This is a genomic window from Escherichia sp. XD33 (assembly GCF_019375075.1).
GTDB classification, from domain to species: Bacteria; Pseudomonadota; Gammaproteobacteria; order Enterobacterales; family Enterobacteriaceae; genus Enterobacter; species Enterobacter flexneri_A.
The window spans coordinates 1-99319 of record NZ_JAENDM010000017.1; the positions used below are offsets into that span (position 1 = coordinate 1).

At 51.1% G+C, this 99319-nt stretch carries 96 protein-coding genes, 2 tRNA genes, 1 other RNA gene and 3 pseudogenes; 55 read left to right on the forward strand and 47 right to left on the reverse strand.

What is annotated here, in order from left to right; all coding sequences use genetic code 11:
• Both K0778_RS11940 and K0778_RS11945 read left to right on the forward strand, forming a co-directional pair.
• On the forward strand, positions 1–103 hold a 103-nt coding region (locus K0778_RS11940; protein ID WP_000496773.1), incomplete at its 5' end, for an IS1 family transposase.
• Between the two features lie 16 nt (positions 104–119).
• Positions 120–416, forward strand: a pseudogene (locus K0778_RS11945) (hypothetical protein); the annotation flags it as partial.
• Positions 417–1029: 613 nt separating this feature from the next.
• Here the strand turns inward: K0778_RS11945 and rnpB are convergent.
• The 5 genes from rnpB to garP all read right to left on the reverse strand — a co-directional run bounded on the left by rnpB (position 1030) and on the right by garP (position 5721).
• Positions 1030–1406, reverse strand: an RNA gene (gene rnpB / locus K0778_RS11950) — RNase P RNA component class A.
• A 32-nt stretch (positions 1407–1438) separates the two neighbouring features.
• Positions 1439–2584 carry a glycerate 2-kinase gene (gene garK, locus K0778_RS11955; protein ID WP_001300387.1) on the reverse strand — a complete coding sequence of 382 codons (1146 nt, stop codon included), beginning with the start codon at positions 2582–2584 and terminating at the stop codon, positions 1439–1441.
• 96 nt (positions 2585–2680) lie between these two features.
• Positions 2681–3571 carry a 2-hydroxy-3-oxopropionate reductase gene (gene garR / locus K0778_RS11960; protein WP_001303675.1) on the reverse strand — a complete coding sequence of 297 codons (891 nt, stop codon included), beginning with the start codon at positions 3569–3571 and terminating at the stop codon, positions 2681–2683.
• A gap of 29 nt (positions 3572–3600) precedes the next feature.
• On the reverse strand, positions 3601–4371 hold the full coding sequence (gene garL / locus K0778_RS11965) for a 2-dehydro-3-deoxyglucarate aldolase (RefSeq protein ID WP_001058209.1): 771 nt from the start codon (positions 4369–4371) through the stop codon (positions 3601–3603).
• A gap of 15 nt (positions 4372–4386) precedes the next feature.
• Entirely contained in the window at positions 4387–5721 is a 1335-nt protein-coding gene (gene garP, locus K0778_RS11970; protein ID WP_000599636.1) for a galactarate/glucarate/glycerate transporter GarP, read from the reverse strand.
• 374 nt (positions 5722–6095) lie between these two features.
• Between garP and garD the strand changes: the two genes are divergently transcribed.
• The 3 genes from garD to yhaV all read left to right on the forward strand — a co-directional run bounded on the left by garD (position 6096) and on the right by yhaV (position 8615).
• Positions 6096–7667 carry a galactarate dehydratase gene (gene garD, locus K0778_RS11975; protein WP_063084662.1) on the forward strand — a complete coding sequence of 524 codons (1572 nt, stop codon included), beginning with the start codon at positions 6096–6098 and terminating at the stop codon, positions 7665–7667.
• A gap of 148 nt (positions 7668–7815) precedes the next feature.
• Positions 7816–8151, forward strand: a complete 336-nt coding sequence (gene prlF / locus K0778_RS11980) for a type II toxin-antitoxin system antitoxin PrlF (RefSeq protein WP_001307405.1) — start codon at positions 7816–7818, stop codon at positions 8149–8151.
• On the forward strand, positions 8151–8615 hold the full coding sequence (yhaV, locus tag K0778_RS11985) for a type II toxin-antitoxin system ribonuclease toxin YhaV (protein WP_000347273.1): 465 nt from the start codon (positions 8151–8153) through the stop codon (positions 8613–8615). Before prlF ends, yhaV begins: the two co-directional genes overlap by 1 nt.
• Positions 8616–8669: 54 nt before the next feature.
• On the opposite strand, the gene agaR is transcribed toward yhaV, so the two are convergent.
• On the reverse strand, positions 8670–9479 hold the full coding sequence (gene agaR, locus K0778_RS11990) for an aga operon transcriptional regulator AgaR (RefSeq protein WP_000072187.1): 810 nt from the start codon (positions 9477–9479) through the stop codon (positions 8670–8672).
• Between the two features lie 248 nt (positions 9480–9727).
• On the opposite strand from agaR, the gene kbaZ reads away from it, so the two are divergent.
• The 16 genes from kbaZ (at position 9728) to K0778_RS12070 (ending at position 25551) form a co-directional block, all read left to right on the forward strand.
• Positions 9728–11008 carry a tagatose-bisphosphate aldolase subunit KbaZ gene (gene kbaZ / locus K0778_RS11995; protein WP_000681920.1) on the forward strand — a complete coding sequence of 427 codons (1281 nt, stop codon included), beginning with the start codon at positions 9728–9730 and terminating at the stop codon, positions 11006–11008.
• Between the two features lie 22 nt (positions 11009–11030).
• Positions 11031–11504: a PTS N-acetylgalactosamine transporter subunit IIB gene (gene agaV / locus K0778_RS12000; RefSeq protein WP_001336162.1), complete on the forward strand. Its 474-nt coding sequence runs from the start codon at positions 11031–11033 to the stop codon at positions 11502–11504.
• Positions 11505–11514: 10 nt separating this feature from the next.
• Positions 11515–12294, forward strand: a complete 780-nt coding sequence (gene agaW, locus K0778_RS12005; protein ID WP_000406209.1) for a PTS N-acetylgalactosamine transporter subunit IIC — start codon at positions 11515–11517, stop codon at positions 12292–12294.
• On the forward strand, positions 12284–13162 hold the full coding sequence (gene agaE, locus K0778_RS12010) for a PTS N-acetylgalactosamine transporter subunit IID (protein WP_001295548.1): 879 nt from the start codon (positions 12284–12286) through the stop codon (positions 13160–13162). Before agaW ends, agaE begins: the two co-directional genes overlap by 11 nt.
• Before the next feature lie 17 nt (positions 13163–13179).
• On the forward strand, positions 13180–13614 hold the full coding sequence (gene agaF, locus K0778_RS12015; RefSeq protein ID WP_000948824.1) for a PTS galactosamine/N-acetylgalactosamine transporter subunit IIA: 435 nt from the start codon (positions 13180–13182) through the stop codon (positions 13612–13614).
• Positions 13611–14744 carry an N-acetylglucosamine-6-phosphate deacetylase gene (gene nagA / locus K0778_RS12020; RefSeq protein WP_001326623.1) on the forward strand — a complete coding sequence of 378 codons (1134 nt, stop codon included), beginning with the start codon at positions 13611–13613 and terminating at the stop codon, positions 14742–14744. The genes agaF and nagA overlap by 4 nt, the downstream gene beginning before the upstream one ends.
• 350 nt (positions 14745–15094) lie before the next feature.
• Positions 15095–16249 (forward strand): AgaS family sugar isomerase, encoded by a 1155-nt coding sequence (locus K0778_RS12025; RefSeq protein ID WP_001114869.1) that lies wholly within the window; start codon positions 15095–15097, stop codon positions 16247–16249.
• Between the two features lie 12 nt (positions 16250–16261).
• Positions 16262–17122 (forward strand): tagatose-bisphosphate aldolase subunit KbaY, encoded by an 861-nt coding sequence (gene kbaY / locus K0778_RS12030; RefSeq protein ID WP_000022766.1) that lies wholly within the window; start codon positions 16262–16264, stop codon positions 17120–17122.
• 166 nt (positions 17123–17288) lie between these two features.
• On the forward strand, positions 17289–17765 hold the full coding sequence (gene agaB, locus K0778_RS12035) for a PTS galactosamine transporter subunit IIB (protein ID WP_000203711.1): 477 nt from the start codon (positions 17289–17291) through the stop codon (positions 17763–17765).
• Between the two features lie 38 nt (positions 17766–17803).
• Positions 17804–18607 carry a PTS galactosamine transporter subunit IIC gene (gene agaC, locus K0778_RS12040; protein WP_000544489.1) on the forward strand — a complete coding sequence of 268 codons (804 nt, stop codon included), beginning with the start codon at positions 17804–17806 and terminating at the stop codon, positions 18605–18607.
• Positions 18597–19388 carry a PTS galactosamine transporter subunit IID gene (gene agaD, locus K0778_RS12045; protein ID WP_021559526.1) on the forward strand — a complete coding sequence of 264 codons (792 nt, stop codon included), beginning with the start codon at positions 18597–18599 and terminating at the stop codon, positions 19386–19388. The genes agaC and agaD overlap by 11 nt, the downstream gene beginning before the upstream one ends.
• A complete protein-coding gene (locus K0778_RS12050; RefSeq protein WP_001300536.1) occupies positions 19389–20144 on the forward strand; it encodes a galactosamine-6-phosphate isomerase in 756 nt (251 codons plus the stop codon).
• A gap of 400 nt (positions 20145–20544) precedes the next feature.
• Positions 20545–21129: a fimbrial protein gene (locus K0778_RS12055; RefSeq protein ID WP_001045432.1), complete on the forward strand. Its 585-nt coding sequence runs from the start codon at positions 20545–20547 to the stop codon at positions 21127–21129.
• 79 nt (positions 21130–21208) lie between these two features.
• Positions 21209–21904: a molecular chaperone gene (locus tag K0778_RS12060; RefSeq protein WP_000044775.1), complete on the forward strand. Its 696-nt coding sequence runs from the start codon at positions 21209–21211 to the stop codon at positions 21902–21904.
• 28 nt (positions 21905–21932) lie between these two features.
• A complete protein-coding gene (locus K0778_RS12065; protein ID WP_001355538.1) occupies positions 21933–24449 on the forward strand; it encodes a fimbria/pilus outer membrane usher protein in 2517 nt (838 codons plus the stop codon).
• A 10-nt stretch (positions 24450–24459) separates the two neighbouring features.
• A complete protein-coding gene (locus tag K0778_RS12070; protein WP_000816992.1) occupies positions 24460–25551 on the forward strand; it encodes a fimbrial protein in 1092 nt (363 codons plus the stop codon).
• A gap of 42 nt (positions 25552–25593) precedes the next feature.
• Here the strand turns inward: K0778_RS12070 and rsmI are convergent, their stop codons facing one another.
• Positions 25594–26454 carry a 16S rRNA (cytidine(1402)-2'-O)-methyltransferase gene (gene rsmI / locus K0778_RS12075; protein ID WP_000809262.1) on the reverse strand — a complete coding sequence of 287 codons (861 nt, stop codon included), beginning with the start codon at positions 26452–26454 and terminating at the stop codon, positions 25594–25596.
• Between the two features lie 64 nt (positions 26455–26518).
• Here rsmI and lpoA point away from each other — a divergent pair, with 64 nt between their 5' ends.
• Genes lpoA through dolP form a run of 4 tightly spaced genes read left to right on the forward strand, consistent with a single transcriptional unit; the run spans position 26519 to position 30103 of the window.
• A complete protein-coding gene (gene lpoA / locus K0778_RS12080) occupies positions 26519–28555 on the forward strand; it encodes a penicillin-binding protein activator LpoA (RefSeq protein WP_000249104.1) in 2037 nt (678 codons plus the stop codon).
• Positions 28513–28908 (forward strand): YraN family protein, encoded by a 396-nt coding sequence (locus tag K0778_RS12085; protein ID WP_000246830.1) that lies wholly within the window; start codon positions 28513–28515, stop codon positions 28906–28908. Before lpoA ends, K0778_RS12085 begins: the two co-directional genes overlap by 43 nt.
• Before the next feature lie 19 nt (positions 28909–28927).
• Entirely contained in the window at positions 28928–29518 is a 591-nt protein-coding gene (gene diaA / locus K0778_RS12090) for a DnaA initiator-associating protein DiaA (RefSeq protein WP_001158034.1), read from the forward strand.
• A gap of 9 nt (positions 29519–29527) precedes the next feature.
• The gene (gene dolP, locus K0778_RS12095; RefSeq protein ID WP_000646033.1) at positions 29528–30103 is read left to right on the forward strand and encodes a division/outer membrane stress-associated lipid-binding lipoprotein; all 576 of its coding nucleotides are present in this window, start codon (positions 29528–29530) and stop codon (positions 30101–30103) included.
• Positions 30104–30216: 113 nt separating this feature from the next.
• On the opposite strand, the gene K0778_RS12100 is transcribed toward dolP, so the two are convergent.
• Positions 30217–31257 (reverse strand): permease, encoded by a 1041-nt coding sequence (locus K0778_RS12100; protein ID WP_000147574.1) that lies wholly within the window; start codon positions 31255–31257, stop codon positions 30217–30219.
• 72 nt (positions 31258–31329) lie between these two features.
• A complete protein-coding gene (locus K0778_RS12105) occupies positions 31330–31965 on the reverse strand; it encodes an NAD(P)H-binding protein (protein ID WP_001300423.1) in 636 nt (211 codons plus the stop codon).
• Between the two features lie 127 nt (positions 31966–32092).
• Between K0778_RS12105 and yhbO the strand changes: the two genes are divergently transcribed.
• Complete coding sequence (yhbO, locus tag K0778_RS12110; protein WP_000037608.1) at positions 32093–32611, forward strand: protein/nucleic acid deglycase; 519 nt, start codon at positions 32093–32095, stop codon at positions 32609–32611.
• Here the strand turns inward: yhbO and K0778_RS12115 are convergent.
• Positions 32591–33034, reverse strand: a complete 444-nt coding sequence (locus K0778_RS12115) for a YhbP family protein (RefSeq protein ID WP_000449030.1) — start codon at positions 33032–33034, stop codon at positions 32591–32593. The genes yhbO and K0778_RS12115 overlap by 21 nt on opposite strands.
• Before the next feature lie 50 nt (positions 33035–33084).
• Between K0778_RS12115 and yhbQ the strand changes: the two genes are divergently transcribed.
• Positions 33085–33387 (forward strand): DNA damage response exodeoxyribonuclease YhbQ, encoded by a 303-nt coding sequence (gene yhbQ, locus K0778_RS12120; protein ID WP_000189333.1) that lies wholly within the window; start codon positions 33085–33087, stop codon positions 33385–33387.
• On the opposite strand, the gene K0778_RS12125 is transcribed toward yhbQ, so the two are convergent.
• Both K0778_RS12125 and K0778_RS12130 read right to left on the reverse strand, forming a co-directional pair.
• Positions 33374–33877 carry a GNAT family N-acetyltransferase gene (locus tag K0778_RS12125; protein ID WP_000908554.1) on the reverse strand — a complete coding sequence of 168 codons (504 nt, stop codon included), beginning with the start codon at positions 33875–33877 and terminating at the stop codon, positions 33374–33376. The genes yhbQ and K0778_RS12125 overlap by 14 nt on opposite strands.
• Positions 33871–34395 carry an SCP2 domain-containing protein gene (locus tag K0778_RS12130; protein ID WP_001295552.1) on the reverse strand — a complete coding sequence of 175 codons (525 nt, stop codon included), beginning with the start codon at positions 34393–34395 and terminating at the stop codon, positions 33871–33873. The genes K0778_RS12125 and K0778_RS12130 overlap by 7 nt, the downstream gene beginning before the upstream one ends.
• A 208-nt stretch (positions 34396–34603) precedes the next feature.
• On the opposite strand from K0778_RS12130, the gene K0778_RS12135 reads away from it, so the two are divergent.
• The 3 genes from K0778_RS12135 to K0778_RS12145 all read left to right on the forward strand — a co-directional run bounded on the left by K0778_RS12135 (position 34604) and on the right by K0778_RS12145 (position 37574).
• Positions 34604–35599, forward strand: a complete 996-nt coding sequence (locus K0778_RS12135; protein WP_001311152.1) for a peptidase U32 family protein — start codon at positions 34604–34606, stop codon at positions 35597–35599.
• Between the two features lie 8 nt (positions 35600–35607).
• On the forward strand, positions 35608–36486 hold the full coding sequence (locus K0778_RS12140) for a U32 family peptidase (RefSeq protein ID WP_001301318.1): 879 nt from the start codon (positions 35608–35610) through the stop codon (positions 36484–36486).
• Positions 36487–36566: 80 nt separating this feature from the next.
• Positions 36567–37574, forward strand: a complete 1008-nt coding sequence (locus K0778_RS12145; RefSeq protein WP_000130380.1) for a luciferase-like monooxygenase — start codon at positions 36567–36569, stop codon at positions 37572–37574.
• Between the two features lie 117 nt (positions 37575–37691).
• Here the strand turns inward: K0778_RS12145 and mtr are convergent, their stop codons facing one another.
• From mtr to K0778_RS12205, 12 genes are all read right to left on the reverse strand, one after another.
• Entirely contained in the window at positions 37692–38936 is a 1245-nt protein-coding gene (gene mtr / locus K0778_RS12150; RefSeq protein WP_000224351.1) for a tryptophan permease, read from the reverse strand.
• Between the two features lie 153 nt (positions 38937–39089).
• Positions 39090–40979: an ATP-dependent RNA helicase DeaD gene (gene deaD / locus K0778_RS12155; RefSeq protein WP_001295553.1), complete on the reverse strand. Its 1890-nt coding sequence runs from the start codon at positions 40977–40979 to the stop codon at positions 39090–39092.
• Positions 40972–41052, reverse strand: coding sequence for a protein YrbN (yrbN, locus tag K0778_RS12160; protein ID WP_010723222.1), 81 nt, complete (start codon positions 41050–41052; stop codon positions 40972–40974). Before yrbN ends, deaD begins: the two co-directional genes overlap by 8 nt.
• Before the next feature lie 106 nt (positions 41053–41158).
• Complete coding sequence (nlpI, locus tag K0778_RS12165) at positions 41159–42043, reverse strand: lipoprotein NlpI (protein ID WP_000802080.1); 885 nt, start codon at positions 42041–42043, stop codon at positions 41159–41161.
• Between the two features lie 108 nt (positions 42044–42151).
• Complete coding sequence (gene pnp, locus K0778_RS12170; protein ID WP_001295554.1) at positions 42152–44287, reverse strand: polyribonucleotide nucleotidyltransferase; 2136 nt, start codon at positions 44285–44287, stop codon at positions 42152–42154.
• Positions 44288–44533: 246 nt separating this feature from the next.
• Positions 44534–44803 (reverse strand): 30S ribosomal protein S15, encoded by a 270-nt coding sequence (gene rpsO / locus K0778_RS12175; protein WP_000059466.1) that lies wholly within the window; start codon positions 44801–44803, stop codon positions 44534–44536.
• A gap of 148 nt (positions 44804–44951) precedes the next feature.
• On the reverse strand, positions 44952–45896 hold the full coding sequence (truB, locus tag K0778_RS12180) for a tRNA pseudouridine(55) synthase TruB (protein ID WP_000089698.1): 945 nt from the start codon (positions 45894–45896) through the stop codon (positions 44952–44954).
• A complete protein-coding gene (gene rbfA / locus K0778_RS12185; RefSeq protein WP_001040205.1) occupies positions 45896–46297 on the reverse strand; it encodes a 30S ribosome-binding factor RbfA in 402 nt (133 codons plus the stop codon). The genes truB and rbfA overlap by 1 nt, the downstream gene beginning before the upstream one ends.
• 163 nt (positions 46298–46460) lie before the next feature.
• Positions 46461–49133, reverse strand: a complete 2673-nt coding sequence (infB, locus tag K0778_RS12190) for a translation initiation factor IF-2 (RefSeq protein ID WP_000133044.1) — start codon at positions 49131–49133, stop codon at positions 46461–46463.
• A gap of 24 nt (positions 49134–49157) precedes the next feature.
• A complete protein-coding gene (gene nusA, locus K0778_RS12195) occupies positions 49158–50645 on the reverse strand; it encodes a transcription termination factor NusA (RefSeq protein WP_001031057.1) in 1488 nt (495 codons plus the stop codon).
• A 27-nt stretch (positions 50646–50672) separates the two neighbouring features.
• Positions 50673–51125 carry a ribosome maturation factor RimP gene (gene rimP / locus K0778_RS12200; protein ID WP_001300397.1) on the reverse strand — a complete coding sequence of 151 codons (453 nt, stop codon included), beginning with the start codon at positions 51123–51125 and terminating at the stop codon, positions 50673–50675.
• 206 nt (positions 51126–51331) lie between these two features.
• Positions 51332–51408: transfer RNA gene (locus K0778_RS12205), tRNA-Met, on the reverse strand.
• Positions 51409–51755: 347 nt separating this feature from the next.
• On the opposite strand from K0778_RS12205, the gene argG reads away from it, so the two are divergent.
• A complete protein-coding gene (gene argG / locus K0778_RS12210) occupies positions 51756–53099 on the forward strand; it encodes an argininosuccinate synthase (protein ID WP_000207680.1) in 1344 nt (447 codons plus the stop codon).
• Positions 53100–53106: 7 nt separating this feature from the next.
• Here the strand turns inward: argG and K0778_RS12215 are convergent, their stop codons facing one another.
• The 7 genes from K0778_RS12215 to rlmE all read right to left on the reverse strand — a co-directional run bounded on the left by K0778_RS12215 (position 53107) and on the right by rlmE (position 60783).
• Positions 53107–54732, reverse strand: a complete 1626-nt coding sequence (locus tag K0778_RS12215; protein ID WP_001333576.1) for a phosphoethanolamine transferase — start codon at positions 54730–54732, stop codon at positions 53107–53109.
• A gap of 458 nt (positions 54733–55190) precedes the next feature.
• Positions 55191–55277, reverse strand: a tRNA-Leu gene (locus K0778_RS12220).
• A gap of 14 nt (positions 55278–55291) precedes the next feature.
• Entirely contained in the window at positions 55292–55624 is a 333-nt protein-coding gene (secG, locus tag K0778_RS12225) for a preprotein translocase subunit SecG (RefSeq protein ID WP_001295556.1), read from the reverse strand.
• 227 nt (positions 55625–55851) lie between these two features.
• The gene (gene glmM, locus K0778_RS12230; RefSeq protein WP_000071134.1) at positions 55852–57189 is read right to left on the reverse strand and encodes a phosphoglucosamine mutase; all 1338 of its coding nucleotides are present in this window, start codon (positions 57187–57189) and stop codon (positions 55852–55854) included.
• The gene (folP, locus tag K0778_RS12235; protein ID WP_000764731.1) at positions 57182–58030 is read right to left on the reverse strand and encodes a dihydropteroate synthase; all 849 of its coding nucleotides are present in this window, start codon (positions 58028–58030) and stop codon (positions 57182–57184) included. The genes glmM and folP overlap by 8 nt, the downstream gene beginning before the upstream one ends.
• Positions 58031–58119: 89 nt before the next feature.
• A complete protein-coding gene (ftsH, locus tag K0778_RS12240) occupies positions 58120–60054 on the reverse strand; it encodes an ATP-dependent zinc metalloprotease FtsH (RefSeq protein WP_001107467.1) in 1935 nt (644 codons plus the stop codon).
• 99 nt (positions 60055–60153) lie between these two features.
• Complete coding sequence (gene rlmE / locus K0778_RS12245; RefSeq protein ID WP_000145975.1) at positions 60154–60783, reverse strand: 23S rRNA (uridine(2552)-2'-O)-methyltransferase RlmE; 630 nt, start codon at positions 60781–60783, stop codon at positions 60154–60156.
• A 125-nt stretch (positions 60784–60908) separates the two neighbouring features.
• Between rlmE and yhbY the strand changes: the two genes are divergently transcribed.
• Entirely contained in the window at positions 60909–61202 is a 294-nt protein-coding gene (gene yhbY / locus K0778_RS12250) for a ribosome assembly RNA-binding protein YhbY (RefSeq protein WP_001054420.1), read from the forward strand.
• A gap of 155 nt (positions 61203–61357) precedes the next feature.
• On the opposite strand, the gene greA is transcribed toward yhbY, so the two are convergent.
• Positions 61358–61834: a transcription elongation factor GreA gene (gene greA, locus K0778_RS12255; RefSeq protein ID WP_001148001.1), complete on the reverse strand. Its 477-nt coding sequence runs from the start codon at positions 61832–61834 to the stop codon at positions 61358–61360.
• Between the two features lie 247 nt (positions 61835–62081).
• Between greA and dacB the strand changes: the two genes are divergently transcribed.
• Together dacB and K0778_RS28325 are read left to right on the forward strand one after the other, a co-directional pair.
• Complete coding sequence (dacB, locus tag K0778_RS12260; protein WP_001212619.1) at positions 62082–63515, forward strand: serine-type D-Ala-D-Ala carboxypeptidase; 1434 nt, start codon at positions 62082–62084, stop codon at positions 63513–63515.
• A gap of 63 nt (positions 63516–63578) precedes the next feature.
• A pseudogene (locus tag K0778_RS28325) lies at positions 63579–63677 on the forward strand (hypothetical protein); the annotation flags it as partial.
• A 23-nt stretch (positions 63678–63700) separates the two neighbouring features.
• On the opposite strand, the gene cgtA reads toward K0778_RS28325, so the two are convergent.
• From cgtA to rplU, 4 genes are all read right to left on the reverse strand, one after another.
• On the reverse strand, positions 63701–64873 hold the full coding sequence (cgtA, locus tag K0778_RS12265; RefSeq protein WP_000673572.1) for an Obg family GTPase CgtA: 1173 nt from the start codon (positions 64871–64873) through the stop codon (positions 63701–63703).
• Between the two features lie 15 nt (positions 64874–64888).
• Positions 64889–65854: a DMT family transporter gene (locus K0778_RS12270; RefSeq protein ID WP_000813037.1), complete on the reverse strand. Its 966-nt coding sequence runs from the start codon at positions 65852–65854 to the stop codon at positions 64889–64891.
• A 126-nt stretch (positions 65855–65980) separates the two neighbouring features.
• A complete protein-coding gene (gene rpmA, locus K0778_RS12275) occupies positions 65981–66238 on the reverse strand; it encodes a 50S ribosomal protein L27 (RefSeq protein WP_000940595.1) in 258 nt (85 codons plus the stop codon).
• A 20-nt stretch (positions 66239–66258) separates the two neighbouring features.
• Entirely contained in the window at positions 66259–66570 is a 312-nt protein-coding gene (gene rplU / locus K0778_RS12280; RefSeq protein ID WP_000271401.1) for a 50S ribosomal protein L21, read from the reverse strand.
• Positions 66571–66828: 258 nt separating this feature from the next.
• Here rplU and ispB point away from each other — a divergent pair, with 258 nt between their 5' ends.
• Both ispB and sfsB read left to right on the forward strand, forming a co-directional pair.
• Positions 66829–67800 carry an octaprenyl diphosphate synthase gene (gene ispB / locus K0778_RS12285; RefSeq protein ID WP_001047336.1) on the forward strand — a complete coding sequence of 324 codons (972 nt, stop codon included), beginning with the start codon at positions 66829–66831 and terminating at the stop codon, positions 67798–67800.
• A 228-nt stretch (positions 67801–68028) separates the two neighbouring features.
• Positions 68029–68307: a DNA-binding transcriptional regulator SfsB gene (gene sfsB, locus K0778_RS12290; RefSeq protein WP_000445413.1), complete on the forward strand. Its 279-nt coding sequence runs from the start codon at positions 68029–68031 to the stop codon at positions 68305–68307.
• Positions 68308–68354: 47 nt separating this feature from the next.
• Here sfsB and murA read toward each other — a convergent pair whose 3' ends face one another.
• From murA to mlaF, 7 genes are all read right to left on the reverse strand, one after another.
• A complete protein-coding gene (gene murA, locus K0778_RS12295; protein WP_000357259.1) occupies positions 68355–69614 on the reverse strand; it encodes a UDP-N-acetylglucosamine 1-carboxyvinyltransferase in 1260 nt (419 codons plus the stop codon).
• 54 nt (positions 69615–69668) lie between these two features.
• On the reverse strand, positions 69669–69923 hold the full coding sequence (ibaG, locus tag K0778_RS12300; protein WP_000429656.1) for a BolA family iron metabolism protein IbaG: 255 nt from the start codon (positions 69921–69923) through the stop codon (positions 69669–69671).
• A gap of 159 nt (positions 69924–70082) precedes the next feature.
• Positions 70083–70376: a lipid asymmetry maintenance protein MlaB gene (gene mlaB / locus K0778_RS12305; RefSeq protein ID WP_000004488.1), complete on the reverse strand. Its 294-nt coding sequence runs from the start codon at positions 70374–70376 to the stop codon at positions 70083–70085.
• Positions 70376–71011 carry a phospholipid-binding protein MlaC gene (gene mlaC, locus K0778_RS12310; RefSeq protein ID WP_000476487.1) on the reverse strand — a complete coding sequence of 212 codons (636 nt, stop codon included), beginning with the start codon at positions 71009–71011 and terminating at the stop codon, positions 70376–70378. The genes mlaB and mlaC overlap by 1 nt, the downstream gene beginning before the upstream one ends.
• 18 nt (positions 71012–71029) lie before the next feature.
• Positions 71030–71581 (reverse strand): outer membrane lipid asymmetry maintenance protein MlaD, encoded by a 552-nt coding sequence (gene mlaD / locus K0778_RS12315; protein ID WP_001296448.1) that lies wholly within the window; start codon positions 71579–71581, stop codon positions 71030–71032.
• 4 nt (positions 71582–71585) lie between these two features.
• Positions 71586–72368, reverse strand: a complete 783-nt coding sequence (mlaE, locus tag K0778_RS12320) for a lipid asymmetry maintenance ABC transporter permease subunit MlaE (protein WP_000925795.1) — start codon at positions 72366–72368, stop codon at positions 71586–71588.
• A gap of 7 nt (positions 72369–72375) precedes the next feature.
• The gene (gene mlaF, locus K0778_RS12325) at positions 72376–73185 is read right to left on the reverse strand and encodes a phospholipid ABC transporter ATP-binding protein MlaF (RefSeq protein WP_000438245.1); all 810 of its coding nucleotides are present in this window, start codon (positions 73183–73185) and stop codon (positions 72376–72378) included.
• Between the two features lie 209 nt (positions 73186–73394).
• Between mlaF and K0778_RS12330 the strand changes: the two genes are divergently transcribed.
• The 12 genes from K0778_RS12330 to yrbL all read left to right on the forward strand — a co-directional run bounded on the left by K0778_RS12330 (position 73395) and on the right by yrbL (position 82204).
• Positions 73395–74372: a calcium/sodium antiporter gene (locus K0778_RS12330; RefSeq protein WP_000922901.1), complete on the forward strand. Its 978-nt coding sequence runs from the start codon at positions 73395–73397 to the stop codon at positions 74370–74372.
• A 13-nt stretch (positions 74373–74385) separates the two neighbouring features.
• A complete protein-coding gene (gene kdsD, locus K0778_RS12335) occupies positions 74386–75372 on the forward strand; it encodes an arabinose-5-phosphate isomerase KdsD (RefSeq protein WP_001295557.1) in 987 nt (328 codons plus the stop codon).
• 20 nt (positions 75373–75392) lie between these two features.
• Positions 75393–75959 (forward strand): 3-deoxy-manno-octulosonate-8-phosphatase KdsC, encoded by a 567-nt coding sequence (gene kdsC, locus K0778_RS12340; RefSeq protein ID WP_064186683.1) that lies wholly within the window; start codon positions 75393–75395, stop codon positions 75957–75959.
• On the forward strand, positions 75956–76531 hold the full coding sequence (gene lptC, locus K0778_RS12345) for an LPS export ABC transporter periplasmic protein LptC (RefSeq protein WP_000030537.1): 576 nt from the start codon (positions 75956–75958) through the stop codon (positions 76529–76531). The genes kdsC and lptC overlap by 4 nt, the downstream gene beginning before the upstream one ends.
• Positions 76500–77057 (forward strand): lipopolysaccharide ABC transporter substrate-binding protein LptA, encoded by a 558-nt coding sequence (gene lptA / locus K0778_RS12350; RefSeq protein ID WP_000669785.1) that lies wholly within the window; start codon positions 76500–76502, stop codon positions 77055–77057. The genes lptC and lptA overlap by 32 nt, the downstream gene beginning before the upstream one ends.
• A 6-nt stretch (positions 77058–77063) precedes the next feature.
• Positions 77064–77789 carry an LPS export ABC transporter ATP-binding protein gene (gene lptB, locus K0778_RS12355; protein WP_000224099.1) on the forward strand — a complete coding sequence of 242 codons (726 nt, stop codon included), beginning with the start codon at positions 77064–77066 and terminating at the stop codon, positions 77787–77789.
• Between the two features lie 47 nt (positions 77790–77836).
• Positions 77837–79270 carry an RNA polymerase factor sigma-54 gene (gene rpoN, locus K0778_RS12360; RefSeq protein ID WP_000809057.1) on the forward strand — a complete coding sequence of 478 codons (1434 nt, stop codon included), beginning with the start codon at positions 77837–77839 and terminating at the stop codon, positions 79268–79270.
• Between the two features lie 22 nt (positions 79271–79292).
• A complete protein-coding gene (gene hpf, locus K0778_RS12365; protein ID WP_001176599.1) occupies positions 79293–79580 on the forward strand; it encodes a ribosome hibernation promoting factor in 288 nt (95 codons plus the stop codon).
• Between the two features lie 117 nt (positions 79581–79697).
• Entirely contained in the window at positions 79698–80189 is a 492-nt protein-coding gene (gene ptsN, locus K0778_RS12370) for a PTS IIA-like nitrogen regulatory protein PtsN (protein ID WP_000183676.1), read from the forward strand.
• Between the two features lie 45 nt (positions 80190–80234).
• Positions 80235–81089, forward strand: coding sequence for an RNase adapter RapZ (gene rapZ / locus K0778_RS12375; protein ID WP_000243741.1), 855 nt, complete (start codon positions 80235–80237; stop codon positions 81087–81089).
• Positions 81086–81358 carry a PTS phosphocarrier protein NPr gene (npr, locus tag K0778_RS12380; protein WP_000216791.1) on the forward strand — a complete coding sequence of 91 codons (273 nt, stop codon included), beginning with the start codon at positions 81086–81088 and terminating at the stop codon, positions 81356–81358. The genes rapZ and npr overlap by 4 nt, the downstream gene beginning before the upstream one ends.
• A 213-nt stretch (positions 81359–81571) precedes the next feature.
• Positions 81572–82204 (forward strand): PhoP regulatory network protein YrbL, encoded by a 633-nt coding sequence (yrbL, locus tag K0778_RS12385; RefSeq protein WP_000620405.1) that lies wholly within the window; start codon positions 81572–81574, stop codon positions 82202–82204.
• Here yrbL and mtgA read toward each other — a convergent pair.
• The 4 genes from mtgA to K0778_RS12405 form a co-directional block, all read right to left on the reverse strand.
• Entirely contained in the window at positions 82201–82929 is a 729-nt protein-coding gene (gene mtgA / locus K0778_RS12390) for a monofunctional biosynthetic peptidoglycan transglycosylase (RefSeq protein ID WP_000047091.1), read from the reverse strand. The genes yrbL and mtgA overlap by 4 nt on opposite strands.
• On the reverse strand, positions 82926–83579 hold the full coding sequence (gene elbB / locus K0778_RS12395) for an isoprenoid biosynthesis glyoxalase ElbB (protein WP_001300411.1): 654 nt from the start codon (positions 83577–83579) through the stop codon (positions 82926–82928). Before elbB ends, mtgA begins: the two co-directional genes overlap by 4 nt.
• Positions 83580–83808: 229 nt before the next feature.
• The gene (gene arcB, locus K0778_RS12400; RefSeq protein WP_000809774.1) at positions 83809–86145 is read right to left on the reverse strand and encodes an aerobic respiration two-component sensor histidine kinase ArcB; all 2337 of its coding nucleotides are present in this window, start codon (positions 86143–86145) and stop codon (positions 83809–83811) included.
• Between the two features lie 95 nt (positions 86146–86240).
• Positions 86241–87170 carry a TIGR01212 family radical SAM protein gene (locus K0778_RS12405; RefSeq protein WP_001299745.1) on the reverse strand — a complete coding sequence of 310 codons (930 nt, stop codon included), beginning with the start codon at positions 87168–87170 and terminating at the stop codon, positions 86241–86243.
• A gap of 674 nt (positions 87171–87844) precedes the next feature.
• Between K0778_RS12405 and gltB the strand changes: the two genes are divergently transcribed.
• The 7 genes and pseudogenes from gltB to K0778_RS12440 all read left to right on the forward strand — a co-directional run.
• Positions 87845–92305 (forward strand): glutamate synthase large subunit, encoded by a 4461-nt coding sequence (gene gltB / locus K0778_RS12410; protein ID WP_001406033.1) that lies wholly within the window; start codon positions 87845–87847, stop codon positions 92303–92305.
• Between the two features lie 12 nt (positions 92306–92317).
• A complete protein-coding gene (gltD, locus tag K0778_RS12415) occupies positions 92318–93736 on the forward strand; it encodes a glutamate synthase subunit GltD (protein ID WP_000081674.1) in 1419 nt (472 codons plus the stop codon).
• Between the two features lie 559 nt (positions 93737–94295).
• Positions 94296–95060: a DUF1120 domain-containing protein gene (locus K0778_RS12420; protein WP_000465371.1), complete on the forward strand. Its 765-nt coding sequence runs from the start codon at positions 94296–94298 to the stop codon at positions 95058–95060.
• A 171-nt stretch (positions 95061–95231) separates the two neighbouring features.
• Positions 95232–95906, forward strand: coding sequence for a fimbria/pilus chaperone family protein (locus tag K0778_RS12425; RefSeq protein ID WP_001311157.1), 675 nt, complete (start codon positions 95232–95234; stop codon positions 95904–95906).
• A 20-nt stretch (positions 95907–95926) separates the two neighbouring features.
• The gene (locus tag K0778_RS12430; RefSeq protein WP_001618872.1) at positions 95927–98308 is read left to right on the forward strand and encodes a fimbrial biogenesis usher protein; all 2382 of its coding nucleotides are present in this window, start codon (positions 95927–95929) and stop codon (positions 98306–98308) included.
• The gene (locus K0778_RS12435; protein ID WP_001618873.1) at positions 98305–98850 is read left to right on the forward strand and encodes a YhcE family protein; all 546 of its coding nucleotides are present in this window, start codon (positions 98305–98307) and stop codon (positions 98848–98850) included. The genes K0778_RS12430 and K0778_RS12435 overlap by 4 nt, the downstream gene beginning before the upstream one ends.
• Positions 98847–99200 (forward strand): annotated as a pseudogene (locus K0778_RS12440) (DUF1120 domain-containing protein); the annotation flags it as partial. The gene K0778_RS12435 and the pseudogene K0778_RS12440, both read left to right, overlap by 4 nt.
• Positions 99201–99319 lie beyond the last annotated feature (119 nt).

Genomic DNA, 99319 nt, shown 5'->3' on the forward strand with positions numbered 1-99319 from the left:
ACATCTGGCAAGGCTGGGACGGAAGTCACTGTCGTTCTCAAAATCGGTGGAGCTGCATGACAAGGTCATCGGGCATTATCTGAACATAAAACACTATCAGTAAGTTGGAGTCATTACCAGAATTCTCATCAGAAAAAATATATGATTACATCGATATAATCATTGAAGATTATGAAAATATCAAAGAAAATGCTTATCTGGTCGTCCCCCAAATTAATTATACTATGGATTTAAACATAGAAGACTCTAGCTCAGAAGAGTTACTTTCAGATAATACCCTCGAGAAAGACGAAAATTCTCCGGACAATGGCTTTGAGGTCGGGGAATATAACACATATGAAGCATATAACTCAGAGAAGCAATATTTTACCAGAGAGGACTATACGTATGATTACGACCTTTTAAATGCAATATAGACTTAATAACTTCTTACAAAGTCTATTATTAATACCGTAGATATTTATTCATCTTACCCTGTGCACCAAAAGCAAAAACTCACTGACGCGGGTTTGAAACTGATGGCAACCGCAAAAATGCCTGATGCGCTACGCTTATCAGGCCTACGCCATCTCTGCAATATATTGAATTTGCGTGCTTTTGTAGGCAGGATAAGGCGTTCACGCCGCATCCGGCATGAATAAAGCGCACTCAACAATCTGAAACCCGCCGGAACGGTTTATTACGTACATCAGGTAAAACTGACCGATAAGCCGCTTTCTTTTGGGTATAGTGTCGTGGACAGTCATTCATCTTTCTGCCCCTCCAAAAGTAAAAACCCGCCGAAGCGGGTTTTTACGTAAAACAGGTGAAACTGACCGATAAGCCGCTTTCTTTTGGGTATAGTGTCGTGGACAGTCATTCATCTTTCTGCCCCTCCAAAAGCAAAAACCCGCCGAAGCGGGTTTTTACGTAAACCAGGTGAAACTGACCGATAAGCCGCTTTCTTTTGGGTATAGCGTCGTGGACAGTCATTCATCTTTCTGCCCCTCCAAAAGCAAAAACCCGCCGAAGCGGGTTTTTACGTAAATCAGGTGAAACTGACCGATAAGCCGGGTTCTGTCGTGGACAGTCATTCATCTAGGCCAGCAATCGCTCACTGGCTCAAGCAGCCTACCCGGGTTCAGTACGGGCCGTACCTTATGAACCCCTATTTGGCCTTGCTCCGGGTGGAGTTTACCGTGCCACGGACTGTTACCAGCCGCGCGGTGCGCTCTTACCGCACCCTTTCACCCTTACCTGATCCCGCTTGCGCGGGCCATCGGCGGTTTGCTCTCTGTTGCACTGGTCGTGGGTTTCCCCCCCAGGCGTTACCTGGCACCCTGCCCTATGGAGCCCGGACTTTCCTCCCCTCCGCCCGTCTCCCCCGAAGAGGACGACGACGAAGCGGCGACTGTCTGGTCAGCTTCGGCGCGCAGTATAGAGGGTTTGCGCGCCCTTGTCACCCCGCGTTGCGCATTCCAATCGCCAGTGTCGCGGCGATATTACGTGAAGCACGGCAGATATTGTCATAAGCCCCGCGGAATGCTTCGTCCAACGTACCTATGCTGGTCAATACGCTGAAGACCGCATCAATGCCATGCTGATGTACAACGCCAACATCATCGGTCAGGCTACCCGCAATGCCAATCACCGGTTTATGGTACTTCTTCGCCACGTTTGCGACACCAATCGGTACCTTCCCGTGAATACTCTGGCTGTCAATACGCCCTTCACCGGTGATCACCAGCGTACAATCGTGAATATGTTCCTCCAGATTCAGCGCCGTAGTGACGATTTCAATACCACTTTTCAGTTCCGCACCAAGAAACGCCATTAGCGCCGCGCCCATACCACCCGCAGCTCCTGCACCGGGGACATCTTTCACATCAACATGCAGCGCTTTTTTAATGACCTCGGCATAGTGAGAGAGGTTATTGTCCAGCTCAACAATCATCGCTTCACTGGCTCCCTTTTGTGGGCCAAAGATGCGCGATGCGCCGTTATCGCCCACCAGCGGATTGGTGACATCACAAGCGACGCGAATGACGCAATCTTTTAAGCGCGGATCGAGGCCGGAAATATCAATATCATTCAGAGTATTAAGACTACCGCCGCCAAAACCAATTTCATTGCCGTTGGCGTCGCATAATTTCGCCCCCAGCGCCTGTACCATGCCTGCGCCGCCATCATTTGTAGCGCTGCCGCCAATGCCGATAATAATGTTTGTCGCACCGCTCTCCAGCGCCTGCAGGATTAACTCGCCTGTGCCGCGTGAAGTGGTCACGAGTGGATCGCGTTTTTCCGCAGGTACCAGCTCCAGCCCACTGGCCGCCGCCATTTCAATAAACGCGGTTTTGCCATCGCCGGAGATCCCCCAACTGGCATTCACTTTCTCGCCCAGCGGCCCTGTAACCCAGGCGTGACGTTCAGCCCCCTGGGTGGCTGCAATCATCGCTTCCACCGTTCCTTCGCCACCGTCGGCAACCGGAACAGAAACGTACTGTGCATCAGGAAAAATTTCCCGAAATCCTTTTTCTATCGCCTGCGCAACCTCGCTGGCAGATAAACTTTCTTTATAAGAGTCTGGGGCGATTACGATTTTCATACCTATGCCTGTTACCACATGACGCCGGAGGGCGTTTCTCTTATTCGGCCTGGATTCCAGGCCCGGATTGCAATACGCCATCCGGGCACGACGTCATTAACGAGTAACTTCGACTTTCGCCAGTTTTTCGTAGTAGCACGCCAGGGCGCTATGATCCGCCGTTCCTAAACCATCTGCTCGCAGTGCCTGCATCATCTCCATAACCGCAGCTGTGAGCGGCAGTTGTGCGCCGACGCCGTGAGAAGTATCCAGCGCATTCGCCAGATCCTTAATATGCAGATCAATACGGAAGCCCGGCTTGAAGTTGCGGTCCATCACCATCGGCGCTTTGGCATCCAGCACGGTACTGCCCGCCAGTCCACCGCGAATTGCCTGATAAACCAGGTCCGGGTTAACGCCCGCTTTAGTTGCCAGCGTTAACGCTTCTGACATCGCGGCAATATTCAGCGCCACAATGACCTGATTTGCCAGTTTGGTGACGTTACCTGCACCGATTTCCCCGGTATGCACCACGGAACCCGCCATCGCTTTCATCAAATCATAGTATTTGTCGAAAATAGCCTTGTCGCCGCCCACCATCACTGACAGCGTACCGTCGATGGCTTTCGGTTCACCGCCGCTCACCGGAGCATCCAGCATATCAATGCCTTTCGCTTTCAGCGCTTCGCTGATTTCACGGCTTGCCAGCGGTGCGATAGAACTCATATCGATCAATACCGTACCTGGCTTCGCGCCTTCAATAATGCCATTCTCACCCAGCGCCACCTCTTTCACATGAGGGGAGTTTGGCAGCATGGTTATGATGACGTCGCACTGTTCAGCGATCGCTTTAGCCGTAGACGCTGTTTCTGCACCTGCAGCAATCACGTCAGCAATAGCTTCTGGGTTACGGTCAGCAACCACCAGCGAGTAACCTGCTTTCAGAAGGTTTTTACTCATTGGTTTACCCATAATCCCCAGGCCAATAAAACCAACTTTCATAGTCATATCAATCATCTCTCTTGTTGCGGTGGTGGTTATTTTTTAAAGGTATCAGCCAGTTTCTGAGTGGCAGAGCGGAAGACGCCGAGATCGCTGCCGACAGCCACAAACGTCGCGCCCCATTCCAGATAACGACGCGCATCGGCTTCGACCGGCGCGAGGATACCGCTGGGTTTGCCGTGCGCGCTGGCACGGTTAAAAATGTGCTGAATTGCTTTTTGTACATCCGGGTGTGATGCATTGCCGAGATGGCCTAATGCCGCGGCCAGATCGCTGGGGCCGACGAAGATGCCGTCTACGCCTTCGGTAGCGGCAATGGCATCGACGTTATCTACGCCCTGCTGACTTTCTATCTGGACCAGAATAGTGATGTTCTTGTTCGACTGAGCGAAATAATCCGCCACGGTGCCAAACATATTGGCGCGGTGAGAAACGGAGACGCCGCGAATGCCTTCCGGTGGGTAACGGGTTGATGCCACCGCCAGCTCTGCTTCCTCTTTTGTTTCTACAAAAGGAATCAGGAAGTTATAGAAACCGATATCCAGAAGACGCTTAATAATTACCGGCTCGTTGGTCGGCACTCGCACTACTGGCGCGCTGGCGCTGCCTTTCAAGGCCATTAACTGCGGAATAAACGTGGAGATATCGTTTGGCGCATGTTCGCCATCCAGCACCAGCCAGTCAAACCCAGCCAAACCAAGAACTTCAGTGCTAATCGGGTTAGAGAGTGCTGACCAGCAACCAATTTGTACCTGTTTCGCAGCCAGTGCGGCTTTGAATTTATTCGGGAAAACATCGTTATTCATCGCTTATACCTTTGCTTATTTCTGCAATTCCATACGTTTAATGTCGCCAACTACGAAGAGGTAGCAGACCATCGCCATCAGCGCTGAACATCCCACGAAAACCAGTGCTGCATTGAAGGAGTGCAGTTCACTTACCAGGTAGCCAATCACCAGTGGAGTGACAATGGAGGCAACATTGCCAAAGACGTTAAAGACGCCGCCGCAGAGGCCAACAATCTCTTTCGGCGCGGTGTCAGAAATCACCGGCCAGCCCAGCGCACCAAATCCTTTGCCAAAGAAAGCCAGCGCCATCAGCATGACCACCAGCGTGGTGTTGTTGGTGTAGTTACATAAGATGATGGTGGAAGCCAGCAACATTCCCAGCACAATCGGTAGCTTACGTGCCAGGGTCAGGGATAAACCGCGTTTGATCAGATAATCCGAGAAGACACCTCCCAGCACGCCGCCCGCAAAACCACACAGTGCTGGAATCGAGGCGACCAGACCCACTTTCAGAATCGACATGCCTTTTTCCTGCACCAGATAAATCGGGAACCAGGTGAGGAAGAACCAGGTGATGGTGTTGATAAAATATTGTCCGAAAAATACGCCCAGCATCATGCGGTTAGAGAGCAATTGCTTGATGTAATGCAGTTTGGGTCCGCTTGCTGCCGCACTGCCCGGCTTTTTGTGGTCCATATCGACCACCGCGCCATTTTCAGAGATAAACTTCAGCTCTTCCGCAGACATACGTGGGTGATCTGTCGGGTTATGAATCAACTTGATCCACAGCGCCGTCAGCACAAAACCAATCACCCCCATAACGGTAAAGACGTGCTCCCAGCCCCAGGCGAAAGTCAGCCAGCCAAGCAGCGGCGAAAAGAGCGCCAGCGAGAAATATTGCGCCGAGTTAAAGATGGCGGAGGCAGTACCACGTTCTTTCGTCGGGAACCAGGCGGCGACAATTCGGGCGTTCGCCGGGAATGATGGCGCTTCCGAGAAGCCGAGCATAAAGCGCATAAAGAACATGGAGATCCCTGCCCAGGCCAGCGGGAACATATCAACAAAGCCTTGCAGGAAGGTGAATAGCGACCAGAAAAAGAGGCTGTAGGTGTAAACTTTTTTCGAGCCAAACTTATCAAGCAGCCAGCCGCCGGGGATTTGCATCAGCAAGTAGGCCCAGCCAAAAGCGGAGAAGATGTAACCCATCGAAACCGCACTTAACTGCAACTCTTTTGCCACTTCGGTACCAGCAATAGACAGCGTTGCACGATCGGCGTAGTTAACGGCGGTAACAATAAAAATAATCAGTAATATTAAATAGCGGGTATGCACGCCTTTCTTTTTTTCGTCAACGGTGTCCAGAATCATTTTATTTACCTCGGGTACTTATGCTGATTTTTATTATTATGGGGAAGGTGTTATTTATGAGTTTCATTTATGCCGTAACGACAATGAACTCGGGAATTAGTATAAGCAGCGCGAGAATAATAATCATTGTGCAAATGCTAATTTAATTAATACTATTTAAATATTATTTTGAGCATATGCACATAAGGTTGCGCGCTAAAGCACAGATTTGCGCTTTACCTTACCGGGCGGCACTGCAACCCCTGAAATGATTGACATTGATCACATTTCTGCGTTTAAACTCCTGACATTCTTATTTCACCCAATGAAGTCATTTATTTTTAAATGAGACCAGGTCCTCATTTTAATAACCCCTGGCTGGAGAATATTGCACAATGGCCAACATCGAAATCAGACAAGAAACGCCAACTGCGTTTTATATAAAAGTTCACGACACAGATAATGTGGCAATTATTGTTAATGATAATGGCCTGAAAGCAGGAACGCGTTTTCCGGATGGGCTGGAATTAATTGAACATATTCCCCAGGGGCATAAAGTCGCATTGCTGGACATTCCGGCTAATGGTGAAATTATTCGTTATGGCGAAGTGATTGGTTACGCCGTGCGTGCAATCCCACGCGGAAGCTGGATCGACGAATCAATGGTTGTACTACCGGAAGCGCCGCCGTTACACACGCTGCCACTGGCAACCAAAGTCCCGGAACCCTTACCGCCGCTGGAAGGATACACCTTTGAGGGCTATCGCAATGCCGATGGCAGCGTGGGCACCAAAAACCTGCTCGGTATCACCACCAGCGTCCACTGTGTGGCAGGCGTGGTGGACTATGTAGTAAAAATCATTGAACGCGATCTGCTACCGAAATACCCGAACGTCGATGGCGTGGTGGGGCTGAATCATTTGTACGGTTGTGGCGTGGCGATTAACGCACCGGCGGCAGTTGTACCTATCCGTACCATTCACAATATTTCGCTGAATCCTAACTTTGGCGGCGAAGTAATGGTGATTGGCCTGGGTTGTGAAAAGTTGCAGCCTGAGCGCCTGCTGACTGGAACGGATGATGTGCAAGCTATTCCAGTAGAAAGCGCCAGCATTGTCAGTTTGCAGGATGAAAAGCATGTCGGTTTTCAGTCCATGGTCGAGGATATTTTGCAGATCGCCGAACGCCATCTACAAAAACTGAATCAACGGCAGCGAGAAACCTGCCCGGCTTCAGAACTGGTCGTTGGTATGCAGTGCGGTGGCAGCGATGCGTTTTCTGGTGTAACGGCAAACCCGGCGGTTGGCTATGCGTCTGATCTACTGGTGCGCTGCGGCGCAACGGTGATGTTTTCAGAAGTAACGGAAGTGCGTGACGCGATCCATCTGCTGACACCACGCGCAGTGAACGAAGAGGTCGGCAAACGGCTGCTGGAGGAGATGGAGTGGTACGATAACTATCTCAATATGGGAAAAACCGACCGCAGCGCCAACCCTTCGCCGGGCAACAAGAAAGGCGGTCTGGCAAACGTGGTAGAGAAGGCACTCGGCTCCATTGCTAAATCGGGTAAAAGCGTAATTGTTGAAGTGCTGTCGCCCGGTCAACGCCCGACTAAACGCGGATTAATTTACGCCGCGACGCCAGCCAGCGATTTTGTCTGTGGCACGCAACAGGTGGCTTCGGGTATCACAGTGCAAGTGTTTACGACCGGTCGTGGTACGCCGTACGGCCTGATGGCGGTACCCGTCATTAAAATGGCAACCCGCACCGAGCTGGCGAACCGCTGGTTTGATTTAATGGATATTAATGCGGGCACCATCGCTACCGGCGAAGAAACTATTGAAGAGGTGGGCTGGAAGTTGTTCCACTTTATTCTCGACGTCGCCAGCGGGAAGAAGAAAACCTTCTCGGATCAATGGGGGCTGCATAACCAGCTGGCGGTGTTTAACCCGGCACCGGTGACCTGATTTCTTTTGGAACGTCCCTCGCAAAACATGGCCTTAGTGCCATGTTTTTATTGTTTAAAGCCCCCACGTCCATTAATAATGCATTTGCATTACCTTAGTTCAAGCTTATAATTTGAGCAGAAAACAGGCTGTAAAAGGACAGTGAATCATGCCCGCTAATGCTCGCTCTCACGCTGTACTGACCACTGAATCAAAGGTCACGATACGCGGACAAACAACTATCCCCGCGCCAGTGCGTGAGGCCTTAAAACTGAAGCCAGGCCAGGACAGCATTCATTACGAAATTCTGCCTGGTGGGCAAGTATTTATGTGCCGACTGGGAGATGAACAGGAGGATCATACTATGAATGCATTTTTGCGTTTTCTGGATGCAGATATCCAGAACAACCCGCAAAAAACTCGTCCATTCAACATTCAACAAGGAAAGAAACTTGTCGCTGGCATGGACGTCAACATTGATGATGAGATTGGCGACGACGAATAATGGATTTTCCACAAAGGGTTAATGGTTGGGCGCTATATGCTCATCCCTGTTTTCAGGAAACCTACGACGCTTTAGTTGCCGAAGTCGAGACATTAAAGGGAAAAGATCCTGAAAATTATCAGAGAAAAGCCGCCACAAAGTTATTGGCGGTAGTCCATAAAGTGATTGAGGAGCATATCACGGTCAATCCATCATCACCGGCATTCCGTCATGGCAAGTCGTTAGGCTCTGGGAAAAATAAAGACTGGTCACGGGTAAAATTTGGTGCTGGTCGTTATCGTCTCTTCTTTCGTTATAGTGAAAAAGAGAAAGTCATCATTCTGGGATGGATGAACGATGAAAACACTCTGCGCACCTACGGTAAAAAAACAGATGCCTATACCGTATTCAGCAAAATGTTAAAAAGAGGACATCCTCCTGCCGACTGGGAAACCCTCACCCGAGAAACAGAAGAAACCCATTGATGGTGTTCACAATGCCCGCCGAACGCATTCGTGTTGACCAGCGGGCATCCTTTCTCACTCCCCGACCAGAATCACTTCAACCCCAGCCTTTCGCAGTCCTTCCAGGCTATCCGCAGGAATGCCTTCATCAACAATGATCATGTCGATACGTTGAGTATCAATGATCTTATGTAAACTGGAACGATTGAACTTACTGGAATCGGTGACCACGATGATCCGTTCCGCAACTTCGCACATCCGACGGTTTAAACGAGCTTCATCTTCATTATGTGTGCTGACGCCGCGCTCCAGATCGATCGCATCTACACCAAGAAACAGCATATCGAAGTGGTAATTTTGCAGCGATTGCTCAGCCTGATCGCCGTAAAAAGATTGCGACTGACGGCGCAAATGCCCGCCGGTCATCAGCAGCTCAACGCCTTCCGCTTCCAGCAACGCATTAGCCACGTTCATACCGTTGGTCATCGCAATTACGTCAGTGTGCTTGCGCATCAGACGAGCAATCTCAAAAGTGGTGGTCCCGGAATCGAGGATAACCCGATGACCTGGCTGAATCAACTCAACGGCAGCTTTCGCAACGCTGCGTTTCATCGCGGTGTTCAGTGCGCTTTTATCTTCCACTGATGGCTCGACTGACGGCGTCGTGCTATCGCAGATCAACGCGCCACCATAGGCACGCACAGCGATCCCCTGCTTTTCCAGAAACGCCAGATCGTTGCGGATCGTCACAGTAGATACGCCATACAATGCCGACAGATCGTTAACCTGCACACTCCCTTGCTGTCGCAGACGCTGAATGATCTGTTCTCGTCGCTCGCTGGTGCCAGTCACTCGCTTCTCACCTGAAGCGTCGGTATTACTCATAGTAAGTCCTTTCGTAAAACTTTCGTTTCATTTCGTTTTGCCTATTAACGCCTTTCTATTAAGCAAATGCAAGCCCACCTTGCCCATTGACGCAAGCTACTCTCGTTTCAGTGACTTTCATTATGTTTCTTTTGTGAATCAGATCAGAAAACTATTATCTTTCGTTTTATTTTTATCTCACCATGACGCAGTATCAACTGAAACAAAACGAAAGATTAATATCGCAGTAATCTGAACTGGAGAGGAAAGTGAAACATCTGACAGAAATGGTGAGACAGCACAAAGCGGGCAAAACAAATGGAATTTATGCCGTTTGTTCCGCACATCCGCTGGTGCTGGAGGCTGCAATCCGCTACGCCAGTGCAAACCAAACGCCGTTACTGATTGAAGCAACCTCCAATCAGGTAGACCAATTCGGCGGTTATACCGGAATGACGCCCGCCGATTTTCGCGGCTTTGTTTGTCAGCTCGCCGACTCGTTGAATTTCCCGCAGGATGCGTTGATTCTGGGTGGTGACCATCTGGGGCCAAACCGCTGGCAAAACCTGCCGGCCGCTCAGGCAATGGCCAATGCCGATGATTTGATTAAAAGCTACGTTGCGGCAGGATTCAAAAAAATCCACCTTGATTGCAGCATGTCCTGTCAGGACGATCCGATTCCCTTAACTGATGACATCGTGGCTGAACGCGCCGCCCGTCTGGCGAAAGTGGCGGAAGAAACCTGTCTTGAACACTTTGGCGAAGCCGATCTGGAGTATGTCATTGGTACCGAAGTGCCGGTACCTGGCGGCGCGCATGAAACCTTAAGCGAGCTGGCGGTCACCACGCCGGATGCCGCCCGCGCCACGCTGGAAGCCCATCGTCACGCCTTTGAAAAGCAAGGTTTGAATGCCATCTGGCCACGCATCATTGCCCTGGTGGTTCAACCCGGCGTCGAATTCGATCACACCAACGTTATTGATTATCAGCCCGCCAAAGCGAGCGCCTTAAGCCAGATGGTCGAAAACTACGAAACGCTGATTTTCGAAGCGCACTCTACCGATTATCAAACGCCGCAATCGCTGCGCCAGCTGGTGATTGACCACTTTGCCATTCTGAAAGTTGGCCCAGCGCTGACCTTCGCCCTGCGTGAAGCTCTGTTCTCTCTGGCGGCGATTGAAGAAGAACTGGTGCCAGCGAAAGCCTGTTCTGGTCTGCGTCAGGTGCTGGAAGACGTGATGCTCGACCGCCCGGAATACTGGCAAAGCCACTACCACGGTGACGGCAACGCGCGTCGTCTGGCGCGTGGTTATAGCTACTCGGATCGCGTGCGCTATTACTGGCCGGACAGCCAGATTGATGACGCTTTCGCTCATCTGGTACGTAATCTGGCGGATTCACCAATTCCGCTGCCGCTGATCAGCCAGTATCTGCCGCTGCAGTACGTGAAAGTTCGCTCCGGCGAGCTGCAGCCAACGCCACGGGAACTCATTATCAACCATATTCAGGACATCCTGGCGCAGTACCACACAGCCTGTGAAGGCCAATAAGCAAAACAAAGAGGAACACGCTATGCCAAATATTGTTTTAAGCCGGATTGATGAACGCTTGATTCACGGTCAGGTCGGCGTTCAATGGGTCGGATTTGCGGGGGCAAATCTGGTGCTGGTAGCCAACGATGAGGTTGCCGAAGATCCGGTACAACAAAACCTGATGGAAATGGTACTGGCAGAAGGGATCGCCGTACGTTTCTGGACGCTGCAAAAAGTTATCGACAACATTCATCGCGCCGCCGATCGACAGAAAATCCTGCTGGTTTGTAAAACACCCGCCGATTTCCTGACGCTGGTGAAAGGTGGCGTTCCGGTGAATCGCATTAACGTTGGCAATATGCACTACGCCAATGGCAAACAACAAATCGCCAAAACGGTTTCTGTGGATGCGGGCGATATCGCAGCATTTAACGACCTGAAAACCGCTGGGGTGGAATGCTTCGTTCAGGGCGTCCCGACAGAGCCTGCTGTGGACCTCTTTAAATTACTTTGAGGGATTCATCATGGAAATCAGCCTGTTGCAGGCATTTGCGTTGGGCATTATCGCCTTTATCGCTGGCCTGGATATGTTTAACGGCCTAACCCATATGCACCGCCCGGTGGTCCTCGGCCCGTTGGTCGGGCTGGTACTTGGCGATCTGCATACCGGAATTTTAACCGGCGGTACGCTGGAACTGGTGTGGATGGGGCTGGCCCCGCTGGCGGGCGCACAGCCGCCTAACGTGATTATCGGTACTATCGTCGGCACGGCGTTTGCCATTACTACTGGCGTGAAACCCGATGTCGCAGTAGGTGTCGCCGTACCTTTCGCTGTCGCAGTACAGATGGGGATTACCTTCCTGTTCTCGGTGATGTCCGGCGTGATGTCTCGCTGCGACCGGATGGCGGAGAACGCCGATACTCGCGGCATTGAACGCGTGAACTATCTGGCACTGCTGGCACTCGGCATTTTCTATTTTCTCTGCGCTTTCCTGCCTATCTACTTCGGCGCGGAACATGCAAAAACCATCATTGATGTCCTGCCGCAACGATTAATCGACGGCCTCGGCGTCGCGGGCGGCATCATGCCAGCAATCGGTTTTGCCGTGCTGCTGAAAATCATGATGAAAAACGTCTACATCCCCTACTTCATCCTGGGCTTTGTTGCCGCCGCCTGGCTCAAGTTACCAGTGCTGGCTATTGCTGCCGCTGCGCTGGCGATGGCGCTGATCGACTTGCTGCGTAAATCTCCTGAACCGACTCAACCTGCGGCACAGAAAGAGGAATTTGAAGATGGCATCTAATCAAACCACCCTGCCGAACGTCAGTGAAAACGAAGAAACATTGCTGACTGGCGTCAATGAAAACGTGTATGAAGATCAGAGCATTGGCGCGGAGCTGACGAAAAAAGATATCAACCGCGTCGCCTGGCGTTCCATGCTGTTACAAGCGTCTTTTAACTACGAACGTATGCAGGCTTCTGGCTGGTTGTACGGTCTGCTGCCTGCTCTGAAAAAGATCCACACTAATAAACGCGACCTGGCGCGCGCCATGAAGGGGCATATGGGTTTCTTCAATACCCATCCGTTTCTGGTGACGTTTGTTATCGGCATTATCCTTGCGATGGAGCGTTCTAAGCAGGACGTTAACAGTATTCAGAGCACCAAAATTGCCGTCGGTGCGCCGCTTGGCGGGATTGGCGATGCAATGTTCTGGCTAACGCTACTGCCGATTTGTGGCGGGATTGGAGCCAGTCTGGCATTACAAGGCTCCATTCTTGGCGCAGTCGTCTTTATTGTGCTGTTCAACGTGGTACACCTGGGGCTGCGTTTTGGTCTGGCGCATTATGCTTACCGCATGGGCGTGGCGGCGATTCCACTGATTAAAGCGAATACCAAAAAAGTCGGCCATGCTGCGTCTATCGTTGGGATGACGGTAATCGGTGCGCTGGTGGCAACCTATGTTCGTTTAAGCACCACGCTGGAAATCACGGCGGGCGACGCAGTGGTTAAGTTACAGGCTGATGTTATCGACAAACTGATGCCGGCCTTCTTACCGTTGGTCTACACCCTGACCATGTTTTGGTTGGTACGCCGCGGCTGGAGTCCGCTGCGTCTGATTGCAGTTACCGTGGTTCTCGGCATCGTCGGTAAATTCTGCCATTTCCTTTAAATACAATGAGGTATTAGATGTTAAGTATTATTTTGACAGGGCATGGCGGGTTTGCCAGCGGCATGGAAAAAGCAATGAAGCAAATTCTCGGTGAGCAATCGCAGTTTATCGCCATCGATTTTCCGGAAACCTCAAGCACCGCGCTGCTTACATCGCAGCTTGAAGAGGCCATCGCCCAACTGGATTGTGAAGACGGCATTGTTTTTCTGACGGATTTGCTGGGCGGCACGCCGTTTCGCGTAGCTTCAACGCTGGCGATGCAAAAACCGGGCTGTGAAGTGATCACCGGCACCAATTTGCAACTGCTACTGGAGATGGTGCTGGAGCGCGAAGGGTTAAGCGGTGAAGAATTCCGTGTACAGGCGCTGGAGTGTGGACACCGAGGGCTGACCAGTCTGGTGGACGAGTTAGGCCGCTGCCATGAAGAATGTCCGGTCGAGGAAGGAATATGACACACGTTCTGCGCGCCAGAAGGCTGCTGACTGAAGAGGGATGGCTCGATGACCATCAGTTGCGTATTGCTGACGGTGTCATCGCAGCAATCGAACCGATTCCAGCGGGCGTGACTGAACGCGATGCGGAACTGCTCTGCCCTGCTTACATCGACACCCATGTACACGGTGGTGCGGGCGTTGATGTAATGGATGACGCGCCGGATGTACTCGACAAGCTGGCAATGCACAAGGCACGCGAAGGTGTCGGCAGTTGGTTACCGACCACCGTAACCACGCCGCTTAATACCATTCATGCGGCGCTGAAACGTATTGCTCAACGTTGCCAACGCGGCGGACCTGGTGCGCAAGTGCTGGGGAGTTATCTCGAAGGACCGTACTTCACGCCGCAGAATAAAGGCGCGCATCCGCCGGAGTTGTTTCGCGAGCTTGAAATTGCCGAGCTGGATCAGTTGATTGCCGTTTCTCAGCACACCTTACGTGTGGTAGCGCTGGCACCGGAAAAAGAAGGGGCATTGCAGGCCATCCGCCATCTTAAACAGCAAAACGTAAGGGTGATGCTGGGGCATAGCGCGGCGACCTGGCAACAAACCCGCGCCGCATTTGATGCTGGTGCCGACGGCCTGGTGCATTGCTATAACGGGATGACAGGTTTACATCACCGCGAACCGGGAATGGTTGGCGCGGGATTAACGGACAAGCGCGCCTGGCTGGAACTGATAGCCGATGGTCATCATGTGCATCCGGCGGCAATGTCGCTGTGTTGTTGCTGTGCGAAAGAGAGAATCGTACTGATCACCGACGCGATGCAGGCAGCTGGGATGCCGGATGGTCGCTATACGTTATGTGGTGAAGAAGTGCAGATGCACGGTGGCGTTGTCCGTACCGCGTCTGGTGGGCTGGCGGGCAGTACGCTGTCTGTTGATGCGGCAGTGCGCAATATGGTCGAGTTGACGGGCGTAACGCCTGCGGAAGCCATCCATATGGCGTCGCTGCATCCGGCGCGAATGCTGGGTGTTGATGGTGTTCTGGGATCGCTTAAACCGGGCAAACGCGCCAGCGTCGTTGCGCTGGATAGCGGGCTACATGTGCAACAAATCTGGATTCAGGGTCAATTAGCTTCGTTTTGATAGTTTGCTCCTTTATTGGGCCTTCACTTCCCCCGTAAGGCCTTTCTTTTTCTTTCGTTTTGATCTGTGCAGCGGTGTCGGATGCGACGCTAACGCGTCTTATCCGACCTACAGTTGGTGACCGCAAGGCCGGATAAAGCGTTTGCGCCGCATCCAGCAATCCCTTTTGCTTCCTTTATCTTTTCTTTCAACGATCACAAATTTCGTTTTATTTCTTTTTTCTCCATTGAACTTTCAATTTCTTTTCTATAGATTTTAATCAACGAAAGACATCACCAAGTGAAATGAAACGAAAGGCAAGTGAAAGCGACAACGCCCGACGTCAAGTTCATCAGACTAAGGATTGAGTTATGCCAGAAAATTACACCCCTGCTGCCGCCGCAACCGGTACATGGACTGAAGAAGAGATCCGCCATCAGCCTCGCGCATGGATCCGTTCACTCACCAACATCGACGCGCTACGTTCCGCGCTCAATAACTTCCTTGAACCGTTACTGCGCAAAGAGAATCTGCGGATCATCCTGACCGGAGCCGGAACGTCGGCATTTATCGGTGACATCATCGCGCCGTGGCTCGCCAGCCATACCGGTAAAAACTTCAGCGCCGTACCGACCACCGATCTGGTCACCAATCCGATGGACTACCTGAACCCAGCTCATCCGCTGCTGTTGATCTCCTTCGGTCGATCCGGCAACAGCCCGGAAAGCGTCGCAGCCGTGGAACTGGCAAATCAATTTGTACCGGAATGCTATCACCTGCCGATCACCTGCAACGAAGCGGGCGCTCTTTACCAAAACGCGATCAACAGCGATAACGCGTTTGCCCTGCTGATGCCCGCAGAAACGCACGATCGCGGCTTTGCGATGACCAGCAGCATTACCACCATGATGGCCAGCTGCCTCGCGGTTTTCGCACCTGAGACGATCAACAGCCAAACCTTCCGCGACGTGGCGGATCGTTGCCAGGCGATCCTGACCTCACTGGGCGATTTCAGCGAAGGTGTGTTTGGTTACGCACCGTGGAAACGGATCGTTTATCTCGGTAGCGGTGGCTTACAGGGCGCAGCACGCGAGTCGGCGCTGAAAGTGCTGGAACTGACGGCGGGTAAACTGGCGGCCTTTTATGATTCTCCAACCGGATTCCGTCATGGACCAAAATCGCTGGTCGATGACGAAACGCTGGTGGTGGTATTTGTCTCCAGCCACCCTTACACCCGTCAGTATGATCTTGATCTGCTGGCTGAACTTCGCCGTGACAACCAGGCAATGCGTGTAATCGCCATCGCCGCGGAAAGCAGCGACATCGTCGCTGCCGGTCCACATATCATCCTGCCACCGTCACGTCACTTTATCGACGTTGAGCAGGCATTTTGCTTCCTGATGTACGCCCAGACGTTTGCACTGATGCAGTCGCTGCACATGGGCAATACGCCGGATACCCCATCAGCCAGTGGCACCGTTAACCGCGTGGTGCAAGGCGTAATCATTCATCCGTGGCAGGCATAAGAGGATCGCATTATGAGCATTATCTCCACTAAATATCTGTTACAGGACGCCCAGGCCAATGGCTACGCGGTGCCTGCTTTTAACATTCATAACGCCGAGACGATCCAAGCGATCCTCGAAGTGTGCAGTGAAATGCGATCGCCGGTGATCCTCGCCGGAACGCCGGGGACCTTTAAACACATCGCGCTGGAAGAGATCTACGCCCTGTGTAGCGCCTATTCCACAACCTACAACATGCCACTGGCGCTGCATCTCGACCACCACGAATCGCTGGATGATATTCGCCGTAAAGTCCACGCAGGTGTGCGCAGTGCGATGATCGACGGCAGCCACTTCCCGTTTGCCGAGAACGTGAAGCTGGTGAAATCGGTTGTTGACTTCTGCCACTCACAAGATTGCAGCGTGGAAGCAGAACTGGGCCGCCTGGGCGGTGTTGAAGATGACATGAGCGTTGACGCCGAAAGTGCATTCCTGACCGATCCACAAGAAGCTAAACGCTTTGTCGAACTGACTGGCGTCGACAGCCTGGCGGTAGCGATTGGTACGGCGCACGGCTTATACAGCAAAACGCCGAAGATTGATTTCCAGCGGCTGGCGGAAATTCGTGAAGTGGTGGATGTTCCTCTGGTGCTGCATGGTGCCAGCGATGTTCCGGATGAATTTGTCCGTCGCACTATTGAACTTGGCGTCACAAAAGTGAACGTTGCCACAGAATTAAAAATAGCCTTCGCTGGCGCGGTTAAAGCCTGGTTTGCGGAAAATCCGCAGGGTAATGATCCTCGTTATTATATGCGCGTCGGAATGGATGCGATGAAAGAAGTTGTCAGAAATAAAATTAATGTCTGTGGTTCAGCGAATCGAATTTCAGCATAATCATTAGTTTTTTATGATTTATCCCAATGTACTTCCCGATTAATATCGGGGAGTGCCTTAATGGAAAAGGAGATAACTAAACCTTAATAAATACATCACTACAATATCGCAACAATAATATATTTAAAAAAATTATATTATTCAACTTTATGGTGAGGATTACACAATGACCAGTCCAAATATTCTCTTAACCCGTATTGATAACCGTCTGGTTCACGGTCAGGTTGGCGTGACCTGGACATCCACCATCGGTGCAAATCTGCTGGTAGTCGTGGATGATGTTGTCGCTAACGATGATATTCAACAGAAATTAATGGGTATTACCGCGGAAACCTACGGCTTTGGCATTCGTTTCTTTACTATCGAAAAAACCATTAACGTCATCGGCAAAGCTGCACCACATCAGAAGATCTTCCTGATTTGCCGTACGCCACAAACGGTACGTAAATTGGTAGAAGGTGGTATTGACCTGAAAGATGTCAACGTCGGCAATATGCATTTCTCGGAAGGGAAAAAGCAAATCAGCAGTAAAGTTTATGTCGATGACCAGGATCTCACGGACTTACGTTTTATTAAACAACGTGGCGTGAATGTTTTCATTCAGGACGTCCCTGGCGATCAAAAAGAACAAATCCCTGACTAAATCTAAAATCGCCTTAATATTGGTTTGAGGTAATAAAAATGCATGAAATAACCCTACTTCAGGGATTATCCCTGGCGGCGTTAGTTTTTGTTCTGGGGATTGATTTTTGGCTGGAAGCCTTATTTTTATTCCGCCCGATAATCGTTTGTACCCTAACTGGCGCTATTCTCGGTGATATTCAGACTGGCTTAATTACCGGTGGTCTGACAGAGTTGGCTTTCGCCGGATTAACCCCTGCAGGTGGTGTTCAGCCGCCCAACCCGATTATGGCGGGTCTGATGACCACCGTCATTGCATGGTCTACGGGCGTTGATGCCAAAACAGCAATTGGTCTTGGCCTGCCGTTTAGTTTGTTAATGCAGTACGTCATTCTGTTCTTCTATTCCGCTTTCTCATTATTTATGACCAAAGCCGATAAATGCGCGAAAGAGGCGGATACGGCAGCGTTTTCCCGGCTTAACTGGACAACGATGCTCATCGTCGCTTCAGCGTATGCGGTGATTGCTTTCCTCTGTACTTACCTGGCACAGGGGGCGATGCAGGCGCTGGTGAAAGCGATGCCCGCCTGGCTGACCCACGGCTTTGAAGTGGCTGGCGGTATTCTGCCTGCCGTTGGTTTTGGCTTGCTGCTGCGCGTAATGTTCAAAGCGCAATATATCCCTTACCTGATCGCCGGTTTCCTGTTTGTTTGCTACATCCAGGTCAGCAACCTGTTGCCGGTTGCCGTACTGGGCGCAGGCTTTGCGGTGTATGAGTTTTTCAATGCGAAATCCCGGCAGCAAGCGCAACCGCAGCCCGTTGCCAGTAAAAATGAAGAAGAGGACTACAGCAATGGGATCTGAAATCAGTAAAAAAGATATCACCCGTCTGGGCTTTCGTTCGTCGCTGCTGCAAGCGAGCTTTAACTACGAAAGGATGCAGGCGGGCGGTTTTACTTGGGCGATGTTGCCGATCCTGAAAAAGATTTATAAGGACGACAAACCGGGCTTAATCGCGGCGATGAAAGATAACCTCGAATTTATTAATACCCACCCGAATCTGGTCGGATTCCTGATGGGGTTATTAATTTCGATGGAAGAAAAAGGAGAAAACCGCGACACCATTAAAGGCCTCAAAGTGGCACTGTTTGGCCCAATCGCCGGGATTGGCGATGCGATTTTCTGGTTTACTTTGTTGCCGATTATGGCGGGAATTTGCTCATCATTTGCCAGCCAGGGAAACCTGCTGGGGCCGATTCTATTTTTCGCCGTTTACCTGCTTATCTTTTTCCTGCGCGTCGGCTGGACCCACGTCGGTTATTCAGTCGGCGTGAAGGCGATCGATAAAGTGCGAGAGAACTCGCAGATGATTGCCCGTTCGGCAACCATCCTCGGGATCACGGTAATCGGCGGGCTGATCGCTTCGTATGTGCATATTAACGTGGTGACATCGTTTGCCATCGACAGTACCCACAGCGTCGCGCTGCAGCAGGATTTCTTCGATAAAGTCTTCCCGAACATTTTACCGATGGCCTACACCCTGCTGATGTATTACTTCCTGCGGGTGAAAAAAGCGCATCCGGTGCTGTTAATCGGCGTGACTTTTGTGCTCTCTATTGTTTGTTCCGCATTCGGCATTTTGTAAATGGAACGAGGCACTGCGTCTGGCGGTGCCTCTTTACTTAAGGAATTTCATCCTGTGCAAACCCTTCAGCAAGTTGAAAACTATACGGCGTTAAGTGAACGTGCCAGCGAATATTTATTGGCCGTGATCCGTAGCAAACCGGATGCCGTGATTTGCCTGGCGACCGGAGCCACGCCATTACTGACGTATCATTATCTGGTAGAAAAAATCCACCAGCAGCAGGTTGATGTCAGCCAGCTCACCTTCGTGAAGCTCGACGAATGGGTGGATCTGCCATTAACGATGCCTGGTACCTGCGAAACTTTCCTGCAACAGCATATCGTGCAGCCGCTGGGGCTACGTGAAGACCAGCTCATCAGCTTTCGCTCCGAAGAGATAAATGAGACAGAGTGCGAACGGGTAACGAACCTGATTGCGCGCAAAGGCGGTCTGGATTTATGCGTTCTCGGATTGGGGAAAAACGGTCATCTTGGGCTGAACGAACCGGGAGAAAGCCTGCAACCGGCCTGCCATATCAGTCAACTTGATGCCAGAACACAGCAACATGAGATGTTAAAAACCGCGGGTCGCCCCGTGACTCGTGGGATCACCTTAGGCCTGAAGGATATTCTCAATGCCCGCGAAGTTTTGTTACTGGTGACTGGCGAAGGAAAGCAGGATGCGACAGATCGTTTTCTCACGGCTAAAGTCTCTACCGCTATCCCGGCTTCATTTTTATGGCTGCACAGTAACTTTATTTGTTTAATTAACACCTAACCAGATGAAAAATTTGCTCAAAATGTTTAAATTAACTTATGTAACAGTCACGCATTATATTAAATAACATTTGACTGGGTTGAACATAACGCCGATAGCAAAAGGAGTTATGTTCAACAATTTAATTTTAGATATACATATAACTTGTTCTATTAATAAATCACCTCGTATTCTGACTCGCCCCCTGGCGCAGCAAAGTCAGGCATTTATACTCTTTTGAATACATAGAAAATTGATATCAATATAATGAAAATATCAAATATTTGCATATAAATATAATCTTAAAGTTCAGTCTATTTAATGTTCAATGAAATATTTCTGCCTGTATAATCTTTAAAGATATTGAACATATATTCACATTAAATATGATTATGTACTTGTTACAAGGATAAGGTTATATATGAATAAAGTTACAAAAACAGCTATTGCGGGCTTACTTGCGCTTTTCGCAGGTAATGCCGCTGCAACCGATGGTGAAATAGTTTTTGATGGCGAGATTTTAAAATCCGCTTGTGAAATCAATGACTCTGATAAGAAAATTGAAGTTGCTCTTGGTCACTATAATGCCGAACAGTTTCGTAATATTGGCGAGCGTAGCCCAAAAATTCCATTCACTATTCCTTTAGTTAACTGCCCAATGACTGGGTGGGAGCACGATAACGGCAACGTTGAAGCGTCTTTCCGTCTATGGCTGGAAACGCGAGATAATGGCACCGTCCCTAACTTCCCTAATCTGGCAAAAGTAGGCTCTTTTGCTGGCATAGCGGCAACAGGTGTGGGTATCCGTATTGACGATGCGGAAAGCGGAAACATTATGCCACTGAATGCTATGGGCAATGATAACACGGTTTATCAGATCCCGGCGGAATCCAATGGTATTGTCAATGTTGACCTCATCGCTTACTACGTATCAACCGTAGTTCCATCAGAAATCACCCCAGGGGAAGCAGACGCTATCGTTAACGTAACGCTGGATTACCGTTAATACGTTAGGGCGTTATCTGACCTGTCAGATAACGCCCTTTTCCTTCCTCTTTCTCGTTGTATCAGGTTGAAAAATAACTATGTCAAAACGAACATTCGCGGTGATATTAACCTTGTTGTGTAGCTTCTGTATTGGCCAGGCGCTTGCAGGAGGAATCGTTTTACAGCGAACGCGAGTGATCTATGATGCCAGCCGCAAAGAGGCTGCGTTACCTGTCGCAAACAAAGGCGCAGAAACGCCTTATTTACTGCAATCATGGGTAGATAATATAGATGGTAAAAGCCGTGCCCCATTTATTATAACCCCACCGCTATTTCGTCTTGAGGCTGGCGATGACTCATCACTGCGAATTATTAAAACAGCTGATAACCTGCCTGAAAATAAAGAGTCGCTGTTCTACATTAATGTTCGTGCCATTCCAGCAAAGAAAAAATCAGATGATGTTAATGCTAACGAGTTGACGCTGGTATTTAAAACACGGATCAAAATGTTTTATCGCCCCGCACACCTGAAGGGACGGGTAAACGATGCGTGGAAATCACTGGAATTTAAACGTAGTGACCATTCACTCAATATATATAACCCAACTGAATATTACGTCGTATTTGCCGGACTGGCAGTCGATAAAACCGATCTCACAAGCAAAATTGAATATATCGCGCCCGGAGAACATAAACAGTTACCACTTCCTGCATCTGGCGGAAAGAACGTGAAATGGGCTGCGATCAATGATTATGGCGGCAGTTCCGGGACAGAAACTCGTCCACTGCAATAAAAAATATAAAAACACAGGTCATCAGGGAATGCCACAACGACACCACCAGGGACATAAACGCACACCGAAACAGTTGGCGCTCATCATCAAACGTTGTTTGCCGATGGTGCTCACTGGCAGCGGCATGCTTTGCACTACCGCTAACGCCGAAGAGTATTATTTCGACCCCATTATGCTGGAAACCACAAAAAGTGGTATGCAAACAACCGATCTGTCGCGTTTTTCAAAAAAATATGCACAACTACCAGGAACTTATCAGGTTGATATCTGGCTGAATAAAAAGAAGGTTTCACAGAAAAAAATTACATTTACCGCCAATGCAGAGCAACTTCTGCAGCCACAGTTTACGGTAGAACAACTACGTGAGCTGGGTATTAAGGTGGATGAAATCCCGGCGCTGGCTGAAAAAGATGACGATAGCGTGATCAACTCGCTTGAACAAATCATTCCCGGTACAGCTGCTGAATTTGATTTCAATCATCAGCAACTTAATTTGAGCATTCCCCAAATTGCACTGTACCGTGATGCAAGAGGTTACGTCTCCCCTTCTCGTTGGGACGATGGTATACCAACGCTGTTTACCAACTACTCGTTTACAGGTTCTGATAACCGTTACCGCCAGGGCAATCGTAGCCAACGACAGTACCTGAATATGCAAAATGGTGCTAATTTTGGCCCCTGGCGATTACGCAACTATTCCACATGGACACGCAACGATCAGACATCAAGCTGGAATACCATCAGTAGTTATTTACAACGTGATATCAAGGCGTTGAAGTCTCAGTTGCTTCTGGGAGAAAGCGCCACCAGCGGCAGTATTTTTTCCAGCTACACCTTTACTGGCGTGCAACTCGCTTCCGACGATAATATGTTGCCAAACAGCCAGCGCGGATTTGCCCCAACGGTACGCGGTATCGCAAACAGTAGTGCAATCGTGACTATCAGGCAAAATGGTTATGTGATCTATCAAAGCAACGTGTCAGCGGGTGCCTTTGAAATTAACGATCTCTACCCCTCTTCCAACAGCGGCGATTTAGAAGTCACGATTGAAGAAAGTGACGGTACACAACGTCGCTTTATCCAGCCTTATTCTTCATTACCCATGATGCAGCGACCTGGGCATCTAAAGTATAGCGCGACCGCTGGACGCTATCGCGCTGATGCAAACAGTGATAGCAAGGAACCCGAATTTGCTGAAGCCACGGCAATATATGGTTTGAATAATACTTTTACGCTGTATGGCGGCCTGCTCGGTTCTGAAGATTATTATGCGCTGGGGATCGGTATCGGCGGCACACTTGGCGCACTGGGCGCGTTGTCGATGGATATCAACAGAGCTGACACCCAATTCGATAACCAGCACTCTTTTCATGGCTATCAATGGCGTACGCAGTACATCAAAGATATCCCTGAAACCAACACCAATATCGCTGTCAGCTACTATCGCTATACCAACGATGGCTATTTTAGTTTTAATGAAGCCAATACCCGCAATTGGGACTATAACAGTCGCCAAAAAAGTGAAATTCAATTCAACATCAGCCAGACAATATTTGATGGGGTAAGTCTGTATGCCTCCGGTTCGCAGCAAGACTATTGGGGCAATAACGATAAAAACAGGAATATCTCTGTTGGGGTTTCCGGCCAGCAATGGGGAGTTGGTTACAGCCTGAATTATCAATACAGCCGCTACACTGATCAAAATAATGACCGCGCACTCTCTTTGAATCTCAGTATTCCGTTAGAACGCTGGTTACCGCGTAGCCGGGTTTCCTATCAGATGACCAGCCAGAAAGATCGCCCAACCCAACATGAAATGCGTCTTGATGGCTCACTGCTGGATGATGGTCGCCTGAGCTATAGCCTGGAACAAAGTCTGGATGACGATAACAACCATAACAGTAGCCTGAACGCCAGTTACCGTTCACCTTATGGCACCTTCAGTGCCGGATACAGCTACGGTAATGACAGCAGCCAATACAATTACGGCGTTACCGGCGGCGTGGTTATCCATCCTCATGGCGTGACGCTCTCGCAATATCTGGGCAACGCTTTTGCGCTTATCGATGCTAACGGAGCATCTGGCGTGAGGATACAAAACTATCCGGGGATTGCTACCGATCCTTTTGGCTATGCAGTGGTTCCTTATCTCACAACTTATCAGGAAAACCGTCTCTCGGTAGATACTACGCAGCTGCCCGATAACGTCGATCTTGAACAAACAACACAGTTTGTGGTGCCCAACAGAGGTGCAATGGTAGCGGCGCGTTTCAACGCCAATATCGGTTATCGCGTACTTGTTACAGTCAGCGATCGCAACGGTAAACCGTTGCCCTTTGGCGCTCTTGCCAGCAACGATGATACGGGGCAACAAAGTATCGTCGATGAGGGCGGCATACTATATCTCTCTGGGATATCGAGTAAATCACAAAGCTGGACTGTACGCTGGGGAAATCAGGCAGATCAACAATGTCAGTTTGCTTTCAGTACACCGGATTCAGAACCTACAACCTCTGTATTACAAGGCACAGCGCAGTGCCATTAAGGATAAAAAAATGAAAAGAGCGCCTCTTATAACAGGTCTTTTGTTGATATCCACATCCTGCGCTTATGCCTCCTCAGGAGGGTGTGGAGCCGACAGCACTAGCGGTGCGACAAATTACAGCAGTGTGGTTGATGATGTTACGGTGAACCAGACAGATAACGTGACAGGACGGGAGTTTACCTCTGCAACGCTAAGTAGCACTAACTGGCAATACGCCTGTTCCTGCTCTGCGGGTAAGGCAGTTAAACTTGTCTATATGGTCAGCCCCGTACTTACCACCACTGGACATCAGACAGGATATTACAAACTCAATGACAGCCTGGATATTAAAACCACATTACAGGCAAACGACATTCCAGGACTCACAACCGACCAGGTTGTCTCTGTTAACACCCGATTCACACAGATAAAAAACAACACGGTATATTCTGCTGCAACCCAAACGGGTGTTTGCCAGGGTGATACGTCTCGTTATGGACCCGTTAATATTGGTGCGAACACCACCTTTACCCTGTATGTCACCAAGCCATTTCTCGGCTCGATGACCATTCCGAAAACGGATATTGCCGTCATTAAAGGCGCGTGGGTCGATGGAATGGGAAGCCCGTCTACAGGTGACTTCCATGATTTAGTCAAGTTATCGATTCAGGGAAATCTCACCGCCCCACAGTCGTGCAAAATTAATCAGGGCGATGTTATTAAGGTTAATTTTGGATTCATCAATGGTCAGAAGTTTACCACCCGCAATGCCATGCCAGACGGTTTTACTCCAGTAGACTTTGATATCACTTATGACTGTGGTGATACTTCAAAGATTAAAAACTCGTTGCAAATGCGCATCGACGGTACAACTGGGGTAGTAGACCAGTACAACCTGGTCGCCAGGCGAAGAAGTTCAGACAATGTGCCCGATGTCGGTATTCGTATTGAAAATCTCGGCGGCGGAGTTGCAAATATTCCTTTTCAGAACGGTATCCTTCCCGTTGATCCTTCCGGGCATGGCACCGTCAATATGCGCGCCTGGCCAGTTAATCTGGTCGGTGGTGAGCTGGAAACAGGAAAATTTCAGGGCACAGCCACCATTACCGTCATCGTGCGGTAAAAGAAGACGTTGCGTTTTGATTAACGCAACGCTTCGGCACTGTTACCCCTGCTGCTCCAGCGCATACTTATACAGCGCATTTTTCTTCACGCCGTGAATTTCTGCGGCCAGCGCCGCCGCTTTTTTCAGCGGCAGTTCTGCCTGTAGCAGCGCCAGCGTGCGCAGGGCATCGGCGGGTAAGTCTTCTTCCTGTGCTTTATGACCTTCGACAATCAGCACCATTTCGCCTTTGCGACGGTTTTCATCTTCCTTTACCCACGCCAGCAGCTCGCCAACGGGCGCGCCGTGAATGGTTTCCCAGGTTTTGGTCAGCTCACGCGCCAGAACCACGTAGCGGGATTCGCCTAATACCGCAACGATATCTTCCAGGCTATCTAACAGACGGTGGGTAGATTCATAAAAAATCAGCGTGCGCGGCTCCGCTTCAATGGCTTTTAGCGCATCACGGCGGCCTTTTGATTTGGCAGGTAAAAAGCCTTCGTAACAGAAACGGTCAGAGGGTAAACCCGCTGCGCTTAACGCAGTGATAGCAGCACACGGCCCGGGTAGCGGCACCACGCGGATCCCCGCTTCACGGCAGGTACGCACCAGATGGTAGCCAGGATCGTTAATTAGCGGCGTTCCGGCATCGGAAACCAGCGCAATATTTTGCCCCTCTTGCAGCTTCGCCAGCAGCGTTTCAGCTTTTTGTTGTTCGTTATGGTCGTGCAGCGCAAACAACCGGGCATTAATCCCAAAATGTTGCAGCAATAAACCGGTGTGACGAGTATCCTCGGCGGCAATCAGATCAACGGCCTGTAATACCTCTAACGCACGCTGGGTGATATCCGCCAGATTGCCGATTGGCGTCGGTACAATGTAAAGCTGGCCCTGAGAATTATCCGCCGATTGGTGTTGTTTCATTGTGTCGTCCGTATTGCCGATTTAATATTGAGCATTGCGTAAAAAAAATATCACTGGATACATTATGGTACCCTCAACATTTTCTCGTTTGAAAGCCGCGCGTTGTCTGCCTGTTGTTCTGGCAGCCCTGATTTTCGCCGGTTGTGGCACCCATACTCCCGATCAGTCCACTGCTTATATGCAGGGCACGGCGCAGGCTGATTCTGCCTTTTATCTTCAGCAGATGCAGCAAAGCTCTGATGATACCAGGATCAACTGGCAATTACTCGCCATTCGTGCACTGGTGAAAGAAGGTAAAACCGGGCAGGCGGTTGAGTTGTTTAACCAACTACCGCAAGAACTGAACGATGCTCAGCGTCGCGAGAAAACACTGCTGGCGGTAGAGATTAAACTGGCGCAGAAAGATTTTGCTGGCGCGCAAAACTTGCTGGCGAAAATCACACCTGCCGATTTAGAACAAAACCAGCAAGCGCGTTACTGGCAGGCAAAAATCGATGCCAGCCAGGGGCGTCCTTCCATTGATTTACTGCGCGCGTTAATTGCTCAGGAACCGCTGCTTGGCGCGAAAGAAAAACAGCAGAATATTGATGCCACCTGGCAGGCGCTCTCCTCCATGACTCAGGAACAGGCGAATACGCTGGTGATCAACGCCGACGAAAATATTCTGCAAGGCTGGCTGGATCTGCAGCGCGTCTGGTTTGATAACCGTAACGATCCCGACATGATGAAAGCCGGGATCGCCGACTGGCAGAAACGTTATCCGAACAATCCGGGCGCGAAAATGCTGCCAACGCAGTTGGTTAACGTAAAAGCGTTTAAACCAGCCTCGACCAACAAAATCGCCCTGCTGTTGCCACTGAATGGCCAGGCAGCGGTATTTGGTCGCACTATTCAGCAAGGCTTTGAAGCGGCGAAAAATATCGGCACTCAGCCAGTGGCAGCTCAGGTAGCTGCCGCACCTGCCGCAGACGTAGCTGAACAACCTCAGCCGCAAACCGTGGATGGCGTTGCCAGCCCGGCACAAGCCTCGGTTAGCGATCTGACCGGTGAACAGCCTGCAGCCCAGCCGGTGCCTGTAAGCGCCCCGGCGACAAGCACCGCAGCGGTAAGCGCACCCGCAAATCCATCCGCAGAGCTGAAAATCTACGATACCTCATCACAACCACTTAGCCAGATCTTAAGCCAGGTTCAGCAGGATGGCGCGAGTATTGTGGTCGGTCCGTTGCTGAAAAATAACGTTGAAGAGTTGCTGAAGAGCAACACTCCGCTGAACGTACTGGCACTGAACCAGCCGGAGAATATCGAAAATCGCGTCAATATTTGTTACTTCGCGCTTTCACCGGAAGACGAAGCGCGCGATGCAGCGCGTCATATTCGTGACCAGGGTAAACAAGCGCCGCTGGTGCTGATCCCACGCAGTTCATTGGGCGATCGCGTAGCCAATGCGTTTGCGCAAGAGTGGCAGAAACTGGGCGGCGGCACCGTTCTGCAACAAAAATTTGGTTCCACCAGCGAATTACGCGCGGGTGTTAACGGCGGTTCTGGTATTGCTTTAACGGGTAGCCCGATTACTCTCAGAGCGACAACCGACTCCGGCATGACGACCAACAATCCAACGCTGCAAACCACGCCAACCGATGACCAGTTCACCAATAATGGCGGTCGTGTCGATGCGGTGTACATTGTGGCAACGCCGGGTGAAATCGCTTTTATCAAACCGATGATCGCCATGCGTAACGGTAGCCAGAGCGGTGCAACGCTGTACGCCAGCTCCCGCAGTGCGCAAGGGACCGCTGGCCCGGATTTCCGACTGGAGATGGAAGGCTTGCAGTACAGCGAAATCCCGATGCTGGCAGGCGGTAATCTACCGTTAATGCAGCAGGCACTCAGCGCGGTGAATAACGATTATTCACTGGCTCGCATGTATGCGATGGGCGTCGATGCCTGGTCGCTGGCAAATCATTTCTCACAAATGCGCCAGGTTCAGGGTTTTGAAATCAACGGTAATACCGGAAGCCTGACGGCTAACCCGGATTGCGTGATTAACAGGAACTTATCATGGCTACAGTACCAACAAGGTCAGGTAGTCCCCGTCAGTTAACCACCAAACAGACCGGCGATGCGTGGGAAGCACAAGCGCGTCGCTGGCTGGAAGGCAAAGGACTGCGGTTTATCGCCGCTAACGTGAACGAGCGTGGCGGCGAGATCGATCTGATAATGCGTGAAGGCCGGACCACCATTTTTGTCGAGGTACGCTATCGCCGCTCTGCGCTTTATGGCGGCGCGGCAGCCAGTGTGACCCGCAGCAAACAACACAAATTATTACAGACTGCCCGCTTGTGGCTCGCGCGTCATAATGGGAGTTTTGATACTGTGGATTGCCGGTTCGATGTGGTAGCCTTCACCGGGAATGAGGTTGAGTGGATTAAGGATGCCTTTAATGACCACTCATAATTAAGGTTTAAGGATTAGCGTGCAAGAAAGAATTAAAGCTTGCTTCACTGAAAGCATTCAAACTCAAATTGCGGCGGCAGAGGCGCTTCCGGATGCCATCTCCCGTGCAGCCATGACGCTGGTTCAGTCTCTGCTCAATGGCAACAAAATCCTCTGTTGTGGTAATGGAACTTCCGCTGCCAATGCACAGCATTTTGCTGCCAGCATGATCAACCGTTTCGAAACGGAGCGGCCCAGCTTACCTGCCATTGCACTAAATACTGATAATGTTGTCTTAACGGCGATTGCCAACGATCGCTTACATGATGAAGTGTATGCAAAACAGGTGCGGGCGCTGGGTCATGCGGGAGATGTATTGTTAGCCATTTCCACCCGTGGCAACAGCCGCGATATTGTTAAAGCAGTTGAAGCCGCCGTTACGCGTGATATGACCATTGTGGCATTGACCGGCTATGACGGCGGCGAACTTGCAGGTTTGTTAGGGCCACAGGATGTGGAGATCCGCATTCCTTCGCATCGTAGTGCTCGCATTCAGGAAATGCATATGCTGACGGTAAATTGCCTGTGCGATCTGATCGATAACACGCTTTTCCCTCACCAGGATGATTAAGGAGAATACATGAAGGCATTATCGCCAATCGCAGTCCTTATTTCCGCGCTGCTGTTGCAAGGTTGTGTTGCCGCTGCCGTAGTGGGTACCGCTGCTGTGGGTACCAAAGCCGCAACTGACCCACGCAGTGTCGGCACCCAGGTGGACGATGGTACCCTGGAAGTGCGCGTGAACAGCGCATTGTCGAAAGACGAACAGATTAAGAAAGAAGCGCGCATTAATGTAACGGCCTATCAGGGCAAAGTGCTGCTGGTTGGGCAGTCACCAAATGCTGAACTTTCGGCTCGCGCCAAACAGATTGCTATGGGCGTAGACGGTGCCAACGAAGTGTATAACGAGATTCGTCAGGGCCAGCCGATTGGTCTGGGCGAAGCATCTAACGATACGTGGATCACCACCAAAGTGCGTTCGCAGCTCTTAACCAGCGACCTGGTGAAATCGTCCAACGTGAAAGTGACCACCGAAAACGGTGAAGTGTTCCTGATGGGGCTGGTGACTGAACGTGAAGCGAAAGCGGCGGCAGATATTGCCAGCCGGGTGAGCGGCGTGAAGCGGGTAACTACGGCGTTTACGTTTATTAAATAGCAGCCCCTTGTAATGCCTGATGCGACGCTTGCCGCGTCTTATCAGGCCTACAACGATACAAACCGTAGGTCAGATAAGGCGTTTACGCCGCATCCGACATGTTTTCCCTCAAATCAGAACAACAGCGCCAGCCCGCCGACAATCACACCAGACACTGCCACCATCGCCCCTGTCAGCCATAAGGCTTTCGCCGGGAACGCTTTGCGCAGCATAATCAGTGACGGCAAACTCACTGCCGGGAGCGTCATCAACAATGCCAGCGCCGGAGCGGTTCCCATACCTGCCAGCATCATCGTTTGTACAATCGGAATTTCTGCTGCCGTGGGAATGACAAACAAGCATCCTGCTACCGCCATCGCCACCACCCACATCAGGCTGTTATCGACAGCACCATCGGCATGGGGGAATAACCAGACGCGAGCGGCACCCAACACCAGTACTGCAAGGATGTAAACCGGGATCGTACTCCAGAAAAGCGTCCATAGCGCCCTGCCCCAGCGGCTAAAAAACCCGCCCTGTGCTTCCGGTATGTCAATTTCGACCGGTGCCTGCGTTTGCGGTGTTTCACGCACCCATTTTTGCACCAGCGTCGCAATCAGCAACACCATCACCAGCCCGGCCACCAGACGAATCGCCGCAAAACCCCAGCCGAGGACAAAGCCCATAAACACCAGCGTCGCCGGGTTTAACACCGGATTGCCCATCCAGAATGCCAGCGCACCGCCCATCGACACCTGTTGGCGACGCATTCCCGCCGCGACCGGAGCCGCACAGCAGGTACACATCATGCCCGGCAACGAAAACAGCGTTCCCAGCAGCGTGCCGCGAAAGCGCGATTGCCCAAGCGTACGCAACAACCAGTCACGCGGGATCAGCACCTGAATCAACGAACCGAGGATCACCCCCAGCACCGCCGCTTTCCATACCGCGAGGAAATAGATCATCGCGTAATCCAACGCCGCCTGCCATGGGTTAGCATCCGCCTGCGCAAGGATAGATTTACCGATACTGTGGGTTTCGGCAGCAGTAAACGCTTTGCCGTAGTAAGGTTCCCATTTCACATACCAGAGACCGGCAATGACAACGAGAAAGAAAAGCGCGGGTTTCCACCACTGAATGGGCGTTGCCGCCTGAGATGAAGACTGACCAGTCATAGCATTCCCCAGGAATAAGTTATGATAATTGAGCGCGTGAATATTACGCTCACTATCAATTCTTGGGAATAATTATTCAGCTCTTTTGCGTAATTCTGAAGAGCTTAAAATCGTCACGCCTTCATGCTCAGGCCGCATCGACTCTGCCAGCATGACCCGCGCCACGTCTCTCGCATCAATGGATTTCCAGTTACCTGGTAACAAACGGAACAGCGGCGCAAAAAGCGTTTCGTTCATCCGCTGTTTGCTACGATCGCCCAGTAACATCGACGGGCGAGCAATGGTCAATTTCGGCCAGTTCTGGGCGATTAATGCTTCTTCCATCTCCCCTTTGACGCGGTTATAGAAAAACGGCGAGTGGGCATTGGCACCCATCGCACTGACTACCAACATATGCTGCGCGCCCAGTCGCCGCCCGGTTAATGCGGTATCCACTACCAGCGTGTAATCGGCATGAATAAACGCCTCTTTGCTCCCCGCTTCTCGCCGCGTGGTGCCGAGACAACAAAACACAATGTCGATGGGATCGGTGACCTGCGCCAACGCGTCACTCAGTTGCGGATCATGGGGATTAAACACCCCGGGCATATCGCCCAACGGACGTCGCGTCGGCGCAGCAATGGCGTTAACTTTCGGTTCGTTAATCAACATCCGCAGCAGGTGACCGCCCACCAGCCCCGTTGCGCCTGTAATCAGTACCTGACTCATCTTCGCTCCTTTACAGAATTGTCTGCCTTGCGCTCCACGGCTCATGCACCAGGCTTAATAGACCATGAGGTAATTATCCCCGATTGTGGGAAATTCGCCTCATCCAATGCAACAACGCGGAGGAAGCATGAGTAAGAAAATTGCCGTTTTAATCACTGATGAATTTGAGGATTCAGAATTTACTTCACCCGCAGACGAGTTCCGTAAAGCCGGACACGAAGTGATTACCATTGAAAAACAAGCGGGTAAAACGGTGAAAGGCAAAAAAGGAGAAGCCAGCGTGACCATCGATAAATCCATCGATGAAGTGACGCCTGCGGAGTTTGATGCCCTGCTGCTACCGGGCGGCCATTCACCGGATTATCTGCGTGGGGACAACCGTTTTGTCACCTTTACCCGTGATTTTGTGAATAGTGGCAAACCGGTGTTTGCCATCTGTCACGGCCCGCAGTTGCTGATCAGCGCCGATGTGATTCGGGGGCGCAAACTGACCGCAGTTAAACCGATCATTATTGATGTTAAAAATGCGGGCGCGGAATTTTACGATCAGGAAGTCGTGGTTGATAAAGATCAGCTGGTTACCAGCCGGACACCGGACGATCTGCCAGCGTTTAACCGCGAGGCGTTACGCCTGCTCGGTGCCTGAGTCGCGTAGCCAAATCATTTTTTTACCAAAGCCCAGCGTGTTGTCGGTGAATTTGATTTCATCGAGCCGGATTTCCCACACCGGGGCCGACAGCATTCTGGCAACCGGAAAGCGACGATTGTACGCCTTGCGCGCGAGGTCGCTTTCCTCACCTTCCAGCCTGCGGATCTCACCTTTAAACTGCACACCGCGAATTAACGCTACCGTTTTCGGCTGACCGTTTACCGTTCCGGCAACCGCAGCCTGCGGCCCACTCATCTGCGCGTGGCGCGTTTTTTCTTCCGTCAAAATGTAGAAGGCGACTTTCTGCGCATCAAAAAGATAAAAGGCATTAGCGCACCAGAGTTCCCCTTCCTGCTGCACACACCAAGTGACAACATGTTGTTTTGCCAGCCAACGGCTGATGGCGATGAGTGTTTCCATTGCTGTTCTCTTTTATACTGTGGGCCTGACCTTAACATGCGACGCAGACGATGACACCCTGGTTTCTTTACTTGATCCGTACCGCCGACAATAAGCTTTATACCGGGATCACCACGGATGTCGAACGCCGCTATCAGCAGCACCAAAGCGGCAAAGGGGCGAAAGCACTGCGCGGGAAAGGAGAACTAACGCTGGTGTTTTCCGCGCCAGTGGGCGATCGTTCGCTGGCGTTACGGGCGGAATATCGCGTTAAGCAACTGACCAAACGGCAAAAAGAGCGTCTGGTAGCGGAAGGCGCAGGGTTTGCAGAGCTGTTAAGCAGTCTGCAAACCCCGGAGATTAAAAGCGATTGAAATGCTCGTGATACTCAACCAGGCCGGTAACGCCATTCAGCGCGTCATCCGCTAAACGATGTACCTGGAAGGCGCTTTCAGTGCCCGGCCAGCGGCAACGCAGATCGTGATGCGCCGCCAGTTCAAAGCCGAAACGACTGTACAGCGCCGGATCGCCCAGCGTCACCACTGCGGCATAGCCGAACTCATTAAGCGAATCGAGTCCTTCATAGACCAGTTGGCGTGCCAGCCCCTGTCCACGGTATTTTTCATCAACCGCCAACGGTGCCATGCCGACCCATTGCAGGTCTTCGCCCTGCACATCAACCGGACTAAATGCCACATAGCCAATGACCTGACCTTCGTCATCTGTCGCCACCAGCCCCAGCGTCAGAAAGCCATCTTCACGCAGATCGTGAACCAGCTTCGCTTCCGCATCACTTTCGAATGAGCGACGCAGCAGGGCATCAATACCCGGCGCATCAATGGGAATTTCTACTCGAATTAGCATGGTTCACCTACCGATGTCTGTTTGGTTTCAGGCGCGGTTTTCATTCCCGCCTCAACAAAATCCGCCAGTTGCAGCAGCATCATGCGTAAGGCTTTCGGCATTTGCTCCAGTTCAATGGCGTCCATCAGGTTTTTCACATACAGCCCCAGCTCCGTATCGCCTTCAATCACCAGCCGACGCTGGAAGAAGAGCGTATCCGGATCTTGTTTACGCGCCGCAATCATCAGCAGATCGCTGGCGTCGGCACTAAAACTCACATCAGCTTGCGCGTTCTGGCTAACGACCAGTTTGCCATTCACCACCGAGGTAAACCATTGCAGGTCAATATCACGCACATGAATACTTAACCAGCGGCCTTCAAGAAACTCCAGCTCGCCATCATCCAGCGCCTGGCGGAATTGCCAGCTTAAGACCTGCTCAAGAACCTGGCGTTTTAGCGCAAATGGCGTCAGTTTTACCGGTACACTCAACAGAGATGGCCCCAAATGCACAATACGGGAACGCAGTTTATCCAACACGAGTTTTACTCCCTGTTTCAACAATCATCCTATTTTGCCATATCAGAAAAATAACATAGCGGTATAAATCAACAATTCCATATGAAATTGCTGCTACCACCAATACAACTTTAACTGCCTTAAATCAAAAATTGTCGCAGCAAGGTTAACTAAAATCCCAGTTCGTTAACATTTTTGCGTTTTGATAGCGCAACCTTCAGGAAAAATTATGGAGCTGCTCTGCCCTGCCGGAAATCTCCCGGCGCTTAAGGCGGCCATCGAAAACGGCGCAGATGCTGTTTATATCGGGCTAAAAGATGATACCAATGCCCGTCACTTCGCCGGCCTTAACTTTACCGAGAAAAAATTGCAGGAAGCGGTGAGTTTTGTCCATCAACATCGCCGCAAACTTCACATCGCGATTAACACTTTTGCGCATCCGGACGGTTACGCCCGTTGGCAGCGCGCCGTGGATATGGCGGCGCAGCTGGGTGCCGACGCGCTGATCCTCGCCGACCTCGCCATGCTGGAGTACGCCGCCGAGCGTTATCCGCATATTGAGCGCCACGTATCGGTGCAGGCTTCGGCGACCAATGAAGAGGCGATTAACTTTTATCATCGCCATTTTGACGTTGCTCGCGTGGTGCTGCCGCGCGTGTTGTCGATTCATCAGGTGAAACAACTGGCACGGGTCACACCTGTACCACTGGAAGTCTTTGCTTTCGGCAGCCTGTGCATTATGTCGGAAGGTCGTTGCTATCTGTCGTCGTATCTGACGGGTGAGTCGCCCAACACCATAGGCGCGTGTTCTCCGGCCCGTTTCGTGCGCTGGCAACAAACGCCGCAGGGGCTGGAATCCCGCCTGAACGAAGTGCTGATCGACCGTTATCAGGACGGCGAAAACGCAGGTTATCCGACGCTATGTAAAGGGCGTTATCTGGTGGACGGCGAGCGCTATCACGCGCTGGAAGAACCAACCAGTCTCAATACCCTGGAACTGCTGCCGGAGTTAATGGCGGCGAATATTGCTTCGGTGAAAATTGAAGGCCGCCAGCGTAGCCCGGCGTATGTCAGCCAGGTGGCGAAAGTCTGGCGTCAGGCTATCGACCGTTGTAAGGCCGATCCGCAAAACTTTGTACCGCAAAGCGCGTGGATGGAGACGCTCGGGTCGATGTCCGAAGGCACGCAAACCACTCTTGGCGCATATCACCGTAAATGGCAGTGAGAAAAGCAATGAAATATTCCTTAGGGCCAGTGCTGTGGTACTGGCCAAAAGAGACGCTGGAAGAATTTTATCAGCAGGCCGCCACCAGCAGCGCCGACGTGATTTATCTTGGTGAAGCGGTATGCAGCAAGCGTCGGGCAACCAAAGTTGGCGACTGGCTGGAGATGGCAAAATCGCTCGCCGGGAGTGGTAAGCAGATTGTGCTCTCCACGCTGGCGCTGGTGCAGGCATCATCTGAACTGGGCGAACTGAAACGCTATGTTGAGAACGGTGAGTTTCTGATTGAAGCCAGCGATCTCGGCGTGGTGAATATGTGCGCTGAACGCAAACTGCCGTTCGTCGCCGGGCACGCGCTGAACTGCTACAACGCGGTGACACTGAAAATATTGCTCAAACAGGGCATGATGCGCTGGTGTATGCCAGTGGAGCTTTCCCGCGACTGGCTGGTGAATCTGCTTAATCAGTGCGATGAGCTGGGCATTCGTAACCAGTTTGAAGTGGAAGTCCTGAGCTACGGTCATCTGCCGCTGGCCTACTCCGCCCGCTGCTTTACCGCGCGTTCGGAAGACCGCCCGAAAGATGAGTGTGAAACCTGCTGCATTAAGTATCCGAACGGGCGCAACGTGCTGTCGCAGGAAAACCAACAAGTGTTTGTACTCAATGGCATTCAGACCATGAGCGGCTACGTTTACAACCTCGGTAACGAGCTGGCATCCATGCAGGGCCTGGTTGATGTGGTCCGCCTGTCACCGCAGGGTACTGACACTTTCGCGATGCTCGACGCCTTCCGCGCTAATGAAAATGGCGCTGCACCACTGCCGTTGACGGCGAACAGCGACTGTAACGGCTACTGGCGGCGGCTGGCAGGACTGGAGCTGCAAGCCTAAGTAAATAGCTCACTTTGTTAACAACTTTAACTACTCTTTAATGCAGTATTAAAGATTAATCGGTAACAAAGTGAGCTGTTATGACTGATAAAACCATTGCGTTTTCGCTACTCGATCTGGCCCCCATTCCCGAAGGTTCTTCAGCGCGAGAAGCATTCTCCCACTCTCTCGATCTCGCCCGTCTGGCTGAAAAGCGCGGCTATCATCGCTACTGGCTGGCAGAACACCACAATATGACTGGCATTGCCAGTGCTGCCACGTCGGTATTGATCGGCTATCTGGCGGCGAATACCACCACGCTGCATCTGGGGTCTGGCGGCGTGATGTTGCCTAACCACTCACCGTTGGTTATTGCAGAACAGTTCGGCACGCTTAATACACTCTATCCGGGGCGAATCGATTTGGGGCTGGGTCGTGCTCCGGGTAGTGACCAACGGACAATGATGGCGCTACGTCGTCATATGAGCGGCGATATTGATAATTTCCCCCGCGATGTGGCGGAGCTGGTGGACTGGTTTGACGCCCGCGATCCCAATCCGCATGTGCGCCCGGTACCAGGCTATGGCGAGAAAATCCCCGTGTGGTTGTTAGGCTCCAGCCTTTACAGCGCGCAACTGGCGGCGCAGCTTGGTCTGCCGTTTGCGTTTGCCTCACACTTCGCGCCGGATATGCTGTTCCAGGCGCTGCATCTTTATCGCAGCAACTTCAAACCGTCAGCACGGCTGGAAAAACCATACGCGATGGTGTGCATCAATATTATCGCCGCCGACAGCAACCGCGACGCTGAATTTCTGTTTACCTCAATGCAGCAAGCCTTTGTGAAGCTGCGCCGTGGCGAAACCGGGCAACTGCCGCCGCCGATTCAAAATATGGATCAGTTCTGGTCACCGTCTGAGCAGTATGGCGTGCAGCAGGCGCTGAGTATGTCGTTGGTAGGTGATAAAGCGAAAGTGCGTCATGGCTTGCAGTCGATCCTGCGCGAAACCGACGCCGATGAGATTATGGTCAACGGGCAGATTTTCGACCACCAGGCGCGGCTGCATTCGTTTGAGCTGGCGATGGATGTTAAGGAAGAGTTGTTGGGATAGTGTGTCTTAACGCGGGAAGCCTTATCCGAGCTGGCAACGCTGTCCTACATAGACCTGATAAGCGAAGCGCATCAGGCATTGTGTAGGCAGCAGAAATGTCGGATAAGGCACCGCTGATTACTGATACACCGGCAGTAAATTAAAGCTCGATAAAATATGCACCAGTGCGTTGCCGACGCCAAACACCAGAATCAGCGCAATCATCGGCTTGCCACCCCAGACGCGGAATTTCGGGCTGCCAAAGCGTTTACGCGATGCACGGGCTAACAGCGCCGGAACAATTGCCGCCCAGATGGTAGCCGCTAAACCAGCATAACCAATGGCGTACAGGAATCCGTTCGGGAACAACAGCCCCCCCACAACTGGCGGGGCAAAGGTCAGCAATGCCGTTTTCAAGCGGCCCACAGCCGAGTCGTCGAAACCAAACAGATCTGCCAGATAGTCAAACAAACCCAGCGTTACGCCGAGGAACGAACTCGCTACCGCAAAGTTTGAGAACACGACCAGCAGCAGATCCAGACTACGGCTGTTCAGTACGCCGCTTAACGCCTGTACCAGCACATCAATATTACCGCCCTTCTCTGCAATACCGATAAACTCCGGACGCGGGATGTTACCCATCGTCGCCAGCAACCAGATGGTATACAGCGCCAGCGCCATCAGCGTACCGTACACCAGACATTTCACGATGGTTTTCGGATCTTTGCCGTAATACTTCATCAGGCTTGGCACGTTACCGTGATAACCAAACGATGCCAGACAGAACGGCAGGGTCATCAACAGATACGGTGCATAAGACGCATTGCTTTCGGCGACGTTGAACAATGTCGCAGGCTGCACATGCCCCAGCAGGCTACCAAAGGTGAGGAAGAAGGTAATGACTTTCGCCCCCAGCACAATCGCTGTCATGCGACTGACGGCTTTAGTGCTCAACCACACCACAAACGCTACCAGCAATGCAAAACCAAAACCCGCCGCCCGTGCCGGGACGTTTAGTGACATCTCTGCGAAGGTGTGATGCAGAATCGAACCACTGGCAGAAATATAGGCATAGGTCAGGATATAGAGCACAAAGGCAATGGAAATGCCGTTGACCACGTTCCAGCCTTTGCCCAGCAAATCTTTGGTGATGGTGTCAAAACTCGAACCGATTCTGTAATTCAGGTTAGCTTCCAGAATCATCAAGCCGGAATGCAGCATACAGAACCAGGTAAAGATCAGCGCCGCCATTGACCAGAAAAACCACGCCCCGGACATGACCACTGGCAGAGAAAACATCCCTGCGCCAATAATGGTGCCGCCGATAATCACCACGCCGCCAAGCAGCGACGGTGACGTTTGGGTGGTGGTTAGTGTTGCCATGAGGGCTTCTCTCCAGTGAAAAATAGTGCGACTGCGTTGTTATGCATTGCACTGTACCAGTACACGAGTACAAAAGACAGAAAAAAAGCCCCGATGGTAAAAATCGGGGCTGTATATATTATTTTACAGATTGTGTTCGCTGTTCAGCGATGATTACGCATCACCACCGAAACGACGACGACCGGTAGAATCATCACGACGCGGAGCGCGGCCTTCACGACGTTCGCCGCTAAAACGACGACCATCACCACGGCCACCTTCACGGCGTTCACCGCTGAAGTTACGACCGCCTTCACGACGTTCGCCACCGAAACCACGACCACCGCCACGACGCTCACCGCCAGTATGCGGCTGTGCATCGCCCAGTAACTGCATGTTCATCGGCTTGTTGAGAATGCGAGTGCGCGTAAAGTGTTGCAGCACTTCACCCGGCATACCTTTCGGCAGTTCGATGGTGGAGTGAGAAGCAAACAGCTTGATGTTACCAATGTAACGGCTGCTGATGTCGCCTTCGTTAGCAATCGCACCAACGATATGACGAACTTCAACACCATCATCGCGGCCCACTTCAATGCGGTACAGCTGCATATCGCCAACATCACGACGTTCACGACGCGGACGATCTTCACGGTCACCACGCGGGCCACGGTCGTTACGATCGCGCGGACCACGGTCATCACGGTCACGGAATTCACGTTTCGGACGCATCGGCGCATCTGGCGGTACGATCAGAGTACGTTCACCCTGTGCCATTTTCAGCAGTGCCGCAGCCAGAGTTTCGAGATCCAGCTCTTCACCTTCAGCAGTCGGCTGAATTTTGCTCAGCAGTGCGCGGTATTGATCCAGATCGCTGCTTTCCAGCTGCTGCTGTACTTTAGCGGCGAATTTTTCCAGACGGCGTTTGCCTAGCAGTTCTGCGTTCGGCAGTTCTACTTCCGGAATAGTCAGCTTCATAGTACGTTCAATGTTGCGCAGCAGACGACGCTCGCGGTTCTCAACGAACAGCAGCGCGCGGCCAGCACGACCCGCACGACCGGTACGACCGATACGGTGAACGTAAGACTCAGAATCCATCGGGATATCGTAGTTAACTACCAGGCTGATACGCTCAACGTCCAGGCCACGGGCTGCAACGTCGGTCGCAATCAGGATGTCCAGACGACCATCTTTCAGGCGTTCCAGTGTCTGTTCACGCAGCGCCTGGTTCATGTCACCGTTCAGCGCGGCGCTGTTGTAGCCGTTACGCTCAAGAGCTTCAGCCACTTCCAGAGTCGCGTTTTTGGTACGAACGAAGATAATCGCCGCATCAAAATCTTCCGCTTCCAGGAAACGTACCAGTGCTTCGTTTTTGCGCATACCCCAGACAGTCCAGTAGCTCTGGCTGATGTCAGGACGGGTAGTCACGCTGGACTGAATGCGCACTTCCTGCGGCTCTTTCATAAAGCGGCGGGTAATGCGACGAATCGCTTCCGGCATGGTTGCAGAGAACAGAGCGGTCTGATGACCTTCCGGGATCTGCGCCATAATGGTTTCAACGTCTTCGATGAAGCCCATGCGCAGCATTTCGTCAGCTTCATCCAGAACCAGACCGCTCAGTTTAGAGAGGTCCAGAGTGCCACGTTTCAGGTGGTCCAGCAGACGGCCCGGAGTACCGACAACGATCTGCGGCCCCTGACGCAGGGCGCGTAATTGCACGTCATAACGCTGGCCGCCGTACAGAGCAACCACATTTACGCCGCGCATGTGTTTAGAGAAATCCGTCATTGCTTCAGCAACCTGTACCGCCAGTTCGCGGGTCGGTGCCAGCACCAGAATCTGTGGTGCTTTCAGCTCAGGATCAAGATTCTGCAACAGAGGTAAAGAGAATGCTGCAGTTTTTCCGCTCCCCGTCTGGGCCATACCCAGAACGTCGCGGCCATTCAGCAGATGTGGAATACACTCTGCCTGAATTGGAGATGGTTTTTCGTAACCCAGATCGTTAAGGGCTTCAAGGATAGGAGCCTTCAGGCCCAGATCTGCAAAAGTGGTTTCGAATTCAGCCATGTAGTACGTGTGCCTCAAAATTAATGGCGGCCAGTCTACATAACTCATCATGAAATTGATCAGCAATTTTCATTGAAAAGTGTGAACCGGCTCAAAGTAGGTGTATTAACGAACAACAACGCCCTCACCCGTTAAGGTGATGGCAATCAAAAAAGATTACGGGCTGATGTGTACGTCAGCTATTGCTGGTCCGATTCTGCCAGGTCATCTTGGTCCTGGCCCAGGAGCGATAATTCCAACAATGCGTATCGGTGCTCAACAAAGTTATGAACGTTGTTGGCAACCGCCAGTTTGAACAGTGCCGTGGCGCTGTCCAAATCCCCCAGACTTAGGTAGTACTTACCTAAATAGAAGTTGGTTTCACTGAGATGCTCAGCGAGCGAGGTGTTATCCGTTGCGTCCGCCTTGAGCCTTTCCATTAACGTTTGTTCGCTAATGTTGCCCAGGTAGAACTCGACAATGTTCCATCCCCACTGTTCCTTATCCGATTTTTCGAAGTGCTGTTTCAACACTTCTTTAGCCTGCTTCTCATCGAGCTTCTGCTCGGCGAGATAAAGCCACAGACTACGGAAAGGATCATTGGGATCGTCTTGATAAAACGCCAGCAGATCATCTTGCGCTAACTTGTCACGACCGCCGTAATATAATGCGATCCCGCGATTCAAGTGCGCGTAGTTGTAAGTTGGATCAAGCTCAAGTACAGAATCAAACGCTTCATAGGCAGCATCAAAATTGCCTGCCTGCGTTAAATATATGCCTAAGTAATTGAATACTTCAGGCATATCCGGTCGGATTGCCAGCGCTTGCGAAAAATCGTTACGCGCTAATGCCCTCAGACCGAGACTATCATACAACACTCCGCGCTCATATAAAAGCTGTGCGCGTTCGTCATCGGTTAAAGCCCGACTGGCAAGGATTTGTTCCATACGTGCCAGAATCACTTCCTGCTGTAAAGTCGGTTGCAATGGTACCGCGAGGACTTCACTTTTACGCCAGGAAGTATTACTGCATCCTGCAAGCGTAAGTGCTGTCGCAACGAAACACCAGCGCAAAAAAGGCTTCATTTCCCACTCCCGAAGACCACGGTTGAATGAACGTCCTGTTCCCGGTTGCTAACAAGGCGTCCTGCCCGGTTAAAAGCCCCCCGCCGCAGCGGAGGGCAAATGGCAACCTTACTCGCCCTGTTCAGCAGCCGGAGCTTCCGGTGCTGCAGCAGGTTGAGACTGCTCAGTCGCTTCTTTAATGCTCAGACGGATACGGCCCTGGCGATCAACTTCCAGAACTTTCACCGGTACTTCCTGACCCATCTGCAGGTAATCGGTCACTTTCTCAACGCGTTTGTCAGCGATTTGAGAGATGTGGACCAGACCTTCTTTACCGCCGCCGATGGCAACAAATGCGCCAAAGTCAACGATACGGGTCACTTTACCAGTGTAGACGCGGCCCACTTCGATTTCTGCAGTGATCTCTTCGATACGACGAATAGCATGTTTCGCTTTCTCGCCGTCGGTCGCTGCGATCTTCACAGTACCGTCATCTTCGATTTCGATGGTGGTGCCGGTTTCTTCGGTCAGGGCACGGATAACAGAGCCGCCTTTACCGATAACATCTTTGATCTTGTCCGGGTTGATCTTGATGGTATGGATACGCGGTGCGAACTCAGAGATATCGCCACGCGGCGCGTTGATCGCCTGTTCCATTACGCCCAGGATATGCAGACGCGCACCTTTAGCCTGGTTCAGCGCAACCTGCATGATCTCTTTGGTGATACCTTCAATTTTGATATCCATCTGCAGTGCAGAGATACCGTCGCGGGAACCTGCAACTTTGAAGTCCATATCGCCCAGGTGATCTTCGTCGCCTAAAATGTCAGACAGTACAACGTAGTTGTCGCCTTCTTTCACCAGACCCATTGCGATACCCGCAACGGCAGCTTTGATCGGCACACCTGCGTCCATCAGCGCCAGAGACGCGCCGCACACGGAAGCCATAGAAGAGGAACCGTTGGATTCAGTGATTTCAGACACAACACGTACGGTGTACGGGAATTTGTCCATATCCGGCATGACTGCCAGCACGCCGCGCTTCGCCAGACGACCGTGACCAATTTCACGACGCTTCGGAGAACCGACCATGCCGGTTTCGCCTACGGAGTACGGAGGGAAGTTGTAGTGGAACAGGAAGGTATCGGTACGTTCGCCCATCAGTTCATCAAGAACCTGCGCGTCACGAGCAGTACCCAGCGTTGCGGTAACCAGCGCCTGCGTTTCACCACGGGTGAACAGCGCAGAACCGTGAGTACGCGGCAGCACGCCAGTACGCACATCCAGACCACGGATCATATCTTTTTCACGACCGTCGATACGCGGTTCGCCTGCCAGTACGCGGCTACGAACAACGTTTTTCTCGATCGCGTGCAGAATTTCACCCAGTTCGTTTTCGTCCAGGGTTTCGTCTTCAGCAAGCAGCGTCGCGATGGTTTCAGATTTGATGACATCAACCTGCGCATAACGCTCTTGTTTGTCGGTGATGCGGTAAGCATCGCTCAGGCGAGCTTCAGCCAGTGCAGCAACGCGCGCGTTTAGCGCTTCGTTTACCGGCTCCGGCTGCCAGTCCCAACGCGGTTTACCGGCTTCTTTCACCAGTTCATTGATGTTCTGAATAACAACCTGCTGTTGTTCATGACCGAACACTACTGCGCCCAGCATCTGGTCTTCGCTCAGCAGTTGAGCTTCAGATTCAACCATCAGTACAGCGGCTTCAGTACCGGCAACAACCAGATCCAGTTTGCTCTCTTTCAGCTCGTCCTGAGTCGGGTTCAGTACGTACTGGTCATTGATGTAACCTACGCGGGCAGCACCAATCGGGCCATTGAACGGAATACCAGACAGAGACAGCGCTGCGGAAGCACCAATCATCGCGACGATATCCGGGTTAACTTGCGGGTTAACAGAAACCACGGTGGCGATAACCTGAACTTCGTTGACGAAGCCTTCCGGGAACAGCGGGCGAATCGGGCGGTCAATCAGACGCGCGATCAGGGTTTCGCCTTCGCTTGGGCGGCCTTCACGACGGAAGAAGCTACCCGGGATACGACCAGCAGCGTAGGTACGCTCCTGATAGTTAACGGTCAGTGGGAAGAAGTCCTGACCTGGTTTGGCTTTTTTCTGGCCAACAACGGTAACGAATACCGCGGTGTCATCCATGCTAACCATAACAGCGGCAGTAGCCTGACGAGCCATCATGCCGGTTTCCAGAGTCACGGTGTGTTGGCCGTACTGGAATTTACGAACGATCGGATTAAGCAATGTAATATCCTTTCTCTTTCTTAGACAGTACCTTACGGCACTGGTGTTAATACCCGATCTTCTGCGCATCCTCGCGACTAATGACAACCCTAACCCAGCTCTATGTGGGTAAAGCCTCTCATTAGCCGCGCGAACCTCTGCAACGGAAGATCATTCATAGCAACAATACATTAGTTTCCAGTGAATTGCTGCCGTCAGCTTGAAAAAAGGGGCCACTCAGGCCCCCTTTTCTGAAACTCGCAAGAATTAGCGACGCAGACCCAGGCGCTCGATGAGCTGGGTGTAACGTGCTACGTCTTTACGTTTCAGGTAGTCGAGCAGTTTACGACGCTGAGAAACCATGCGCAGCAGACCACGACGGCTGTGGTGATCTTTTTTGTGCTCTGCAAAGTGGCCCTGCAGGTGGTTGATCTGTGCAGTCAGCAGTGCTACCTGAACTTCGGTAGAACCGGTGTCGTTTGCGTCACGACCAAACTCAGAAACGATTTTAGCTGTTGCTTCAGTACTTAGAGACATTTTAAAACTCCAAAGTATATAGAATGAAAGGACGCCGATCTCTAATTCAGCGATCCCAGTGTACGTTACGCAAAGTGTTAAACAATTTACGCGACGTTAAGCGGCAGTATTCTACTCGTAGCGACCTGTTATCGCAAGACGGTTAACATTACGCCGGGTATTCAACCACCAGGCGACGAGGCGCAACGCGGCCTTCATCGTCAATTTCGCCCATACCGATAAATTTGCCGTTCTCACCTTCCGTGACGCGAACCAGTCCTTCCAGTGGCGCACCAGATGTACGAACCGGGTTACCATTTTTGAAGTAAACAGAAGACGTTAACGGAAGATTCACCACCGGATAGTCCGAAGCTGGACTGTCCATTGGCATCAGTAATGGATCAAGTAACTCCGCGGCTGGAATATCCTGCTGTTCAGCTTGCTCAACAAGTTCACGCAGGTGCTCCAGGGTCACCATCCGTTCAACCGGATATTTACTTACCGCCAGACGGCGCAGGTAAATAACATGCGCGCCACAGCCGAGTTTTTCACCCAGGTCATCAATGATGGTGCGGATATAAGTGCCTTTTGAGCAGTGAATTTCCAGCTCCAGCTCATTGCCTTCATGGCGAATAAACAGCAATTCATAAACGGTAATCGGACGCGCTTCACGCGGAACTTCAATGCCCTGACGCGCATATTCGTACAGTTTTTTGCCCTGATATTTCAGTGCTGAATACATCGAAGGGATCTGTTCGATATCGCCACGGAAAGTATCCAGTGCCGCTGCCAGCTGCTCTGCGCTAAAGGTTACCGGACGTTCTTCAACGATCTGTCCGTCGGCATCAGAAGTATCGGTACGCTGTCCAAGACGCGCAATGACCCGATAGCGTTTGTCGGAGTCCAGCAGATACTGGGAAAACTTCGTCGCTTCCCCGAGGCAAATCGGCAACATGCCGGTCGCCAGCGGGTCCAGCGCACCGGTATGCCCGGCACGGTTGGCGTTATATATACGTTTCACTTTTTGCAGCGCATCGTTGCTGGACATACCCTGAGGTTTATCCAGCAACAAAACGCCGTTAATGTCGCGACCGCGACGACGAGGACGACTCATTAGTCCTCCTTGCTGTCGTCCGGGTTAACACGACGTTCTTCGTCATGTTTGACCACGCTGGTCACCAGGTTTGACATGCGCATCCCTTCAACCAGAGAGTTGTCGTAGAAGAAGGTCAGTTCCGGCACGATACGCAGGCGCATCGCTTTCCCCAGCAGGCTGCGGATGAAACCAGAAGCTTCTTGCAACGCTTTGATGCCCGCTTTAACCGCGTCTTCATCTTTGTCGTTGAGGAACGTCACATATACTTTGGCATACGCCAGGTCGCGAGACATTTCGACACCGGAAACGGTGGTCATCATGCCCAGGCGAGGATCTTTAATTTCACGCTGCAGGATGAGAGCGATCTCTTTTTGCATTTCCTGCGCTACGCGCTGCGGGCGACCAAATTCTTTCGCCATAATAAATTCTCCTGACAAAAAAGGGGCTGTTAGCCCCTTTTTAAAATTAATTTCAGGTGGAAGGGCTGTTCACGTTGACCTGATAAGACGCGCCAGCGTCACATCAGGCAATCCATGCCGGATGCAGCGTAAACGCCTTATCCCGCATGGAACCCTAAAAACCTTAAGCAATGGTACGTTGGATCTCGATGATTTCGAATACTTCGATCACATCGCCAGTGCGGACGTCGTTGTAGTTCTTAACGCCGATACCACATTCCATACCGTTACGGACTTCGTTAACGTCATCTTTGAAGCGGCGCAGGGACTCCAGCTCGCCTTCGTAGATAACCACGTTGTCACGCAGAACGCGGATCGGGTTGTGACGTTTAACCACACCTTCGGTAACCATACAGCCTGCGATGGCACCAAATTTCGGCGATTTGAACACGTCACGAACTTCCGCCAGACCGATAATCTGCTGTTTCAGTTCCGGAGACAGCATACCGCTCATCGCCGCTTTCACTTCGTCAATCAGGTTATAGATGACGGAGTAGTAACGCAGATCCAGGCTTTCCGCTTCAATCACTTTACGTGCAGAGGCATCAGCACGTACGTTAAAGCCAACCAGGATGGCGTTGGACGCCGCAGCCAGGGTGGCGTCGGTTTCGGTGATACCACCTACGCCAGAACCGATGATCTTCACTTTAACTTCGTCAGTAGACAGTTTCAGCAAGGAGTCGGAGATCGCTTCGACAGAACCCTGTACGTCTGCCTTCAGGACGATATTCACTTCGTGAACTTCGCCTTCGGTCATGTTGGCGAACATGTTCTCGAGTTTAGATTTCTGCTGACGCGCCAGTTTAACTTCGCGGAATTTACCCTGACGATAGAGTGCAACTTCACGCGCTTTCTTCTCGTCACGTACAACGGTAACTTCATCACCCGCAGCCGGTACGCCGGACAGGCCGAGGATTTCCACCGGAATGGACGGACCCGCTTCCAGCACTTCCTGACCCAGTTCGTTACGCATCGCACGAACACGACCGTATTCGAAGCCACACAGAACGATATCGCCCTTGTGCAGAGTACCTTCACGTACCAGAACGGTAGCAACCGGACCACGACCTTTATCGAGGAAGGATTCGATAACCGCACCGCTCGCCATACCTTTACGTACCGCTTTCAGCTCCAGAACTTCCGCCTGCAGCAGGATAGCGTCCAGCAGTTCATCGATACCGGTACCCGCTTTCGCAGATACGTGTACGAACTGGCTTTCACCGCCCCACTCTTCCGGCAGGATGCCGTACTGGGAGAGTTCGTTCTTAACGCGATCCGGATCAGCTTCTGGTTTATCGATCTTGTTCACTGCAACCACCACCGGTACCTGCGCCGCTTTCGCGTGCTGGATTGCTTCGATGGTCTGCGGCATCACACCGTCGTCGGCAGCAACAACCAGGACTACGATGTCCGTTGCCTGCGCACCACGAGCACGCATTGAAGTAAACGCGGCGTGCCCCGGGGTGTCCAGGAAGGTGATCATGCCGTTTTCAGTTTCAACGTGGTATGCACCAATGTGCTGGGTAATGCCGCCCGCTTCGCCAGAGGCCACTTTCGTTGAACGAATGTAGTCCAGCAGAGAGGTTTTACCGTGGTCAACGTGACCCATGATGGTCACAACCGGCGCGCGCGGTTCAGCCGCAGCACCCGTGTCACGGTCGCTCATTACCGCCTCTTCCAGCTCGTTTTCACGACGCAGGATAACTTTATGGCCCATCTCTTCAGCAACCAGCTGTGCGGTTTCCTGATCGATAACCTGGTTGATGGTTGCCATTGCGCCCAGTTTCATCATCGCTTTGATGACCTGAGAGCCTTTAACCGCCATCTTGTTCGCCAGTTCGCCAACGGTGATAGTTTCGCCGATCACAACGTCACGGTTAACGGCCTGAGCAGGCTTCTGGAAGCCTTGCTGCAGCGAAGAACCTTTACGTTTTCCGCCTTTACCGCCACGTACTGCTGCGCGTGCTTCTTCACGATCAGCTTTTGATTCAGCGTGTTTGTTGCCTTTCTTCGGACGCGCTGCTTTCGCGTTACGACCACGGCCACGGCCGCCTTCGACTTCACGATCGCTTTCGTCTTCTGCCTGGCGAGCATGTTGAGAAGTAGTGACGTGATAATCGCTGGAATCTTCAGTCGGTTCCGCGTTATCAGTCCATTTGTTTTCTTCCGCCATACGACGTGCTTCTTCAGCAACGCGACGTGCTTCTTCTTCGAGTTTACGACGCGCTTCTTCTTCAGCTTTACGCTTGAGCTCTGCAGCTTCCTGCTCACGGCGGGCTTTTTCAGCCTGGGCGTTTTTAGTCATATCGTCTTGTTGATTGCTCACTTTGTCTTTTTCCGCAGCTTCACGTTTCGCTTGTTCAGCAGCTTCACGCTTAGCTTGTTCTGCGGCCTCACGTTCAGCTTTTTGTTGCGCCTCGCGTTTAGCCGATTCTTCTGCCTCACGACGGGCTTGCTCTTCCGCTTCACGCTGCGCTTGCTCTTCCGCTGCAAGGCGTTCAGCCTCTTGCGGATCGCGTTTCACAAAGGTGCGTTTCTTGCGGACTTCGATTTGTACCGATTTGCTTTTTCCACCGGTACCAGGAATGTTAAGGGTGCTGCGTGTTTTACGTTGCAGCGTCAATTTGTCCGGGCCTGAATTTTTCTGATTCAGGTGGTCAATCAAAGTCTGTTTCTCTTGTGCAGACACAGAGTCGTCAGCAGACTTCCGGATACCTGCATCAGCAAATTGCTGTACCAGGCGTTCCACGGAGGTCTGTCGCTCTGCGGCCAGCGTTTTAATCGTTACATCTGTCATGCTGTTCCTTCCTGCTACAGTTTATTACGCTTCGTCACCGAACCAGCAAATATTACGGGCAGCCATAATCAGTGCTCCGGCTTTTTCGTCGGTCAACCCTTCGATATCAGCCAGATCATCAATGCCCTGTTCGGCGAGATCTTCCAGCGTACAAACGCCACGGGCGGCCAGTTTGAATGCCAAATCACGATCTACCCCTTCAAGGTTCAGCAGATCATCAGCCGGTTTGTTATCACCGAGGCTTTCTTCCTGGGCCTGTGCAATGGTGGCCAGTGCATTTTTAGCACGCTCGCGCAGTGCTTCAACGGTCGGCTCATCAAGGCCTTCGATTTCCAACAGCTCTTTCATCGGCACATAGGCCAGTTCTTCCAGCGTCGAGAAGCCTTCTTCTACCAGAACAGTCGCGAAGTCTTCGTCGATGTCGAGATATTTGGTGAAGGTGTCGATCGCTGCGTGCGCTTCCGCCTGATGCTTAGCCTGCAGGTCGTCAACGGTCATCACGTTGAGTTCCCAACCGCTCAGCTGCGAAGCCAGACGCACGTTCTGACCGTTACGGCCAATCGCCTGCGCCAGGTTACCGGCTTCAACGGCGATATCCATGGTGTGTTTATCTTCATCCACCACGATAGAAGCAACGTCTGCCGGTGCCATTGCGTTAATCACGAACTGCGCCGGGTTATCATCCCACAGGACGATATCGATACGCTCGCCACCCAGTTCAGTAGACACCGCCTGAACACGCGCGCCACGCATACCTACGCAAGCACCTACCGGATCGATACGTTTATCGTTGGTTTTCACCGCGATTTTCGCACGAGAACCCGGATCGCGAGCCGCTGCTTTAATTTCAATCACTTCTTCGCCGATTTCTGGCACTTCAATACGGAACAGTTCGATCAGCATTTCCGGCTTGGAACGAGTGACGAACAGTTGCGCGCCACGCGCTTCCGGGCGAACGGAATAAAGCACGCCACGAACGCGGTCGCCAGGGCGGAAGTTTTCACGCGGCAGCATATCTTCACGCAGGATCACGGCTTCAGCGTTGTTGCCCAGATCCAGAGAGATGTTGTCGCGGTTTACTTTTTTCACCACGCCGGTGATGATTTCACCTTCGTGTTCACGGAACTGATCAACCACCATCGCACGTTCGGCTTCACGCACTTTCTGCACGATAACCTGTTTTGCCGTCTGGGTAGTGATACGGTCAAAGGTAACAGACTCAATCTGATCTTCAACGTAATCGCCCAGGTTCAGGCTTTCATCTTCATAACGTGCGGCTTCAAGGGTGATTTCCTTGGTCGGCTGGGTGACTTCATCAACAACTAACCAGCGACGGAAGGTGTCAAAATCACCGCTTTTGCGATCGATCTGTACGCGGACGTCGATCTCTTGTTCATATTTTTTCTTTGTTGCTGTCGCCAGCGCGCTTTCCAATGCTTCGAAAATCTTCTCGCGAGGTAGCGCCTTTTCATTGGATACGGCTTCAACTACAGCCAAAATTTCTTTGTTCATCGCGGGCTTTTCACCTCATCCAGACTATTAAAAGTGGGGAACCAGGTTCGCCTTCTGGATATTACTCAGCGCGAACACTTCATCTTTACCTTCGACGGTAACTGTGATCATTTCACCGTCTACCGCTTTGATAACGCCCTGCCATTTACGACGGTTTTGTACCGCCATACGGAGAACCAGAGTCACCTCTTCTCCGACAAAACGGGCGTAGTGTTCAGCCGTGAACAGTGGGCGATCGAGACCCGGTGAGGAGACTTCCAGGTTATAAGCAACGGTGATGGGATCTTCAACATCCAGCACAGCACTTACCTGGTGGCTCACATCAGCACAATCATCAACATTGATGCCATCTTCACTATCAATATAGATGCGCAGTGTGGATGTGCGACCGCGAATAAATTCGATGCCAACCAGTTCAAAACCCAGGGCCTCAACTGGCGCAGTAATCATCTCTGTTAATTTTTGCTCTAATGTGGACAAGCCCACCCCCAAGACATAAAAAAAGGGCCTAAAGCCCAGTTATTCTGTAGTCAGATAACAAAAAACCCCGATAAATCGGGGCTTTATATAACTGAACCCTATAACCGCAACTGCGGTCTGGAGCACTTTCCAGAAGGATTTTTTCAAATCCCACTACGAAGGCCGAAGTCTTCACAGTATATTTGAAAAAGAACTCTAAGGGAAAGTGGTTGCGGGGGCCGGATTTGAACCGACGACCTTCGGGTTATGAGCCCGACGAGCTACCAGGCTGCTCCACCCCGCGCCTGAAACGTGGCAAATTCTACTCGTTTTGGGTAAAAAATGCAAATACTGCTGGGATTTGGTGTACCGAGACGGGACGTGAAATCTGCAGGCATTATAGTGATCCACGCCACATTTTGTCAACGTTTATTGCTAATCATGTGAATGAATATCCAGTTCACTTTCATTTGTTGAATACTTTTGCCTTCTCCTGCTCTCCCTTAAGCGCATTATTTTACAAAAAACACACTAAACTCTTCCTGTCTCCGATAAAAGATGATTAAATGAAAACTCATTTATTTTGCATAAAAATTCAGTGAGAGCGGAAATCCAGGCTCATCATCAGTTAATTAAGCAGGGTGTTATTTTATGACGACGATTCTCAAGCATCTCCCGGTAGGTCAACGTATTGGTATCGCTTTTTCTGGCGGTCTGGACACCAGTGCCGCACTGCTGTGGATGCGACAAAAGGGAGCGGTTCCTTATGCATATACTGCAAACCTGGGCCAGCCAGACGAAGAGGATTATGATGCGATCCCTCGTCGTGCCATGGAATACGGCGCGGAGAACGCACGTCTGATCGACTGCCGCAAACAACTGGTGGCCGAAGGTATTGCCGCTATTCAGTGTGGCGCATTTCATAACACCACCGGCGGCCTGACCTATTTCAACACGACGCCGCTGGGCCGCGCCGTGACTGGTACCATGCTGGTTGCTGCGATGAAAGAAGATGGCGTGAATATCTGGGGTGACGGTAGCACCTACAAAGGAAACGATATCGAACGTTTCTATCGTTATGGTCTGCTGACCAATGCTGAACTGCAGATTTACAAACCGTGGCTTGATACTGACTTTATTGATGAACTGGGCGGCCGTCATGAGATGTCTGAATTTATGATTGCCTGCGGTTTCGACTACAAAATGTCTGTCGAAAAAGCCTACTCCACAGACTCCAACATGCTTGGTGCAACGCATGAAGCGAAGGATCTGGAATACCTCAACTCCAGCGTCAAAATCGTCAACCCGATTATGGGCGTGAAATTCTGGGATGAGAGCGTGAAGATCCCGGCAGAAGAAGTCACAGTACGCTTTGAACAAGGTCATCCGGTGGCGCTGAACGGTAAAACCTTTAGCGACGACGTAGAAATGATGCTGGAAGCTAACCGCATCGGCGGTCGTCACGGCCTGGGCATGAGCGACCAGATTGAAAACCGTATCATCGAAGCGAAAAGCCGTGGTATTTACGAAGCTCCGGGGATGGCACTGCTGCACATTGCGTATGAACGCCTGTTGACCGGTATTCACAACGAAGACACCATTGAGCAGTATCACGCGCATGGTCGTCAGTTGGGCCGTCTGCTGTACCAGGGGCGTTGGTTTGACTCCCAGGCGCTGATGCTGCGTGACTCTCTGCAACGCTGGGTTGCCAGCCAGATCACTGGTGAAGTTACCCTGGAGCTGCGCCGTGGGAACGATTATTCAATCCTGAATACCGTCTCAGAGAACCTGACCTACAAGCCAGAGCGTCTGACGATGGAAAAAGGCGACTCGGTGTTCTCGCCAGATGATCGTATTGGTCAATTGACCATGCGTAACCTGGATATCACTGATACCCGCGAGAAACTTTTCGGTTATGCCAAAACTGGCCTGCTTTCCTCCTCTGCCGCTTCAGGCGTGCCGCAGGTGGAGAATCTGGAAAACAAAGGCCAGTAATTCGACATCAACCCTGCCCTTCAGGGGTGGGGTTACCTTGCTTATCCTCTGTAAACTCCTTTCTGAGCATCACATAATCGAAAACATCATGGTTTGCATCCACAACCCGTGAGTCTCCTTTATAGTGTGCAATCACTTCCTCAAGCGTTTGCGGCTGTTCCGGCTTTGTTACCCCCATCCACGCATTAATAAGGTAATTATTGTAAGCTGTCGAAAAGATGTTGTTTTCCGTTGTGCGATCCACGCCATCCCCAAGAACGGGGCTATACCAGATAAACATCGGGACATGATATGCCTGCTGGCTAGCCTCCCTGCCTCCATGAAAATAGACGTTCTTCTTCGTAGGGTCACGTTCCAGGCCGTGGTCGGCAAAATACATGACCGAGGCGCGGCGATCTTTTAATAATTCAAAAACCTGACCTAGCAAACTATCTGTGTAATGAATGGAGTTGTCATAGCAGGCATCCTGATCGTCCTGCGGTTGAAACACGGCGCTGGATTGCGGATAGGCGCTACAAGCCGGTTCATGGCTTCCATTTAAATGAAGAACAATCAGTTTCTTTTGCTGCGTATTTTGCTGTAATGCTTGCGATAAATGCGGCAACAACAATTCATCAAATCCTCTGACATAAACTGTTTCCATGGCGCGCATGGCGATACTGGTAACTGCTGTACCATTCTGCCGAAAAGCGGATTGCGAGCTTAGCCAGAAAGTCTGAAATCCTGCTTGATTAGCCATATTAATAATGTTGTCGGGGTAATTATGAATGTCATGACTCAAAACAGAATCAGCAGTTAAAGAAAGGGGAACCGACAGCGCAGTGTAAGGTGCGCCGCTTATTGCTTGATTAAACAGTTTGATCTGTTTTCTTTGTGCTTCAACTTGCGGTGTCGTAGAGCGTGTATATCCATACAAAGACATATTGTCGACACGTACAGACTCCCCCACAATCAACACGTAGGTATCAATACCTGTATCCCTGACTGATAATTGAAAATACGGCACCGTGTTTGCAATTGAGAGTAATCTTTGATGCTCTTTCGCTGCTAAAGCAAAATAGTTGAGATTGAAAAACGGCGTATAGGTAGCAAATCGCGACGCTAGTATATATGGACTGAACGCTTTTTTATTTTTTGCATCTTTATAAGCAAATTGACAAGCGGAAAATAAACTGCCCGAAATGACAATCAGCAATAATATTCCTGTCACTTTTTTTGTCGGCAAGGAAACATCATATTTTATTATTACTGCCAAAAAAAGAAGGGATAAAAAAGCAAAGGCACATAGATAAGGGATATACATCCCCAGCATTTTGACAACTTCATCCGGATCACTCTGGAGCACACTAATCGCAAATCCATCATTGAAAGTTGTACCAAAGGTACACCATGAATAGAGGCTAATACTCATGTCTGCCGCAGTCAGTAACACAAATGGTGCGGCAACAAGCAGGCGAAGCGGAAGGGATGATATACGTTTTACAACCAGGATGGTCAGAACGAAGAACAGCAAGCGCTGAACCATATGCGCTCCGGAAGAAGCGACTAAGTTCGTAATACCAAAAACAATAACACAAAGATACAACAACCAATGAGATTTAAAAGTTCTAGCAAATTTGTTGAATACTGTCATCCAGAAATCCAAGTTCACAACCAATATAAACAATTATCAACAATGTTTAATTTTATATCAGACATGTTTTTCAACTCTGATCCATATCAGAACGAAACACTGTTAGTTTTTTCTTTTTAAATGATGCGGCCATTGCGTTCTCAGTAATTAAATAACATTATCAATGCGTCTCTAAACATTACGCAGAACGTAGCCATCAGTCGTTATACTGACAGGAGCAGGATGGTTTATCGAGAAGTAAACATATCCGTATTCGTACCGGAACTGGAGTTGACACAATAAAGTGCCAATTATGTCAGTAGAAGGGAAAAATTTATAACTAAGGCGTACCGGCACCATCGTTTCAAGGTACCAGCTACGAGTAAAGCAACTGGACGAGATACAGATACCTGACAACCATTCCTCGGACCAGGACCAAAACGAAAAAAGACGCTTTTCAGCGTCTCTTTTCTGGAATTTGGTACCGAGGACGGGACTTGAACCCGTAAGCCCTATTGGGCACTACCACCTCAAGGTAGCGTGTCTACCAATTCCACCACCTCGGCACGGATACTACTTTTTAGTTCGGGATATCGCTGGTCGGCTTAGCCGGAGCAGCTGGCTGAGTTTGTTCGGTTTTCGCCGGTGCACTCAGATTTTCCCATTCGCTACCTTTATTGGTTTTGTTGCTATTGATGTTACCCAGCACCAGACTGATGATGAAGAATAACGTTGCCAGCAGCGCCGTCATGCGGGTCATGAAGTTACCAGAACCACTTGAACCAAACAGCGTAGCGGAAGCGCCTGCTCCGAAGGAGGCTCCCATATCAGCGCCTTTACCTTGCTGCAGCATGATCAGACCAACAAGGCCAATTGCCACAATAAGGAAAACTACTAAAAGAGCTTCATACATAATCAACCTGTTCCTTGCGGAGTTGCCGCGTACCAATGCTTCAACCAATAAAGCGGGAGTTTTTAATCTTTCCCACTGAAGCGGGTGTGAATACTAACCAAAGCGAATGACCTTCGCAAGGGCAATTTTATCGCATTGTATCAACTGCGGAAAAAAACAGCAAAACCGATGTGTTCGCTGAGAAAAAAGGCGACAATCGCCGCCTTTTTAGCCAGTTATCTAACGCTTTAAACGGCTTTTACTGCATCGGCGATGCGGTGTGCAAATTCAGTCACCTGCGCTTCGTCTTCGCCTTCCACCATCACGCGAATTAACGGTTCGGTGCCGGATTTACGCAGCAACACGCGTCCACGGTTGCCCAGCGCAGCTTCAACCTCTGCGGTCACGGCTTTAACTGACTCATGCTCAAGTGGATCGCCGCTACCTGCGGTGTAACGTACGTTAACCAGAATCTGCGGGAACATTTTCATGCCGCTGCAAAGGTCGTGCAGGCTCATATGGTTACGTGCCATCGCCGCCAGCACCTGTAAGCCAGCAACGATGCCGTCACCGGTAGTAGTTTTATCCAGCAGGATCACATGACCGGAATTCTCTGCACCGATACGCCAGCCTTTCTCCTGCATTTTTTCCAGTACGTAGCGGTCACCCACTTTCGCGCGCGCAAATGGAATTCCTAACTGTTTCAGCGCCAGTTCAAGCCCCATGTTGCTCATCAATGTACCCACAGCGCCACCACGCAGCTGGCCCTGACGAAGACCTTCACGCGCGATGATATACATGATCTGATCGCCATCGACTTTATTGCCTTCATGGTCAACCATAATCACGCGATCGCCATCGCCGTCGAAGGCAATACCGAGATCCGCTTTTTCAGCCAGCACACGAGCCTGGAGCGCGCGAACGTCGGTAGCCCCCACTTCGGCATTGATGTTTACACCGTTTGGCTCACAACCGATAGCGATAACGTTCGCCCCCAGTTCGCGCAGCACGTTCGGCGCGATGTGATAAGTCGCACCGTTTGCACAATCCACCACAATCTTCAGTTCACTGAGGCTAAGTTCGTTCGGGAACGTGGCTTTGCAAAACTCGATATAGCGACCCGCGGCATCAACGATACGGCTGGCTTTACCCAGTTCTGCCGAATCAACGCAGCTGATCTCCTTTTCCATTTCCGCTTCGATGGCCTCTTCTACCGCATCCGGCAGTTTGGTGCCGTCGATAGAGAAGAATTTAATGCCATTATCGTAGAACGGGTTATGCGATGCAGATATCACAATTCCGGCCTCTGCGCGGAAGGTACGCGTCAGATAAGCCACGGCCGGTGTTGGCATCGGGCCAGTGAAGAGTGCGGAAAGGCCCGCTGCCGCCAGACCCGCTTCCAGTGCTGACTCCAGCATATAGCCAGAAATACGCGTGTCTTTACCAATAATAATCTTACGGGAGCCGTGGCGCGCCAGCACTTTACCCGCGGCCCAACCCAGCTTAAGCACAAAATCAGGTGTGATCGGCGCATCCCCTACACGACCACGAATCCCATCGGTACCGAAATATTTACGATTACTCATAGCGTTTGTTTTCCTTTGCAGACAGAGTGGCTTCCACCACCCGCATCGCTTCTACGGTTTCTTTGACGTCATGAACACGAATGATGTGCGCGCCTTGCATTGCGGCAATGACCGCACAGGCCAGACTACCGCTCAGGCGCTCGGACGGCCCCACGTTCAGCAGCTGCCCAATCATCGATTTTCGTGACATACCCACCAACAGCGGCAGGTTGAAATGGTGAAATTCAGCCAGGCGCGCCAGTAATGAATAGTTATGGGAGAGATTTTTACCGAAACCGAATCCGGGGTCGAGCAACAATTTCTCTTTTGCGATACCCGCCTGCTCGCAACGTGCTATTTGCTCAATAAAGTAGCGATTCACTTCTGCAAAGACATCGTCATACTTCGGAGCTTCCTGCATGGTTTTTGGATTTCCCTGCATATGCATCAGACAAACCGGTAAACCGGTTTCTGCAGCCGCCTCCAGAGCGCCAGGTTCGGAAAGGGAGCGGATATCATTAATAATGTGAGCGCCAACTTTCGCTGACTCACGGATGACTTCTGGTTTGGATGTATCGACTGAGATCCAGACTTCGAAGCGTTGAGCAATTGCCTCAACCACAGGAATAACACGTTGCAACTCTTCTTCAACGCTAACTTCCGCCGCCCCTGGGCGCGTGGACTCGCCACCAACGTCAATGATCGTCGCGCCAGCGTTGATCATCAGATTCGCATGTTTCACCGCATCTATCAGCGAGTTATGCGTGCCACCATCCGAAAAGGAATCAGGCGTGACGTTGAGGATCCCCATTACGTGAGGATGGCTAAGGTCCAGTGAAGTACCCTGGGCAAAGAGTTTCATGATGTTATCCCTGGTATGAATTGATAAGAAAAAACCCCGGAGCACGCCCCGGGGTTTTCGGTACAAATACAGTCATCTGATGCGGGAACTTACTTGTCGCCTAACTGCTCTGACATGGTGTTACCCGGGTTCGGCGTACGCGGTTCATCAACCGGACGAGGAGCCTTTGGACTACCATTGTCGCCAGAATTGTTAGAAGCGCCTGGTTCTTCCCAGCCCGCTGGCGGACGTACATCGCGACGTGCCATCAGGTCATCAATCTGCGGTGCGTCGATAGTCTCATATTTCATGAGAGCATCTTTCATCGCATGCAGAATATCCATATTGTCGGTCAGAAGCTGACGCGCACGATTATAGTTACGCTCAATCAGTGCTTTCACTTCCTGGTCGATGATACGTGCAGTTTCATCGGACATATGTTTCGCTTTCGCTACGCTACGGCCGAGGAACACTTCACCTTCTTCTTCCGCGTACAGCAGTGGACCCAATTTCTCAGAGAAGCCCCACTGAGTCACCATGTTACGTGCCAGGTTGGTCGCAACTTTAATATCGTTGGACGCACCGGTAGATACATGTTCCGGCCCGTAGATGATCTCTTCTGCCAGACGACCACCGTACAGCGTAGAAATCTGGCTTTCCAGTTTCTGACGGCTGGCGCTGATTGCGTCGCCCTCAGGCAAGAAGAAAGTCACACCCAGCGCACGACCGCGTGGGATAATCGTCACTTTGTGCACCGGATCGTGTTCCGGCACCAGGCGACCGATAATCGCATGACCCGCTTCGTGGTAAGCCGTCGATTCTTTCTGCGCTTCCGTCATCACCATGGAGCGACGTTCCGCACCCATCATGATTTTGTCTTTCGCTTTCTCGAACTCAACCATCGACACAACGCGTTTGTTGCCACGAGCAGCGAACAGTGCCGCTTCGTTCACCAGGTTCGCCAGGTCAGCACCGGAGAAACCAGGAGTACCACGGGCAATGATTGCCGCGTCGATATCGGGTGCCAATGGTACGCGACGCATGTGAACTTTCAGGATCTGCTCACGACCGCGAACATCTGGCAAGCCGACCACAACCTGACGGTCGAAACGGCCAGGACGCAGCAGGGCCGGGTCGAGAACGTCCGGACGGTTAGTCGCGGCGATAACGATGATACCTTCGTTACCTTCGAAGCCATCCATCTCAACCAGCATCTGGTTCAGAGTCTGTTCACGTTCATCGTGACCACCGCCCAGACCAGCGCCACGCTGGCGGCCTACGGCGTCGATTTCATCGATAAAGATGATGCACGGTGCCGCTTTCTTCGCCTGTTCGAACATGTCACGAACACGGGATGCACCCACACCGACGAACATTTCTACGAAGTCAGAACCGGAGATAGTAAAGAACGGAACTTTCGCTTCGCCTGCAATCGCTTTCGCCAGCAGCGTTTTACCGGTACCCGGAGGACCGACCATCAAGACGCCTTTCGGGATCTTACCGCCGAGTTTCTGGAAGCGGCTCGGCTCGCGCAGATACTCAACCAGTTCAGCAACTTCTTCTTTTGCTTCGTCGCAGCCCGCAACGTCAGCAAAGGTCGTTTTGATCTGATCTTCCGTCAGCATGCGCGCTTTGCTCTTACCAAACGACATGGCACCTTTGCCACCGCCGCCCTGCATTTGACGCATGAAGAAGATCCAGACACCAATCAGCAACAGCATCGGGAACCAGGAGATGAAGATAGAAGCCAGCAGGCTTGGTTCTTCAGGCGGTTCACCGACAACCTTGACGTTCTTGGTCAACAGGTTATCCAGTAATTTCGGATCCTGAACCGGAATGTAAGTGGTATAACGGTTACTATCTTTCTTGGTAACGTTGATTTCACGTCCGTTGATACGCGCTTCACGAACCTGGTCGTTATTGACCTCTTGTAGGAAGGTAGAGTAATCCACCTTACGGCCATTAGACTCGCTGGGCCCAAAGCTCTGGAATACTGACATCAGCACAACGGCAATGACCAGCCAGAGTATTAGGTTTTTCGCCATGTCACTCAAGGGATTAACCTCTTATTACAACTGTGTTAAAAACAGCGTCAGGATACTCTATATCCAGCATCTTTCAAACTTTCGTCTGAAATCTCCCGGTTAGGGTTTACGCCCGGTCGCTACAATATACACTTCCCGCGAACGTGCACGAGAAGAGTCCGGCTTACGAACTTTGACCTTCGTAAACAGGGAGCGAATTTCCCTTAGATACTCATCGAAACCTTCGCCCTGGAACACCTTCACTACAAAACTGCCACCTGGCGCTAATACATCACGACACATTTCTAGCGCCAGTTCCACCAGATACATGGCACGGGGGATATCCACCGCCGGTGTTCCGCTCATGTTTGGTGCCATATCGGACATGACAACCTGGACTTTGCTGTCGCCAACGCGCTCCAGCAGTGCTTTCATCACCAGTTCATCACGAAAATCGCCCTGAAGAAAGTCCACACCAACGATAGGATCCATAGGTAAAAGATCGCAAGCGATGATGCGGCCTTTGCCGCCAATTTGGGTGACCACATATTGTGACCAACCACCCGGAGCAGCACCAAGGTCGACAACCGTCATTCCCGGTTTAAAGAGTTTGTCACTTTGCTGTATTTCATCAAGTTTAAACCAGGCACGGGAACGTAACCCCTTTTTCTGTGCCTGTTGAACATATTTATCGCTAAAGTGTTCCTGAAGCCAGCGGCTGGAGCTGGCAGAACGCTTCTTACCTGTCATTTAACTTTCCCATGGGGATAACTCATCGTAACCAATTGCGTAAATTTTTACGCGCCTATTTGGTGATATATGGGAGATGGCGGTAGAATGACCCGTTTTCAATCCCAACGTAAGCAAAAAATACGATGAATCTGAGTACTAAACAAAAACAGCACCTGAAAGGTCTGGCACATCCGCTCAAGCCAGTTGTTCTGCTTGGCAGTAATGGTTTGACCGAAGGGGTGCTGGCCGAGATTGAACAAGCGTTAGAGCACCATGAACTCATCAAGGTGAAAATCGCCACCGAAGATCGCGAAACTAAAACCTTGATCGTGGAAGCTATCGTGCGCGAAACCGGCGCCTGTAATGTACAGGTCATCGGTAAAACGCTGGTGCTTTATCGCCCAACTAAAGAACGTAAAATCTCGCTGCCACGCTAAGATTATCCTAAAGTTACACACATTTGCTGTGTAAAACGAGGGGTTTTCCGCAGGCAGGAGAGCAAAATGCCACGCTCTGTTCGTTGATAAAAGGCCGCATAGCGGCCTTTTTCCTTTCTTTACAATACATCAACATCTTGAGTATTGGGTAATTCTTACAGGTATTCCACCTTAATTACTTCAAATTCTACTTCGCCGCCCGGCGTTTTGATGACCACAACATCATCTTCTTCTTTGCCGATCAGGCCACGAGCAATAGGCGAGTTTACAGAAATCAGGTTTTGTTTAAAGTCAGCTTCGTCATCGCCAACGATGCGATAAGTCTGTTCTTCGTCAGAATCCAGATTCAGCACCGTTACGGTAGCACCAAAAATAACGCGCCCATTGTTGGGCATTTTGGTGACATCAATCACCTGCGCGTTCGACAGCTTGGCTTCGATGTCTTTAATACGGCCTTCGCAGAAACCCTGCTGTTCACGAGCTGCGTGGTATTCGGCGTTTTCTTTCAGGTCGCCATGCTCACGCGCTTCCGCGATAGCAGCAATGATTTCAGGACGGCGCACAGATTTCAGAAAATCCAGCTCTTCGCGTAATTTTTCAGCGCCGCGTAAGGTCATCGGAATAGCTTGCATTTGTTATACCTCTTGAATATTCCTGATAGGGCAAGTCTTCACCCACCCCGGCTGTTCGGCCTGCCCGGCATAACTCCTTACCGGGACCAGAAGCAAAAAAATACCGACCCGGGTACAAGTCCCAGGTCAGCTACAATTCACATTTTGATAGTCATTTTACCCTGAAGTTCCCGAAGGGTCATCGTTTACTTTATAGGGCGTTGCGCCGTAGTATGACGGCTCGATTCCAGGTTGTTAGCGCGAGATTATGCGATTTTCCAGATTTATCATCGGATTGACCAGCTGTATAGCGTTCAGTGTTCAGGCCGCAAATGTTGATGAGTACATTACTCAACTCCCCGCTGGTGCCAACCTTGCCCTGATGGTGCAAAAAGTCGGCGCGTCGGCCCCCGCTATTGATTACCACAGTCAGCAGATGGCGCTGCCTGCCAGTACCCAGAAAGTGATTACTGCGCTGGCGGCGTTGATTCAACTCGGCCCCGATTTTCGTTTTACCACGACGCTTGAAACCAAAGGCAATGTGGAAAACGGCGTACTTAAGGGTGACTTAGTGGCGCGATTTGGTGCCGATCCGACGTTAAAACGTCAGGATATTCGCAATATGGTCGCGACTTTGAAAAAATCTGGCGTCAACCAAATCGATGGCAATGTGTTGATAGATACCTCCATTTTCGCCAGCCACGATAAAGCCCCCGGCTGGCCATGGAATGACATGACACAATGCTTTAGCGCTCCGCCTGCCGCCGCCATAGTTGACCGCAACTGTTTCTCCGTCTCGCTCTACAGTGCCCCAAAGCCTGGTGATATGGCTTTTATACGCGTGGCATCTTATTACCCCGTTACGATGTTCAGCCAGGTACGCACCCTCCCCCGTGGTTCTGCCGAAGCGCAATACTGCGAACTGGATGTGGTGCCAGGCGACCTGAACCGCTTTACGCTGACGGGATGCCTGCCACAACGTTCTGAGCCGCTCCCGTTGGCTTTTGCCGTGCAGGATGGAGCCAGCTATGCCGGTGCAATTCTGAAAGATGAGTTAAAACAGGCGGGTATCACCTGGAGCGGAACACTGCTGCGCCAGACTCAGGTTAACGAACCTGGAACGGTAGTTGCCAGTAAACAGTCGGCCCCGCTGCACGATCTGCTTAAGATTATGCTGAAAAAGTCGGACAACATGATCGCCGATACGGTTTTCCGCATGATAGGCCATGCGCGCTTCAATGTGCCTGGAACATGGCGGGCCGGGTCGGACGCCGTGCGTCAGATCCTGCGCCAGCAAGCCGGTGTCGATATTGGAAACACCATTATTGCCGATGGTTCAGGGCTTTCGCGGCATAACCTGATTGCCCCCGCCACCATGATGCAGGTGCTGCAATACATTGCCCAACACGACAATGAACTTAACTTTATCTCCATGCTGCCGCTGGCGGGCTATGACGGCTCTTTGCAGTACCGTGCAGGTCTGCATCAGGCGGGCGTGGATGGAAAAGTCTCAGCGAAAACCGGTTCGTTGCAGGGGGTATATAACCTGGCGGGATTCATTACCACAGCGAGCGGGCAACGAATGGCGTTTGTGCAATATCTTTCTGGCTATGCAGTAGAACCTGCGGATCAGCGTAATCGCCGTATTCCGTTAGTGCGTTTTGAAAGCCGTTTGTATAAAGATATTTATCAGAACAATTAGTCAAAAAGAAACCCCGGCACATGGCCGGGGCTTCAGATTATTGACAAAGTGCGCTTTGTTTATGCCGGATGCGGCGTAAACGCCTTATCCGGCCTACAAAATCGTGCAAATTCAACATATTGCAATTCTCTTGTAGGCCTGATAAGCGTAGCGCATCAGGCTGATTTGGCGTTTATCATCAGTGATTAACGCTTGTAAATGAACTCAACGCCTTCTTCGTCGTCTTCGTCCCAGTCGTCATCCCAGTCTTCATCATCCTCTTCAGCAATCTCTTCAAGCTGCTGGCGATGATAATCATCCCACATGAATTCGACTTTCTCTGGCTGTTTCGCTTCTTCAGCCTGCACGACCGGGTTTTCAATGATAAAGGTCATCACATCCCAGCAGAGATCTTTCACGCCCAGTCCACTCGCCGCAGAGATCAGATAATATTTATCTTCCCAGCCCAGCGCCTCAGCGATCGCTTTCGCTTTCTCTTCGGCTTCTACCTTATCCAGCAGATCGATCTTGTTGAACACTAACCAACGCGGTTTCGCCGCCAGATCCTGGCTGTATTTTTCCAGCTCGCTGATAATAATACGCGCGTTTTCAACCGGATCGGTGCCGTCAATCGGATCGATATCGATGAGGTGCAACAGGACGCGGCAACGTTCCAGGTGCTTCAGGAAGCGAATGCCCAGACCTGCGCCTTCCGCAGCGCCTTCAATCAGTCCTGGAATATCGGCAACAACGAAGCTCTTTTCGTTGTCCATTCGTACCACACCCAGACTTGGCACCAGAGTGGTAAACGGATAATCCGCCACTTTCGGTTTAGCCGCCGATACCGCACGAATAAAGGTCGATTTACCCGCGTTTGGCATCCCCAACATACCGACGTCAGCCAGCAGCATCAGCTCCAGCAGCAGCTCGCGCTTATCGCCCGGCGTGCCGTTGGTTTTCTGCCGCGGTGTACGGTTAACGGACGATTTGAAACGGGTATTGCCCAGACCGTGCCAGCCGCCCTTAGCAACCAGCAGACGCTGACCGTGTTTGGTCATATCGCCCATGGTTTCACCAGTACCCTGGTCGATTACACGCGTACCTACCGGCACTTTAATTGTGACGTCTTTACCGCGCTTACCGGTACAGTCGCGGCTTGCGCCGTTCTGACCGCGCTCTGCACGGAAAGATTTTTCAAAACGATAATCGATAAGCGTGTTCAGGTTCTCATCGGCTTCCATCCATACGTCACCACCATCACCGCCGTCGCCGCCATCCGGGCCGCCTTTCGGAATATACTTTTCGCGGCGGAAGCTCACGCAACCATTACCGCCATCACCTGCAACGACCAGAATCGATGCTTCATCAACAAACTTCATTTTATTCTCCGTAAATCATTCGCCTGCGCGGGGTTGCGATACCACCGTTGTATGCTTACGTAATCCGCCCCAAATACGATGACCAATGGCGGAATACATCGCGCCCGCAACCACGACAAACGCACCGAGATAACCTAAAAGGTTTAACATCGGTCTGGCGAAGAAATCGGGCCAGGCCAGTGATAAAAGATCTGAAAAAAACAGCGTAAACAGTGGGGTGAGCGTGATGATCGCGCTCACCTGCGCTGCCTGCCAGCGAGCCATCGCTTCCGCCAGGGCGCCATATCCTACCAATGTATTCAGTCCGCAAAAAATTAAACATGCGAGCTGCCAGTGGCTAAGCTGCGCTATCACTCCAGGCTTTGCCAGAGGGAAGAGCGCAATTGTACATAAAGTGTACAGTAAAAACAGGATCTGCGGTGAGGCCAGCCGACGCAATAAAACCTTTTGCGCCACGCCATAACTCACCCAAACCGTCGCAGCACCGACCCCAAAGATAACTCCCCAGGTGTAATCGGTGAGCTTTGTAAATATCTCGACCAGACTGGTGTTAAAAAACATCACCAGGCCGCTCAGGAGCATCAATGCCCCTACAACCTGAGTGCTGCGCATTTTCTCTTTCAGGATAAATACGCTGGCAACCATCATGCCAACTGGCGAGAGTTGCCCAATCACCTGCGAAGCGGTCGGACTCAGGTATTGCAAGGATGAGCTGAACAGGATGAAGTTCCCAAACAGCCCGGCGGTCGCCACTGCCAACAAAATCAACCAGCGTGGCTTACGAAACACGCGTAATGGCGGCAACCTCTTCTTCACCGCAAGAATGGCACCCAGGCCAATACTCGCCATCAAGAAACGGTAAAACACGATTGTCGGAGGTTCCATCACCTCCAGCACCTGCTTCATTGCGATTGGCAACGCCCCCCAGCAAATTGCTGTGGTGAGCGCCAAAAGAATGCCAATGCCTGCCTGCTGCTTCATACCGTATTCCCTGCAAAGCGCATTTGCGGATTAACGTCGCACCATGCGCATTTTTACCGGTTATCGAATGTAAAAAGCCCCGCAACGTGTTGCGGGGCTTTCATCCGTTACCGGGACGCGAAAAACTTATTCAGCTTCGATGCTGATAAATTTACGGTTTTTCGGGCCTTTAACTTCGAATTTCACTTTACCGTCTGCTTTAGCAAACAGAGTGTGGTCACGACCGCAACCTACGTTAGCGCCAGCGTGGAATTTGGTACCACGTTGACGAACGATGATGCTACCCGCCAGAACGGATTCGCCACCGAAACGCTTAACGCCCAGGCGTTTAGCTTCTGAATCGCGACCGTTACGTGTGGAGCCGCCAGCCTTTTTATGTGCCATTTGAAATCTCTCCTCAGGTCTTAGGCGCTGATGCCAGTAATTTTCACATCAGTGAACCACTGACGATGGCCCTGCTGCTTACGATAGTGTTTACGACGACGAAACTTAACGATTTTAACTTTCTCGCCACGACCGTGAGCAACAACTTCAGCTTTGATTACGCCGCCATCAACGAAAGGAACGCCGATTTTGACTTCTTCACCGTTTGCGATCATCAGCACTTCAGCGAACTCAACAGTTTCGCCAGTTGCGATGTCCAGCTTTTCCAGGCGAACGGTCTGACCTTCGCTTACTCGGTGTTGTTTACCACCACTTTGGAAAACCGCGTACATATAAAACTCCGCTTCCGCGCACACCTTTTCAATGATTCAGAGTGCGCTATAAATATTCACAATAGGGCGCGAATATTACGCAAAACGCACGCCTTTGACAAGTGCTACAGTCAATACACGAAGAAAAAAAACACAACTTGTACGGTAACGTTTATCTGTGCCATTTTTTCAGTACAATCACCCTATATTCCTAACCATAAACCCTAAGTTGCCTTTGTTCACAGTAAGGTAATCGGGGCGAAAAGCCCGGCTTTTGCGATGAATTTAGAAAAAATCAATGAGTTAACCGCGCAAGATATGGCGGGTGTTAATGCGGCAATCCTTGAGCAGCTTAATTCCGACGTCCAACTGATCAATCAGTTAGGCTATTACATCGTCAGCGGCGGCGGTAAACGTATTCGTCCGATGATTGCTGTACTGGCTGCACGAGCTGTTGGCTATGAGGGAAATGCGCATGTCACCATTGCTGCCCTGATCGAGTTTATCCACACGGCGACTCTGCTGCACGACGACGTTGTGGATGAATCAGATATGCGCAGGGGTAAAGCTACCGCCAACGCCGCATTTGGCAATGCCGCCAGCGTGCTGGTAGGCGATTTTATTTATACCCGCGCTTTCCAGATGATGACCAGCCTCGGTTCACTCAAAGTGCTGGAAGTCATGTCAGAAGCCGTAAACGTCATCGCAGAAGGTGAAGTTCTGCAACTGATGAATGTTAACGATCCGGACATCACTGAAGAAAACTACATGCGCGTTATCTATAGCAAAACCGCGCGTCTGTTTGAGGCTGCCGCGCAGTGTTCCGGAATTCTGGCTGGCTGTACGCCGGAGGAGGAGAAAGGCCTGCAGGATTATGGGCGCTATCTCGGCACTGCTTTCCAGTTGATCGACGATTTACTCGATTACAATGCCGATGGCGAACAGTTAGGTAAAAACGTCGGCGACGATCTGAACGAAGGTAAACCGACGCTGCCGCTGCTGCATGCGATGCATCATGGCACACCAGAACAGGCACAGATGATCCGTACCGCCATCGAACAGGGTAACGGTCGCCATCTTCTGGAACCGGTTCTGGAAGCAATGAACGCTTGTGGATCTCTTGAATGGACGCGTCAGCGCGCCGAGGAAGAAGCAGACAAAGCCATCGCAGCGTTACAGGTGCTCCCGGACACCCCTTGGCGAGAAGCACTCATCGGCCTCGCGCACATCGCTGTTCAACGCGATCGTTAATCCCCTCCCCTCATCCCGCGCAGTGCGCGGGATGATTCCAGTAAACTCCATAAGAATACTTATTCAGCGTAATAATGCACTGAAAAACCAGTGTATACATCTTTATATATTCTGAATATTCACACTCTTTACAGGAACTTTTTAGAGCAATCGGCCATCAGGAGTATAGTGATGCTCGACAGAAGAAGTGTTCTGAATGAAAGCGACTAACTTAAGGAGTGAGGAAAGATGGAAAGTAATTTCATTGACTGGCATCCCGCTGACATCATTGCGGGTTTGCGCAAGAAGGGAACGTCAATGGCGGCGGAATCTCGCAGAAATGGTTTGAGTTCCTCAACGCTGGCGAATGCATTATCGCGCCCATGGCCGAAAGGAGAGATGATTATTGCGAAGGCCCTGGGAACTGACCCCTGGGTTATCTGGCCATCACGCTACCATGATCCGCAGACCCATGAGTTTATCGACAGAACGCAGTTGATGCGTAGCTACACTAAACCGAAAAAATGAGTGGTCTGGCGGTAGCCCCGCGTACGGGGCTGCCAGCTTTCAGACGATTACTCGCCTTTCACACGCTCAATATTTGCACCTAAAGCGCGCAGTTTGTCTTCAATGCGTTCGTAGCCACGATCGATGTGATAAATACGATCAACCACCGTCGTCCCTTCCGCAATACAGCCAGCCAGCACCAGGCTTGCTGATGCACGCAGATCGGTTGCCATAACCTGTGCGCCAGAAAGTTTTTCAACACCGTGACAAATAACGGTATTGCTTTCGATTTCGGCGTGCGCGCCCATACGGCTCAGCTCTGGCACATGCATAAAGCGGTTTTCAAAGACCGTTTCGGTGATGAATCCAGTCCCTTCTGCCACCAGGTTCAACAGCGTGAACTGGGCCTGCATATCGGTCGGGAATGCCGGATGCGGCGCGGTACGTACGTTAACAGCCTTCGGACGTTTGCCATGCATATCCAGGCTAATCCAGTCTTCGCCGACTTCGATGTCCGCTCCAGCGTCACGCAGTTTCGCCAGCACGGCGTCGAGAGTATCTGGCTGCGCGTTACGGCAGATAATTTTGCCGCGAGAAATCGCCGCCGCCACCAGGAATGTACCGGTTTCGATACGATCCGGCAGCACGCGATAGACACCGCCGCCTAAACGTTCCACACCTTCGATGACGATACGATCGGTGCCCTGACCGCTAATTTTCGCACCCAGCGTAATCAGGAAGTTCGCGGTATCGACGATTTCCGGTTCACGCGCTGCGTTTTCAATAATCGTGGTACCTTCCGCCAGGGTTGCAGCACACATGATGGTCACCGTTGCGCCAACGCTGACTTTATCCATCACGATATGTGCGCCTTTCAGACGACCATCGACGGAAGCTTTAACGTAACCTTCTTCCAGTTTGATGGTCGCGCCTAATTGTTCGAGGCCAGAAATGTGTAGATCAACCGGACGCGCACCGATCGTACAACCGCCAGGCAGTGAAACTTGCCCCTGACCAAAGCGCGCTACCAGCGGCCCCAGTGCCCAGATAGAAGCACGCATGGTTTTAACCAGATCGTAAGGTGCGCAGAATACATTAACGTCGCGGGCATCAATATGCACAGAACCATTACGTTCTACTTTCGCACCCAGCTGGCTTAGCAGCTTCATTGATGTATCGACGTCTTTCAGTTTCGGGACGTTCTGGATCTCTACCGGTTCTTCCGCCAGTAGTGCGGCAAAAAGGATAGGCAGAGCAGCATTTTTAGCGCCGGAAATTGTGACTTCGCCCTGGAGCTTCGTTGGCCCCTGAACACGAAATTTATCCATTTAGTTTGTTCTCAGTTAACAATTCATATCCGCTACCGGCGAATCGCCCATAGCTCAAAAGCCGTTCAGTTTGCGATCGCGCGCCCACTCCGCAGGGGTATACGCTTTAATCGACACAGCATGAATGCGGTTATCCGCAATATATTCCATCAGCGGGCCATAGACCGTCTGCTGTTTTTTAACCCGACTCATGCCGTCAAACAACTCACCCACGGCAATAACCTGAAAGTGGCTGCCATCGCCGGAAACGTGGACTTCCTGGAGGGAGAGAGCGTTCATCAACACGCTCTGAATTTCATTATTTTCCATGGGATCTTCAATCATCAGTTAATAAACCAGCGAAACATCTTAGAGCAAAGTTGCGCTGGCATAAATAAGCAAAAAGCCTCGCTGATAAATCAGACAAGGCTCGACTTGCAGGCAGGTTTGCCGGACAGGCGGTTAACGCCATATCCGGCCTGAAAAAATTTAACGAGGCAGAACATCAGCAGGCAAATTATACAATTTCGCCAGGGTATACACTTTGTCGTTTACCCCCTGAAGCGTCACATTGTTGCCCTGCTTTTTCGCCAGATCGATAAGATGGAGCAGCAGTGCCAGTCCCCCCGTATCCACGCGGGAGACACGGCTAAGATCGATGCAGGTAATCCCCTTCACCGCTTCCTCACGCATTTCCCAAAGCGGTAGCAAAACGTCCTGATCCAGCTCTCCGGATAACGCCAGCGTGTCACCCGTCTGCATCCAGCTCAGTGACTCGCTCATTATTTTTTCTCTTCCAGAGTGATTTTCTGTTGAGAAATCGATTTCAGTTGCGCAGTCAGGCCGTCGATACCTTTGGTACGCAGCAGCGTTCCCCACTCGTTTTGTTTGGTGGTGATCATACTGACGCCTTCAGCAATCATGTCGTAAGCCTGCCAATTGCCCGTCTGGGAGTTTTTACGCCACTGGAAGTCCAGACGCACCGGCGGACGGCCATTCGGGTCAATAATGGTAACGCGAATAGGCACAATGGTTTTATCGCCCAGCGGCTGTTCTGGCGCAATCTGATAGGTTTGACCGTGATACATCGCCAGCGCCTGACCGTAAGCCTGCTTCAGGTACTCACGGAAAGCGGCAAAGTAGGCTTCACGTTGAGCAGGGGTCGCACTCTTGTAATACTGGCCCAGCACCAGCGCACCGGCGTATTTCACCTGTACGTATGGCAGCAGTTCCTGATCAACAATGGTACGCAGATAATCCGGGTTGGCCCGAATTTGCGGTTGCTCATTCTTCAGGCGATCGAACGTTTTCTGCGCCGCCTCGTCCATCAGCTTATACGGATTGGTCTGGTCTGCCGCGGTTGCCGCACTCAGAGGTGCAATCACCAGCAAAGCGACCATCATTAAACGTTTAAACATGCGTCGGTTCTCCTGAAATTATTTCGTTGTACCCACAGGTTCAGTGGTTTCATTATTACCTGGCGCAGCAGCTGGCGCATCGCCACTATTCTTATTGTCATCGCCTTTACTACCGTAAAGGAACTGACCAATGAGATCTTCCAGCACCATCGCAGACTTAGTGTCCTGAATTGTATCGCCATCCTTCAGGATAGCAGTCCCCAGTTCCGGGTCTTCAAAACCGACGTTTAATGCCAGATATTGTTCCCCCAGCAGGCCGGAAGTACGAATGCTCAGCGAACTGGTATCTGGAATGTGGTTATAACGTTGTTCAATTTCCAGCGTTACGCGCGGCAGATAGGTTTTCGGGTCCAGCGTAATATCCGCCACCCGACCCACAACAACGCCACCAATACTGACCGGAGAGCGCGCTTTCAGGCCGCCAATGTTATCGAACGTCGCATAAAGCGTGTAGGTCGGTTCAGTACGTATGGACGTCACGTTCGCCGCCTTCAGGCAAACAAACAGCGCCGCCAGCAGTGCTGCTAATAAAAAGATACCCACCCAAATTTCATTTTTTTTCGTTTGCATGAACTCAATTCCCAAACATCAATGCGGTCAGCACAAAATCCAGCCCCAGAACAGCCAGAGACGAGTGGACAACGGTGCGAGTGGTTGCCCGGCTAATCCCGGCAGACGTCGGGATGGCGTCGTAGCCGTTAAACAACGAAATCCACGTCACCGTGATGGCGAACACCACGCTCTTAATCAGACAGTTGACCAGATCCATACGCCAGTCGACGGCATTTTGCATTGCCGACCAGAAGAACCCGCTATCAATGCCTTTCCAACTGACGCCGACCAGAGATCCGCCCCAGATCCCCACGGCGACGAAAATAACCGTCAACAGTGGTAATGAAATAACCCCAGCCCAGAAACGGGGAGAAATAACCCGACGCAGCGGATCCACCGCCATCATCTCCATACTGGAGAGTTGCTCTGTAGCGCGCATCAGGCCGATTTCTGCGGTTAGCGCCGAACCAGCACGCCCGGCAAACAACAACGCGGCAACCACCGGCCCCAGTTCACGCAGTAGCGATAACGCCACCAGCATACCCAGACTGGTTTCCGCACTATAAGTGGTCAGAACCAGATAACCTTGCAGCCCCAACACCATTCCGATGAACACGCCAGAAACCACAATAATCAGCATCGACAGGACGCCGACATTATAGAGCTGGCGCACCAGCAGCGGCGCATGTTTGCGAAATTCCGGTTTGCCGACCAGCGCATTGAATAACATTAACCCGGCCCGCCCGAACGTTCTCAGGGTTTTAATCCCTTTATGTCCGAGCGACGCCAGCGCATTTAACAGCATGAGTGGCTTAACTCCCTGGTAAAAGATCAGCGTGATAATCGCCGGCAGGATAGCGGAACGGAACAGGCCCGTCAGCTATCCCGTCCAGAAACTGACGTACGCGCGGATCAGGATTCGCCTGCAACGCCTGGGCACTGCCATGAGCGACAATTTTTTTGTCCGCCAGGATCCAGGCGTGATCCGCAATACTTAACACTTCCGGCACATCGTGAGAAACCACCACACAAGTCACGCCCAGCGCGCTGTTCAGCTCAGAAATCAGCTTCACCAGTACGCCCATGGTGATGGGATCTTGCCCAACAAAAGGTTCATCAAACATGATGAGATCCGGCTCCAGCGCAATCGCACGCGCCAGCGCTGCACGCCGCGCCATCCCACCGGAAAGTTCAGAAGGCATTAGTTTAGCCGCTCCACGCAGCCCCACGGCCTCCAGCTTCATCATCACCGTACTATGCAACAATGGCGCGGGAAGTTGGGTATGTTCGCGCAGTGGATAGGCGACGTTGTCAAATACGTTCATATCAGTGAACAACGCCCCGGACTGAAATAACATGCTCATCCGTTTGCGCACTGTATACAGGCGCGAACGAGACATCGCCGGAATATTCTCACCATCGAAAAGGATCTCACCATGATCTGGTGCGATTTGCCCGCCAATCAGACGGAGTAGCGTCGTTTTACCGATGCCCGATGGCCCCATGATCGCCGTGATCTTCCCTCGCGGCACGGTCAGGGAAATATTATCGAAGATGCAGCGATTGCCACGCGTAAAACTGACATCGCGCATATCGACTAAATTCGCCACAGACTGCTCCATAATTCACCCTTCGTCTTGCGTTGATTTTCTAAGCATGGCGCTCAATTTAACCTTGAACCCAACATATTTACAGAATATTACCCGCCGTGGTTAGCGAAAGCTGGCATTTGTTTTACTTTTTAGCCGCATAAAGTCAAAATTAAGCATCCGTTACGGCTTTCTGAAAATCTTCAGCGGACCGGCGAGTATACCTGAAGAAAGGACGTTAGATGCTTTTAGCTACGGCACTGTTAATTGTTGGTTTACTTTTGGTCGTTTACAGTGCCGACCGCCTGGTTTTTGCCGCGTCTATTCTTTGCCGAACCTTTGGCATCCCGCCGCTGATCATCGGCATGACGGTGGTCAGTATTGGTACATCGTTACCAGAAGTCATCGTCTCGCTTGCCGCGTCTCTGCACGAACAACGCGATTTAGCCGTTGGTACAGCCCTCGGCTCAAACATTATCAATATATTGCTGATCCTCGGTCTGGCTGCGCTGGTTCGTCCTTTTACCGTCCATTCTGATGTTCTACGCCGTGAATTACCCTTAATGTTGTTGGTCAGCGTGGTGGCCGGTTCCGTACTCTATGACGGACAACTTAGTCGCAGCGATGGTATCTTTCTCCTCTTTCTGGCTGTGCTATGGCTGCTGTTCATTGTTAAACTTGCACGTCAGGCTGAACGTCAGGGGACTGACAGCCTGACCAGAGAGCAGCTTGCAGAGCTGCCGCGTGACGGCGGATTGCCCGTCGCGTTTTTATGGCTCGGCATTGCGCTTATCATCATGCCAGTGGCCACGCGGATGGTGGTTGATAACGCCACGGTGCTGGCGAATTACTTTGCCATCAGCGAGTTGACGATGGGTCTGACGGCAATTGCTATCGGAACCAGCCTGCCGGAACTGGCAACCGCAATAGCGGGGGTTCGCAAAGGTGAAAACGACATTGCTGTCGGAAATATCATTGGCGCAAACATTTTTAATATTGTCATCGTGTTGGGTTTACCCGCGCTGATAACGCCAGGAGAGATTGATCCACTGGCGTACAGTCGTGACTACAGCGTGATGTTGCTGGTGAGCATTATTTTTGCGTTGCTGTGCTGGCGGCGCTCCCCGCAACCGGGCCGTGGTGTAGGGGTATTATTAACTGGCGGATTTATCGTATGGCTGGCGATGTTGTACTGGTTATCGCCAATACTCGTTGAATAACTGGAAACGCATTATGTCGCACGTAGAGTTACAACCGGGTTTTGACTTTCAGCAAGCAGGTAAAGAAGTCCTGGCGATTGAACGTGAATGCCTGGCGGAGCTTGATCAATACATCAATCAGAATTTCACGCTTGCCTGTGAAAAGATGTTCTGGTGTAAAGGGAAAGTTGTCGTCATGGGGATGGGAAAATCGGGGCATATTGGGCGAAAAATGGCGGCAACGTTTGCCAGCACCGGTACACCTTCATTTTTCGTCCATCCTGGTGAAGCCGCGCATGGTGATTTAGGCATGGTTACCCCACAGGATGTGGTGATTGCTATCTCTAACTCTGGTGAATCCAGCGAAATCACGGCCTTAATTCCAGTGCTTAAGCGTCTTCACGTACCGTTAATCTGCATCACCGGTCGCCCGGAGAGCAGCATGGCGCGCGCCGCAGATGTGCATCTGTGTGTTAAAGTAGCGAAAGAAGCCTGTCCGTTAGGGCTGGCACCGACCAGCAGCACCACCGCCACGCTGGTTATGGGCGATGCCCTCGCTGTCGCGCTGTTAAAAGCACGCGGCTTTACTGCTGAAGATTTTGCGCTCTCACACCCAGGCGGCGCACTGGGTCGTAAACTTCTGCTGCGCGTAAACGATATTATGCATACGGGCGATGAGATCCCGCATGTTAAGAAAACGGCCAGTCTGCGTGACGCGTTGCTGGAAGTTACCCGCAAAAATCTTGGTATGACTGTCATTTGCGATGACAATATGATGATTGAAGGCATCTTTACCGACGGTGATTTACGCCGTGTCTTCGATATGGGCGTGGATGTTCGTCAGTTAAGTATTGCCGATGTGATGACGCCGGGGGGAATACGTGTGCGCCCTGGCATTCTGGCCGTTGAGGCACTGAACTTAATGCAGTCCCGCCATATCACCTCCGTGATGGTTGCCGATGGCGACCATTTACTCGGTGTGTTACATATGCATGATTTACTGCGTGCAGGCGTAGTGTAAAGATTCAAGGATAAACAACAATGAGCAAAGCAGGTGCGTCGCTTGCGACCTGTTACGGCCCTGTCAGCGCCGACGTTATAGCAAAAGCAGAGAACATTCGTCTGCTGATCCTCGATGTCGATGGCGTACTGTCAGATGGCCTGATTTATATGGGCAATAATGGCGAAGAGCTGAAAGCGTTCAATGTTCGTGACGGTTATGGCATTCGTTGTGCGCTCACCTCTGATATTGAAGTTGCTATCATTACCGGGCGAAAGGCTAAACTGGTAGAAGATCGTTGTGCCACATTGGGGATCACTCACTTGTATCAGGGGCAGTCAAACAAACTGATCGCCTTTAGCGATCTGCTGGAAAAACTGGCGATTGCCCCGGAAAATGTGGCTTATGTCGGCGATGATCTCATCGACTGGCCGGTAATGGAAAAAGTGGGTTTAAGCGTCGCCGTGGCCGATGCGCATTCACTGTTGATCCCGCGCGCCGATTACGTGACGCGCATTGCTGGCGGTCGTGGCGCAGTGCGCGAAGTTTGCGACTTATTACTCCTGGCGCAGGGCAAACTGGATGAAGCCAAAGGGCAATCGATATGAGTAAAGCCAGACGTTGGGTTATCATTGTGCTATCACTGGCGGTTCTGGTGATGATCGGCATTAATATGGCCGAAAAAGACGATACCGCCCAGGTGGTCGTCAACAACAATGATCCCACCTATAAAAGCGAGCATACGGACACGCTCGTCTATAACCCAGAAGGGGCACTAAGCTATCGATTGATTGCTCAACACGTTGAATATTATTCCGATCAGGCCGTTTCGTGGTTTACGCAGCCGGTACTTACCACGTTTGATAAGGATAAAATCCCGACATGGTCCGTAAAAGCAGATAAAGCCAAGCTGACCAATGACCGGATGCTCTATTTATATGGACACGTTGAAGTCAACGCACTTGTGCCAGACTCTCAACTTCGCAGAATCACGACGGATAACGCGCAGATCAATCTGGTGACGCAGGATGTTACCTCTGAAGACCTCGTCACGTTATACGGAACAACATTTAACTCCAGCGGTCTGAAAATGCGCGGCAACTTACGCAGCAAGAACGCCGAGCTGATTGAAAAGGTTAGAACATCCTATGAAATTCAAAACAAACAAACTCAGCCTTAATCTTGTGCTTGCCAGCTCACTTCTGGCCGCCAGCATTCCGGCATTTGCCGTAACCGGAGACACTGATCAGCCGATCCACATTGAATCGGACCAGCAATCTCTTGATATGCAAGGCAACGTGGTTACCTTTACCGGTAATGTCATCGTCACCCAGGGCACCATCAAAATTAATGCCGACAAAGTGGTCGTTACCCGTCCGGGCGGCGAACAAGGTAAAGAAGTGATTGACGGCTACGGTAAACCGGCAACGTTCTACCAGATGCAGGACAACGGTAAACCCGTTGAAGGTCACGCTTCCCAGATGCACTACGAACTGGCAAAAGATTTTGTCGTTCTGACGGGTAATGCTTATCTGCAGCAGGTCGATAGCAACATTAAGGGCGATAAGATCACTTACCTGGTGAAAGAGCAGAAAATGCAGGCTTTCAGCGACAAAGGCAAGCGCGTAACAACCGTTCTGGTGCCGTCGCAGCTGCAGGACAAAAACAACAAAGGCCAGACCCCGGCACAGAAGAAGGGTAATTAATTCGTTATGGCAACATTAACTGCAAAGAACCTTGCAAAAGCCTATAAAGGCCGTCGCGTGGTAGAAGACGTCAGCCTGACCGTCAACTCCGGGGAAATTGTCGGTCTGCTGGGGCCAAACGGTGCCGGTAAGACCACCACTTTCTACATGGTTGTAGGCATTGTGCCGCGCGATGCGGGCAACATCATTATTGATGATGACGATATCAGTCTGCTGCCTCTGCATGCACGCGCGCGCCGCGGTATCGGCTATCTGCCACAGGAAGCCTCCATTTTCCGTCGCCTCAGCGTTTACGATAACCTGATGGCGGTACTGCAAATTCGTGACGACTTGTCTGCTGAACAACGTGAAGACCGCGCGAACGAGCTGATGGAAGAGTTTCACATTGAGCACCTGCGTGACAGCATGGGGCAGTCACTCTCCGGGGGTGAACGTCGCCGTGTAGAAATTGCCCGCGCACTGGCTGCGAATCCGAAATTTATTCTGCTCGACGAACCGTTTGCCGGGGTTGACCCGATCTCGGTTATCGACATTAAACGCATCATTGAGCACCTGCGCGACAGCGGCCTGGGCGTGCTGATCACTGACCACAACGTGCGTGAAACACTGGCGGTTTGTGAACGCGCTTATATCGTCAGTCAGGGGCATTTGATCGCCCACGGCACGCCTACAGAAATCTTACAAGACGAACACGTTAAGCGTGTATACCTTGGGGAAGACTTCAGACTCTGATAGGGTAGAAGTTTGCGACGTTTTAGCAGGAGAGTACGATTCTGAACATGAAGCAAGGTTTGCAACTCAGGCTTAGCCAACAACTGGCGATGACGCCACAGCTCCAACAGGCAATTCGTCTGTTGCAGTTGTCGACGCTGGAACTTCAGCAGGAGCTACAGCAGGCGCTGGAGAGTAATCCGCTGCTTGAGCAAATCGACACTCATGAAGAAATCGACACCCGCGAAACGCAAGACAGTGAAACGCTGGACACCGCCGACGCGCTCGAACAAAAAGAGATGCCGGAAGAGCTGCCGCTCGATGCCAGTTGGGACACCATTTACACCGCTGGTACACCATCCGGCACCAGCGGTGACTACATTGACGACGAGCTGCCGGTCTACCAGGGCGAAACGACGCAGACCTTGCAGGATTACCTGATGTGGCAGGTTGAGCTGACACCGTTTTCCGACACTGACCGCGCTATTGCTACCTCTATCGTCGATGCCGTTGATGAAACCGGTTATCTGACTGTCCCGCTGGAAGATATTCTCGAAAGTATAGGCGATGAAGAGATCGACATCGACGAAGTTGAAGCCGTCCTTAAGCGGATCCAACGGTTTGATCCGGTCGGTGTGGCGGCAAAAGATCTGCGTGACTGTCTGCTGATCCAACTCTCCCAATTCGATAAGACCACGCCGTGGCTGGAAGAGGCCAGACTGATCATTAGCGATCATCTCGATCTGTTAGCCAATCACGACTTCCGCACTTTAATGCGCGTCACGCGTCTGAAAGAAGATGTGCTGAAAGAAGCCGTCAATCTGATCCAGTCGCTCGATCCGCGCCCCGGGCAGTCGATCCAGACTGGCGAACCTGAGTATGTCATTCCAGATGTGCTGGTGCGTAAGCATAACGGTCACTGGACGGTAGAACTCAACAGTGACAGCATTCCGCGTCTGCAAATCAACCAGCACTACGCCTCGATGTGCAATAACGCGCGCAACGATGGTGACAGCCAGTTTATCCGCAGCAATCTGCAGGATGCCAAATGGTTGATCAAGAGTCTGGAAAGCCGTAACGATACGCTACTGCGCGTGAGTCGCTGTATCGTTGAACAGCAGCAAGCCTTCTTTGAGCAAGGTGAAGAATATATGAAACCGATGGTACTGGCCGATATCGCCCAGGCTGTCGAAATGCATGAATCGACGATATCTCGCGTGACCACGCAAAAATACCTGCATAGTCCACGAGGCATTTTTGAACTGAAGTATTTCTTTTCCAGTCACGTCAATACCGAGGGCGGCGGCGAAGCTTCCTCCACGGCGATTCGTGCGCTGGTGAAGAAATTAATCGCGGCGGAAAACCCAGCGAAACCGTTGAGCGACAGCAAGTTAACCTCTTTGCTGTCGGAACAAGGTATCATGGTGGCACGCCGCACTGTTGCGAAGTACCGAGAGTCTTTATCCATTCCGCCGTCAAACCAGCGTAAACAACTCGTTTGACCCAACCGATAAGGAAGACACTATGCAGCTCAACATTACCGGAAATAACGTCGAGATCACCGAGGCACTGCGCGAATTTGTTACAGCCAAATTTGCCAAACTTGAGCAATATTTTGACCGAATCAACCAGGTCTATGTTGTTCTGAAAGTGGAGAAAGTCACCCACACCTCAGATGCAACACTGCATGTAAACGGTGGTGAAATTCATGCCAGCGCGGAAGGTCAGGACATGTACGCTGCCATTGATGGCTTAATTGATAAGCTGGCACGCCAGTTGACCAAACATAAAGATAAACTGAAACAACACTAATTGTCCGGGCAATTAGCATGTGCATGGCGGTCTGTTGTGCGGCACAACGGGCCATTTGTACGGTTAATGCTCCGAGCCTGTTCCACTGTTTGAGTGGGCAGGTTCTTAGGTGAAATTATGACAAATAATGATACAACTCTACAGCTTAGCAGTGTTCTTAACAGGGAATGTACGCGAAGCCGCGTCCACTGTCAGAGCAAAAAACGCGCCCTGGAAATCATCAGCGAGCTGGCGGCGAAACAACTTAGCCTGCCGCCTCAGGTGGTTTTTGAAGCTATCCTGACGCGGGAAAAAATGGGCAGTACCGGTATCGGCAATGGTATTGCCATTCCGCATGGCAAACTGGAAGAAGATACTCTGCGCGCCGTTGGCGTTTTCGTTCAGCTCGAAACGCCTATAGCTTTCGATGCCATCGACAACCAACCGGTGGACTTACTTTTTGCCCTGCTGGTGCCGGCAGACCAAACTAAAACGCACCTGCATACTCTGTCGCTGGTGGCGAAACGTCTGGCGGACAAAACCATCTGCCGCCGTTTACGCGCAGCCCAGAGCGATGAAGAGCTGTATCAAATCATTACGGATACCGAAGGTACTCCGGATGAAGCGTAGTTATTCGGTAATGTCTCTTTTAGACGTTGTGAGGAGAAACAGTACATGGTACTGATGATCGTCAGCGGACGTTCAGGTTCAGGTAAATCTGTCGCCCTGCGTGCGCTGGAAGATATGGGTTTTTACTGCGTGGATAACCTTCCCGTAGTGTTGTTACCCGATCTGGCTCGAACCCTGGCCGATCGCGAGATTTCTGCCGCCGTCAGCATTGATGTTCGTAATATGCCGGAGTCACCAGAAATATTCGAACAGGCGATGAGTAACCTGCCTGACGCTTTCTCACCGCAACTCCTGTTCCTGGATGCCGACCGTAATACCTTAATTCGTCGTTACAGTGACACGCGCCGACTGCATCCGCTTTCCAGCAAAAACCTGTCGCTGGAAAGTGCTATCGACAAAGAAAGCGATTTGCTGGAGCCTCTGCGTTCGCGAGCGGATCTGATTGTCGATACCTCAGAAATGTCCGTTCACGAGCTGGCTGAAATGCTGCGTACCCGTCTGCTGGGTAAACGTGAACGCGAACTGACCATGGTCTTTGAGTCTTTCGGCTTCAAACACGGTATCCCTATCGATGCAGATTACGTCTTTGACGTGCGCTTCTTGCCGAACCCGCACTGGGATCCGAAACTGCGTCCAATGACAGGTCTTGATAAACCTGTCGCCGCGTTCCTCGACCGCCACACAGAAGTACACAATTTTATCTACCAGACGCGAAGCTATCTTGAGCTATGGTTACCTATGCTGGAAACCAACAACCGTAGCTACTTGACGGTCGCCATTGGTTGTACCGGCGGGAAGCACCGTTCGGTGTATATTGCAGAGCAACTGGCAGACTACTTCCGCTCGCGCGGTAAAAACGTCCAGTCACGCCATCGTACGCTGGAAAAACGTAAACCATGACCGTCAAGCAAACTGTTGAAATCACAAACAAGCTGGGCATGCATGCCCGGCCTGCAATGAAGCTGTTTGAATTAATGCAGGGTTTTGACGCTGAAGTGCTCTTACGTAATGACGAAGGCACCGAGGCTGAAGCCAACAGCGTTATTGCGCTGCTGATGTTGGATTCTGCCAAAGGACGGCAGATTGAAGTTGAAGCGACCGGTCCACAGGAAGAGGAAGCACTGGCCGCCGTTATCGCCCTCTTTAATTCTGGTTTTGATGAAGATTAATCTTCATCACTTTGACATACAACTCCCTTCAAACTCCCCCCGACAATAAGAAAATCACGTACTGAAATCGTTCTCAATCAACGTCATTTGTACATTTTGTGCGCTTTTCACTTTCAGAAGAACCTTAAGAAAACCTTAAGAGGCATTGTTTAGGTTTTGTTTAAGTTAATCGACCATACTGGAGATCGTCAGAAAATATTTCCAGGAGATGGCATGATTCGCTTATCTGAACAAAGTCCCCTGGGCACCGGAAGACATCGGAAATGTTATGCGCATCCGGAAGATGCCCAACGCTGTATCAAGATTGTCTACCATCGTGGCGATGGTGGCGATAAAGAGATCCGCCGTGAGTTAAAGTACTACGCGCATCTTGGTCGCCGGTTAAAAGACTGGAGTGGAATACCGCGCTATCACGGTACCGTTGAGACGGATTGCGGAACCGGTTATGTCTACGATGTGATTGCAGATTTTGACGGCAAGCCTTCCATTACGCTGACCGAATTTGCTGAACAATGCCGTTACGAAGAAGACATTGCACAACTGCGCCAGCTACTGAAACAGCTGAAGCGTTATTTGCAGGATAACCGTATCGTGACGATGTCGCTGAAGCCGCAGAATATCCTCTGTCACCGCATCAGTGAGTCAGAGGTTATCCCGGTCGTCTGCGACAACATTGGTGAAAGCACATTGATTCCACTGGCGACCTGGTCGAAGTGGTGTTGTCTGCGTAAGCAAGAGCGGTTATGGAAACGATTTATCGCCCAACCGGCGCTGGCTATTGCCCTGCAGAAAGATCTGCAACCTCGTGAGAGCAAAACGCTGGCCCTCACTTCGCGCGAAGCTTAATCCAGCTGGTGTTGTTGCATAAACGGCTCACCGCCTAACTGATACATCTGCCGTAAAATCCACGCCTGACGGCTACGCACGTAGCCCGATGGCGAGGAGACTTTGAAACGAAGTGGATTAGGTAATACAGCTGCCAGTAATGCAGCTTCCGACCGGGTAAGTTTGCTCGCGGGTTTGTGGAAATAACGTTGTGCCGCAGCTTCGACGCCAAACACACCGTCGCCAAATTCGGCGATATTCAGGTAAACCGTCAGGATACGCTTTTTGCTCCAGACCGTTTCTATCCCCAGCGTTAATCCGGCTTCCAGCCCTTTTCGAACCCAGCTACGCCCATCCCATAAAAAGAGATTTTTGGCTGTCTGTTGAGAAATCGTTGAAGCACCGCGAATACGGTTTTCATTGCGCTCGTTGTGCGCCAGGGCTTTCTCAATGGAAGCGACATCAAAGCCCCAGTGCTCAGGAAATTTCTGATCTTCTGCGGCAATCACCGCCAGTCCCATCCACGGCGAGATTTGATCCATACTGACCCAGTCAGAATGTGCCACGTAACGAAAATTGCCATGCAGCCAGGCGCTGACCTGTCGCTCGACCATTACCGCTGAGAAGGGAACAGGCGCAACGCTAAACAACGCGATGCCCCCGCCCCAGAAAACGGCGAGGACAACCATTAACCGCAAAAGAAAACGGCGAACGAAACTAAACACCGTTAAGCGGCTTTTACTCATTCAGCCAGAACCAGCACGCGGGAAACCAGCTTATCAATGCCGCTCGCCGCTTCTGCAATGTTCTGCGCCAGCATATATGCTGGGGTGGTGACAATCTTATTGTCTTCATCAACCACGATATCATCGACAGGACACGGCACATGCTCCGCGCCCATCTCTTCCAGCACTTCTGCGGTATCGATATCAGTACCGATGGTCAAACGCAGCGGGAAATCGAAAATTTTCGGCAGCATCGCCGGGGCAATACACATAAAACCAAGCGGTTTTCCGGCCTGATGCATCGCTTGTGCCAGCGCCTTTAATTCACGGTCAACGGTGCATTCGCTACCAAGACTGGCAAAATTGCTTAAATTCTTCGCCGCGCCAAACCCCCCCGGCACAATCAACGCATCCAGTTCAGCGGCATCGGCCTGGGCCAGAGGACGGATTTCACCGCGCGTTATTCGTGCCGCTTCAATCAGCACATTGCGCGTTTCCGTCATCGCTTCGCCAGTTAAATGGTTGATAACATCAACCTGCTGCTTATCCGGTGCAAAGCAGACCGCCTGCGCACCGCTGCGTGAAATAGCTAACAACGTCAACACCGCTTCATGAATTTCAGAACCGTCATAGACGCCGCATCCGCTCAGAATTACGCCAATTTTCTTCATTGTGATCATCCTTTCGCAATTGACTGAAACACATTAATTTTTTTAATAAAAATGGTACGCATCACACATTTAACTGATTCATGTAACAAATCATTTAAGTTTTGCTATCTTAACTGCGTGCGGCCTGAAAAACAGTGCTGTGCCCTTGTAACTCATCATAATAATTTACGGCGCAGCCAAGATTTCCCTGGTGTTGGCGCAGTATTCGCGCACCCCGGTCTAGCCGGGGTCATTTTTTAGTGGCTTTTGCCACCCACGCTTTCAGCACTTCTACGTCGTGACGCCACTCTTCTTTCATCTCTTCAATCCATTCACCGACGTTATCTTCCCAGGCCGGAAGGTCAGGAGACTGAATTTGCTGACCCAGCTGTTGCAGATGGCGTAACCCCACTGACCCCGCCGCACCTTTAATTTTATGTCCTTCCTCAACAATGCCTTTTTTATCCTGCGCCGTCAGATTCGACTCCAGCACGCTGACATAGCCCGGCATCATCTTCTCAAACACCGCTAACCCGTCGGTGATCAGCTTCGGTCCTACAAGTTCGAGATACTGTTCCAGCATGGGAATATCGAGCAATGCTTCTGATTTACTGTTCTCTTCTGTCGTCACCGTACTCTCCTCATCATCCTGGGTATCCCAGAATTTCTTGATCATCGCGGTTAGCGCCGGAACAGAAAGCGGCTTACTCAGCACATCATCCATTCCAGCATTGAGGTACTCTTGTTTGTCTTTCAGCACGTTAGCGGTTAAGGCCACCAGCGGCGGTAAATCCTCGCGCGGATAACGTTTCGTCAGTTCACGAGAGATATCCAGCCCGGTCATATCTGGCAACTGAATATCCAGCAACACCAGGTCGTATTCGCCCGGTTTAAACATCTCCAGCGCCGCCTTGCCGGTCATGGCGACATCAACGCTGTTACCTAATTTTTCCAGCACAGAACGCGCAACAATCACGTTCAGTTCAATGTCTTCCACCAGCAGCACATTCAGCGCCGGTAAAGGCATATCGTCTTCATCAAACGCATCATCGACCTCTTCTGCTACCGACGGTGCGTGGATCGTCAACGTAAAGGTTGAACCTTTGCCCTGTTCGCTGGTAACCGTAATATCGCCGCCCATATTTTTCGCCAGACGACGAGAAACGGCCAGACCAATACCGGTGCCGGTGGCAGGTTTACCGCCATGACTGTCTTTCACCTGGTAATACATGGCGAAAATTTTATCCAGCTCATCCTGCGGAATGCCGATACCAGAGTCTTCCACTTCAAAATGCAGCATATCGCCTTCATCGTAGCGCACGCGCACGGTAACCTGGCCTTGCTGGGTGAATTTGACGGCGTTACTGATGAGGTTCCACAGGATCTGCCGTAAACGCGTCCCGTCGGTAATGACCTGATGCGGTAATGGCAGCGTCGGCTCCAGGTTAAAGCGCAATCCTTTTTGTTGCGCCTGCAATGCGGAGAGATTTTCCAGATCGGCAAGGAAGCTGGTGAAATCAACCGGTTGATTATCAAGCTGGACCTTGCGCCGTTCCATCTTATCCATGTCGATAATATCGTTAAAGATATTCCCCAGCGTGACGGCCGAAACATGGATGGTCTTGAGATATTTTTCCTGCTCGGCGGTGAGTTCGGTATCCAGCAGAATGCGGCTCAGACCGACGATACCGTTCAGCGGTGTACGCAATTCGTGACTGATGGTGGAGATAAACGTCGTTTTGTCGCGGCTGGCCCGTTCAAGCGCATCCTGATACCGCTTACGCTCGGTAATGTCGCGACCAAAGCCCATCAAACCGTGACGTTTACCCACGCGGTCGTAGTACGGCACTTTACGGATTTCAAAGCAGGCTTTGCGCCCGTCCGGGTAATCCAGCCACTGTTCATAGGTCAGTGACACATTATGACGGAACACTTTTTCATCGGTTTCAATGACTTTTGCGGCGGCTTCCGGTGAGTAAACATCAGCAGGTTTCAGGTGAACCAGTTGTTTTTCGCTTTTTCCGGTCAGCAGCTCCATCGCGCGGTTACAGCCGGAAAACTCTTTATCTTCGTTACGATAAAAAACCAGGTCGGGTGAAGCATCAAGGAAGGAACGTAAGAATGAGGATTGCTGCTCGAGCTGAATTTGTGTCTCTTCGCGCTCTTTGATTTCAATTTTCAGTTGGCCGAAGGTTTCCTGCAGTTCTGCTTCCGCTTTTTCACGAACGGCAATTTCCTGATTTAGCTGGGCAATATTATCTTTTAACTGAACGTTGAGGCTCAAATCGCGCTCGCGCATCTCCTCCAGTTTTTGCACCAGCCGTGACAGACGTTGTCGTGACTCCTCCAGTTGCTCGACGACCACCGATAGAAAGTAGACCGCCCACGGCGTAATCAGCAAACCAAAGAAGATAGAACGAATAACATCAATGCTTTCGACCTGACCATGCAGCACCATGGTTACCGCCATTTGTACCACAATGGCAAGAACGACGAGGGCCAGCGCCAGCAACATTGAGAAGCGCACCAGACCTAACTTCATCATCAGGTCAACATAATACTGCGCCAGCAGACGAATTTGCTTCATTAGGGAATTCCTTCACGACAACCTGCCCCAATAATACCCAATTCTGACAGTTACGTTATAAATTGTGTGAGAAATGCGGAATTCCCCTCAACGACCTACTCCGTTGGAGGTAGCCACGGACGTCCCAGCGCCGATCCCTGTACGCCATGTTCATTCAGATAGCGATCCAGCTCGACCATTCCCGTCCATCGATTTTCGCACCACAGCGGAGCAAGCAGCGTCGGGCGACGGGCGCTGGCGGAAATGCGGTGGTAGATCACTTCCGGTGGCGTATGGCGAATCATTTCTCCGGCAGTGAGCGTGTAATCCTCCAGTTCAATACCGTTCAAACGCCCCGCTTCCCAGGCTTTCGCCATAATGCTGCCTTTCACAATATGCAGCGGATGCAGCTTTATGCCGTCCACGCCGGTTTCAACCACTCGCTCCAGCGTTTGCAAACATTCAGCCTGCCCTTCGCCAGGCAGGCCGACAATTAAGTGGGAACACACCTTCAGCCCGCGCTGACGTGCCAGCTGGGTTGTACGCTGATAACAGGCAAAATCATGGCCGCGGTTGATGCGATGCAGTGTTTTGTCGTGGGCGGTTTGTAGCCCCAGCTCCAGCCACACTTCGTAACCCTGGTCCTTATATTCGCAAAGCAGATCCAGCACCGCATCCGGCACGCAGTCCGGGCGGGTACCAACACACAAACCGACAATATTGGCCTGGCTCACCGCCTGCTGATACATAGAACGCAGCACCTGAACTTCCGCAAAGGTGCTGGTATACGCCTGAAAGTAGGCCAGATAGCGTTTAGCACGGTTAACTAAATTCGCCTGGTGCGCCAGTTGCTCGGCAATGGAACGATGCTGCTGCGCTTCATCGGCAAACGAGGCCACATTACAGAATGTGCAGCCACCACGCCCGATGGTACCGTCACGGTTAGGGCAGCTAAAACCGCCGTGCAGCGTCAGCTTATGCACCTTTTGCCCATAACGACGGGTGAGATCACCACCAAACATATTGACTAATTTCTGTAACTGCATAATCTGATAGACCGCGCCTTGAAAAGAGGCCAAAGCCTGCCATTTTTAGCTCAATTCGGCGATGACCTGGATCAATCGTCCCGGTCTGCTTTTATCAACTGCATAATCAATCAAAATTACCGAAATTTCATGCATAATCACATAAATCACTTTTGCTTATCTTGTGTCAGATTTTTTTATCTCCTTATGGATTTTAGGCAAAAACAGTAGCATGAAACGTCATTACCAATTAAGGCAGTATAAAATGCTGGTTTTCTCGTCAGTTCAAGGCAGGATAAGGGTTAACACGCCTTTATGACAGTCAGGAATTGACTGTTTCTCTAACGACTTCCCTTTTAGCCTTAAAGATAAAATCTATTTTAATTTCAGTCAGTTAATAAAGAATTTTGCGCTAAAGCACATTTCTGTACCAATAAGCTTGCTATTTGACCTGTATCAGCTTTCCCGATAAGTTGGAAATCCGCTGGAAGCTTTCTGGATGAGCAGCCTGCTCATCATATTTATGCAGTAATTGAGATCCCCTCTTCACCGTATTAACCGATGCGAAAAGGACAACAAGGGGGCGAATGCGAGGCGCGCGTATGACACGCAAACCCCGTCGCCACGCTCTTTCTGTGCCCGTGCGCAGCGGTTCGGAAGTGGGGTTCCCGCAGAGCCTGGGGGAGGTTCACGATATGTTGTACGATAAATCCCTTGAGAGGGATAACTGTGGTTTCGGCCTGATCGCCCACATAGAAGGCGAACCTAGCCACAAGGTAGTGCGTACTGCAATACACGCACTGGCCCGCATGCAGCACCGTGGCGCGATTCTCGCCGATGGTAAAACCGGTGACGGTTGCGGCTTGCTGTTACAAAAACCGGATCGCTTTTTTCGCATCGTTGCGCAGGAGCGCGGCTGGCGTTTAGCGAAAAACTACGCCGTCGGGATGCTATTCCTGAATAAAGATCCTGAACTCGCCGCTGCCGCACGCCGCATCGTTGAAGAAGAGCTGCAACGCGAAACCTTGTCGATTGTGGGCTGGCGTGATGTCCCCACTAACGAAGGCGTGCTGGGTGAAATCGCCCTCTCCTCTCTGCCACGCATTGAGCAAATTTTTGTGAACGCCCCGGCAGGCTGGCGTCCACGCGATATGGAGCGCCGTCTGTTTATCGCCCGCCGCCGCATTGAAAAGCGTCTCGAAGCCGACAAAGACTTCTACGTCTGTAGCCTGTCGAATCTGGTGAACATCTATAAAGGTCTGTGTATGCCGGCGGATCTGCCGCGCTTTTATCTGGATCTTGCGGACCTGCGTCTGGAATCGGCCATTTGCCTGTTCCACCAGCGCTTCTCCACTAACACCGTACCGCGCTGGCCGCTGGCGCAACCGTTCCGCTATCTGGCGCATAACGGTGAAATCAACACCATCACCGGTAACCGCCAATGGGCGCGTGCGCGTACCTATAAATTCCAGACGCCGCTTATCCCTGATCTGCACGACGCCGCACCGTTCGTCAACGAAACCGGCTCTGACTCCAGTTCCATGGATAACATGCTGGAACTGCTGCTGGCAGGCGGGATGGATATCATCCGCGCCATGCGTCTATTAGTACCCCCCGCCTGGCAGAACAACCCGGATATGGACCCGGAACTGCGTGCCTTCTTTGACTTTAACTCCATGCATATGGAGCCGTGGGATGGCCCGGCGGGCATCGTGATGTCCGACGGTCGTTTTGCCGCCTGTAACCTCGACCGTAACGGTCTGCGTCCGGCGCGCTACGTCATCACCAAAGATAAGCTCATCACCTGCGCCTCTGAAGTCGGTATCTGGGATTACCAGCCTGACGAAGTGGTCGAAAAAGGCCGCGTCGGGCCAGGCGAACTGATGGTTATCGACACCCGCAGTGGGCGTATTCTGCACTCGGCAGAAACCGATGACGATCTGAAAAGCCGCCATCCATATAAAGAGTGGATGGAGAAAAACGTCCGCCGACTGGTACCGTTTGAAGATCTGCCCGATGAAGAAGTGGGTAGCCGCGAACTGGACGACGACACGCTTGCCAGCTACCAGAAACAGTTTAACTACAGCGCGGAAGAGCTGGACTCCGTAATTCGCGTACTGGGCGAAAACGGTCAGGAAGCGGTCGGTTCGATGGGCGATGATACCCCATTCGCCGTGCTTTCCAGTCAGCCGCGCATTATTTACGACTACTTCCGCCAGCAGTTTGCCCAGGTGACTAACCCGCCAATCGACCCGCTGCGTGAAGCGCATGTTATGTCGCTCGCCACCAGTATCGGTCGTGAAATGAACGTCTTTTGCGAAGCAGAGGGCCAGGCGCACCGTTTAAGCTTTAAATCGCCGATTCTGCTCTACTCCGATTTCAAACAGCTCACGACGATGAAAGAGGAGCACTACCGCGCAGATACGCTGGATATCACCTTTGACGTCACTAAAACCACGCTCGAAGCGACAGTCAAAGAGCTGTGCGACAAAGCCGAAAAAATGGTACGTAGCGGCACCGTGCTGCTGGTGCTCTCCGACCGGAATATCGCTAAAGATCGCCTGCCGGTTCCAGCCCCGATGGCGGTTGGCGCGATCCAGACCCGTCTGGTCGATCAAAGCCTGCGTTGCGATGCCAACATCATCGTCGAAACCGCCAGCGCCCGCGATCCGCACCACTTCGCCGTGTTGCTGGGCTTCGGCGCGACGGCTATTTATCCATACCTTGCCTATGAAACGCTGGGCCGCCTGGTAGACACCCATGCGATTGCCAAAGATTATCGTACCGTGATGCTCAACTACCGTAACGGCATCAACAAAGGCTTGTACAAAATCATGTCCAAAATGGGCATCTCCACCATCGCCTCTTACCGCTGCTCGAAACTGTTTGAAGCGGTCGGTCTACACGATGATGTAGTGGGCCTGTGCTTCCAGGGGGCGGTCAGCCGCATTGGTGGGGCAAGCTTTGAAGACTTCCAGCAGGATCTGCTGAATCTGTCGAAACGTGCCTGGCTGGCGCGTAAGCCCATCAGCCAGGGCGGCCTGCTGAAATACGTCCACGGCGGCGAATACCACGCCTACAACCCGGACGTGGTGCGCACGCTGCAACAAGCGGTACAAAGCGGCGAGTACAGCGACTATCAGGAATACGCGAAGCTGGTTAATGAGCGTCCGGCAACCACGCTGCGCGATCTGCTGGCAATTACGCCGGGTGAAAACGCGGTCAACATTGCTGATGTTGAACCGGCAAGCGAACTGTTTAAACGCTTTGATACCGCCGCGATGTCTATCGGCGCGTTAAGCCCGGAAGCCCACGAGGCGCTGGCGGAAGCGATGAACAGCATCGGCGGTAATTCGAACTCCGGTGAAGGCGGCGAAGACCCGGCGCGCTACGGCACCAACAAAGTGTCGCGCATCAAGCAGGTGGCTTCCGGTCGCTTTGGGGTTACTCCGGCGTATCTGGTCAATGCCGACGTCATTCAGATTAAAGTCGCCCAGGGCGCGAAGCCAGGCGAAGGCGGTCAGTTGCCGGGTGATAAAGTCACGCCTTACATCGCCAAACTGCGCTATTCGGTGCCCGGAGTGACGCTGATCTCCCCGCCGCCGCACCACGATATCTACTCTATCGAGGACTTAGCGCAGCTCATTTTCGACCTCAAGCAGGTTAACCCGAAAGCGATGATCTCCGTGAAGCTGGTTTCCGAACCGGGAGTAGGCACCATCGCGACTGGCGTGGCAAAAGCTTATGCGGACTTGATCACCATCGCAGGCTATGACGGCGGCACCGGCGCAAGTCCGCTTTCATCGGTGAAATACGCAGGCTGTCCGTGGGAGCTGGGGCTTGTTGAAACCCAGCAGGCGCTGGTTGCTAACGGCTTGCGTCACAAGATCCGTTTGCAGGTCGATGGCGGCCTGAAAACGGGTGTCGATATCATCAAGGCGGCGATTCTCGGCGCAGAAAGCTTCGGCTTCGGCACTGGCCCGATGGTGGCGCTCGGCTGTAAATATCTACGTATTTGCCATCTGAACAACTGCGCAACGGGTGTAGCAACTCAGGATGACAAACTGCGTAAGAACCACTATCACGGCCTGCCATTCAAGGTGACGAATTACTTTGAGTTTATCGCCCGTGAAACCCGCGAGCTGATGGCACAGCTTGGCGTAACACGTCTGGTGGATCTGATTGGTCGCACCGACCTGCTGAAAGAGCTGGACGGTTTCACCGCCAAACAGCAGAAGCTGGCGCTGTCGAAGCTGCTGGAGACTGCCGAACCGCATCCAGGTAAGGCACTCTACTGCACCGAAAACAACCCGCCGTTTGATAACGGCCTGCTGAACGCGCAGTTGCTGCAACAGGCGAAACCGTTTGTCGATGAGCGCCAGAGCAAAACCTTCTGGTTCGATATTCGCAACACCGACCGTTCTGTCGGCGCGTCGCTTTCAGGCTATATCGCCCAGACGCACGGCGATCAGGGGCTGGCAGCCGATCCTATCAAAGCGTACTTCAACGGCACCGCAGGCCAGAGCTTCGGCGTGTGGAACGCGGGCGGCGTGGAACTGTACCTGACCGGTGATGCCAACGACTATGTCGGTAAAGGCATGGCGGGCGGCTTAATCGCCATTCGTCCTCCGGTTGGTTCCGCCTTCCGCAGCCATGAAGCAAGCATTATCGGCAACACCTGCCTGTATGGCGCGACCGGTGGTCGTCTGTATGCCGCAGGCCGCGCGGGTGAACGTTTCGGCGTGCGTAACTCCGGTGCTATCACCGTGGTAGAAGGCATTGGCGACAACGGTTGTGAATATATGACGGGTGGTATCGTCTGCATTCTGGGTAAAACCGGCGTTAACTTCGGTGCGGGCATGACCGGCGGTTTCGCTTACGTTCTCGATGAAAGCGGCGATTTCCGCAAACGCGTTAACCCGGAACTGGTCGAGGTCTTAAGCGTTGACGCTCTGGCGATCCATGAAGAGCATCTGCGTGGTCTTATCACCGAGCATGTGCAGCATACCGGCTCTCAGCGCGGTGAAGAGATTCTGGCGAACTGGTCAACCTTCGCCACTAAATTTGCGCTGGTTAAACCGAAGTCCAGTGATGTAAAAGCACTGCTGGGTCACCGTAGTCGTAGCGCAGCTGAGTTGCGCGTGCAGGCGCAGTAAGGGGTAGCAACAATGAGTCAGAATGTTTATCAATTTATCGACCTGCAGCGCGTTGATCCGCCAAAGAAACCGCTGAAGATCCGCAAAATTGAGTTTGTTGAAATTTACGAGCCGTTTTCCGAAGGCCAGGCCAAAGCGCAGGCTGACCGCTGCCTGTCGTGCGGCAACCCATACTGCGAGTGGAAATGCCCGGTACACAACTACATCCCGAACTGGCTGAAGCTCGCCAACGAGGGGCGTATTTTTGAAGCGGCGGAACTGTCGCACCAGACCAACACCCTGCCGGAAGTTTGCGGACGAGTCTGCCCGCAAGACCGTCTGTGCGAAGGTTCCTGCACTCTGAACGATGAGTTTGGCGCGGTGACCATCGGCAACATTGAGCGCTATATCAACGATAAAGCGTTCGAGATGGGCTGGCGTCCGGATATGTCTGGTGTGAAACAGACCGGTAAAAAAGTGGCGATTATCGGCGCAGGCCCGGCAGGTCTGGCGTGTGCGGATGTCCTGACGCGTAACGGCGTAAAAGCCGTTGTCTTCGACCGTCATCCAGAAATTGGCGGGCTGCTGACCTTCGGTATTCCGGCCTTCAAGCTGGAAAAAGAGGTAATGACGCGTCGCCGTGAAATCTTCACCGGCATGGGTATTGAATTCAAACTCAATACCGAAGTGGGCCGCGACGTACAGCTGGACGATCTGCTGAGTGATTACGATGCCGTGTTCCTTGGCGTCGGGACTTATCAGTCAATGCGCGGCGGGCTGGAAAACGAAGACGCCGATGGCGTGTACGCAGCGCTGCCGTTCCTCATCGCCAACACCAAACAGTTAATGGGCTTTGGTGAAACCCGCGACGAACCGTTCGTCAGCATGGAAGGCAAACGCGTGGTGGTCCTTGGCGGTGGCGACACTGCGATGGACTGCGTGCGTACGTCCGTGCGCCAGGGAGCGAAGCACGTTACCTGTGCCTATCGTCGTGATGAAGAGAACATGCCGGGTTCCCGCCGCGAAGTGAAAAACGCGCGGGAAGAAGGCGTAGAGTTCAAATTCAACGTCCAGCCGCTGGGTATTGAAGTGAACGGTAACGGCAAAGTCAGCGGCGTAAAAATGGTGCGTACCGAAATGGGCGAACCGGACGCCAAAGGCCGTCGCCGCGCGGAGATCGTTGCAGGTTCCGAACATATCGTTCCGGCAGATGCGGTGATCATGGCGTTTGGTTTCCGTCCACACAACATGGAATGGCTGGCAAAACACAGCGTCGAGCTGGATTCACAAGGCCGCATCATCGCCCCGGAAGGCAGCGACAACGCCTTCCAGACCAGCAACCCGAAAATCTTTGCTGGCGGCGATATCGTCCGTGGTTCCGATCTGGTGGTGACCGCTATTGCCGAAGGTCGTAAGGCGGCAGACGGTATTATGAACTGGCTGGAAGTTTAAGCGAGGTAACAATGAATTCGCCAGACTGTGTCTGGCGAATCAAATTACTGACGAAGTGCGCGTTGTTTTCTGGCAAATGCGGCATGAGCGTTTGACCTTTCCTATAATAGGGATAATTTTCAATAAATTGTGCTTTGTTCACCAAGTCTGATGAGTGAAGCATATCAAGCAATTTCTCATTTACAATCCGTCTCAATTACTTGTTAACACCTCTGACAATACCGATTCTGCAAGCTATTCAGTCTTTTCATTCCATGTAAATTGTCTCGATATTAATATACAAAATATGAATATAAAAAACCAATATATTATCCTTAATTATCTATATATTTTCCTATTTTTCAGCGCAAACATTCATGCAATGAATAATTATCACCACAAACCACCTCACCAGCACCTTATTATTCACATGATCGTAGCTATAAAATTCATTAAATAAATACATCCCAGCAAGTTGGCTATTTCTGAACGAGTTATTTATTTACATTCACAAACAGATATATATACTGCTTCAGCTTTTTATTTTAAAAAATAAATTTGTTATTAAGGATATGTTCATATGTTTTTCAAAAAGAACCTCACAACAGCTGCTATTTGTGCAGCACTTTCTGTTGCAGCATTCAGTGCCATGGCAACAGATTCAACTGATACAGAATTAACTATCATCGGCGAGTATACCCCTGGTGCATGTACCCCAGTTGTTACGGGCGGCGGCATTGTTGACTATGGGAAACATCATAACAGTGCGCTGAATCCGACCGGTAAAAGTAATAAACTGGTTCAACTGGGCCGCAAAAACAGCACATTAAATATAACCTGCACAGCACCAACGCTAATTGCTGTAACCTCCAAGGATAACCGTCAGTCGACCATTGTAGCGTTAAACGACACATCCTATATTGAAAAAGCTTATGATACTCTCGTAGATATGAAGGGAACGAAAAACGCCTTTGGTTTAGGTTCTGCGCCTAATGGACAAAAAATTGGCGCTGCATCCATTGGTATTGACAGGTCTAATGGTGGGATTCACGCGGCGGACGATACAGGTGAAATTCCTGTCGACCTGATTCAAACTGACCACTGGTCAGCAGCGACCCCCACATGGAAAGCCTCATCTAATGGCGCATTCTGCTCGCTGACAAGTTGCTCAGCAATCGAGCGCGGTTATTCTGTTGCAAAAACAGGGGAACTGACACCTGTTGCCATTACAGCGGTCACCTTCCCGTTACTGATTGATGCTGCGGTAAATGACAATACTATTCTTGGTTCTGATGAAACGATCAAACTGGATGGTAACGTCACTATCAGCGTTCAGTATTTATAAGAACTTGTAATACAGTTTTTATTTTTACGCATTAACCAGTTAGCTATAACTCGGACAGATTATGCCCTATGACATGGTCTGTCTTAATCAATCTCATCGCAAACAGTGCATAACATATATTAACAATATGTTTCTGCGTTATTTATCATTATTACAGGAGTTTTAATTTAAATGCTCAGACACATTACATTCACTGTATTTATAACAACATCAATGAATACCTTAGCCACAGGGATGGTTCCTGAAACATCAGTATTGCTGGTTGATGAAAAGCGTGGTGAAGCTAGTATTAATATTAAGAATACAGATGATCATCCTTCATTGCTTTACACCACCATTGTTGATTTGCCTGAAAGCAATAAATCAATTCGTTTAATCCCGACTCAGCCCGTTATTCGTGTTGAAGCCGGTCAAGTACAACAGGTTCGATTTTTACTTCAGGCGACTGTTCCTCTGCAATCAGAAGAGCTGAAACGCGTAACGTTCGAAGGTATTCCACCAAAAGATGACAAGAGCAGCAGAGTTACTGTTTCAATTCGTCAGGATCTACCTGTACTGATCCACCCGGCTTCCCTGCCGGAAGAGCGAGAGACCTGGAAATTCCTGGAATGGCGTAAAAATGGCGACCAAATTGAGATTAGCAACCCCAGTAATTATGTCGTTCGTATGACCTTACAATTTAAAACGCTCCCTTCAGGAAAAACGGGGGCTATAAATAAGACCTATTTTCTACCACACACCAGTACAACTACTGCATTAACAAACGCTACGGATACAAAAGTCGAGTTTTACCCAGCCAGCCGATATGGTTATCGCGGTAATAAATATGTCACTGACTTAAAATAACTTTGCCTGGAGCGACAAGGATGTTAAAAAAAACGTTACTGGCCTACACCATTGGTTTTGCCTTTTCTCCCCCAGCCAATGCAGATGGTATAGAGATTGCCGCTGTTGATTTTGATCGGGAAACATTAAAATCACTAGGTGTAGATCCTAATATATCGCATTATTTTTCCCGTTCAGCCCGTTTTTTGCCAGGTGAATATTCACTGATAGTATCAGTAAATGGCGAAAAAAAAGGCAACATTGCTACGCGCTTTGATGAAAATGGCGACATTTGTCTTGATCAGGCATTTCTGCAACAAGCCGGTTTAAAAATTCCTTCTGAAGAAAAAAATGGCTGTTACGACTATATATTGTCCTACCCGGGTACCACAATCACACCATTACCTAACCTGGAAGCGTTAGATATTATCGTTTCACCACAGGCGATCATTCCCATAGGGTTGGATCTCACAAACGCAGCAACTGGTGGAACAGCTGCGCTGCTAAACTACTCTCTGATGAGCAGCCGTGCAGAATTTTCTAATGGGAGTTCGGACTACTCCCAGGCTGCACTTGAAGGCGGGATTAATATTAATGACTGGATGTTACGCAGCCATCAGTTCCTTACACAAACAAATGGCACATTCAGTAACCAGAACTCGTCAACCTACCTTCAACGTACCTTTACAGATCTTAAAACACTCATGCGAGCAGGTGAAGTTAACCTCAATAATAGCGTGTTGGAAGGAGCCAGTATTTACGGTATCGAAATCGCACCGGACAACGCATTGCAAACCAGCGGCAGTGGTGTGCAAGTTACTGGTATAGCCAACACCTCTCAGGCTCGTGTCGAGATTCGTCAACAAGGAGTTTTAATTCATTCCATTCTGGTTCCTGCGGGCGCATTCACTATCCCTGATGTACCTGTTCGCAATGGTAATAGTGATCTTAATGTCACCGTTGTCGAAACAGACGGTAGTTCGCACAACTATATTGTTCCCTCCACCCTGTTTAATCAGCATGTAGAAAGCTTCCAGGGTTATCGCTTCGCGATAGGGCGGGTAGACGATGACTATGACGAATCACCTTGGGTAATTAGTGCATCGAGCGGATGGAATCTGACACGCTGGAGTGCAATGAACGGCGGCGTTATCGTAGCAGAAAATTATCAGGCGGCATCAATCCGGTCGAGTCTGGTTCCCCTGCCCGATTTAACAGTGAGCAGCCAAATTAGTACATCGCAGGATACGAAAGACTCACTGCAAGGACAGAAATATCGTCTTGACGCGAACTACAATCTCCCATTTTCACTTGGGCTAACAACCAGCCTCACTCGATCTGATCGCCATTATCGCGAACTGTCTGAAGCGATTGATGATGATTATACCGATCCGACTAAAAGCACTTATGCGCTTGGTTTAAACTGGTCTAACTCCATTCTGGGTGGTTTCAACATCAGTGGCTATAAAACATATAGTTACGACGGTGACAATGACTCAAGCAACCTTAATATTAACTGGAACAAAGCGTTCAAACACGCCACGGTTTCCGTCAACTGGCAGCATCAACTTAGTGCTTCAGAAAATAATGAAGACGATGGTGATCTGTTCTACGTCAACATCAGTATTCCATTTGGCAGATCAAACACCGCCACACTGTATACTCGCCATGACGATCATAAAACCCACTATGGTACTGGTGTCATGGGAGTCGTCTCAGATGAGATGTCCTACTATGTGAATGCTGAACGAGATCACGACGAACGTGAAACGAGCTTGAACGGCAGTATCAGTTCCAATCTCCATTACACCCAAGTCAGCCTTGCCGCAGGAGCAAGCGGCAGTGATAGCCGTACTTACAACGGTACGATGTCAGGTGGTATTGCCGTACATGATCAGGGAGTGACCTTTTCACCGTGGACTATCAATGACACTTTCGCCATCGCAAAAATGGATAACAATATTGCAGGTGTCAGAATTACATCTCAGGCAGGCCCAGTATGGACAGATTTTCGGGGTAATGCCGTCATTCCATCAATCCAGCCGTGGCGAACATCAGGAGTTGAGATCGATACCGCCAGCTTGCCAAAAAATGTCGATATCGGTAACGGCACAAAAATGATCAAACAAGGCCGTGGTGCAGTAGGGAAAGTCGGATTCAGTGCGATAACACAACGCCGTGCATTACTCAATATCACACTTTCCGACGGCAAAAAACTGCCCAGAGGCGTTGCGATTGAAGATAGTGAAGGCAACTATCTGACAACATCAGTGGATGACGGTGTTGTATTCCTCAATAACATCAAACCGGACATGGTGCTAGATATAAAAGATGAGCAGCAATCATGCCGTATTCACCTTACATTCCCAGAAGATGCACCAAAAGATGTGTTCTATGAGACAGCAACAGGAGAGTGCCAATGAAACGGATAATAACAGGATGCCTGCTGCTGAACTTCGCCATGGCCGCTCAGGCAGAGTGTAATATCTCCAGTAGCATACAAAATATCGACTATGGCAAACGAAGTGCTGCCATGCGCCAAGTTGACCGGGGTAAAACAACACAATTAGCAGACAGAACAATCACGCTGGTAATGCAATGCGATCAGGACGCTCATATTCGTGTTCAGTTGAATACCGCTAATATTTCCAACAACGGATTTGGATTTGGCCCGAATGGTTCATTAAATCTGATCGCCAGCGATGCATTTTCAGGTAGTAACAATCTCGACCTGGCGTTAGCCAGTGGCAAAAATGACAATCCGGGCAGCACAGGAACAGCATCAATTAGTAGTTCCCCCAATAATTGGCTGGTGTTTATGCAAAATGGTCAAGAAGTGGTAATTGATAGCGGTAAAAGCGTTAGCCTCACACTGACAATGGCTCCAGCTTTTAAGGATGAAGGGGAACTAACCGACATGACAGATATTACAGGCAATCTGACGGTCCTGGTGGAGGCAAAATGAACAATGTAAAATTACTGATTGCCGGAAGTGCCTTTTTTGCCATGTCAGCGCAAGCCGCTGATAGAGTATCAATTGACGTTAAGGTGACTCTGGAAGCTGCAGCTTGTACTCCAATACTAAGCAACGGCGGAGTTGTTAACTTCGGTAGTCATTCAGTCAATAGACTTTCAACGCAGCACTACACACAGATTGGAACACGTAATATTAATATGACTATAACTTGCGAATCCGCTACCGGCATTGCGATTACCGCTCGTGATACACGAATGGATAGTATGACCACCGGAAAAGATAGTGGGGGTCAGAGTGGTGTAAAATATACCTTAAATGGCGGAGGTTATATTAGCCAGTAGACTGGCCCCCTGAATCTCCAGACAACCAATATCACTTAAATAAGTGATAGTCTTAATACTAGTTTTTAGACTAGTCATTGGAGAGCAGATGATTGATGTCTTAGGACCGGAGAAAC

Excerpts from the sequence above, each read along its gene's own strand:
- mlaE (WP_000925795.1), bottom strand. The coding sequence starts at position 72,368 with ATGCTGTTAAATGCGCTGGCGTCGCTCGGACATAAAGGGATTAAAACC.
- garR (WP_001303675.1), bottom strand. The coding sequence starts at position 3,571 with ATGACTATGAAAGTTGGTTTTATTGGCCTGGGGATTATGGGTAAACCA.
- nagA (WP_001326623.1), top strand. The coding sequence starts at position 13,611 with ATGACACACGTTCTGCGCGCCAGAAGGCTGCTGACTGAAGAGGGATGG.
- kbaY (WP_000022766.1), top strand. The coding sequence starts at position 16,262 with ATGAGCATTATCTCCACTAAATATCTGTTACAGGACGCCCAGGCCAAT.
- secG (WP_001295556.1), bottom strand. The coding sequence starts at position 55,624 with ATGTATGAAGCTCTTTTAGTAGTTTTCCTTATTGTGGCAATTGGCCTT.
- garK (WP_001300387.1), bottom strand. The coding sequence starts at position 2,584 with ATGAAAATCGTAATCGCCCCAGACTCTTATAAAGAAAGTTTATCTGCC.
- ptsN (WP_000183676.1), top strand. The coding sequence starts at position 79,698 with ATGACAAATAATGATACAACTCTACAGCTTAGCAGTGTTCTTAACAGG.
- prlF (WP_001307405.1), top strand. The coding sequence starts at position 7,816 with ATGCCCGCTAATGCTCGCTCTCACGCTGTACTGACCACTGAATCAAAG.
- K0778_RS12215 (WP_001333576.1), bottom strand. The coding sequence starts at position 54,732 with ATGACAGTATTCAACAAATTTGCTAGAACTTTTAAATCTCATTGGTTG.
- K0778_RS12405 (WP_001299745.1), bottom strand. The coding sequence starts at position 87,170 with ATGCAGTTACAGAAATTAGTCAATATGTTTGGTGGTGATCTCACCCGT.
- K0778_RS12115 (WP_000449030.1), bottom strand. The coding sequence starts at position 33,034 with ATGGAAACACTCATCGCCATCAGCCGTTGGCTGGCAAAACAACATGTT.
- K0778_RS12025 (WP_001114869.1), top strand. The coding sequence starts at position 15,095 with ATGCCAGAAAATTACACCCCTGCTGCCGCCGCAACCGGTACATGGACT.
- yhaV (WP_000347273.1), top strand. The coding sequence starts at position 8,151 with ATGGATTTTCCACAAAGGGTTAATGGTTGGGCGCTATATGCTCATCCC.
- K0778_RS12100 (WP_000147574.1), bottom strand. The coding sequence starts at position 31,257 with ATGACTGGTCAGTCTTCATCTCAGGCGGCAACGCCCATTCAGTGGTGG.
- K0778_RS12105 (WP_001300423.1), bottom strand. The coding sequence starts at position 31,965 with ATGAGTCAGGTACTGATTACAGGCGCAACGGGGCTGGTGGGCGGTCAC.
- mlaC (WP_000476487.1), bottom strand. The coding sequence starts at position 71,011 with ATGTTTAAACGTTTAATGATGGTCGCTTTGCTGGTGATTGCACCTCTG.
- yhbO (WP_000037608.1), top strand. The coding sequence starts at position 32,093 with ATGAGTAAGAAAATTGCCGTTTTAATCACTGATGAATTTGAGGATTCA.
- garP (WP_000599636.1), bottom strand. The coding sequence starts at position 5,721 with ATGATTCTGGACACCGTTGACGAAAAAAAGAAAGGCGTGCATACCCGC.
- ftsH (WP_001107467.1), bottom strand. The coding sequence starts at position 60,054 with ATGGCGAAAAACCTAATACTCTGGCTGGTCATTGCCGTTGTGCTGATG.
- K0778_RS12055 (WP_001045432.1), top strand. The coding sequence starts at position 20,545 with ATGAATAAAGTTACAAAAACAGCTATTGCGGGCTTACTTGCGCTTTTC.
- K0778_RS12060 (WP_000044775.1), top strand. The coding sequence starts at position 21,209 with ATGTCAAAACGAACATTCGCGGTGATATTAACCTTGTTGTGTAGCTTC.
- truB (WP_000089698.1), bottom strand. The coding sequence starts at position 45,896 with ATGAGTCGTCCTCGTCGTCGCGGTCGCGACATTAACGGCGTTTTGTTG.
- yhbQ (WP_000189333.1), top strand. The coding sequence starts at position 33,085 with ATGACACCCTGGTTTCTTTACTTGATCCGTACCGCCGACAATAAGCTT.
- glmM (WP_000071134.1), bottom strand. The coding sequence starts at position 57,189 with ATGAGTAATCGTAAATATTTCGGTACCGATGGGATTCGTGGTCGTGTA.
- rsmI (WP_000809262.1), bottom strand. The coding sequence starts at position 26,454 with ATGAAACAACACCAATCGGCGGATAATTCTCAGGGCCAGCTTTACATT.
- cgtA (WP_000673572.1), bottom strand. The coding sequence starts at position 64,873 with ATGAAGTTTGTTGATGAAGCATCGATTCTGGTCGTTGCAGGTGATGGC.
- K0778_RS12050 (WP_001300536.1), top strand. The coding sequence starts at position 19,389 with ATGGAACGAGGCACTGCGTCTGGCGGTGCCTCTTTACTTAAGGAATTT.
- lptC (WP_000030537.1), top strand. The coding sequence starts at position 75,956 with ATGAGTAAAGCCAGACGTTGGGTTATCATTGTGCTATCACTGGCGGTT.
- K0778_RS12420 (WP_000465371.1), top strand. The coding sequence starts at position 94,296 with ATGTTTTTCAAAAAGAACCTCACAACAGCTGCTATTTGTGCAGCACTT.
- agaR (WP_000072187.1), bottom strand. The coding sequence starts at position 9,479 with ATGAGTAATACCGACGCTTCAGGTGAGAAGCGAGTGACTGGCACCAGC.
- lptB (WP_000224099.1), top strand. The coding sequence starts at position 77,064 with ATGGCAACATTAACTGCAAAGAACCTTGCAAAAGCCTATAAAGGCCGT.
- greA (WP_001148001.1), bottom strand. The coding sequence starts at position 61,834 with ATGCAAGCTATTCCGATGACCTTACGCGGCGCTGAAAAATTACGCGAA.
- mlaF (WP_000438245.1), bottom strand. The coding sequence starts at position 73,185 with ATGGAGCAGTCTGTGGCGAATTTAGTCGATATGCGCGATGTCAGTTTT.
- garD (WP_063084662.1), top strand. The coding sequence starts at position 6,096 with ATGGCCAACATCGAAATCAGACAAGAAACGCCAACTGCGTTTTATATA.
- agaD (WP_021559526.1), top strand. The coding sequence starts at position 18,597 with ATGGGATCTGAAATCAGTAAAAAAGATATCACCCGTCTGGGCTTTCGT.
- dolP (WP_000646033.1), top strand. The coding sequence starts at position 29,528 with ATGAAGGCATTATCGCCAATCGCAGTCCTTATTTCCGCGCTGCTGTTG.
- agaE (WP_001295548.1), top strand. The coding sequence starts at position 12,284 with ATGGCATCTAATCAAACCACCCTGCCGAACGTCAGTGAAAACGAAGAA.
- ibaG (WP_000429656.1), bottom strand. The coding sequence starts at position 69,923 with ATGGAAAATAATGAAATTCAGAGCGTGTTGATGAACGCTCTCTCCCTC.
- mtr (WP_000224351.1), bottom strand. The coding sequence starts at position 38,936 with ATGGCAACACTAACCACCACCCAAACGTCACCGTCGCTGCTTGGCGGC.
- rlmE (WP_000145975.1), bottom strand. The coding sequence starts at position 60,783 with ATGACAGGTAAGAAGCGTTCTGCCAGCTCCAGCCGCTGGCTTCAGGAA.
- K0778_RS12330 (WP_000922901.1), top strand. The coding sequence starts at position 73,395 with ATGCTTTTAGCTACGGCACTGTTAATTGTTGGTTTACTTTTGGTCGTT.
- rpmA (WP_000940595.1), bottom strand. The coding sequence starts at position 66,238 with ATGGCACATAAAAAGGCTGGCGGCTCCACACGTAACGGTCGCGATTCA.
- K0778_RS12425 (WP_001311157.1), top strand. The coding sequence starts at position 95,232 with ATGCTCAGACACATTACATTCACTGTATTTATAACAACATCAATGAAT.
- K0778_RS12435 (WP_001618873.1), top strand. The coding sequence starts at position 98,305 with ATGAAACGGATAATAACAGGATGCCTGCTGCTGAACTTCGCCATGGCC.
- agaV (WP_001336162.1), top strand. The coding sequence starts at position 11,031 with ATGCCAAATATTGTTTTAAGCCGGATTGATGAACGCTTGATTCACGGT.
- K0778_RS12135 (WP_001311152.1), top strand. The coding sequence starts at position 34,604 with ATGGAGCTGCTCTGCCCTGCCGGAAATCTCCCGGCGCTTAAGGCGGCC.
- mlaD (WP_001296448.1), bottom strand. The coding sequence starts at position 71,581 with ATGCAAACGAAAAAAAATGAAATTTGGGTGGGTATCTTTTTATTAGCA.
- agaB (WP_000203711.1), top strand. The coding sequence starts at position 17,289 with ATGACCAGTCCAAATATTCTCTTAACCCGTATTGATAACCGTCTGGTT.
- elbB (WP_001300411.1), bottom strand. The coding sequence starts at position 83,579 with ATGAAGAAAATTGGCGTAATTCTGAGCGGATGCGGCGTCTATGACGGT.
- deaD (WP_001295553.1), bottom strand. The coding sequence starts at position 40,979 with ATGGCTGAATTCGAAACCACTTTTGCAGATCTGGGCCTGAAGGCTCCT.
- murA (WP_000357259.1), bottom strand. The coding sequence starts at position 69,614 with ATGGATAAATTTCGTGTTCAGGGGCCAACGAAGCTCCAGGGCGAAGTC.
- kdsC (WP_064186683.1), top strand. The coding sequence starts at position 75,393 with ATGAGCAAAGCAGGTGCGTCGCTTGCGACCTGTTACGGCCCTGTCAGC.
- rpoN (WP_000809057.1), top strand. The coding sequence starts at position 77,837 with ATGAAGCAAGGTTTGCAACTCAGGCTTAGCCAACAACTGGCGATGACG.
- nlpI (WP_000802080.1), bottom strand. The coding sequence starts at position 42,043 with ATGAAGCCTTTTTTGCGCTGGTGTTTCGTTGCGACAGCACTTACGCTT.
- arcB (WP_000809774.1), bottom strand. The coding sequence starts at position 86,145 with ATGAAGCAAATTCGTCTGCTGGCGCAGTATTATGTTGACCTGATGATG.
- mtgA (WP_000047091.1), bottom strand. The coding sequence starts at position 82,929 with ATGAGTAAAAGCCGCTTAACGGTGTTTAGTTTCGTTCGCCGTTTTCTT.
- rapZ (WP_000243741.1), top strand. The coding sequence starts at position 80,235 with ATGGTACTGATGATCGTCAGCGGACGTTCAGGTTCAGGTAAATCTGTC.
- rpsO (WP_000059466.1), bottom strand. The coding sequence starts at position 44,803 with ATGTCTCTAAGTACTGAAGCAACAGCTAAAATCGTTTCTGAGTTTGGT.
- K0778_RS12430 (WP_001618872.1), top strand. The coding sequence starts at position 95,927 with ATGTTAAAAAAAACGTTACTGGCCTACACCATTGGTTTTGCCTTTTCT.
- kdsD (WP_001295557.1), top strand. The coding sequence starts at position 74,386 with ATGTCGCACGTAGAGTTACAACCGGGTTTTGACTTTCAGCAAGCAGGT.
- agaW (WP_000406209.1), top strand. The coding sequence starts at position 11,515 with ATGGAAATCAGCCTGTTGCAGGCATTTGCGTTGGGCATTATCGCCTTT.
- ispB (WP_001047336.1), top strand. The coding sequence starts at position 66,829 with ATGAATTTAGAAAAAATCAATGAGTTAACCGCGCAAGATATGGCGGGT.
- lptA (WP_000669785.1), top strand. The coding sequence starts at position 76,500 with ATGAAATTCAAAACAAACAAACTCAGCCTTAATCTTGTGCTTGCCAGC.
- mlaB (WP_000004488.1), bottom strand. The coding sequence starts at position 70,376 with ATGAGCGAGTCACTGAGCTGGATGCAGACGGGTGACACGCTGGCGTTA.
- argG (WP_000207680.1), top strand. The coding sequence starts at position 51,756 with ATGACGACGATTCTCAAGCATCTCCCGGTAGGTCAACGTATTGGTATC.
- K0778_RS12085 (WP_000246830.1), top strand. The coding sequence starts at position 28,513 with ATGGCTACAGTACCAACAAGGTCAGGTAGTCCCCGTCAGTTAACCACC.
- garL (WP_001058209.1), bottom strand. The coding sequence starts at position 4,371 with ATGAATAACGATGTTTTCCCGAATAAATTCAAAGCCGCACTGGCTGCG.
- K0778_RS12070 (WP_000816992.1), top strand. The coding sequence starts at position 24,460 with ATGAAAAGAGCGCCTCTTATAACAGGTCTTTTGTTGATATCCACATCC.
- K0778_RS12065 (WP_001355538.1), top strand. The coding sequence starts at position 21,933 with ATGCCACAACGACACCACCAGGGACATAAACGCACACCGAAACAGTTG.
- K0778_RS12125 (WP_000908554.1), bottom strand. The coding sequence starts at position 33,877 with ATGCTAATTCGAGTAGAAATTCCCATTGATGCGCCGGGTATTGATGCC.
- nusA (WP_001031057.1), bottom strand. The coding sequence starts at position 50,645 with ATGAACAAAGAAATTTTGGCTGTAGTTGAAGCCGTATCCAATGAAAAG.
- rplU (WP_000271401.1), bottom strand. The coding sequence starts at position 66,570 with ATGTACGCGGTTTTCCAAAGTGGTGGTAAACAACACCGAGTAAGCGAA.
- gltB (WP_001406033.1), top strand. The coding sequence starts at position 87,845 with ATGTTGTACGATAAATCCCTTGAGAGGGATAACTGTGGTTTCGGCCTG.
- yrbN (WP_010723222.1), bottom strand. The coding sequence starts at position 41,052 with ATGAAAATTGCTGATCAATTTCATGATGAGTTATGTAGACTGGCCGCC.
- hpf (WP_001176599.1), top strand. The coding sequence starts at position 79,293 with ATGCAGCTCAACATTACCGGAAATAACGTCGAGATCACCGAGGCACTG.
- yrbL (WP_000620405.1), top strand. The coding sequence starts at position 81,572 with ATGATTCGCTTATCTGAACAAAGTCCCCTGGGCACCGGAAGACATCGG.
- yhbY (WP_001054420.1), top strand. The coding sequence starts at position 60,909 with ATGAATCTGAGTACTAAACAAAAACAGCACCTGAAAGGTCTGGCACAT.
- infB (WP_000133044.1), bottom strand. The coding sequence starts at position 49,133 with ATGACAGATGTAACGATTAAAACGCTGGCCGCAGAGCGACAGACCTCC.
- rbfA (WP_001040205.1), bottom strand. The coding sequence starts at position 46,297 with ATGGCGAAAGAATTTGGTCGCCCGCAGCGCGTAGCGCAGGAAATGCAA.
- agaF (WP_000948824.1), top strand. The coding sequence starts at position 13,180 with ATGTTAAGTATTATTTTGACAGGGCATGGCGGGTTTGCCAGCGGCATG.
- lpoA (WP_000249104.1), top strand. The coding sequence starts at position 26,519 with ATGGTACCCTCAACATTTTCTCGTTTGAAAGCCGCGCGTTGTCTGCCT.
- folP (WP_000764731.1), bottom strand. The coding sequence starts at position 58,030 with ATGAAACTCTTTGCCCAGGGTACTTCACTGGACCTTAGCCATCCTCAC.
- K0778_RS12270 (WP_000813037.1), bottom strand. The coding sequence starts at position 65,854 with ATGAAGCAGCAGGCAGGCATTGGCATTCTTTTGGCGCTCACCACAGCA.
- gltD (WP_000081674.1), top strand. The coding sequence starts at position 92,318 with ATGAGTCAGAATGTTTATCAATTTATCGACCTGCAGCGCGTTGATCCG.
- dacB (WP_001212619.1), top strand. The coding sequence starts at position 62,082 with ATGCGATTTTCCAGATTTATCATCGGATTGACCAGCTGTATAGCGTTC.
- K0778_RS12145 (WP_000130380.1), top strand. The coding sequence starts at position 36,567 with ATGACTGATAAAACCATTGCGTTTTCGCTACTCGATCTGGCCCCCATT.
- K0778_RS12140 (WP_001301318.1), top strand. The coding sequence starts at position 35,608 with ATGAAATATTCCTTAGGGCCAGTGCTGTGGTACTGGCCAAAAGAGACG.
- agaC (WP_000544489.1), top strand. The coding sequence starts at position 17,804 with ATGCATGAAATAACCCTACTTCAGGGATTATCCCTGGCGGCGTTAGTT.
- npr (WP_000216791.1), top strand. The coding sequence starts at position 81,086 with ATGACCGTCAAGCAAACTGTTGAAATCACAAACAAGCTGGGCATGCAT.
- sfsB (WP_000445413.1), top strand. The coding sequence starts at position 68,029 with ATGGAAAGTAATTTCATTGACTGGCATCCCGCTGACATCATTGCGGGT.